The organism is Halorhodospira sp. 9621, from assembly GCF_022228055.1.
Classification (GTDB): Bacteria; Pseudomonadota; Gammaproteobacteria; order Nitrococcales; family Halorhodospiraceae; genus Halorhodospira; species Halorhodospira halophila_A.
In genome coordinates this window covers 1-112,661 of record NZ_JAJNRD010000006.1, presented here as the reverse complement: position 1 = coordinate 112,661, position 112,661 = coordinate 1, and the positions used below count along the sequence as shown (strand labels likewise).

The following is a 112,661-nucleotide window of genomic DNA, read 5'->3' as shown; positions in this document are numbered from 1 at the left end:
CGGAGGAGACCACGCGCACGCGAACCTCCTCGTGGGAGAGGTCTTCCAGCGACTGCCGCAGCGCCTCAGCGGAACCGTGGACGTCGGCCTTGACCAGCAGGTTGATGGTGGAGACCTCGTCCTCCTTCATCTGCGAGAAGAGGTTCTCCATCCGGGCCGCCTGTTGCTGCGCCAGGCGCTTCTCACGTTGACGCTCGGTGCGGCTCTCGGCCACCTCGCGGGCCTTGCGCTCGTCCTCGACCACCATGAAGTCATCGCCGGCATCCGGCAGCCCGGAAAGACCCAACACCTCCACCGGGGTCGACGGGCCGGCCTCGTTGACGCGCTGGCCGTGCTCATCCACCAGAGCCCGGACACGGCCGAACTCGGTGCCGGAGATGACCGTGTCGCCGCGATGCAGGTAGCCGTTCTGGACCAGCACCGTGGCCACCGGACCGCGGCCCTTGTCGAGGCTGGACTCAAGAACCACGCCGCGAGCCGGGCAATCCTTGACAGCCTTGAGCTCCTGCAACTCGGCCTGGAGGACGATGGCCTCGATCAACTCGTCCACACCCTCGCCCGTCATCGCCGAGACGTGGACGAACTGCACGTCGCCACCCCACTCCTCCGGGATGACCTCCATCTGGGCGAGTTCCTGCTTGACGCGGTTGGGATCCGCGTCCTCCTTGTCCATCTTGTTGACCGCCACGACGATCGGCACCTCGGCGGCGCGAGCGTGGTCGACGGCCTCCTTGGTCTGCGGCATGACACCGTCATCGGCGGCCACCACGAGCACGACGATGTCGGTCATCTGCGCGCCCCGGGCCCGCATGGCAGTGAACGCCTGGTGGCCGGGCGTATCGAGGAAGGTGGCGCTACCGTTCTCACCCTCGACGCGGTAGGCGCCGATATGCTGCGTGATTCCGCCGGCCTCGCCGGAAGCCACCTTGGAGCGGCGGATGTGGTCGAGCAGCGATGTCTTGCCGTGGTCGACGTGGCCCATCACGGTCACCACCGGCGCCCGACCGATCTGCTCGCCCTCGGGCTCCTCGCTCTGGCGCAGCAGTTCCTCCTCGACGTCGTCCTCGCGCTCGAGCTTGGGCTTGTGGCCCATCTCCTCGACGAGGATCGCCGCGGTCTCCTGGTCGATGGCCTGGTTGATCGTGGCCATCACGCCCTGCTTCATCATCTCCTTGATCAGCACGGCGGCCTTGACGCTCATCCGGTCAGCGAGCTCGGCCACCGTGATCGTCTCGGGAATCTCGACCTCACGGACGACCGGCGCGGTCGGGCGCTCGAACTCCTGCTGCAGCTGCCTGGCCGCCGTACCGCCACCGCGCTTCTTGCCTCCGCGTCGACTGCCGGCGCCACGGCCCCCAGCGGACTGCTCTTCCTTCTTCTTCTTCTTCGGCTTGGCCTCCTGCTTGCGCTGGGCGCGCTCCTCAGCCTCGCGCTCGCGTTTGGCCTCGAGTTCGGCGCGCTTGCGCTCCCGCTCCTCTTCCCGCTTCTTGGCCTCGTCCTGCTGACTCTTGGGCTTCTCCTTGAGGGCTTCGGCCTGGGCGCGAGCGGTCTGGTCGGCCGCCGTCTCCTCCGGCTCCGCCGCTGCCTGCTCTTCGGCGTCGGATGCCTCCGCGGCAGCGGTTTCCGCACTGCCCTCTTCCGCCGTCGCCTCCGGCGCGACCGCGTCACTGGAGGCCTCATCGGCCGGTGCGGCCTCGTCAGCGGCGGGCGCTGCCTGGTCGCTGGTGCGCTGGGCCTCGGCGGCGTCCTCCTCGCGCTGAGCCTCTTCCTGCTCGAGGGCGCGCTCAAGCTGTGCGGCGGCCTCTTCGGCCTCCTCCTGCTTGCGCTTCTCCTCGGCCTCGATATCGCTGCGCTTGACGTAGGTGCGCCGCTTGCGGACCTCGACATTGACCGTGCGCGTCTGCCGCGGACCACGACTGCCCGCATCGCGGCCCGCCGGCATCTTAAGCTGGCTGTGACTGCGCCGCTTGAGGGTGATCTTCTTGGGGGATCCGTCGGAGCCGCCGCCCTCCTCGTCCTGGGCAGCACTCCCCTGCCTCAGGTGAGCCAGCAGCGTCGCCTTGTCCTCCGCCGAGAGGGCTGCATCGTCGTCGCGCCGGCCGAGTCCCGCCGCCTCCAGTTGAGCCTGAAGCCGTTCCACCGGGATCCCTACCGTCTGCGCAAATTCTTTTACCGTCGTTTCCGCCATATAACACTCTCCGGACGCGGCCCAAGTCAGAGACCTCGTCGTGTCCCCTCTTTTCAGTCGGCGCGCTCGCCGCCCTCACTGGCCGCGAACCAAGGCTCGCGGGCCTTCATGATCAGCTGCCCGGCCCGATCCTCATCCATGCCTTCGACCTCCAGCAGGTCGTCCACGGACTGGTCGGCCAGATCCTCAACCGTGACGACGCCGCGCTCAGCCAGGGCCTTTGCCGTCTGCTCATCCATCCCTTCGAGGGCCAGCAGCTCCTCGCTAGGCTGGTTCTCGTTGGCCTCCTCGGCAATCGCCTGGGCCAGGAGCACGTCCCGGGCGCGACTGCGCAGGGCCTCGACGATATCCTCGTCAAATTCCTCGATCTCCAGCAGCTCGGCGGTGGGCACATAGGCCACCTCCTCGATGCTGGAGAACCCTTCCTGGACCAGCACCCCGGCAACGTCTTCATCGACATCCAGGTGCTCGACAAACAGCTGTACCAGTTCGCCGGCCTCGCGCTCGCTCTTGGCCTCGGCTTCCTCGGCGGTCATCACGTTGAGCTCCCAGCCGGTAAGCTCGCTGGCCAGGCGCACATTCTGCCCGCCACGGCCGATGGCCTGTGAGAGCTGCTCTTCGGCCACGGCCACATCCATGGCGCCACGATCCTCGTCGACCACGATGGACTCGACCTCGGCCGGCGCCAGGGCGTTGATGACAAACTGTGCCGGGTTCTCGTCCCACGGGATGATGTCGATGCGCTCGCCACTGAGCTCGTTGGAGACCGCCTGCACGCGCGAGCCGCGCATGCCGACGCAGGCCCCGACCGGATCGATGCGGGGATCCAGGGCACGTACCGAGATCTTGGCACGCATGCCCGGGTCACGGGCGGCGCCGAGGATTTCGATCAGCCCCTGACCGACCTCGGGCACCTCGATCTTGAACAGCTCGACCAGGAAGTCGTTGGCCGTGCGGCTGACGAACAGCTGCGGCCCGCGCGGTTCAGAGCGGACGTCGCGCAGATAGCCGCGAATCCGGTCGTTGGGCCGGATCGCCTCGCGGGGGATCAGATCCTCGCGGGAGACCAGCGCCTCGGTGTTCTCGCCCAGATCAATGATGGCACTGCCGCGCTCCATGCGCTTGACCGTGCCGTTGACCAACTCACCGATCCGGTGTTTGTAGGCGTCGACGATCTGAGCCCGCTCGGCCTCGCGCACCTTCTGCACGATAACCTGCTTGGCGGTCTGCGCCGCGATGCGGCCGAAGTCCACGGACTCGATCGGCTCTTCGACGTAGCCCCCCACCTCGGCACCGGCGTCCCGCTCGCGGGCGCGCTCCAGACTGATCTGGCGCTGCGGCTCCTCCACGGACTCCTCATCGGGCACCACCTCCCAGCGTCGATAGGTGGCGTAGTCACCGGTCTGCCGATCCACCGCGACCCGGGCGTCGATGTCCTCCATGTGCCGCTTGCGCGTGGCCGAGGCCAGGGCCGCTTCAATGGCCTCGAAGATCACCTCCCGGTCCACGCCCTTCTCATTGGAGGTGGCCTCCACGACCAACAGGATTTCTCTACTCATGCCTCCGACTCCGCTGTTCTTCTGCGGCCGACGCCCTTCACGGCTCGAGATCCAGCCGCGCCCGGTCGATCAGCTCCAGGGGGATGCGCAGCTCGATCCCGTCGACATCGCGCACCCGCACGAATTCATCATCCAGTCCCAGCAGGACGCCCTTGACCCGGCGACGCCCCTCGTAGAGCTCCAGCAGGCGCAGCTGGATGCGCTCACCGCTGAAGCGATCGTAATCCGCCGACTTGAAGATCGGCCGGTCCAGTCCCGGCGAGGAGACCTCGAGATGGTAGGCCCCCTCGATCGGGTCCTCGACATCGAGCAGACCGCTGACCTGGTGACTGACCGCCTCGCAGTCCTCCAGGCGAATACCCGCGGGCGTGTCGATGAACACGCGCAGCGTGCGATTGCCCTTTGCCCCGGTCAGCTCGACCCCGACCAGTTCATAGCCGAGCCCGGCCACCGTCGGTTCGAGTAACGAGTGAAGCGTCTGGATCTGAGACATCCGGCACCACAAACAAAAAGAGGGCCCAAGGCCCTCCCCCCGAGTCCGCTCGTCGGCGAACCGACGGCGGGCGTGTCCAAAGAGCCTGCGAGCCCAACCACCCTCGCAGCTTCAGCCGGCGATTATACACACGCGCCAGGTGACAAAAAAGCGCACGGCCCACGCCGGCTGACCCAACGGGACCGTCCGTCAAGCGCCCACAAAAAAGGCGGCCATGGGCCGCCTTTCCGGATTGGTAGCGGGGGCAGGATTTGAACCTGCGACCTTCGGGTTATGAGCCCGACGAGCTACCAGACTGCTCCACCCCGCAACTGTTAAAGAGGATTATACGGGGACCCTATGCAAACATCAAGCCGTCCCCGCCTTCGCGAGCCGATCCACCGTCACAGTCCCAGGGCCGCCTGGCACAGGGCGATCAACCGCTCGGGGAAGATCCCGAGCACCAGGACCGCCACACCGTTGACGACCACCAAGCTGCGGATGGCGGAGGACGCGCCGGGGGCCGGCAGCGCCTGCGTGTCGGCCTCCGCCTCGGGGCGGTCGAAATAGACGACCTTAAGCACCCGCAGGTAGTAGAAGGCCCCAACCACGGCCGCCACTACGGCAAAGATCGCCAGCGGGATGTGCCCCGCCTCGACGGCCGCCTGGAGCACCAGGTACTTGGCGTAGAAGCCGACCGTACCGGGAATGCCGGTCATCGACACCAGCACCAGCAGCAGCACCCCGGCGTAAACCGGATGACGCTCGTTGAGCCCGCGCAGATCGGCGATCTCCTCAGCCTCGAACCCAGAGCGGGCCAGCACCGTGATCATGCCGAACGCGCCGGCCGCCATGATGCTGTAGGCGATGGTGTAGAACAGCGCGGCCGCGTGACCGGCATCGGTACCGGCGGTAAACCCGACCATGATGAACCCGGCGTGGGCGATGGCCGAGTAAGCCAGCATGCGCTTGAAGTTGGTCTGCACGATGGCGATCAGGTTGCCGACCAGCAGCGAGGCCACGGCGAGGATCATCAGCATCGGCTCAAGCTGCTCGTGCATCGGTCCCAGACCGTCGACCAGCAACCGCATGAACAGCGCCACGGCCGCCACCTTCGGCGCCGTACTCAGGAACAGGGTCACCGGCGTGGGGGCGCCCTGGTAGACGTCCGGCACCCAGGCATGGAACGGCGCGGCACCGAGCTTGAAGGCCACGCCCACCAGCATGAACACCACCCCGAAGAGCAGCATCAGTGGATCGGAGTGGCGGCCCGCCACCTCGGCGATCACCGACAGCTCCAGGCTCGCGGTAGCGCCGTAGACCATCGACATGCCGTAGAGCAGGATGCCGGAGGCCAGCGAACCGAGAACGAAGTACTTCATGGCCGCCTCAGCCGCACGGCGCGAGTCGCGGTGATAGGCCACCAGGGCGTAGAGGGCCAGCGACAGCAGCTCCAGGCCGAGATACAAGCTGAGCAGGCTGGCGCCGGAGGCGATCACCAGCATGCCCAGGTTGGCGAACAGGGCCAGCAGGTAGAACTCCCCCTGGAGCAACCCGCGGTCGCCCAGATAGGGCCGCGTGTAGGCTAGGGCCAGCATGGACAGCAGTGCCACGGAGGCCTTGACCACTGCACCCAGGGAGTCGGCAACGTAGTGGCCCGAGAAGGTCACCTCGTTCACGCCCCACTGGGTACTCAGGGCCAGCACCGCCGTCACCAGCAGCGCCCCCTGGGTCAGATAGAAAGTCGCGCTACGCCGGGCATCACTGGAGAAGAGGTCCACCACCAGCACGCCGCAGGTGGCCGCCAGCAACCAGATTTCCGGCAGCGCCAGGGAGAAATCGGGCGTCTCGAAGCTCATTGCCTCTCCTTCCTTACCGGGCAGCCGGGAGCGCTGCAGAGACGTCGTTCAACAACTCGACCAGGGTCGGCTCCGCCACAGCGACCAGCGCCTGGGGATAGACACCGATGCCGATCACCAGCACCGCCAGCACGCCGAGCAGCATGAACTCGCGCCGGTCGAGGTCGTTCAGCGCAGCCACCCGCTCGTTGGCCACCGGACCGAAGATGACCCGCTTGACCAGCCACAGCGAGTAGGCAGCTCCGACGATCAGGGTCAGACCGGCGATGGCGGCGTACCAGAAGCTGGCCTGGTAGCTGCCGAGGATGACCAGGAACTCGCCGACGAAGCCGGAGGTCCCGGGCAGGCCCGCGTTGGCCATGGCGAAAACCACGAAGAGGGCGCCAAAGATCGGCATGCGGTTGATCACACCACCGTAGTCGGCGATGTTCCGGGTGTGCATCCGGTCGTAGAGCACGCCGACGCAGAGGAACAGCGCCGCCGAGATGAACCCGTGGGAGATCAGCTGGACGTAGCCGCCGGTCATGGCCATCAGGGCGCCGTCCCCGGCCTCGGCACCGAGACCGGCCTGGAAGATGACGAAGAACCCCAGGGTGGCGAAGCCCATGTGGGCGATCGATGAGTAGGCGATCAGCCGCTTCATGTCCTCCTGGACCATGGCCACCAAACCGATGTAGACGATGGCGATCAGCGACATGGCGATCACCAGCCAGGCCAGCTCCTGGCTCGCCTCCGGCGCGATGGGCAGCGCGAAGCGCAGGAACCCGTAGGCGCCCATCTTCAGGGTGATCGCCGCCAGGATCACCGAGCCACCGGTGGGCGCCTCGGTGTGTGCATCGGGGAGCCAGGTGTGTACTGGCCACATCGGCACCTTGACGGCAAAAGCCGCCAGCAGTGCCAGGAAGATCAGGATCTGCGCCTCGAGCCCGATGCTCAGCCCGCGGAAATCGAGTACGCCGAAGCTGCCCGCCTCCCAACGCAGATAGAGGAAGGCGATGAGCATCAGCACCGAACCGAGGAAGGTGTAGAGGAAGAACTTGATGGTGGCGTAGATGCGGTTGGCGCCGCCCCAGATACCGATGAGCAGGAACATCGGCACCAGCATCGCCTCCCAGAAAACATAGAAGAGGATGGCGTCGAGCGCCGCGAAGACGCCAACCATCAGCCCCTCCATGATCAGGAAGGCACCCATGTACTGCGCCGGCCGATAGGTGAGCCCGCTGCGACCGGCGACCACCACCAACAGCGTGGCGAAGGCGGTCAGCACCACCAGCGGCATGGAGATACCGTCCACCCCCAGGTGGTAGTGGATGTCGAAGGTCGGCACCCAGTCGCGCTTCTCCACGAACTGCATGCCGCTCCCGGGTTCAAAGGCGAACCAGAGCACAAGGCTGAACAGGAACGTCAGCCCGGCCACGCCGGTGGCCAGTTCCCGGACCGCCACCTCCGAGCGCTGGCCAACGGCCAGCACCGCGGCACCGCCGAGGATCGGCAGCCAGATAATCAGGCTAAGCAACCAACCGTCGAACATCCGTTCTTCCCCTGCGTTCTTGCGCGTCCGTTCCGAAGCCGCGCACTAGGCGAACAGCGTTCGCACAACGAAGAATGAGATCAGCAGCAGTACGCCGATGACCATGACGAAGGCGTAGTGATACAGGTACCCGGTCTGTGAGTACCGCGCCCCGGCAGCGACCCGGCCGATCAGACGCGCCGACCCGTTGACCAGCAGCCCGTCGATCAGCCAGCGATCCCCGACCTTCGACAGCAGCCCGGCGATCGCTCGACCGCCATCCGTGAACCCGCGGATGTAGAGCCAGTCGAACCCGTACTTGTGCTCCAGCACCCGCTGCAGCGGACGCAGGGGCGCCACCACCCGTTCCCGCAGGTCGGGGCGACGCAGGTAGAGCAGCCAGGCCACGAAGACACCGGCCAGCACCAGGTAGAGCACCGGCGTCACCAACGCGTGGGCCATGAAGCCCAGAACCCCGGTGTACCCGTCCGCCAGGCGATCCAGGCCGGTCTGATCGGCAAGCACGCGGATCGACCCGTCGGCGTAGAAGAAGTCGCCCATGACCATCGGCCCGAAGGTGAACAGGCCGATCAGCACCGAGGGCACCGCCAGGAGCACCAGCGGCACGGTCACCACCAGCGGGCTCTCGTGCAGATGTTTGCGGGCGTGCTCGTCCATGCGCTCCTCGCCGTGAAAGACCATGAACAGCAGGCGGAAACTATAGAGCGCGGTGACGAAGACCCCGAGCACCAGCAGCCAATAGGCGAAGGTGGCCCAGCCGCCGGCGGAGTACCCCACGGCCTCGATAATGGCGTCCTTCGAGAAGAAGCCAGAGAAGCCGGGGATGCCGATCAGCGCCAGGGTGCCGACCAGCATGGCGATGTAGGTCACCGGCATGTACCGGGCCAGCCCGCCCATCTTGCGCATGTCCTGCTCGTGGTGCAGGGCGATGATCACCGAGCCGGCCCCGAGGAAGAGCAGTGCTTTGAAGAAGGCGTGGGTGAACAGATGGAAGACACCGGCCGCGTAGGCCGACACGCCCAGGGCCGCGACCATGTAGCCGAGCTGGGAGAGCGTGGAGTAGGCGATGACCCGCTTGATGTCGTTCTGTACCAGCCCGATCAAGCCCATGAAGAAGGCCGTCAGCGCACCCACGACCAGGACCACGGTCAGCGCCACCGTGGACAGCTCGAAGACCGGCGACATGCGGGCGACCAGGAAGATGCCGGCGGTCACCATGGTCGCGGCGTGGATCAGCGCCGAGATGGGCGTTGGGCCCTCCATGGAGTCCGGCAGCCAGACATGGAGCGGGACTTGGGCCGACTTGCCCATGCAGCCGATGAAGATCAGCAGCGCGGCGACGGTCACCAGGCTCCACTCGGCGGCGCCGAAGAGGTTCAGCGTCCGGCCGGGATCGGCCTCCACCGCCGCGAAGATCTCGCCGTAGTGGAGCGTGCCAAAGGCACCAGCCAGTACGGCGATGCCCAGAAGCAGCCCCAGATCCCCCACGCGGTTGACCAGAAACGCCTTGAGGTTGGCAAAGATGGCGCTCTCGCGGGTGTACCAGAAACCGATCAACAGGTAAGAGACGAGCCCGACAGCCTCCCAGGCGAAGAACAGCTGCAGCAGGTTGTTCGCCATGACCAGCATCAGCATGGCGAAGGTGAACAGCGCGATGTAGCTGAAAAACCGCTGATAGCCTGGGTCGTCGTGCATGTAGCCGATGGTGTAGATATGGACCATCAGCGCGACAAAGGTGACGGTGGCCATCATCACCGCGGTGAGCCGGTCGACCAGGAAGCCGATCTCGAAGCTCAGGTCGCCCACCGAGGCCCACGTGTAGACGGTGAAGTCCACCGGCTCCAGATCGCCCCAGACCAGGCCGTGCAGCACCCAGAAGGAAAGGGCGCAGGAAATGGCGACACCGAGGATGGTCACCCAGTGGGCTCCGGCGCGTCCGATCCAGCCGCCAGCCATGCCAGCGATGGCGGCGGCGACCAGCGGAAAGAGGACGATGGCGTAGAGGACCGTCTCCATGGCTTACCCCTTCATCGCATCCAGGGCGGCAACGTTGATGTCGCCGCGTGAGCGGAACAGGACCACGACGATGGCCAGGCCGATGGCCGCCTCCGCCGCCGCCACGGTGAGGATGAAGAAGACGAAGATCTGCCCGGCTATATCCTCCAGATAGGCGGAGAAGCCGATGAAGTTGATGTTCACGGCGAGCAGGATCAGCTCGATGCACATCAACAGCAGGATCACGTTCTTCCGGTTGAGGAAGATGCCTGCCACGCCGAGGGAGAACAGCAACGCCCCCAGGATCAGGAAATCGGACAGCTCGATCATTGGGCCTTCCTGCTTGCCTTCGCTAGTCGTTTGCCCGGCTTCGGGCCCTCAGTTCCGCGTATGGTCCTGCCGTCGCGAGGACTTCATGCGCACCATGCGCAGGCGGTCGTCCTTCTTGACCGACAGCTGCCGGGGCACATCCTGCTTGTGCGTCCCCTCGCGCCGGCGCAGCGTCAGGGTGATCGCGGCAACGATGGCCAGCAGTAGGATCACCGCCGCGATCTCGAACGGGTAGACGTAGACCGTGTACAACACCCCGCCAATCGCCTGGATATTGTTCACGTCCGCCGCCGGCTCGGGGATGGTCCCACTGACCAGGTCCGCCCGCTCGGAGACGATGACCGCCACCAGCTGCGCGGCCATCAGGACCGCCACCAGTGCCCCGACCGGCAGGTAGCGGGTAAACCCTTCGCGCATCGGGGCGATGTTGATATCGAGCATCATCAGCACGAAGAGGAAGAGCACCATCACCGCGCCGACGTACACCAACACCAGGGCGATGCCGAGGAACTCGGCACCGGCCAGTACCCAGATCACCGCAGCGTTAAAGAACGCGAGCACCAGGAACAGCGCCGCGTGGACCGGGTTGCGCACGGAGATCACCATGGTCGCCGCGAACAGCAGCACCCCGGCGAAGATGTAGAAGATCACCTGTTCCATAAGCCCGAGGCTCCCATTACCGGTAGGGCGCATCGGCGGCGCGATCGGCCGCCAGCTGGCTCTCGTACTTGTCACCCATGGCCAGCAGCTTCTGCTTGTCGGCGACCCGCTCCTCGCGACGCTCCATGTGGAAGGTGTCGAGCCGGGTCAGGACGATGGAGTCTACCGGGCAGGACTCCTCGCAGAAGCCGCAGTAGATGCACTTGAACATGTCGATGTCGTAGCGCGTGGTGCGCCGTGTGCCGTCGGCGCGCTGGTGTGAATCGATGGTGATCGCCAGCGCCGGGCACACCGCCTCGCAGAGCTTGCAGGCGATACAGCGCTCCTCGCCGTTGGGGTATCGACGCAGGGCCAGGTGCCCCCGGAAACGCGGCGACTTCGGCGCCCGCTCTTCCGGGAACTCCAGCGTGACGCTGCGTCGGAAGAACATGTGCCCCGCCGTCAGCCGCAGTCCGCGCAGCAGCTCGGTGAACAGGAAGCTGTTCAGATAGTCGTTTAGCGGTCTCATGACCGTACCCCCGTCAGAACCAAGGACCGACGCCGCCGTAGACCAAGCCGGTGAGCACCACCAGCCAGACCACGGTGGCCGGGATCAGAACCTTCCAGCCCAGCCGCATGAGCTGGTCGTAGCGGTAGCGCGGGAAGGTGGCGCGGAACCACAGGTAGCAGAAGGCGAAGAAGGCAGCCTTCGCGAACAGCCAGACGATCCCGGGGACCCAGTCGAACGCTGGCCCAAGCACCGGCAGCCCCTCGAAGGGCGAGTGCCACCCGCCCAGGAACAGAGTCGCCGCGAGGAACGAGATGAGCAGCATGTTGGCGTACTCGGCCAGGAAGAAGACCGCGAAGGCCATTCCCGAGTACTCCACGTGGAAACCGGCAACGATCTCGGACTCGCCCTCGGCAATGTCGAACGGCGCCCGGTTGGTCTCGGCGACGCCGGAGATCCAGTAGATCAGGAACAGCGGCAGCAGCGGCAGCCAGAACCACTCCCAGAACGGACCGGCCTGGGCGTTGACGATGCCGGTGAGGTTCATCGTCCCGGCGGCCAGCAACACACCGACCAGCGCGAACCCCATGGCGATCTCGTAAGACACGACCTGGGCCGAGGCGCGCAAGGTACCGAGCAGCGCGTACTTGGAGTTGGAGGCCCAGCCGGCGATGATCAGTCCGTACACCCCCAGCGAGGTCATCGCCAGGATGTAGAGCAGACCAGCGTTGATATCCGCCACCACCAGGCCGTCGTCGAAGGGGATCACCGCCCACGCGGCCAGGGCCGGCATGATGGCCATCGCCGGGGCGATCAGGAACAGCGTCCGGCTGGCGTAGGTCGGGATGGTGATCTCCTTGAAAAGGAGCTTCAGCGCATCGGCAATGGGCTGCAGCAGCCCGCGGGGACCGACCCGGTTGGGCCCGCGTCGATCCTGCATGTGACCGATCACCCGCCGCTCGACGTAGGTGAAATAGGCCACGGCCAGGAACAGCGGGATCAGGACGGCCCAGATCTTGGCGAACTGCCAGAAGAGTGTCTCGTACATGCCCTCGATCGTCCTTTTCTGCGGCTCTGCGGCCTAGAGCGCTTCCAGCGAGACGGTCCCGTAAGGGCCGCCGAGCGCCGCACGCTCATCCAGCCCGGCAGGAATCCAGGCCACGCCTGCCGGCACGGCGTCATCCACGACCAGCGGCAGCTCCGCCACCCCGCTGTCGGCACGGACCCGGACGCGGCGTGGCTGCGTCTGCGAAAACCCGAGTTCGGCCGCCGTCTGCGGGGCAAGCACCACCTCGGCCCGCCCGGCAATCGGCGCCTGCTGCAGTGGCCGCGCGCGCCGCACCAGCGGATCGCCGGCGTAGATCGGCACACCACCGGCCAGCGCCAAGCCCTGCCCCGTCTTCGCCCCGGCGGCCACCGCCGTGGCCGGGTAGTGCGACCCCGGCCTCAGATCCCGACAGAGCCCGGCCAGCTCGCCGTAAACATCGGCGATGTCGTTGTATTCGAAGCGCTCCAGCCCGAGGACCGTGCCCAGGGCACGCAGGACGCGCCAGCCCGGGCGTGCCTCGCCGGGAGGCTCCGCCACACCACGGCAGCTCTGCCAGCGGCCCTCGTTGTTGACGTACGTCCCGGCACTCTCGCCGAAAGCGCCCATCGGCAGCAGGACGTCGGCCTGGGCGCGCAGCTGCTCGTCGGCGAAGGCCGTGATGGCCACCACCTCTTCGGCCTGCTCCATGGCCTGCCGGGCGGCCTGCGGATCCCATAGATCGCGGGTCGGCTCGACGTTCAGCAGCAGATACCCCTTGAGCCCGGCGCGCAGCATGGCGTCGGCGCTGCGTCCGGCCGGCTGTGCCGCCACGCCGCCGGCCTGACGATGTGGCACCGCGCCGGCCAACCAGCCGCCGGCGGTATTGCCGGCCTCGGCGAGAACCCCGAGGCGCCCGCCGCAGAACTCCGCGATACAGCTGCCCAGGGCCCGCAACGCGGCAGCCTGCGGATGACTGCTGGCGAGGTTGCCGAGCAGCACCGTGGGCCGCTGCGCCGCGGCCAACCGGCGCGCCACCTCGCGGGCGTGATCCGTCACCGGTCCGGCCACGGCAGCCAATTCGTCGGGCAGCGAGCGCCCGGCTCCCTCGGCCACTGCCACCGCCACCGCGCCGAACTCGGCAACCAGCTGCGCCGGCGCAACGGCCTGCTCTGAGGCCAGCGGCAGGTTCCAATCGAACCCCCGGGGGTTCAGGGCCATGATCTGCGCGCCCGAACGCGCGGCCTTGCGCAGGCGGTGGTTGATCAGCGGCTGCTCGTGTCGGGTATAGGCCCCGACCAGCAGCGCCGCATCGACCTGCTCGAGCTCGGCGATCTCCTGCCCGAGATAGGGGAAGGGCGGTGCCTGTTCCTGGTCCGAGGTGTCCACCTCGCGGAGCCGGTGGTCGACGTTCCCGCTCCCCAGACCGCGCAGCAGTCGCGCCGCCAGGTAGAGTTCCTCGAGGGTGGCGCTCGGCGCCAGCAGCCCGCCCAGACCATCAGCGCCGTGGCGCTGGACGACCCCCTGCAGGGCCCCCGCGGCGCGATCGAGTGCCGTCTCCCAGGGCACCTCGTGCCAACGGCCGTCGCGCTTGATCATCGGCTGCACAAGCCGGTCGGCGTGGTCGACCCCCTCAATGGCGAACCGGTCGCGGTCGGCGATCCAGGTCTCGTTGATGGCCTCGTTCTCGCGCGGCACCGCCCGCTGGATACGTCCGCGCAGGGTGTGCAGCGCCAGGTTCGAGCCGACCCCGTCGTGGGGGGAGACCGCTGGGAAGCTGAGCAGCTCCCACGGACGGGCCCGGAAACGGAACGGCTTGTTGGTCAGCGCTCCAACCGGGCAGAGGTCGATCACGTTGCCGGAGAGCTCCGAGCTTAGACCCGTTTCCAGGTAGGTCGAGATCTCCATGTGCTCGCCCCGCCCCATGCCACCGAGTTCCTTCTGCCCGGCCACCTCGTCGAGGAAGCGCACACAGCGGGTGCAGTGGATGCAGCGGGTCATCTCCGTGGCGACCAGCGGGCCAAGGTCCTCGTCGGCCACGGAGCGTTTGCCTTCGGTAAAGCGCGAGATCCCGCGGCCGTACCCCATGGAGATGTCCTGCAACTCGCACTCGCCGCCCTGGTCGCAGATTGGGCAGTCGAGCGGGTGGTTGATCAGCAGGAACTCCATCACCCCGCGCTGCGCCTTGATCGCCGTCGCCGATGTAGTGCGCACCACCATGCCGTCAGCCACTGGCGTGGCGCACGCCGGCAGCGGTTTCGGCGCCTTCTCGACCTCGACGAGGCACATCCGACAGTTGGCCACCACCGAGAGGTGCTTGTGGTAGCAGAACCGCGGGACGTGGATCCCGTGACGGTCGGTGGCCTGAATCAGCATCTCGCCCTTGCGGGCCTCGATGGAGCACCCATCGACCTCGATGGTGACCGTCTCCTCGTTTGCGCTCATGCCGCTGCCTCCACCGGGGATCGACCGTGCTCGATGTAGTGCTCGAACTCGTGCCGGAAGTGCTGGATGAAGCTCTGCACCGGAGTTGCCGCCGCATCACCGAAGGCGCAGATGGTGTGCCCGGCGATCTGCCCCGGCACCTCCTCGAGCATGCGTAGGTCGTCGTGGGTGCCGCGCCCCTCATGGATCCGCTGGACCGCGCGATAGAGCCAGCCGGTGCCTTCACGACACGGCGTGCACTGCCCGCAGGACTCGGCGTAATAGAAGCGCGTGATACGGGCGAGGATGCGCACCATGTCCGTGGTATCGTCCATCACCACCACGGCCCCGGAGCCGAGCATGGAGCCGGCTGCAGCAATGCTGTCGTAGTCCATGTCGGTCTCGAGCATGGTCTCGCCGGGGACCACCGGCGTCGAGCTGCCGCCGGGGATCACCGCCTTGAGCCGGCGACCACCACGCACACCGCCGGCCATCTCCAGTAGCTCGCGGAAGGGGATGCCCATCGGGATCTCGTAGTTGCCGGGGCGCTCGACGTGACCGGAGACGGAGAAGATCTTCTCGCCGCCGTTGTTCGGCCTACCGAGGTTGAGGAACCAGTCGGCGCCATTGCGGATGACCGCAGGCACCGAGGCGAGGGTCTCGGTGTTGTTGATGGTCGTCGGCTTGCCGTAGATGCCGACCTGCGCCGGGAAAGGCGGCTTGTATCGGGGCTGGCCCTTCTTGCCCTCGAGCGACTCCATGAGTGCCGACTCTTCGCCGCAGATATAGGCGCCGGCACCGTAGTGGTTGTGGAGCTGAAAATCGAAGCCCGAGTCGAGGATGTTCTGCCCCAGGTAGCCGGCCTGGTGGGCCTCGGCCACCGCCTGCTCCATACGCTCGAACGGCTCGTGATGGAATTCGCCGCGCAGGTAGTTGTAGCCGACGCTCGCGCCCATGGCGTAGCCGGCGATGATCATCCCCTCGACCACCGCATGCGGGTTGAAACGCAGGATGTCGTGATCCTTGCAGGTTCCCGGTTCGGACTCATCCGAGTTGCAGATCAGGTACTTCTGCCCGGCACTGTCGCGGGGCATGAACCCCCACTTGATCCCCGGCGGGAAGCCGGCACCGCCCCGACCGCGCAGGGCGCTCTGCTTGACCTCGTCGATGACCTCCTGGGGCGACATGGGCGTGCGCAGCACGCGCTCGAGGGCCTTGTAGCCACCCACCTTGCGGTAGGTCTCCAGGCTCCACGGCTCGTCATAGCCCAGGGTCGTATAACAAACTTGGTTGACCATGACCCCTCCGCGCCCTGCGGCTCAGCTCAGCCCGTCGAGGATCTCGTCGATCCGCTCGCGGGTCAGATGGGTGTAGTAGTGCCCGTCGACGACCATCATCGGCGCCCGCGTGCAGGCGGCCAGGCACTCCTCCTCGCGCACCAGCGTGATGCGTCCGTCCGGCGTCGTCTCGCCGAGCCGGATCCCGAGCTTCTCCTCGGCGTAGGCCACCAGCTCATCGGCGCCGTTGAGACAGCACGAAATATTGGTGCAGATATTGACCTTGTGCCGGCCCACCGGCTCATCGAGGTGAAACATGGAGTAGAAGGTCGCCACCTCGAAGGCGCTGGCCCGGGGCATGCCGATGTAGTCTGCGGCCGCCGCCACGTGACGCCGCTCCAGCCAGCCGCCGTTATCATCCTGCAGGATGTGCAGCGCCGGGATGATCGCCGACGCCCGCCCCTGCTCGTCATCGGGATACTTAGCCAGCCAGTGGTCGATACGCCGGCACTGGTCCGCGCTCAGGGTCTCTGCTGCCACCGTCTGCTCCGTCACCGATCCACCTCCCCGAACACCACATCCAGCGAGCCGATCAGGGTCACCACGTCCGCCAGCATGTAGCCGCGGATCATCTCGTCAGTAGCCGCCAGGTGGTAGTAGCACGGCGGCCGGACCTTTAAGCGGTACGGCTTGTTGGCGCCGTCCGAGATCAGGTAGACGCCAAACTCACCCTTGGGCGCCTCTACCGCGGCGTAAACCTCGCCGGGCGGCGTGCAGTACCCCTCGGTGAAGAGCTTGAAGTGGTGGATGAGCGACTCCATGTCGTCTTTCATCTCTTCCCGGGTCGGGGGGGTCACCTTCGGATCGTCGACCCGCACCGGGCCCGGGTTGTCGCGCAGCCAGTCCACGCACTGCTTGATAATGCGCACCGACTGGCGCATCTCCTCGACACGCACCAAGTAGCGGTCGTAGGAGTCACCGTTGACGCCGACCGGGATGTCGAAGTCGACCCGGTCGTAGGCGGCGTAAGGCTGTTTCTTGCGCAGGTCCCAGGCCACTCCGGAGCCGCGCAGCAGCGGACCGGTAAAGCCGAGTTCCACGGCACGCTCGGCGGAGACCGGGCAGATGTCCACCAGTCGCTGCTTCCAGATCCGGTTCTCGGTCAGCAGCGTCTCGTACTCGTCCACGCAGGCGGGGAAGCGCTCGCAAAAGTCGTCGAGAAAGTCGAGCACCGAGCCCTCGCGGGCGCGGTTCATCTCACGCAACTCCTTCTCGCTGCGGTAGGGCGAGGGCTCGTATTTGGGCATCTGGTCGGGCAGGTCGCGGTGCACCCCGCCCGGGCGGTAGTAGGTCGCGTGCATCCGCGCGCCCGAGACCGCCTCGTAGACATCCATGAGATCCTCGCGCTCGCGGAAGGTATACAGGAACGCGGTCATGGCGCCGACGTCGAGCCCGTGCCCGCCGAGCCACATCAGGTGGTTCAAGATGCGGGTGACCTCGTCCATCATCGTGCGGATATACTGCGCCCGCAGCGGCGGCTCGATACCGAGCAGTTTCTCGATCGCGCGCACATAGCCGTGCTCGTTGCACATCATCGAGACGTAGTCGAGCCGGTCCATGTAGCCGATGGACTGATTGTACGGCTTGGATTCGGCCAGCTTCTCCGTCGCCCGGTGCAGCAGACCGATGTGGGGGTCGGCGCGGCGCACCGTTTCCCCCTCCATCTCCAGCACCAGGCGCAGCACCCCGTGCGCCGCCGGGTGCTGCGGGCCGAAGTTCAGGGTATAGCTCTGGAACTCAGCCATCGGCTTGTCCCTCCGTGCCTTCCGCCTTGTGCGGTGCGGCGTAACGGTTGTCTTCGCGGATCACCCGCGGCACGAGCACCCGCGGCTCGATCTCCACCGGCCCGTAGACGACACGCCCCTTCTCGGGGTCGTAGCGCGGCTCTACGTTGCCGATCAGCGGGAAGTCCTTGCGGAAGGGGTGCCCGACAAAACCGTAATCGGTGAGGATCCGGCGCAGATCCGGGTGGCCTTCGAAAACGATACCGTACAGGTCGAAAGCCTCCCTTTCGGCCCAATTGGCGGACGGCCAGAGGCCCGACACAGAGGGCAATACCGGCAGGTCGTCATCCTCGGCGAAGCAGCGCACGCGAAGGCGCTGATTGTGCGTCAACGACAGCAGCTGATAGACCGCCGCGAAACGCCGGCCGGTCCGCTCCTCGATCGACTGCACCCCGTAGATGCCGGTCAGGCCCAGACGCCCAAACCCCGGCTCGGTCACCCCGCGGCTGAAGCCTGTCCCGGTCGCCGACTCGGTGATCCACTCATCCTGGCCGTAGGCGGCGTAGTCGACCCCGGCGACATCGGACAGCTGCTCGAAACGCCAATCGGCGGCATCACGCAGCTCGGTCATCACCGCAACCAACTCGGCGGGCCGGACCTCCAGCGTCACCTCGCCGCGCTCGAGCCAGCAATCGGTCAAACGACCACCGAAATGGCCGCGGAGCTGCTCCAACAGGCTCTCGGGCTCAGCCATGACTCTCCCTCAACGTGCGATGGTATTGGTCCGGCGGATCTTGTTCTGCAGCTGCAGGATGCCGTAGTACAGGGCCTCGGCCGTGGGTGGACAACCGGGGACGTAGATGTCCACGGGGACGATGCGGTCGCAGCCGCGCGTCACCGAGTAGGAGTAGTGGTAGTACCCCCCGCCGTTGGCACACGACCCCATGGAGATCACCCACTTCGGCTCCGGCATCTGGTCGTAGACCTTGCGCAGCGCCGGGGCCATCTTGTTGCAGAGCGTGCCGGCGACAATCATCACATCAGACTGCCGCGGGCTGGGCCGGAAGATCAGACCGTTGCGGTCCATGTCGTAGCGCCCCGCGGCGGTGTGCATCATCTCGACGGCACAGCAGGCCAGGCCGAAGGTCATGGGCCACAGGGAGCCGGTCCGCGCCCAGTTGATCAGCTTATCCGCGGAGGTCGTCACGTACCCCCGCTCCAGGATGCCTTCTACTCCCATTCCAGCGCCCCTTTACGCCACTCGTAGAGCAAACCGATCACGAGAAGCCCGACAAATAGGCCCATGGCCAAGATGCCGAACAGCCCAATGTCGTCCAACACAACTGCCCAAGGGAAGAGGAAGGCGATCTCGAGATCGAAGAGGATGAACAGAATGGCGACGAGGTAATAGCGCACGTCGAACTTCATGCGCGAATCCTCGAAGGCCTCGAAGCCGCACTCGTAAGGCGACTGCTTTTCCGGATCTTCACGCCGAGGACCGAGCACGAACCCGGCAGCCAGAGGCAGGACGCCGAAGACGAGCCCGACGACAATGAAGAGCAGAACCGGGAGGTAATTCTCTAGCATCGTTCGCCGCTCCGCTGGTGAGAACACGGGACCGGTGCCCCGCCCCCGTGTCGAACATCGCTGGAGTTTACGGAGCGGTCTCTCTCCGTGTCAACTCAGCGGCTTTTTTAACTTCCTGATTTTAAAGACGTTATCGTGCCGACAAACGATCGTGACGGTTGCGGGAAATCAATCCCGCCAACCGGCGTGACCAGACAGGGACGATCAGGGTGCGGGATATCGCGCGAGTGCGCGCTGAGGAAGGAGAGATATAGATGGTGCCGAAGGCCGGACTCGAACCGGCACGGCTTTCGCCACCGCCCCCTCAAGACGGCGTGTCTACCAGTTCCACCACTTCGGCACGTAGACAGTTGCGGTTGGGCGTTTACTCTGCCCCAACGCGGGAGGCATGATAGCAACCCTGATCCCGCGATTCAATCCCGCAATCGCGGAAAAGGGGCTACTCCGCTTCACCCTCTTCCGCAGGCGCGTCCGGCTCCACCGGCTGACCCGGCGCCTCAGGCGCGGGGGCCTCCTGCTCCGCCGGCATGTCCGGAGCCGCCGGCGCCTCCGGATCCTCCTCTTCCGTCTCTTCCTCGCTCTCGAGCACGTCGTCGTCGCCAATCACCGAAGCGCCGCCGCCGATCCCCTGCGAGGCGATCACCGCCAGCCCCAGGCTGGTCAGGAAGAAGGTCGTACCCAGGGTCGCAATCAGCTTGGTCATGAAGGTCGCTGCGCCGCGCGAGCCGAAGACGGTGCTCGAGGCACCGCTGCCGAAGGCGGCTCCCATGTCAGCGCCCTTCCCCTGGTTCAGCAGGACCAGCACCACCAGGGCAACGGCGATGACGATATGGACGGCAAGCAACGCTTCAAACATGGGTCTACCTCAGCCCTCCGCGGCTGCGTTGTAAATCGAAAGGAAGCTGTCGGGATCCAGCGACGCGCCACCGATCAGACCGCCGTCGATATCCGGCTGGGCCAGGAGCTCGGCGGCATTGTCCGCCTTCATGCTGCCCCCGTAGAGGATGCGCAGCTGGTCGGCCACCTCATTGCCATCGCGCTCCGCAACGCGCTGACGGATGAAAGCGTGCACCGCCTGCGCCTGTTCCGGGGTTGCGGTCCGCCCGGTCCCAATGGCCCAGACCGGCTCATAGGCGATGACCGCCCCCTGGAAGGCCGCCCCGTCCACGGCGTCGATGGCAGCGTCGAGCTGTTCACCTACCACAGTCTCGGTGCGCTCGGCATCTCGCTCGGCCAGGGTCTCGCCAACGCACAGGATCGGGGTCAGCCCGGCATTGCGCGCCGCCACGAACTTGCCGGCCACCCGGCCGTTGTCCTCGCCGTAGAGCGTCCGACGCTCCGAGTGCCCGACGATCACGTAACGGCACCCCGCCTCGAGCAGCATGCCCGCCGACACTTCGCCGGTGTAGGCGCCCGACTCGTACTCGCTGACGTCCTGCGCACCCAGCGCCACACCGAATGGCAGCTGCGATGCGGCCGCCGCGAGCAAGGGATACGGCGGGCAGACCGCCAGCTCGGCATCGCCACCGCTGTCGGCAGCGTGCTCCGCAACGCGGCGGACCAGATCCTGGTCGCCGTTCATCTTCCAGTTACCAGCAATGATCTTACGCCGCATGCCTAGACCCAACCCTGTCTATGGATTCCTGTGAAGCTGACGAAGCCTATCTACACAAGCGACTGAAATCAAATCGGGTCGGTGGCCGCACCCCGGGCCGCGCTGGCCACGGTCTCCGCCAGCGACTCGACCAGGCGATCCACCTGCGCCCCGTCGGCGCCCTCGACCATCACCCGCAGCAGCGGCTCTGTCCCCGACGGACGCAACAACACCCGCCCCCGTTCGCCGAGCTCTTGCTCGGCCTCGCTGACCGCTTCGTTGACCGCCGGCAACCCGAGTACGTCCACGCCACGCTCGATCGGCACATTGACCAGACGCTGTGGATAGTACTGCATCCCGGCGACCAGCTCATCCAGCGGCCGGCCGGTGGTCACCATGGCCTCGAGCACCTGCAGCGCCGAGATCAGCCCGTCGCCGGTGGTGGTCCGATCCAGGCAGATGATATGACCGGAGGACTCACCGCCCAGCACACCGCCGACCTGCAGCAGCCGCTCGAGGACATAACGGTCGCCCACCCGGGTCCGCTCCAGGGGAAGCCCCAGCTCCTGCAGCGCCACCTCCAGGCCGAGGTTGGTCATTTGGGTGCCGACCACCGGTCCGCACGCCTGACCACGGGCCACCCGGGCCGTAGCGATGATATAGAGCAGACCATCGCCATCGATCAGGCGGCCGGACCGGTCGGCCATGATCACCCGGTCGCCGTCGCCGTCGAACGCCACACCGACATCCGCGGACTCGTCCACCACCCGCCGGCACAGACGCTCCGGGTGCTGGGAGCCGTGATCGACATTGATGTTCAGCCCGTCCGGCTCGTGGCCGATGAGCACCACCTCGGCACCCAGCTCGCGGAGCACCGCCGGTGCCGCCTGGTAGGTGGCACCGTGGGCGCAGTCAACCACGACCCGGAGACCGCGCAGGTCGATGCGCCGACCCACAGAGCCCTTGCAGAACTCGATGTACCGCCCGACCGCGTCGTTGATACGGGTCGCGCGGCCCAGCTCCTGGCAGGGGACCATCTGCGGCGGCCCGTCCTGGAGCAGTCGCTCGATGGCCTCTTCGGTGGCGTCGTCGAGCTTGTAGCCATCCGGGCCGAAGAACTTGATCCCGTTATCGTAATGCGGGTTGTGCGAGGCGCTGATGACGACACCGGCCCGGGCATGGAGGGTCCGCGTCAGGTAGGCAATGGCCGGGGTCGGCATGGGCCCGAGCATCAGACTGTGCACGCCGGCGGCCGCGAAACCGGCCTCGAGGGCGGACTCGAACATGTACCCGGACAGCCGGGTGTCCTTGCCGATGACCACCTTGCGCTGCCCCTCGCCGACGAGGACACGGCCAGCCGCCCAGCCCAGCCTGAGGACGAAGTCCGGGGTGATCGGCGCCTCGCCGACCCGCCCGCGGATGCCATCGGTTCCGAAATAGATTCTCTGCTCGGCCAAGTCCGTGTTCCCTTTCAGTGCACTTGCCTAGGCGCTCGCGGCCGTCGCTGCCACCCGCACCGCGTCGGCGGTCGCCCCAACATCGTGGGCACGGATGATCCGTGCCCCCTGGAACACGGCGACGGCCGCCGCCGCCAGGCTGCCTGGCAACCGCTCCTCCACCGGGCGATCCAGCAGTTTGCCGATCATGGACTTGCGCGACATGCCGACGAGCACCGGTGGTCCGAGCGCCACGATCCGATCCAGGTGCCGGAGCAGCTGGTAGTTGTGCTCCAGCGTCTTACCGAAACCGAACCCCGGATCGAGCAGCATGCGCTCGCGTGGCAGCCCGGCCTCCTCGGCGGCGGCCATCCGTTCCGCCAAGCATTCGGCCACCTCGGTCACCACGTCATTGTAGCTCGGCGCATCCTGCATGGTCCGGGGCTGACCCTGCATGTGCATCAGACACACTGGGACGCCCAGCCCGGCGGCTGCCTCCGCGGCCCCCGGCTCCTGCAGCGCACGGATGTCGTTGATCAAACCCGCCCCGGCGGCTACCGCCTCGCGAGCCACCTCGGGCTTGTAGGTGTCCACGGAGATCGGGCAATCGACCTCGCGGGCCAGGGCCTCGACGACCGGGACCACTCGCTCAAGCTCCTGCTCCAGCGGCACCGGCGGCGCACCGGGGCGGCTCGACTCGCCTCCGACATCGATCAGGTCGGCGCCCTCGGCCACCATCCGCCGGGCATGGGCGCGCGCCTGCTCCAGGTCGAGGAAGTGGCCCCCGTCCGAAAAGGAGTCCGGGGTCACGTTGAGCACGCCCATAACCCGCGGCCGATCTAACGAGAGGGGGCGGCCCCCGCAATGGAGAACCGCCCCGTCGGACAACGCCACCATCAGTGTTCGCCTACGGGTCCGCCGATGGGTCCCTCGCGGCCGTCGTCCTTGCCATCCGTTTCGGCCTGGTCGTCAACCCCGACCGTCTCGCCCTCGTCGGTGGAGCCACCGCCCTGATCGCGATCCTGCCACCCCTTGGGCGGCCGGGGCTCCTTGCCCTGCATGATGTCATCGATCTGGTCGCGGTCGATGGTCTCGTACTTCATCAGGGCATCGGCCATGATATGGAGCTTTTCCAGGTTCTCCTGGAGGATCTTCTCCGCGGCGGTGTAGTTGCTGTCGATCACCGCCCGGACCTCCTCGTCGATGGCGTGCTGCGTCTCGTCCGAGACCTCCTTCTGCTGCGCCATCGAGCGGCCGAGGAAGACTTCGCCCTCCTCTTCGCCGTAGGCAAGCGGGCCAAGCCGCGCCGAGAGCCCCCACTTGGTGACCATGTTGCGGGCAATCTCGGTGGCCCGCTGGATGTCGTTCTGGGCACCGGTGGTGACCCGGTCGTTGCCAAAGATCAGCTCCTCGGCGATCCGGCCGCCAAAGAGGCTGGCAATCATGCTGTCCAGGCGCTGCTTGGTGTAGCTGTACCGATCCTCTTCCGGGAGGAACATGGTCACGCCCAACGCACGACCGCGTGGGATGATCGTCACCTTATGGACCGGATCATGCTCCGGGGTGCGCAGGCCGACGATGGCGTGCCCAGCCTCGTGGTAGGCCGTGAGCTTCTTCTCGTCTTCCTTCATCACCATGGACTTGCGCTCGGAGCCCATCATGATCTTGTCCTTGGCCTGCTCGAAGTCCGTCTGATCGACGGCCTCCTTGTTGGCCCGCGCTGCGAACAGCGCCGCCTCGTTGACCAAGTTCTGCAGATCGGCCCCGGAGAAGCCCGGCGTTCCGCGGGCGATGATCTCGGGCCGGACGTCGTCGGCCATGGGCACCTTGCGCATGTGCACGTTCAGGATCTGCTCGCGTCCGCGCACATCCGGCAGCGGAACCACCACCTGGCGGTCGAAGCGGCCGGGGCGCAGCAGTGCCGGGTCGAGCACGTCCGGCCGGTTGGTGGCGGCGATGACGATGATGCCCTCGCTGCCCTCGAAACCGTCCATCTCGACGAGCATCTGATTTAGCGTCTGCTCGCGCTCGTCGTGACCACCACCGAGCCCGGCGCCGCGTTGACGGCCGACGGCGTCCAGCTCATCGATGAAGATGATGCACGGCGCCTGCTTCTTGGCCTGCTGGAACATGTCCCGCACCCGGGAGGCGCCGACGCCGACGAACATCTCGACGAAGTCCGACCCGGAGATGGAGAAGAACGGCACCCGCGCCTCGCCGGCGATGGCCTTGGCGAGCAGGGTCTTGCCGGTTCCCGGCGGCCCGACCATGAGCACGCCGCGCGGGATGGTCCCGCCGAGCTTCTGGAACTTGCTTGGGTCGCGCAGGAAGTCCACAAGCTCCTTGACGTCCTCCTTGGCCTCGTCGCAGCCGGCCACGTCCGAGAAGCTGTGCTTGCTCTGCTCCTCGGTCATCATCTTGGCCTTGCTCTTGCCGAAGGACATCGCCCCGCGGCCGCCACCGCCTCCCTGCATCTGGCGCATGAAGTAGATCCACACGGCGATCAGCAGCAGGAAGGGCGTCCACGAGATGAGGATCTGCAGGAGCATGCTGTCTTCCTCAGCCCGCTCCGCATCGATGGTGACGCCGTGCTCGAGCAGTTCGCCGATCAGCGCCCGGTTGTCCACCTCGGGGTTGAAGGTCAGGTACTCGTTGCCGTCGGCGTGCTGGATGGTGATCTCCTCGCCCCGGATCAGCACCTCGCGGATATTGCCGCGCTCGACCTCGTTGAGGAACTCGGAGTAGGGGACCTTCTCGGTCACATCCGCCGACTGCTCCTGGAAGTTGCTGAATACGGACATCAGCACGACGGCGATGATGACCCAAAGGATCAGATTCTTGGCCATGTCGCTCACGGCGTCACCTCAATCTGCCTGAATGCGGCACCTGATAGGCACCTTACTATACCGTCGGACCGCGAGCCAGAAGGTAGACCTCCCGACTGCCCGACCTGGAGGCGTCCGGTTTGCGAGAGAGGACGCGGGAGAAGCGCCGTGTCAGCTCGCCGCGGAACGTGTCGAACCCCTCGCCGTGGAAGACCTTGACGAGGAAGTCACCATCCTTATGCAAGAATTGACCGGCAAAGTCGGCGGCGAGTTCCGCCAGCCCCATCGCCGCCGGCTGATCCACCGCGCTGTGCCCGGTCAGATTCGGCGCCATGTCGGAGAGCACCACATCCACCGGGCGCCCGCCCAGCGCGGTCTCCACGGCGCGCAGCCCGTCGTCGGTGGAAAAGTCGGCGTGGACGAACGTAACCCCGGGCAGGGGTTCCATCTCCAGCAGGTCGATGGCGACGACCAACCCCGACGCGCCCACCTTCGGCGCCGCCAGCTGCGACCACCCACCGGGTGCGGCGCCCAGGTCAACAACCACCTGACCGGGGCGCAGGAGCCCGTCGCGCTGGTCGATCGCCTCGAGCTTAAGTGCTGCCCGCGAGCGCCACCCCTCAGCACGGGCACGGCGGACGAACGGATCGCTTTCGTGCCGGCTCCGCCGGGCCCGGGAGTTGCAACCGCTGCGCCGCCGCCTACAGGCCGCCATGCCCGCCCCCTTCCGCCACGCGGCGGCGCGCCACGGCACGTGCGCGCAGCACGACCCAGCCGGCACCCAGGCTGGCGACCACCAGCACGCCGAGCGCCTCCTGCCAGGCGGCGAGATCGAGACCCAGCGTCAGGAAGTACGCCGAGATGATCACCAGCACCACCACACCCAGCTCGATCTTGACCTCGCGCAGCGGCCCGCCGCTTGCCCGGACCACGCCACGGCGTGATAGCCTTCTTGCTTTATCGTCACCAGGCACCAAACACCTCCATGCATCTAGATCCGGATCAACTCAAGCAACTCCGCCGGCTCGGCCACGCCCTCAAGCCCGTCGTCCTGACCGGGGCCGCCGGCCTCAGCGAGGGGGTCCTGGAGGAGATTGAGCGTGCCCTGGACGACCACGAGCTGATCAAGGTGAAGCTCGCCGGCGCCAGCAAGGAGGAGCGCCAGGCCATGACCGAGGAGATTGCCGAACAGACCGGGGCGATCGTGGTCCAGACCATCGGGCGGATCGTCCTGCTCTATCGAGAGAACCCGGAGAAGAGCCAAGTCCTGATCTGAGCTCCCGCGCGGTAGACGCTCAGCGTCCCTGTTCCGCGGTGTCGACGGCATCACCGTCACCTGCCGCCAGCCGCGGTTCGATCCCGCCGAGTACCAGGACCAGCGCAATGGCACTGGCCACGAAGTAGAGGCTTTCGGCGGCACGCAGGGCCGAGAGGTACCCGACTTCACCGGCCTGCTCAGTTAAAACCGCCATCGGTGGCCGCACCCAGAACTCTCCCACCGCCAGCACGACCGCCAACAGCACCAGCAGCCACAGCCGCCAGTGGGCCGCCAGCGGACGGATCCGGTGGCGCAACTGTGTCGGTATCAGCAGCGCGGCACACACCAGGGCGATCCAAGCCACCAGGCCGGTGATCTCGCCGACCAACGCCGCCGCCTGGGCGGTGTCCTCCAGCGTGCGAAACAGCAATGGCGAGACGATGTAGCCGACGCTCCACAGCGCGCCGGCCAGCATCGTCAGCGCCACCCGCTCGGCCGCGCGGATCAGCACCGCACCTCCACCGCCGGGCCGCTGCGGGCAAGCTGCCCGCACCTACTCATAGCGGACCTCGACGATCTCATAGGTCCGCTCACCGCCCGGGGCCTGCACCACGGCCTCGTCACCCTCCTCCTTGCCGATCAGCGCGCGGGCGATGGGCGAGTTGACCGAGATGAGGTGCTGCTTGATGTCCGCCTCGTCCTCGCCAACGATCTGATAGCTGACCGTCTCCTCGGTGTCGGTGTCCTCGAGCGCCACGGTCGCCCCGAAGACGATCTTCGGGGCCGCCTGCACCGTCGCCGGGTCAATGATCTGGGCGTTGGACAGTTTGCCCTCGATCTCCTGGATACGGCCCTCAATAAAACTCTGCTGCTCGCGCGCGGCGTGATACTCGGCGTTCTCTTTTAGGTCGCCGTGTTCCCGCGCCTCGGCAATCGCCTGGATGACCCGCGGGCGATCCTCGTGCTTGAGCCGCTGAAGCTCCTCACGCAGCTTCTCTGCGCCACGAACCGTCAACGGTATCTTGCTCATCCCGTCATCTCCCTGTGCAGGGCGTGAAGGGGGCGGGCCTCCCAGTCCTTCATGTGATCCAGTGCCAGGCACGTGGCCCGGGCACCCGCGATGGTCGTCGTGTAGCAGACCTTGCGCTGCAGCGCCTCGCGGCGGATCGAGTAGGAGTCGGCAATGGCCTGCCGCCCCTCGGTGGTATTCACGATCAGATCGATCTCGTCGTTCTTGATGGCGTCCACGACATGCGGCCGACCCTCGATGACCTTGTTGATCCGGCGCACCTCCAGGCCCGCCTCCTCGAGGGCGGCCGCGGTGCCATGGGTGGCGATCAAGCGAAAGCCGCGCCGAACCAGGTCCCGCGCCACCTCGACCGCTGCCTCCTTGTCCACCTCACGCACACTGACAAAGGCACAGCCGCCCCGCGGCAGGGTCACCCCCGCAGCCAGCTGAGCCTTCGCGTAGGCCTCCCCGAAACAGGCGCCAATACCCATCACTTCGCCGGTAGACTTCATCTCCGGACCGAGGATGGGATCGACACCGGGGAACTTGAGGAACGGGAAGACCGCCTCTTTTACGGAATAGTAGTTAGGGATGACCTCGTTCACCACCCCCTGCTCCGCCAGGGTGCGGCCGGCCATGCAGCGGGCGGCCACCTTGGCCAGCGGCACGCCACACGCCTTGGCGACGTAGGGCACGGTCCGCGAGGCGCGCGGGTTGACCTCCAGTAGGAAGATGCGCTGCCCCTGGATGGCGAACTGCACGTTCATCAGCCCGACCACCCCGAGCTCCCGGGAGAGCAGGCGCACCTGCTCGCGGATCCGATCCTGCACATCCTGCCCCAGCGTGTAGGGCGGGATAGAGCAGGCGGAGTCGCCGGAGTGGACGCCGGCCTGCTCGATATGCTGCATGATGCCGCCAATCACCACCTGATCGCCGTCGCTGACGGCGTCCACGTCGACCTCCACGGCATCGTCGAGGAAGCGGTCAAGCAGCACCGGCGAGTTGTGCGAAACCCGCACGGCCTCGTTCATGTACTGGCGCAGCTCGCTCTCCTCGTAGACGATCTCCATCGCCCGACCACCAAGGACGTACGAGGGGCGCACCACCAGCGGATAACCGATCTCGGCAGCCAGCTGCAGGGCCTCGGTCTCCGTGCGGGCGGTGCGGTTCGGCGGCTGCATCAGATCGATGCGGCCGATCATGTCCTGGAAGCGCTCCCGGTCCTCGGCCAGATCGATGGAGTCCGGGGTCGTACCGATGATCGGCGTCCCGGCGGCCTCGAGTTCGCGGGCGAGCTTCAGCGGCGTCTGCCCGCCGTACTGGACGATCACCCCGTCCGGCTGCTCCGTCTCGACCACCTCCAGCACGTCCTCCAGGGTCAACGGCTCGAAGTAAAGCCGATCCGAGGTGTCGTAGTCGGTGGAGACGGTCTCGGGGTTGCAGTTGACCATGATGGTCTCGTAGCCGTCATCGCGAAGGGCCAGCGAGGCGTGGACGCAGCAATAGTCGAACTCGATCCCCTGCCCGATACGGTTCGGCCCGCCGCCGAGAACCATGATCTTCTTGCGTCCGCTCGGCTCTGCCTCGCACTCCTCCTCGTAGGTGGAGTAGAGGTAGGCGGTGGCGGTGGGGAACTCGGCGGCGCAGGAGTCCACCCGCTTGAACACCGGCCGCACGCCCAGATCGCGGCGGCGCTGGCGCACCTGGGACTCCTTGACGCCCCACAGGGCCGCCAGACGGGCATCGGAGAAACCGCGCCGCTTGAGGCGCAGCAGCGCCCCGGCATCACAGTCGTCCAGGGTCGAGGCGGCGACCTCCCCCTCCACGGCGATCAGCTCCTCGACCTGCGCGAGGAACCACGGGTCGATGGCCGTCATGCCGTGGACCTCATCGAGGGTGAAGCCGACCCGGAACGCATCCCCCAGGTGCAGCACCCGATCCGGGGTCGGCTGACGCAGCGAGTGGCGCACCGTATCGCGCACGTCCGTGCGACTGTGGTCCAGCCGCTCGTCGAGCCCGGACAGATCCTGCTCCAGTCCCCGCAGGGCCTTCTGGAAAGACTCCTGGAAGGTCCGTCCGATGGCCATGACCTCGCCCACGGACTTCATCTGGGTCGTCAGGTAGCAGTCGGCCTGCGGGAATTTCTCAAACGTGAAACGCGGGATCTTGGTGACGACGTAGTCGATCGTCGGCTCGAAGGAGGCCGGGGTGGCACCACCGGTGATCTCGTTGCGCAGTTCATCGAGGGTGTAGCCGACGGCCAGCTTGGCCGCCACTTTGGCGATGGGGAAGCCGGTCGCCTTGGAGGCCAGCGCCGACGAGCGCGACACCCGCGGGTTCATCTCGATGATCACCATGCGCCCGTTGTCCGGGTTGATGGCGAACTGGACGTTGGAGCCGCCGGTCTCCACGCCGATCTCCCGCAGCACCGCCAGCGATGCGTCGCGCATCAGCTGGTATTCCTTGTCGCTGAGGGTCTGCGCAGGGGCCACCGTGACCGAATCACCGGTGTGCACCCCCATGGGATCGAGGTTCTCGATGGAGCAGATGATGATGGCGTTGTCGTGGCGATCGCGCACGACCTCCATCTCGTACTCCTTCCAGCCGAGGACCGACTCCTCGAGCTGCACCTCGTTGGTGTAGGAGAGGTCGAGGCCGCGCTCGACGATCTCGTGAAACTCCTCCCGGTTGTAGGCGATGCCGCCGCCGGAGCCGCCCAGGGTATAGGACGGGCGGATGATGACCGGGAAGCCGATCCGTGCCTGCGCCGCCTGGGCCTCGGCCATAGAGCGGGCGATCTCGGCGCGCGGCGACTCGAGCCCGATCCGCGACATGGCGGCGCGAAACGCCTCGCGCTCCTCGGCCTTGTCGATCGCCTCACGGGTGGCGCCGATCATCTCAACACCGAAGCGCTCCAGCACGCCGTGCTTGACCAGGTCGAGGGCGCAGTTGAGCGCCGTCTGCCCACCCATGGTCGGCAGGACCGCATCGGGCTGCTCGCGCTCGATGATCCGCGAGACCGTCTGCCACTCCACCGGCTCGATATAGACCGCATCGGCGGTCTCCGGGTCGGTCATGATGGTCGCCGGGTTGGAGTTGACCAGGATGACCCGGTAGCCCTCCTCACGCAGCGCCTTGCACGCCTGCGCCCCGGAGTAGTCGAACTCGCACGCCTGGCCGATGACGATGGGGCCGGCGCCGATGATCAGGATCGATTGGATGTCAGTTCTTTTCGGCATGATTCCAGAGTGCTCGGGGTCCAGTGGTCGGCGGTCGCCTGTGATGCGGCTGCGCAGTGCTCAGTCACGCTCCATCATCTCGACGAAGCGCTGGAACAGCGGACGCATGTCGTGGGGACCGGGGCTTGCCTCCGGGTGGCCCTGGAAGCTGAAGGCAGGCACGTCGGTGCGCCGGATACCCTGTAGCGAGCCGTCGAACAGCGAGCGGTGCGTCGCCTCCAGGTGGTCGGGAAGGCTGCCCTCGTCCACCGCGAAGCCGTGGTTCTGGCTGGAGATCAGCACCTGCCCGGAGGCCAGGTCGATCACCGGGTGATTGGCACCGTGGTGGCCGAATTTCATCTTCTCGGTCCGCGCCCCGCTGGCCAGCCCCAGCAGCTGATGGCCCAGGCAGATGCCGAAGGTCGGGATGCGATGCTCCTCCAAGAGCTCGCGGATGGTCGCCACCGCGTAGTCCATCGGCTCCGGGTCACCCGGCCCGTTGGAGAAGAACAAGCCGTCCGGCTGCAGCTTGAGGACATCCGCAGCCCCGGTCCGCGCCGGTACCACCGTGACCCGGCAGTCGGCGTCGACCAGCAGGCGCAGGATCTGCTGCTTGATCCCGTAATCGAAAGCCACCACGTGGTATCGCCCCGACTCACCGCGCTCCGCCGCATCGGCAAGACCATCGTCCAGGGTCCAGGTCCCGCGCTGCCACGGCCGACGGGTCTTGGTGCCCGCCTCGCCGGCCAGGTCACGGCCACTCATGCCGCCGTAGCCCTGGGCCTGAGCCAGCGCCCAGGCCTCGTCCAGCGACTCGCCGGCGACCAGGCAACCACCCTGGGCTCCGCCCTCGCGGAGGCGGCGGGTTAGCTTGCGGGTATCGATCCCGGAAATCGCCACCACCCCCTGGTCACGCAGCCAGGCCGTCAGCCCCTTCTCGGCACGCCAGTTGCTGGCCCGCGGCGGCACATCGCGCACCACCAGCCCCGCCAGCCGAGCGCGGTCGTCCTCGCGGTCGACGCTGTTGATGCCGGTGTTGCCGATGTGGGGGTAGGTCAGGGTCACGATCTGACCGGCGTAGGACGGGTCGGTGGCGATCTCCTGGTAACCCGTCATCGCGGTATTGAAGACCACCTCGCCGGTGACGGCCCCGTCGGCGCCCACCGCCTCGCCGTGGAAAACCGTACCGTCCTGGAGGACGAGCAGTGCTGGCCGGGTCAACGCAGCCTCCCCTGTCTGGAGCTCAACGGCCCCGCCCGGACAAGCCACGGACGGGGTGCGGGCATGCAAAAAACGGGAGGGTTTACCCCTCCCGTCCATGGAATCGCCAAACCGCGCCCTCCGGCGCGTAGACGCCGGTATTCTACCGGGGCCAGCGGTGATCTGTCACGGCTTTGCGGCGCATTTCAACCACCCGGTCGCCCCCGCCGGAGCCCGGTGCAGGCCGCACTCGCGCTGACCCGATGCCTCCCACCACCACCGCCCGGCGCGGGCATCCTCACCCGGAGCAACCGGCCGGGTACACGGCGCACACCCGATACTGCGATACCCTTGATCGTAGAGTTCGTTGTACGGCACACGGCGGCTGCGCAGGTAGGCCCATACATCGTCCTCACGCCACTCCGCCAGCGGGTTGACCTTCACTAGGCCGTGGTGCTCGTCGAACCCCTCGACGACCACCTCCTGGCGGGTGACGGCCTGGGCGCGGCGCATCCCGGTCAGCCAGGCACGCTGCCCGGCCAGGGCGCGCTGCAGCGGCGCCACCTTCCGGGCATGGCAGCACGCCCGCCGGGCCTCGATGCCATGGTAGAACCCGTTGGCGCCGTAATGCGCCACAAAACCCTCCACCTCAGCCGGATTGGGGAAGTAGGTGCGCACCACCGGGCCGTAACGCTCCAGCACCTGCTGCTGCAGTGCGTAAGTCTCCGCCGGCAGCCGCCCGGTATCCAGGGTAAAGACCCCGATCCCCGGCGCGTGCCCGCGGATCAGGTCCAGCAGCACCATGTCCTCGGCGCTGAAGCTGGAGGCCAGCGCCGCGGGCAGCAGCTCGCCCTCGACCCGCTCCAGGACCTGCACGGCCTGACAAACCCGCGCCCTGAGCGCCGGCGCCAAGTCCCGCTCGACGGATACTGCTCGGGATTCGCTCATCGATCTGCCTCCCCGTCTGTTCCCGCCTTGATCCGGACGAGCCGATCGCCCCAGACGCTGCGGCGGGCTTCAGCGGCGTCCGCACCCTTGCTCACCCTAGGCGCCTCTGCCGGCGGCGTGAAATACGGATTCGGCATTTTGTTACCACAGCCCGGCATATCCCCCCGCGGCATCCCGACCGCCCTACAAAAAAACCGGCACACCCCCTACCATGAGAGGTTTCTCCATGAACCCGAGGACACCCTTTGACCGCCCTAGCCGTCTCCGACCTGACCAAGACCTACGCCGGGGGGCATATCGCGCTGCACGGCATCAATCTGACCGTCGACGCGGGCGCTTTCTTCGGGCTGCTGGGACCCAACGGGGCGGGCAAATCCACCCTCATCGGGATCGTCTCGACGCTGGTCAACAAGAGCGGCGGGACGGTACGCGTCTTTGGCCACGACCTGGACCGCGACCCCTGGGCGGTCAAGTCTTCCATCGGCCTGGTCCCGCAGGAGTTCAACTTCAACACCTTCGAGACCGTGGAGCAGATCGTGGTCAACCAGGCCGGCTACTACGGTATCCCGCGCCGGTTAGCCCGCCAGCGTGCCGAGCACTACCTCCATAGCCTGGGCCTGTGGGAACGGCGTGAGACCGTCTCGCGCACGCTCTCCGGCGGGATGAAACGCCGGCTGATGATCGCCCGGGCGCTGATGCACGAACCGCAGCTTCTGATCCTCGACGAGCCCACCGCCGGCGTGGACATCGAGCTGCGCCGCTCCATGTGGGACTTCCTGCGCCACATCAACGACCAGGGCACCACCATCATCCTCACCACGCACTACCTCGAGGAGGCCGAGAGCCTCTGCAAGGACATCGCCATCATTGATGATGGACGGATCATCGAGAACACCGACGTCAAGAGCCTGCTCCAGCGCCTGTCCACCCACGCCTTCCTGCTCGACGTCGATCGGGTCCCCCGGCCGCTGCCGCAGCTGGACGACTTCGCCCTGCGCCAGGTTGATGACTACGTCCTGGAAGCGGAGGTGCCGCGCGGCCGAGCTCTGACTGACCTGTTCGCCGCCCTCTCCAAGCACGGGATCACGGTCAGCAGCATGCGCAACAAGTCGAACCGCCTCGAGGAACTTTTCCTGCGCCTGGTAGAGAGCAGCGACCCGGCTCCGGTGACGCCGGACAACGCCGATAGGCAGGAGGTCGTCTCTTGAACCGGCCCCAGGGATCCCCGCGCCGCTACGGCAGCCAGGGTACGCCGTCGCGAACCCGCGCCGCCCTGGTCTCGCTGCAGACCATTGTCTACAAGGAGACCCACCGCTATCTGCGGATCTGGATCCAGACCCTGGTGCCGCCGGCGATCACCATGACCCTCTACTTCGTGATCTTCGGCGCCCTGATCGGCGAACGGGTCGGCGAGATGGAGGGCTACCGATACATGGAGTACATCGCCCCCGGCATCATCATGCTGGCGGTGATCACCAACTCCTACAACAACGTGGTTTCGTCGTTCTTCGGCGCCAAGTTCCAGCGCCACATCGAGGAGATGCTGGTCTCGCCGACACCCAACATCGTCATCCTGCTGGGCTATGTCGCCGGAGGTGTGGGGCGCGGGCTGTTCACCGGCGCGATCGTCACCGCCGTGGCGCTGATGTTCACCTCCCTGCCCATCCACAACTGGGCAATCACCATCTCGGTGGTGGTCCTGACCGCGGTGCTGTTCTCCATCGGCGGCTTCATCAACGCCATCTACGCGCGCAAGTTCGACGACATCGCCATCATCCCCACGTTTGTTCTGACCCCGCTGACCTACCTCGGCGGCGTGTTCTACTCGATTTCGCTGCTGCCGGAGTTCTGGCAGGGGGTGTCGCTGGCCAACCCAATCCTCTACATGGTCAACGCCTTCCGCTACGGCATCCTCGGCTCGGCCGACGTCCACATCGCCGTGTCGTACGCGATGATGCTCGCCTTCATCGCGGCCTTCGGCGGGTTTGCCCTCTATCTGCTAAACCGGGGGACAGGGCTGCGCTCCTGATCCGTAGCCCGTGCATTCGCACCATCCGAGGGAGCTCTCATGGAACCGGCCCACAGCCCGCTGCTGACCGACCTCTACCAGCTGACCATGGTCGACAGCTACCTCCAGCAGGGCATGGACGCCCCGGCCTCCTTCGAGCTGTTCAGCCGCAAGCTGCCCCCGGGACGCGGTTTCTACATCGCCGCGGGCATCGAGGCAGTGGTCGACTGGCTGACGGAGATGCGCTTTGGCGACGCGGAGCTGGACTGGATCCGGACCTGCGGACACTTCCGCGCCGGCTTGGCCGAAGAACTGGCACAGCTGCGCTTTACCGGTCACGTCGAGGCCGTGCCGGACGGCACCATCCTCTTCCCCCAGGAGCCGATCCTGCGTGTGACCGCCCCGCTGCCCGAGGCCCAGCTGATCGAGAGCCGGGTCATGAACCTAGTCCACCTGCACAGCCTGCTCACCAGCAAGGCCGCCCGCGCGGTACTGGCCGCCGGGGGCGGCAGCCTGGTGGACTTCGGCATGCGCCGCGCCCACGGCGCCGAGGCCGCCATGGCCGCTGCACGCAGCACCTGGATCGCCGGCTACGCCGGCACCGCCACCTGTCTGGCCGGCGCCCGGTACGACATCCCCACCGTGGGCACAATGGCCCACTCCTACGTGCTCGCCTTCGACCGCGAGATCGACGCCTTCCGCGCCTTCGCCACCGCCCATCCGCGGAACGTGGTGCTGCTGATCGACACCTACGACACCGCCGACGGGGCTCGGAAGACGGTCCAGCTTGCCCGGGAGGGCCACCCCGTCCACGGCGTGCGCATCGACAGCGGCGACCTCGGGGCCGAAGCCAGACGCGTGCGCCGCATCCTGGACGAGGGTGGGCTGGAGCAGGTGCGCATCCTGGTCAGCGGTGACCTGGATGAGTATGCCATCGCCCGCCTGCGCGCCGACGCAGCCCCCATCGACGGTTTCGGCCTGGGCACACGGATGGACACCGCCGCCGATCAGCCCCACCTGGACATGGCGTACAAGCTACAGGAGTATCGCGGCGTTGCCCGGCGCAAACGCTCCGTGGGGAAGATGCACTGGCCGGGCCGCAAGCAGGTCCGGCGGCGCTTCGTCGATGGTGTGGCCGCCGGCGACACCCTCTGCCTAGCCGAGGAGGAGCTGCCCGGGGCGCCATTGCTCACCGAAGTCATGGACGGCGGCCAGCGTACCCGCTCCCCGGAGGGCACCGCCGCCATCCGCGAGCGAGTGCGGGAGGGGCTCGCCGCCCTGCCCGAGGCCTGCCGCGCGCTGGAGGCGGAGCCGGACCTCTACCCTGTGGAGGTCTCCACCCGGCTGCGCGCCTGCGCCGAGGCCACGGACCGCCAGCGCCACTAGCCGGAGTCCCCCGTCCCGCGCATGCCCTCAAGCAGATCGCTGAGGGCGAATCCGTAGCGCTCGGCGATGGCTTTCAGCTCGCGCCGCGCCTGGACGATGTTCTCCCGGCGACGGCGCTCGATCTCGCGTTCCACATCCTTGCGCAGGTCGCGCAACTGCTCCACCGAGTACCTGGACAGATCCTCCATCACGCTCCCTTTCGGCCCGATACGCCCATCACGGATTGAGCAGGAAATGGCTCCAGCCGTCCGGTCGGTGCTCGTATCGCTCGCGCTGATGCAGGCGTCCGTCACCGGCCGACCAGAGTTCGATACTGGACGGGATTATACGGTAACCGGACCAGTGCGGGGGACGCGGCACCCGCTCCGGGAAGCGCGACTCGACCTCCTCCAGGCGGGCCTCCAGCTCGTGACGGCTGGCCAGCGGGTCGGACTGATGCGAGGCCCACGCTCCCAGCTGGCTGAGCCGCTCCCGCTGCGCCCAGTAGTGGTCCGCCTCACTCGCACTCACCGCTGCTACCACGCCGCGAATCTCGACCTGCTCGTAGAGGGGCTGGAAATGGAAGCACAGCGCCGCGCGGGGATTGGCCGCCAGGTGCTGCCCCTTGCGGCTGTTGCGATTGGTGTAGAACACGGCGCCCTGGTGGTCCAGCTGTTTGAGCAACACCGTCCGCGCCGCCGGCCAGCCGTCGGGGCCGACCGTCGCCAGAACGCCGGCGGTAGGCTCCGGCAGGTCCGTGGCCCGGGCCCGCTCCAGCACCTGGTGCACCCGGCTCAGCGCCTCCTGGTAGATCGTGTCCGAATCCATCCCCGGTTCACTCATTGGGTTCGACCCTCAACGTCAGTCCCTCCTTGCTGACCACCCGCACCCGCTGACCGCTACGCACCGGGCGGACCGCCACGGCATTCCAGCGCTCGCCGGCGTAGCGCACATGGCCCGTGGCATCGAAAGCCTCCTCGGCGATGGCCTCGGCATCGATCAGCTCATCGGCCCCGCCGAGCTTCGGCCGTCGCCACGCCCGAGCGGCCATGGTGGCCACCCCGGTGAAGACGATCAGGCTAGCGACCGTAAACCCGGCGATCAGGCCGATCGAGACCTGGAAGGCCTCGAGATCGGTATCGAACAGCATGATCGAACCGAGCACAAAGGCAACGGCTCCACCGATGCCCATGATCCCGAAACTGGGCATGAACGCCTCGGCGATCATGAAGGCGATCCCCAGCCCGATCAGCCCCAACCCGGCGTAGGTGATCGGCAGGGCCTGGAAGGCGTAAAGCGCCAGCAGCAGGCTGATGCCGCCGAGCACCCCCGGCACCAGGGAGCCGGGATTGATCAGCTCGAAGATGATGCCGTAGATCCCGACCAGCATCAGGATATAGGCCACGTTGGGATTGGTGATCACCGCCAGCAGGCGGTTGCGCCAATCCGGCTCGAGCAGCTCCACCTCCAGACCGGCGGTCTCGATGGCGCGCTCGCCCACCGGGAACTTGACCACCATGCCGTCGGCCTTGGCGAGGAGTTCGTCCACGTCCTCGGCGACAAAGTCGATCACCCCCAGCTCGGCCGCCTCGCTGGCCGAGGCGCTCACCGACTCGCGCACCGCCTTCTCCGCCCACTCGGCGTTGCGCCCGCGCAGCTCGGCCAGGCCCTTGATGTAGGAGACCGCGTCCTCAATGATCTTGCGCTCCATGGCATCCGGGCGCTCGTCCGCCCGCTCTTCCGCCGGCTCGTCCTCGTCGCGGGCTTCCTCGTCGTCGTCCTCGCCGAGCAGATCCTGGAGTTCGTCGAAGCCCTCGCCGTCGCGCTCCTCGTCGTCCCCGCCGGGGAAGATCCCACCACCGCCACCGCCGATCTGCACCGGCGTGGCCGCACCCAGGTTGGTTGCCGGCGCCATGGCCGCAACATGGGAGGCGTAGAGGATGTAGGTCCCGGCACTCGCCGCCCGGGAACCACTGGGCGCGACATAGGTGGCCACGGGGATTTCGCTGGCGAGGATCTCGCTGATGATGTCGCGCATGGCGTCATCGAGGCCGCCCGGGGTGTTCATGCGCAGGATGACCAGCCTGGCGCCGCGCTCCTGCGCCTCGGCGAGGCCGCGGACGATATAGTCGGTGGTTGCCGGGCCGATGGGCCCCTTGACCTCGAGCATCAGCGCCGTACCGGCCGCTTCCTCATCGGCGTCCGGCGTTGTCTCGGCACTGCCCAGCGGCACGGCCGAGAGGAAGTAGGCGAGCAGGACGGCAAGCAGACGTCGAATCCACATGGCCAGGCACACCTCCAGAAAGCGGCGAGGGCCGACAAGCCCTCGCCGCCTGTCCGATCAACGCGCCTTGAGCGCGGCGAGGATCTCGTCCCGCACCGTCTCCACGGGCCGCTGCCCGTCGACGGTGATGTAGGCGGGCGCATCGGCACCACCCTTTTGCGCCCACTGGGAATAGTAGTCGACCAGCGGCCGAGTCTGCTCGTGATACACCGAAAGGCGGTGGCGGACGGTTTCCTCGCGATCGTCATCGCGCTGGACCAGGTCTTCGCCGGTGACGTCGTCCTTGCCCTCTTCGCGGGGCGGATTGTGCTTGATGTGGTAGACCCGCCCGGAACCGGGATGGACGCGCCGCCCGGCCATCCGATCGACGATCTCCTCGTCGGGCACCTGGATCTCGACCACGGCATCGATGCCGATCCCCTGCTCGTTCAGGCCATCCGCCTGGGCGATCGTCCGCGGGAAACCATCGAACAGGAAGCCGTTGCCGCAGTCTGGCTGAGCGACCCGCTCCTCGATCAGGCCAAGGATGATATCGTCCGACACGAGGCCACCCTCATCCATGATCTTCTTGGCCTGCTGCCCGAGCGGGGTGCCGGCCTTGACGGCGGCGCGCAGCATGTCACCGGTGGAGATCTGAGGGATGCCGAAGGCCTCACAGATATGGGCAGCCTGCGTACCTTTCCCGGCGCCCGGAGGGCCTAATAGAATGAGCCGCATTGATTCACCTCGTATATCGTTTAGTGGGATATGCCGTCGAGGCCGAGGGGCCTGCGACACGAACGCAAACGAACAAGAAGACGAAAGGCTGATGAGACGGCACGTATGCAGAGTCGCCGCGGTGGCGATGTTGGGCGCGAGCGTATCACCGGCCCTGGCCACCTGCAATGACGCGCCCGCCCCCGGCGTCAACTGGTTCAACTGCGACCTGAGCGAGGCACAGCTCGCCGGTGAGGACCTAGAGGGGGCGGTACTCGGACGCAGCCGACTGGAAGGGGCCAACCTGGAGGGGGCCCACCTGCGGCGGGCAGACCTGACCAGTGTCAGCGCCGCCGGCGTCAACCTGCGCGACGCCAACCTGTCGCGGGCCCGGCTGAGCTCCGGGGATTTTACCGACGCCGACCTCTCGGGCAGCGACCTGCGAGACGCCCGGGCAGGCCGCGCCGATTTTGAGGGTGCCCGGCTCGACGGCGCCATCGCCACCGGTATCGACCTCAACAGCGCCCGCATGCGCGGCGCCAGCCTGCAGGACGCCGATCTGAGCGGTGCCTCGCTGCGGCGCACGGGCCTGCGCGAGCTGCAGGCAGCGAGGGCGAAGCTGGCCGGGGCCGATCTCAACGGCGCGGATCTAGAGGGGGCCAACCTCTCGGGAGCGGAGATGCGGCAAGTGGATCTGCGCGATGCGAACCTAGTCGATGTGGACTTCACGGACGCCGACTTGGGGCGGGCCGACCTGCGCGGCGCGGACCTCAGCGGCGCCGAGTTCACCGAGGCCCGCCTCGGCAGCACCCTGTGGACCGACGGCCGGCGCTGCCGCCCCACCTCCGTGGGGGAGTGCCAGTAGCGGCGCCCGCAGGCGCCGCGCCTAATGCAGGCGCAGCGCCGTCATGCGGCCGCGGGCATCCAAGACGTAGACATCGCCGTCGCCGGTGACCACCGGAGGCCTCTCCAGGGGCACGTCAGAGAGGCGCTCCCGCGCCACCAGCTCTCCGTCGCGCAGGCGCAGCCAGTTGACGTGTCCGGCATCGTCGCCCATCACCAGGTAGCCCTCGTGGACCACAGGGCGCGTTAGGGCCAGCCCCTCGAGGGCCTCCTGTCGCCAGGCGGTGGCACCGTTACGCCGATCGAAGGCCCAGACCCGCCCGTCATCGGCGGCCAGGTAGACCTCCTCGCCCTGAGCGACCAGCCCTCGATGGCTTGCCACATCCCGGCTCCAGGCCTGGGCCCCGCTGGCGATGCGGACCGAACCGATCGCCCCCTGATAGGCCACGGCGTAGGCGGCACCGCGGTGAATGACCGGATCGGCGGCGATGTCCGACATACGCTCGAGTTCAGTCCGTCCCCGCGGCTCGGTGAGGGTGTGCTCCCAGCGCACGCTGCCATCGGCCACGTTCAGCGCCACCAGTCGCCCGTTCTGCAGACCCACCACCGCGGTACCGCCGCTGACCGCCGGCGCGCTGTTGCGACGCAGGGTCAGGGCGGGGATGCTGCGGTCGAAGATCCACTGCCGCGACCCGTCCTCGGCGTCGAGGCCGTAGATCCGGCCATCGGCGCTACGCGCCACCACCATCCCGCGGGTGTAGCGCGGGCTCGCCAGCACTTGGGCCGAGAGGCCGGTCATCCACGCCGGCTCGCCGCTGTCCCGTTCGTACGCGTAGACCCGCCCCTTGCGATCCCCCACCAGCAAGCGGTCACCGGCGACCACCGGACCGGCGGACAGGGGACGGTTTAGGCGATCGTGCCACAGCCCCTCGCGGGTCTCGGCATCGAGGGCCCGGACCCAGCCGCGGGCGTCAGCCACGTACAGCACGCCGTCCGCGTAAGCCGGCTCCAGAGCGAAGGCGCCGGACTCCAGGCTACCCACCGGCCGCCCGCTCCAGACCAGTTCGACATCCAGCGTGTCGGTGGCCTCGACCTGCGGGTTGGGCAGCGGATCCTGCAGCGCGCAACCGGCCGCCATGCCGAGCACCGCAGCAACCCCGATGGAACGCAGTCCCGCGCGGATCACGCCTCACTCTCCACGGCCTGCAGCTTCAGGCGGACCAGCTCGCGTGACTGTGCGCCCAATCCTTCCTGATCCAGCGCCTGCTGATATGCTTCGGTGGCCTCGTCATAGCGACCGAGCTCGCGGAGCAGGTCACCACGCAGCTCGGCATAGGCGGCCGCAAAACCAGCCGAGACAGAACCCTCCAGCGCCGCCAGGGCCTCCTCCGCGTCAACCTCGCCGAGGACCCGGGCCTGGCGCAGCCGGGCGAGCTCCGCCATGGCGCTATGGTCGGCGTTGTCGATCAACCAGCCGAGCGTCTCCGCCGCACGCCGGTACGCGCCGGCTTCGGCCTGGATACGGGCCATGCGCAACGCAGTCAGCCCTGCGTAACCGCTGCGGGCGTGATCGTCGAGCACCCGCTGGCCCGCCTGCTCGGCCATCTCGGGCTCACCGGACCGGGTGGCCTGCAGGAACTCGGCGTAGGCCGCGGCGGCCTGCTGCGCGCCTCGCTCTTGCCAGGTGCCGTAGCCCCACCAGCCGGCCACGATCAGCAGCGCCGCGGTCAAACCCAGCATGATCGACCCACCGTTGCGCCGCCACCAGTCCTTGAGCTGCTGAAGCTGTTCGTCGTCGGTGCGCTCCATCTCCAGTCCCCTTGCCAGCGACCGGGGCTACGCCCCGATCAGCCCTCGCAGATATTTGACTGCGTCGTCGAAGGGCAGCCGCTGCTGCCCGTCTTCGCCACGCAGATCCTTGATCGTCAGTGCACCGGCCGCATGCTCCTCGTCACCGAGAATCAGGGCCACCCGGGCACCACTGCGGTCGGCGCGCTTGAGCTGCGCCTTAAAGCCGCCACCGCCGGCATGGGTCTGCAGACGCAGTTCCGGCAGCGCGTCACGCAGGGCCTCAGCCGTCTCCAGCCCGGCCCCGACCTCGGTGGCCACCACCAGGTAGGCGTGGGGCACCCCGCCCTGACCGGGCACCCCCTGTTCCTCGAGCAACGCCACCAACCGCTCCAATCCCAGGGCGAAACCGATCGCCGGGGTCGGGCGGCCACCGAGCTGCTCGACCAGCCCGTCGAAGCGCCCGCCGGCGCAGACCGTGCCCTGGGCACCGAGTCGATCGGTCACCCATTCGAAGACCGTGCGCGTGTAGTAGTCGAGCCCCCGCACCAGCGAGGGATTCACCTCGTATTCGACGCCGGCCCGCTCAAGCAGGTTCCGTACCGTGTCGAAGTGTTCCGCCGAGGTAGCATCGAGGCAGTCCATCAGCCGTGGCGCATCGGCCATGATCTGCTGCACTTCCGGGTTCTTGCTGTCGAAGATGCGCAGCGGATTTGTCTCCAGGCGTCGCCGCGCGTCCTCGTCGAGCCGGTCCTCGTGGCGGCGCAGGTAGGCGACCAACTCCTCGCGATGGGCCGCGCGGCTCTCCGGGGTGCCGAGCGAATTGAGCTGCAGGCGCACATCGGGCAGTCCCAGCTCACGCAGCATGCGCGCGGTCATGATGATCATCTCGGCGTCGAGCTCGGGCCCGGGGATCCCGAAAACCTCGGCCCCGACCTGATGGAACTGCCGCAGCCGCCCCTTCTGCGGCCGCTCGTGCCGGAACATGGGGCCGGCGTACCAGAGCCGCGGCTCGGCATTGTGCAGCAGACCGGACTGGATGCCGGCGCGTACACAGCCGGCCGTACCCTCAGGGCGCAACGTGACGCTGTCGCCATTGCGATCGTCGAAGGTGTACATCTCCTTCTCGACGATATCGGTGACCTCACCGATGGACCGGCTGAACAGCTCGGTGCGCTCGAGCACCGGCAGCCGGATCTCGCGATAACCGTAGGCCTCCAGGACCCGGCGGATCACCGACTCGGCGCGCTGCCACAGCGGGCTCTCCTCCGGAAGGATATCCGAGAACCCGCGAACGCTCTGAATCCCCTTTTTTGACAAAACGCTACTCCGACTCCATCGACGTCCAAGGCACACCGGCGACCGGCGTGCCCACCTGCGCGGCGGAGGCCTCCCGGGCCTGTGCACCGTCCTCGCCCGGGCCTGTCGGTTCCGGCTCGCCACCATCGAGCAGGATTGCGGTCATCACCACGGCCACGGCGAGCAGCAGCACAAGGAGCATCAACGGCAACCAGCGCCGCCGGCGGCGCCCGGCCGGTCGGGGCTCAACGGCTCCCACATTGCCCACGGCCCGCTCCTCGCTGGCCGGATCGCTGCCCCGGCGCCGGTTGTACGCCTCGACCACCGCCTCGGGATCGAGTTCGACCAGGCGCGCATAGGCGCGTAGGTAACCGCGCACGAAGGTTGGCGGCGGCAGACGTTCGTCGTCATCTTCCTCGAGGGCCGTCACCCGGTCCGCCGACAGGTTGAGACTCGACCCCACCGCACGCACGGTACGCCCCTGCGCCTCACGGGCGCGGCGCAGTTGCTGCCCCGGCGACGGCCGGGCGCCCTTGTCCCCGGCATCATCCGGGGCATCGGCCCGGGGCCGCGCCCCGTCGCTGTCGTCCTGCCCCGTTTCATCAGTCATGGCCCGACCTCATCCGCGTGCAAACGTTCGTTCCACCCCGAACCAGGGAAACGCTCGGCCAGCATCTCGGCGAAGGCGGCCGCCTCCTCCGGCCGCCCCTGCTCGGCCGCCACGCGTGCCGACCAGTAAAGGCCGCGCGCCCCGGCGCCACCGCTGTCACGGGCACGTTCCAAGTCTTCGGCGGCCGCCTCCAGCGCCCCCTGGCGGTAACGCAGCTCCCCGCGCACCACACGCGCCGGGGCAAACCCCGGTGCCGCCTCGACGGCAGCATCGGCGCGGCGGGCAGCGGCATCCTCGCGCCCCGCATCGAGGGCGCAGCGGGCGGCGTTGGTCAACGGCACTTCGGCGGAATCATAGCCACCCGCCCCGGCGGCATCCCCGAAGACCTCCAGCGCCTCATCCACTTGCCCGGCACGGCACAGACTCCGCCCCCGGTTGTTCAGGATAGGCCCCGAGTCCGGAGCGGCCTGCGCGGCACGCCGATGGTATTCGTGGGCCATCTCCAGATCGCCCTGCGACTCGGCCACGAGCCCCATGCCGGAAAGCGCCTGTGGGTGTTCTCCATCGATCTGCAACGCCCGCTCCAGGCGCGAGCGGGCGGCCTCCGGCTGCGCATGGGCGATCAGATGAAGCCCTGCCCCGGCGTGGCTGTCGGCTGCGCGCTGGTCATCCGGCATCTCGGGCCCGGCAGCGCACCCGACCGCCAGCAGGGCCGCCAGCATGGGCCCCGTGCGCTTCACGCCGTTCCCGCCACCTTACTGGGCCGCGCATCGCGGATCTCGCCGACGAGCTGGCCGCACGCCCCATCGATATCATCACCACGGGTTTCGCGGATGGTCGCGGTCAGGCCGTGCTCGAGCAGTCGATCCGCGAAGCGGCGCACCCGCCGCTGTGGCGAGCGGCCGTAGCGTGCCCCCGGGTAGGGATTGAACGGGATCAGGTTCACCTTGGACGGAATCCCCCGCAGCCGCTCGATCAGCTCCCGGGCGTGCTCGTCTTGGTCGTTGACCCCATCGAGCATGACGTACTCCCAGGTGATGCGCCTATGGGGCTTGTCGGCGATGTACGCGTGGCAGGCCGGCAGCAGGCGCTCCAGAGGGTTCTTGCGATTGAGCGGAACCAGCTCGTTGCGCAGCTCGTTATTCGGAGCGTGCAGTGAGACCGCCAGACTCACGTCCGTGATGCGCTGCATCCGCTCGATGGCGTGGACCACTCCCGAGGTCGAGATCGTGACCCGACGCTTGGAGAGAACGAACCCGAAATCGTCGGTGAACACCCGCGACGCCGAGATGACCGGGTCGAAGTTGAGCAGCGGCTCGCCCATGCCCATGAAGACGATGTTGGTGATCGCCCCCTCCGGCAGGTGGCGGCGCGCGATGTGAACCTGACCGACGATCTCGGCGGCGCTGAGATTCCGCGAGAACCCGCCCTCCGCCGTAGCGCAGAAGGTGCAGCCCATCGGGCAGCCGGCCTGCGAGGAGACGCACAGCGTCCCACGCTTCGGCTCCGGGATGTAGACGGCCTCGACACAGTTGCCGTCGGCCAGGCGCACCACCCACTTGCGGGTGCCGTCGCTGGCCTGCTGGTCGGCGGCCACCTCGGGCAGACCGACCCGGGCGTTCTCGCGCAGCCGCTGGCGCAGCGCCTTGCTCAGGTCGGTCATCTCGTCGAAATCGTAGACGTGGCGCTGATGCAGCCACTGCATCATCTGCCGGGCGCGGAACCGCTTTTCGCCCAGGGCATCGAAGAAAGCGGCCAGCCGCGGCCGATCGAGCCCGAGCAGCTCGACCGGGCCCGACTGGCGCTCGGCGTGCACCGCCTCGTGGTCAGCGGGAGCAGATCTCATCGGCCTTGAAGAAGAACTCGATCTCCTGTTCCGCCGTCTCGGGGCTGTCCGACCCGTGGACCGCATTGGCATCGATGCTCTCCGCGTAGTCGTGGCGGAGGGTGCCTGCAGCCGCCTCCTTGGGGTTGGTGGCGCCCATGATCTCGCGGTTCTTGCGGATGGCGTCCTCGCCCTCGAGAACCTGCACCATCACCGGCCCGGAGGTCATGAAGCCGACCAGGTCATTGAAGAACGGACGCTCCCTGTGCACAGCGTAGAAGCTCTCGGCCTGCTCGGTGCTCAGCCGAACCATGCGCGCAGCCACCACGCGCAGGCCAGAGCGCTCGAAGCGGGCAAGGATCTCGCCGATCGCGTTCTGCGCTACGGCATCCGGCTTGATGATGGAAAGGGTTCGCTCGACGGCCATTAGGATCTCCTGACTGATGAATGCTCGCGTTCAACAAAAAAGCCGCAGCGCTGGAATGCTGCGGCGCCTTGGGCAGTCGGACAGTCTACCCCTCCGTTCCGGGCGCCGACAATCTCGCCGCGGTTGGGCCGTTCACACGGCAAAGCTCTCGCCGCACCCACACAGATCGCGGACGTTCGGGTTGCGGAAATCGAAACGGTAATTGATACCGTCGCGCACGTAGTCCACCTCGGTGCCTTCCAGAAACGGCCGGTGCTGTTGCGCCATCACCACCTTCACCCCGTGGCTCTCGACGACAAGATCCTGATCGCCGATCTCCTCGGCGTAATCGACCACGTAGGCGAAGCCGGAGCAGCCACTGGCCTTGATCCCCAGGCGCAGGCCGTGGGCCCGGTCAGCATCCTGGCTGGCGAGCATCTTCTCGACATGCCGCGCGGCACGTTCGGTCAGGGTTACGGGCATGACTTGCCTCCTGTCACTGGGCGCGCCGTAACGGCGCATCTGTCTGCATTCTAGGGGGTTCCGGCAGCTAGCGGGAAGCGTCCCGGTGGTGCTCGCCGCACGCCTTCTCGACCGACGTCTCGTCGACCTCCAGATCCGGCACGCGGGTCTCTTCAAGCCGCCCGCCCATCTGCTGCACGGCGCTGCACAGCTCCTCAATGCGCCGATCGGTGACGTGGATATGATCGAGGATCGCGTTCACCGCCTGGGCCACCGGGTCCGGCATCTCGGTGGTCCCGTAAGCATCGAAGCCAATTCGCCGCGCCACCCGGGCTCGCTGCTCGTCCCCGTCAACGTCGCGCTTGCGCTCGCCGACCTGGCGCGCCGGGATCCCCACCATAGTCGCCCCGTCGGGGACATCCTTGAGCACCACAGCATTCGAGCCGATGCGCGCCCCGCCACCCACACGGATGGGTCCAAGCAGCTTGGCGCCGGCGCCGACCACGACGTCATTGCCCAGGGTCGGGTGGCGCTTGCCCGACTGCCAGCTGGTCCCGCCCAGGGTGACGCCGTGGTAGAGGGTGACGTCGTCGCCGATGTCTGCAGTCTCGCCAATGACCACCCCCATGCCGTGGTCGATGAAGAAGCGCCGGCCGATGCGCGCCGCCGGGTGGATCTCGATCCCCGTGACCCAGCGGCTGAACAGCCCCAGCATGCGCGCCAGCCATCGCAGCCGCCAGCGCCAGAGCCGCGCGCTGATGCGGTGCAGGATCAGGGCGTGGAAACCGGGATAGGTGGTCACCACATGGAAGGCGTTCCGGGCGGCCGGATCGCGATCCATGACACACCGGATGTCCTCACGCAGGCGTCGCAGCATCCATTTACCCTTTACAACGGTCCTACTTGCGCCAGCGGCGCGGATTGAGCACGTGGCTGAGCAGCCCGCGCAGCATCCGCACCTCGTCCTCGGTCAACCGCGCACGGCGGAAGATGTTGCGCAACCGCCGCATGGTCAGCGCGGGGTTGTGCCGGTCCAGGTAGCCGACTCGACCGGCCATCTCCTCCAGGTGAACGAAGAAGCGCTCCAGCGTATCCACGGCGGCGGGCGGCTCTTCCGTCTCGGGCTGCGGCAGTGCGCCCCCCACCTCGGCCGCCATGCGCAGCTCCCACGCTACCAGCTGCACGGACTGAGCCACATTCAGGGAACTGTAATCCGCGTCGGTCGGGATCTGCACGAGGTAGTGGCAATGATCCAGCTCGGCGTTGGTCAGGCCGGTGCGCTCCCGACCGAAGACCCACGCCAACCCCCCTTCGCCCCCCTCAGCGGCGGCCGACTCGGCCGCCGGGCGCAGCGCCAGCCGGGGCTGCCGCTCGGCGCGGATACGCGCCGAGAGCCCGAAGGCCAGACGACAGCCGGCCAGCGCCGAGGCGAGATCCGGATAGCGCTGCGCCTGCTCCAGAACCTCGCCGGCCCCGGCCGCCCGCGCGACGGCCTCCGGGTCATCGGGGTCGCACTGCGGATCCACCAGACACAGATCCCGCAGCCCCATGGTGCGCATGGCGCGCGCGGCGGCGCCGATATTGCCGGGGTGCGTGGTCCCGACCAACACAATACGAGTGCGCTCAAGGCTCAAGATGGCCTCCCGGTCTGAATCGCATCAGTTTTGCTGTTATCCTGTACCGCGTCCAGCGTAGGAGCTTTCCCGATGCACCCAATGGTCAACATCGCAGTCCGTGCCGCACGGGCTGGTGGTGATCTAATCGTCCGCAACATCGACCGCCTCGACCGCGTCCGGGTCGAGACCAAGGGACGCTACGACTTCGTCTGCGACATCGATCGCCAGGCCGAGGCGGCGATCGTGCAGACCATCCAGCGCGCCTACCCGCAGCACGCCATACTCGCCGAGGAGAGTGGCCTGCAGGGGCGCGCGCAGGGTGAGGCGGAGTATACGTGGATCATCGACCCGCTGGACGGGACGGCGAACTTCCTCCGCGGCTACCCCCACATCGGCGTGTCGATCGCTGTGCAGAAGGACGGCCAGCTGGAGGCAGCCGCCGTCTACGACCCGCTGCGCCAAGAGCTGTTCACCGCCTCACGGGGCAACGGGGCGCAGCTCGACGGCCGCCGCATCCGCGTACCGCAGCGCCGCGGGGTGGACGGGGCGATGATCGGGACCGGCTTTCCGTTCAAGAACCAGGCCCTGATGCCGGCCTACCTGCGGATGTTCTCCGCCCTGACCGAGCACGCCGAAGACATGCGCCGTGCCGGCTCCGCGGCACTGGACCTGGCCTACGTCGCCGCCGGGCGGCTGGACGGCTACTTCGAGTTGGGCCTGAAACCGTGGGACATCGCCGGCGGCACCCTGCTGGTCCGTGAGGCCGGCGGCATTGTGACGGACATCACGGGCGAGGATCGCGCCCTCGCCACCGGCCATGTCGTCGCCGGCGCCCCCAAGGTCCACAGCGGTCTGCTGAACACCATCCGCGCCCACACGGCGGATCTGCCTACCGCCTGAGCAACCCGACCGCTCAGGCGCTGCCCAGGCCGCGCTCCAGGTCGCGGATGATGTCCGCCGGATCCTCCAGGCCGACGGAGATCCGGACCAGCCCCTCGCCGATGCCGGCCGCCGCCCTCAGTTCGTCGGTGATGGTGCCGTGGGTGGTGGTCGCCGGGTGCGTGATGGTGGACTTGGTATCGCCGAGGTTGCCGGTGATCGACAGCATGCGGGTGCTATCGATCACGCGCCAGGCCGCCTCCCGTCCGCCAGCCAGCTCGAAGGCAACGATCCCGCCAAAGCCACTCTGCTGCGCCGCCGCCAGCCGGTGGTGCGGATGGTCCGGCAGCCCCGCGTAGTAGACCCGCTCGACCCGCGGATGATCCCGCAGCCACTCGGCCACCTGCTGGGCATGGCTACTGTGGGCGCGCATGCGCAGCGAAAGCGTCTCCAGCCCCTTGAGAAACACCCAGGCATTGAAAGGACTCATGCACGGCCCGGCAGTGCGGATGAAACCGTGGATCTCTTCGCCCACCCGCTGGGCGTCGCCCACCACCGCGCCGCCGACACAGCGCCCCTGGCCATCCAGGTACTTGGTCGCCGAGTGGACCACCAGATCGGCCCCAAGCTCCAGGGGCCGCTGCAGGGCGGGGGTACAGAAGCAGTTGTCGATCGCCAGCAGGGCGTCGTGGGCGTGCGCGATCTCCGCCAGGCGGCGGATGTCAGCGACCTCGTTGAGCGGGTTGGAGGGCGTCTCGGCGAAGAGCAGACGCGTATTCGGCTGGATCGCCCCGGCCCAGGCCCCCTCGTCGCTCAACGGCACCCAGCTGACCTCGATCCCCCAGCGCGGCAGGTACTTGGTGAACAGCGACAGCGTGGTCCCGAACAGGGTCCGCGACGCGACCACGTGGTCCCCGGACTGCAGCAGGCCAAGGCACGTCGCCAGGACCGCGGACATGCCCGAGGCCGTCCCGACGCAGGCCTGACCGCCCTCCAGGGCCGCCAGGCGGTCGCAGAAGGTCCGCACCGTTGGATTGGTGAAACGCGAGTAGACGTTGCCCGGCTCCTCGCCGGAGAACCGGGCGGCCGCCTGAGCGGCGCTCTCAAAGGTGAAGCTCGAGGTCGGGTAGATGGGCTCCGACTGCTCCTGGCCATCGGTCCGCACCTGCCCGGCTCGCACCGCCCGGGAATCAAACCCGGAGAGCGGCTCGTCGTCAGGCCTGGTTGTGCACATCCACGATCTCCAAGTCCTGGTCGCTGCGCGCCTTTTCCCTGGCGGCATCGGCCCGCGCCTGGGACAGGCCACGCAGGTAGTCCTGGCTCACGCCACCGGTGACGTACTGACCATTGAAGCACGAGCTGTCGAACTGCCGGATCTGCGGATTGCCATCGGCCACGGCGGCCTCCAGGTCAGCGAGTTCCTGGTAGATCATTCGGTCGGCCCCGATGGCCTCGGTGATCTCGGCCTCGTCCCGATTGTGAGCGATGAGTTCCTCGGGGGCGGGCATATCGATGCCGTAGACATTGGGGTAACGCACCGGCGGCGCCGCAGAGGCCAGGTAGACCCGCCGCGCCCCGGACTCCCGGGCCAGCTGCACCAACTGCTGCGAGGTGGTGCCGCGGACGACCGAGTCATCCACCAGCAGGACGTTCTTGCCCTCGAACTCCAGCGGAATGGGGTTGAGCTTCTGACGTACTGACTTCTTGCGCGCCGCCTGCCCGGGCATGATGAACGTACGCCCCACGTAGCGGTTCTTGATGAAGCCCTCACGGGACTCCACACCCAGCTGATAGGCCAGCTGCATCGCCACCGTACGGCTGGTGTCCGGGATCGGGATGATCACATCGATATCGTGCTCGGGCCACTCGCGCCGGATCTTCGCGGCCAGCCGCTCACCCATGCGCAACCGCGCCTTGTGCACGGCCACCCCGTCGACGATGGAGTCGGGCCGGGAGAGGTAGACGTACTCGAACAGGCACGGCGCATGGACCGGATCCTCGGCACACTGCCGGGTGTGGAGCTCGCCAGCCATGTCGATGAAGATCGCCTCGCCCGGGGCTACCTCGCGCACCAGGCGGAAGCCGAGCATGTCCAGGGCCACGCTCTCGGAGGCGATCAGGTACTCCCGCCCCTGCTCGGTATCGCGCTCGCCAAAGCACAGCGGGCGGATTCCAAAAGGATCCCGGAAGGCAAGGATACCGTAGCCGTTGATCATCGCCACGGCCGAGTAGGCCCCGTGGCAGCGTCGGTGGACCTGCTCGACGGCGCTGAACAGGTCGCCGGGCTCGAGCCGGTCGTGGGGCGAGACACTCAGCTCGTGGGCGAGGATATTGAGCAGGATCTCGGAGTCGGAATTGGTGTTGATATGGCGCCGGTCGGTGCGGAAGAGCTCCTGCTTGAGCTCCTCGGTATTGGTCAGATTGCCGTTGTGCGCCAGCGAGATGCCGTAGGGCGAATTGACATAGAAGGGCTGCGCCTCGGCGGAACTCTCGCAGCCGGCGGTGGGGTAGCGGACGTGGCCGATGCCGATATTGCCGGTCAGGCGCATCATGTGCCGGGTTCGAAAGACATCCCGGACCAGCCCGTTGCTCTTGCGCAGACTCAGCTGCCCCTGGTCATAGGTGATGATCCCGGCAGCGTCCTGACCCCGGTGCTGGAGCACGGTCAGCCCCTCGTAGAGGTCCTGGTTCACCGGCCCCTTGGCCACCATTCCGATTACGCCACACATGGATTGCTCCTACCTCTTGCTGGGCGCCGGCACGGCGGGCGGATTCACGGCCGCCGGCCGGCGCAGTATTCAGCCCAGTAATCCGGCAAGCCATCGAAGCCCTCCATTGCCTCGCCCTCAACAGGCGGCTGCCAATCAAAGTCTTCCAGCCAGGCGTCCAGGCCGGCTCGACAGATCCACGGCTTGATCCCCGGCAGCACGACGGACTCCTCCCAGGCCCGCTCCTGGGTCATCGGCGAGAACCCGAGCAGCAGCACCACCAGCGCCACCACCACCGCCCCGCGCGCAGCCCCGAACAGCACCCCCAGGAGCCGGTCGGTGCCGCCCAGACCGGTGCGCGTCACCAACGCCGACAGGGCGTTGTTGAGCAGCGCCCCGAGGATCAGTGTTCCCACGAAAAGCACCACGAAACCGGCACCCAGGCGGATCGTCGGCGATGCGATCCACTCCTCGAGCAGCAGCGCCACGGCCCCGGAGTAGCGCACCGCAACCCAGAAGGCGGCCACCCAGACCAGCACAGAGAGCACCTCGCGGACGAAACCGCGGATCAGGCTGATCCCCGCCGACAGGGCGATGACACCGAGAATGGCCAGGTCCAGCCAGTTCATCGCGTGACCACGTAGCCCTCGACCCCCGCCTCATCGACGGCGCGCTCGAGCAGCGCCTGCGCCTCGTCACGCTCCATGACCGGCCCGACACGGACGCGGTGGAAGCTTCCGTCCCCTTCGGCCGACTGGATATAGGCCGGTAGCCCCAGCTCGCGGATGCGATCGCGTTCGCGCTCGGCGTTGTCCGCCTCCCGGAAGCTGCCCACCTGGACGGAGTACGCCCCCTGGTCGCGGCTGACAATGGCGATACCGTCCACCTCGTCCACTACACCATTAACGTCGTCGTCTTCGCTCACGACGTCTTCGGCTTCGTCATCGGCGGCGGGCTCCCGCGCCTCGGGGTCGTCACGCCGGGTCTCGTCGTCGTCCCCGTCCCGCGGTGCCTCCGGCTCCTCGAACCCAACCGGCTCGTCGGTGCTGAAGTCCTCCGGCTCGTCCTCCAGGCCCTCAGGCGGCTGCTCGGCGAGTTCCTCCGGCTCCGGCTGCTCGTCGGGCCGCGGCGGCACCTCCACGGGGACGTCCACATCCTCGGCATCGTCGGAACCAGAGAAGATCATCGGCAGGAAGATCACGGCCAGGGCGACCAGGACCGCGGCGCCAACCAGCTGTCTTTTCGTGCTTGGATCCATCGCCTACCCCCAGCCTTTCTGCGCTTGTACGGCGGCCACAGTACGGAAGGAACCGAACACCACCCCCCGGTCACCGGGGCGGGCCTGTTCTTCCAGTACGGCCAGGGTGGCCGCCACGTCGTCGCCGCAGTGGACCACCGGTTCCCCGGCTGCGGCAAGCTCACGGGCCAATTCATCGGCGTGACGCATATCCGGCTCGTCGAGCTGCGGCAGGTACCAGGCATCGATCCGGCCGCTCAGCGCGCCAATCAGCGCGCCGACGTCCTTGCGCGACGCCACGGCGAATACAGCCCGCGTCCACCCGGACGCCGCCCCGTCGTCGAGCACCCGGGCGAGTTCTTCCGCCCCATCGGCATTATGCGCGACATCCAACAGCCACTCCAGTGACCCGGTCCCGATCCGCTCCAGCCGTCCGGGGACGCGGATCCGGCCGAGGATGCGGGCAACGGCTTCCGGATCCGCACCGGTGCCCTCCGGCAGCTGAACCAGAGCGGCCAGGGCGGTGGCCACGTTACCGCGCGCCGCCCGGCCGGAGACCCCGGGCGCCGGCAGGCCGCACCAGTGGTGTCCGGCGCAGCGCCACCACCAGAGCCCGTCGTCCCCCTCCCCCCAGGTGAAGGCGTCCCCGGCCTCCACCAGTCCGGCACCGACCTCCAGGGCGATCCGACGCAGCGCCGCCGGCGCATCCGGCTGACCGATCACCGCCGGCCGGCCGGAGCGAAAGATGCCGGCCTTCTCCGCGGCGATCACCTCGAGGTCGTCACCCAGGAACTCGGCATGATCGCGGGCGATGCGGGTCACCACGGCGATATCAGCATCCACCGTGTTCACTGCGTCCAGCCGGCCGCCCAGGCCCACCTCGAGGATCCAGACCGCCGCGCCACTGCGCCCGAAGAGGTCGAAGGCTGCGAGGGTGGTGTGCTCGAAGTAGGTCAGGCTTACGCCCGCCTCGCTCCGGGCCTGCTCGACCCGACCCAGCGCCTCGATCAGCGCGGCATCGCTGACCTCCGCGCCATCGATGCGCATGCGCTCGTTGAAGCGCTGGAAATGCGGCGAGGTGTAGAGTGCCGTGGCCACGCCAAGACCGTTCAGCACACCCTCGAGGGTCCGCGCCACGCTCCCCTTGCCGTTGGTCCCGCCGACGGTGATCACCCGCGCGGTGGGATCGAGGACACCAAGGCGCCGACCCACCGCGGCCACCCGCTCAAGGCCCAGGTCGATGGCCGTCGGGTGGGCCGCTGCCAGGCGTGCCAGCCAGCCATCGAGATCCGCCGGGACTGCCGGCTGCGCCGTGCGGGCGTCGTTCATGCGTTGCGTGAGCCGCCCCCGTCCTCACCGGCGTCGGCCGGACCGTCACCCGCCTCGCCGGAGCCGTCTCCCTCGGTCGGCTCGCCGGCCTCGGTGCCCTGCGCCTCGGCAGCCGTCGGCTCGGACTCCACCGCCGGAGCGGGCGCCACCGAGACATCGCCGCCGAGCTTGCCCATCAGCGAGGCGATCTCGTCGCGCATCTCGCGCCGGTCGACGATCATGTCGATGGCGCCGTGCTCGAGCAGGAACTCGGCCCGCTGAAACCCCTCGGGCAGGGTCTCGCGCACGGTCTGCTCGATCACCCGGGGACCGGCGAAGCCGATCAACGCCCCGGGCTCGGCGATGATGACATCGCCCAGCGTGGCCAGGCTGGCCGAGACACCGCCCATGGTCGGATCGGTGAGCACGGAGATATACGGCACCCGGGCCTCGTTGAGCCGCGAAATGGCCGCCGAGGTCTTGGCCATCTGCATCAGCGAGAACAGCGCCTCCTGCATGCGCGCCCCGCCCGAGGCCGAGAAACAGACCAGCGGGATGTCGTGGGCCCGGGCCTCCTCGGCGGCACGGCAGAAGCGCTCGCCAACGATGGTGCCCATGGACCCGCCCATGAATCCGAACTCGAACGCGCAGACGACGACGGGCCGCTGATGGACCGCACCGCGCATAGCCACCAGGGCGTCGTTCTCGCCGGTAGCCTTTTGGGCCTGGGTCAGCCGATCCCGGTAGCGCTTGCTGTCGCGAAAACGCAGGAAGTCCGAGGGCTGCAGTTCGGCGCCGATCTCCACGGCCTCGCAGGACTCGTCCAGGAACAGCCGCAGGCGCTGCCGCGCCGAGATCCGCATGTGTGCATCGCACTTCGGGCAGACCTCGAGGTTGCGCTCCAGATCCGGGCGGTAAAGGATGCCCTGACACGACTCGCACTTGGTCCACAGCCCCTCGGGGACGCTGCGGCTGCGCGGTCCGGCCTCAGTCCGGATGCGCCGCGGCATGAGTTTCTGAAACCAGCTCACGAATCACCCCCCGTCGTCGTCTCGTCCATCGCCCGGCGCAGGGCGCGGACGGCATCGCGCAGGCGCTCGGGCAGATCCGCCGCCGCGCCGTGTTCGCCGATCATGCGCACCAGCGCGCTGCCGACGATCACACCGTCGGCGCAAGGCGCCAGCGCCGCAGCGCTCTGCGGGTCGCGCACCCCGAACCCGACGGCCACCGGCAGATCAGTGACGCGGCGGATACCGGTGACCTGCTGCTCCACCAACCCGGCATCCAGGTCCGCCGCACCGGTGACCCCCTTGAGGGCGACCGCGTAGACGAACCCGCCGGCCACCGAGCAGACCCGCTCGAGGCGGGCGGCGCTGGTGTTGGGCGCCACTAGGTAGATGAGATCGAGGCCGTGGGCCTGCGCCTCGTCGGCCAGCTCTTCGGCCTCCTCCGGGGGCAGATCAACCGTCAGCAGCCCATCGACACCGGCGGCGGCGGCATCGCGCGCAAAGGCGCCGTAGCCGGCAGCCTCGAGGATATTGGCGTAACCCATGAAGACCACCGGCGTATCCGGATCGTCCTCGCGGAAACGGCGCACGACCTCGAACAGCCGCGCCGGCGTCGTCCCCGCCGCCAGTGCCCGGGCGCAGGCGGCCTGGATCACAGGGCCGTCGGCCATCGGATCGGAAAACGGGACGCCAACCTCGATGATGTCGGCGCCGCCGGCCACCAGGGCGTGCATCAGGCGCACGGTGTCGTCGGGCGACGGATCACCACCGGTGATGTACGGGATCAGGGCCGTTCGCCCGGCGGAGCGGCAAGTGCGGAAACGTTCAGCGATGCGGCTCACAGTTCGATGCCCTCCTGCGCCGCGACAGTGGCGATGTCCTTGTCACCCCGTCCGGAGAGATTGACCACCAGGGTGGCGTCCGGCCCGAGTTCCGCGGCCAGGCTTTCGGCGTAGGCGACCGCATGGGCGGTCTCCAGCGCCGGCAGGATGCCCTCGGTTCGGCTGAGCCGGTGGAACGCCGCGAGCGCCTCGGCATCGGTGACCGCGACGTACTCGGCGCGCCCGGTATCCTTCAGCCAGGCGTGCTCGGGGCCGACGCCGGGGTAGTCGAGGCCGGCCGAGATGGAGTGGGTGCCGATGATCTGCCCCTCGTCGGACTCCATCAGGTAGCTGCGCGCGCCGTGCAGCACCCCGGGCCGTCCGGCATTGAGCGGAGCGGCATGCCGACCGCTGGCCACGCCTTCGCCACCGGCCTCGACACCCACCAGCCGGACAGCGGCGTCGTCGAGGAACGGGTGGAAGATGCCCAGGGCATTGGAGCCGCCGCCGACGCACGCCACCACGGCATCGGGCAGACGGCCCTCGCGCTCCAGCATCTGCGCCCGGGTCTCGACGCCGATGACCCGCTGGAGATCACGCACCAGGGTCGGATAGGGGTGGGGGCCGGCGACGGTGCCGATGATGTAGAAGGTGTTGTCGACGTTCGCCACCCAGTCGCGCATCGCCTCGTTCATGGCGTCCTTGAGGGTGCGCGTACCGGCATCCACGGCGCGGACCTCCGCACCAAGCAGGCGCATCCGATAGACGTTGGCGGCCTGGCGCTGCACATCGTCGGCTCCCATGTAGACGACGCACTCCAGGCCCATTCGCGCGGCCACCGTCGCCGTGGCCACGCCGTGCTGGCCGGCCCCGGTCTCGGCAATGATCCGGGTCTTGCCCATGCGTGCGGCCAGCACCGCCTGGCCGACGGTGTTGTTGACCTTGTGCGCGCCGGTATGGGCCAGGTCCTCACGCTTGAAATAGATGCGCGCCCCGCCGGCGCTGGCGGTCAGCCGCTCGGCCAAATACAGCGGAGTCGGTCGGCCGACGAAATCGCGCAGCTCGCGGTCGAGTTCATCCTGAAAGGCCGGATCGCGACGCGCTTCCGCGTACGCCTCGGCCAGCTCCTCAAGCGGCCCCACCAGGGTCTCGGAGACGAACCGTCCCCCGAAACGGCCAAAGTGCCCGTCGTGCTCCCCGGCGGGATCGCCGCCGTACTGCTCAGGTCTCGTCGCCACGTTCCACCTCCGCGAGAAACCGGGCTATGCGCTCCCGGTCCTTGATCCCCGGCTCCGACTCGACGCCGCTGCTGACATCCACGGCGAAGGGGCGCACATTGCGCACCACCCCCGCCACATTCTCGGCGTTCAGGCCGCCGGCCACCGTAAGCCCCCGCACGCCGCCCGGGATCGTGTCGTGATCAAAGGACTCGCCCCGGCCACCCCGTTCGCCCAGGCGGTGGCTGTCGAACAGGAACCCGCTGGCATCGGGATAGGCCGCCACATAATCCTGAGGATCCACCCCGCCGCCCATGGGCACCGCCTTGACGTAACGGCGCTCGTAGAAGCGGCAGAGCTCAGGCGCCTCATCGCCGTGGAACTGCAGGGTATCAAGGTGCAGCCCCTCGAGCGCCACTTCCACCTGCCCCGGCTTGGGATCGACAAACAGGCCGACCACGGAGACAAAGGCCGGGACCGCGGCCACAATGGCGCGGGCCTCTTTCATATCCACCGCACGCGGGCTGGCATCGCAGAAGACCAGGCCGATGGCATCGGCCCCCAACTCCACGGCGGTCGCGGCATCTTCAGGGCGGGTGATTCCGCAGATCTTGACGCGCGTGCGCACGCTCGGCGTCCCCCTTCGGCGGCTCCAAGGAAAGCGCAAATGTTACCGCGTGGGCCGGCTTTACGCCAAAAACGGCCAGTGCCCTTCGGCGGGGAGTCCGTAATGCGGCGGGTAGACCACCCGGGTCAGGTAGAGCCCGGACGCCGGCGCCGTGATCCCGCTGCGGGTCCGGTCGCCCGCGGCCAGCAGATCGGCGGGCCAGTGCTCAGCCTGCTCGCCGGTTCCGACGGCCATCAGCGTCCCGGCGATGTTGCGCACCATGTGGTGCACGAAGGCGTTGGCCTCGATGTCGATGAACAGAAGCTCACCGTGGCGGTGCACATCGATCCGGTACACCTCGCGAACGGCGTGGGGTGCCTGGCAGGCGACGGCACGGAAGGCCGAGAAGTCTTGCTCACCGACCAGGGCCTGGGCGGCCCGGTGCATACGCCCCGCATCGAGCTCGCGGTGGGTCCACGCCACCCGGTGGCGCAACAGCGCCGGGCGGGCGCGGCGGCTCAGGAAGACGTAGCGGTAGCCACGGCGCTGGGCGCGGTAGCGGGCGTGGAAATCGGCGTCGACGGCGTGGGCCGAGCGCACGCTGACCGTCTCGGGCAGTTGCGCGTTGGTCCCTAGCACCCAGGCGTGCAGCGGGCGCGACGCCGTCGTATCGAAATGAACCACCTGCGCGGCGGCGTGCACCCCGGCATCGGTTCGCCCGGCGCAGACCACGGTCACGGGGTGATCCGCGATCCGCGACACCGCCCGCTCGAGGGCCTGCTGCACCGAGGGGGCGTGGTCCTGGCGCTGCCAGCCGCTGAAATTGGTGCCGTCATACTCCAGCACCAGCGCGATGCGTTGCTCGGTACACGCTCCCGCCAAGGCCGCCCCGCCTACTCGCCGCCGAGCTCAGCCAGGACCTGCCGGGCGCTCTCGCGCTGCGACTCGGTCCCCTCCTCCAGGACCTCCTCGAGCAGGCTGCGGGCCCCCGGCTCATCCCCCAGGTCGATGTAGGCCCGGGCCAGGTCGAGCTTGGTGTCGGCCTCATCCCCCTCACCGACCCCCAGGGACGGCTCCGGCTCAGCCTCCGGCTCGGCACCCTCGTCCGCCTGCAGGCCGAGCCCCTCCTCGGCGCCCTCGTCTTCCTCCTCGCTGAACAGGCTGTCGAGGTCCATTTCGTCGAGTTCATCGCCGCTGGCATCCGCACCGCCGAAGAGCTCATCGGCGACGTCCTGCGCGCCGGCACTCGATTCCGGCTCGCGGGCCATGGCCGGCTCAGGCTCCTCGGCGGGCTCGGCAGCTGCCGGCCCCCCGGCGGCCTCGGGCTCCGCCGGCTGCGGCTGCTCGTCAAAAGCCGCATCAAGACGGCGATCGAAGTCATCCTCGCCCTCGCCTTCGCCCGGCGCCTGCTTGCCGACTCCTTCGCCCTCGTCAGCGTCCAGACCCAGATCCAGGTCTTCCAGATCCGGCTTGGTATCCAGACCCTCCTCGACCTCGGGCGCCGGACTCTCCGGCGTACCGCCATCGGCTGCCGCCCCCCCAGGCGCCTGCGCTTCGCCCTCCGCCTCGTCGGCGTGCGCCTGGCTTGCTGCCGCGGCATCGGCGAACAGCGGACTATCCGGCACGAAGGCCACACCCAGTGCCACCGCTGCCTGCCAGGTCGGGTCGGCGTCACTGCGGGTCCGGTCATAGAGATCCTGGGCCTGGCTGAGGAACGCCTCCCGATCGCCGAGGCGGGAGTGCACCTCGAGCAACCGCAGGCGCAGATCGGTGCGTGCCGGTTCGCGGTGAATGCCGCGCTCGAGCACGTCCCGGGCCCGGCGCAGGTCGTCGTCCGCCAGGTACTCGTCGGCGAGTTCGAGGGCGTCGCGGCGTGCCCCGCTGTCGAAATCGAAATCGAGGTCGCCGCGATCGAGGCGCAGCCCCTCCCGGCTATCAGGCTCCGCCGAACGGCGCCGCCGGCGCAGCAACAGGCCGGCGACCACAGCGAGCGCCAGCAGGGTTCCTCCGGTGGCGATCAGCATCTGCCGCCGTGCCTCCTCGTCACGCCAGAGGTCGGCAGCGGTGACGTCGCCGTCGCCGGAGAGCCACTGCGCCCAGCCGACCTCATCTTCCGTCTCTTCCTCGCGCTCCGGCGCCTCCGGCTCAACCTCGACGGGCGCTGGCTCCGGCTCGTCCAGGGGGTCGAGGGGCTCGTCCACCTCGGGCAGCGGGACGATCGGCGTCGGCTCGGCATCCGGCGGCGGCAGCACCCCTTCCATGTCCAGGTCCACCAGCCGCTCGAGCGCCGCCACCCGCTCGCTCAGATCCTCAACCTGCGCCCGGAGGCTGTCACGTTCCGAACGCAGGCTCGCCCGCTCCTCCCGCAGGGCCGCCAGCGCCCCCTGCAACCGGCGTACGTTGGCCTCAGAGGCCTCCAGCTCGGTATCAAGCAGCGAGAGCACCTCTTCGGTGCCTTCCTCATCGCCCAGGGCCAGGATGCGCAGACGGCCCTCCTCGGCTGTCGGCGCCTCTTCCTCCCCAACGGGCGCGTCGGGGTCCGCCAGGTCAGGGATAGGCACCGACTCGTCGAGCTCCTCCACCGCCGCGCGTCGCTCGGCTGGCGGCACCCAGCTGGCCAGGTGCTCCTCGTAGATCGCCTGGGCCTCGCCGGCAGAAAGCTGCTCGATCTGCTCGCGGCTGGGCAGCTTCAGCCACCACCCACTGAGCAGGTCGTTGACGTTGTCGTCAGAGAAGGCGCGGGGATTGAGCCGCTGGATGGCCAGCATGGTCTGCGCGACCGTCACCGAGTCATCGGGGCGGTGCTCCGACGCGATCCGCCACAGGGTATCCCCCTCCTCCACCGGCCCATAGGCGGTGGATCGGCGCTCGCGCTCACCGTCGCGGGTCACCTCCTCAAACGGCTCGCCCTCGCGGGCCAGTGGCTGCCCCTGTGCCGGGGCATCGTCGTCGGCGGTGGTCGGCCGCTCGAGGAGCAGGGTGTACTCGCGGACCAGGTCGCCCTCGGGCCAGCTGACCTGGACCAGGAAATCAAGCAGGGGCTCATCGATGGGCTGCTGGCTGGTGACGGCGATGTACGGGGCATCCTCGCCCGACTCGATCAGCTCAAAGTCGAGCAGCGACAGCTCGGGCGCACGCTCGATCCCGGCGCGATCGAAGATCCGCCCCGGGGCCAGGCCGACATCGAGCCGCGCCAACTCGTCGGAACCGAGATCCCGCACAGGGATGCGCGCCGAAACCGGCTCGCCGGCCTCGGAGCGGCCCTCGATGGTACCGAGGCTGACCTCCACCGCGGCCGCCACCGAGACCAGTGACAGACCTGCCAGGCCGGCGAGGCCGTGAATCGCCTTGCGCACGGGCTCGCCCCTCCGTCCGCCGTCAGATGTATTCGCCAATCAGCAGCTCCGCGATCTGCACGCTGTTCAGCGCTGCTCCCTTGCGGACGTTATCGGCCACCACCCACAGATCGAGACCCCGCTCGTGGCTGATGTCCTCGCGGATGCGTCCGACGTAGACTGGATCGCGCCCCGCGGCCTCGGTCAGTGCCGTCGGATAGCCGCCACCGGCGCGCTCGTCCAAGACCTCGATGCCCGGAGCGCCGGAGAGCACCTGCCGGGCACGCTCGGCGGTGATGCGCTCACGGGTCTCGATGTGCACAGCCTCGGAGTGGCCGTAGACCACCGGCACCCGCACCGTGGTCGGGTTCACCCGCACGGAGGAGTCCTCGAAGATCTTGATGGTCTCCCAGACCATCTTCATCTCCTCCTTGGTGTAGCCGTTGTCCTGGAAGTCGTCGATGTGCGGCAGGCAGTTGAAGGCGATCGGCTTGGGATACTCGGCACACTGCGGCTCGGCGCCGTCGAGGATCGCCCGACTCTGGGTGTGGAGTTCGTCGATGGCCGGCTTGCCACTGCCGGAGACCGCCTGGTAGGTGGCCACGTTGATCCGCTCGATGCCCACGGCGTCATGGATCGGCTTGAGCGCCACTAGCATCTGGATGGTGGAACAGTTGGGGTTGGCGATGATCCCCCGCTTCTTGTAGCCAGCCACCGCGTGAGGGTTCACCTCGGGGATGATCAGCGGGATATCGTCGTCATAGCGGAAGTGGGAGGTGTTGTCGATGACCACCGCACCGGCCTCCGCCGCCCGCGGCGCATGCTCGGCGGAGATGGAGCCCCCGGCGGAGAAGAGCGCGATCTGAACCTGCGAGAAATCGAACTCGGCCAGATCCTGGATCACCAGCTCCTGCCCGGCAAAGGTCACCGTGTTCCCCGCCGAGCGCGCGCTGGCCAGCGGGTAGATCCTGCGCGCGGGGAAGCCGCGCTCGGCCAGGATGGAGAGCATCACCTCTCCCACGGCGCCGGTGGCACCAACGACGGCGACGTCGTACTGCTTGCTCATGGATCCTTAGCCCCTGTCTGGACGTTTTCCTGTCCGGAGTCTAACGCCTCGCGGCAGCACGGGGCCAGCGCGACCCGCCGCCTCGGGCCGCCCCAGCAATCCGCGAACTGGCACGCCGGCAGGTACCTGCTAGATTGTCTGCAGTTCCCCCCAACCCGTGAAACCAAGGAGCGGCACCCATGCACAGAGGCATTCTCTATACGGCCGCCAGTGGCCTGGTCGCCGGTGGTTTGATCGGCGGGCAGGCGTTTGCGCAGCTGCCGGCCCAGGACTTCAGCTACGACTACGCCGAGGGCGGCGTTGTCTTTACTGAGCTGGACGACGCGGATCAGGACCTTGTCGGCCCGCGGCTGATCGGCTCGCTGAGCCTGACCGACGACATCTTCCTGCGCGGCGAGGCCAGCTACCTCACCGACGACATCGACATCACCACGCTCTCGCTGGGCCCGGGCTACCGCCTGGCGGTCACGCCGGGCATCGACCTCTACGGCGTCGCCGCCCTGGTCTACCGCGATACGGATCCCGACTCGGCGAGTAGCGAGAGCGAGACCGGCTACGAACTCACCGCCGGCATCCGCCACGGCTGCATGTTCCTCGACGGCCTGCAGTACGCCTGGGAGATCCGCTACCTGGATGTGGACACTGAGGAGGACCTCGACGACGGCATCGTCAACCTGGCGGCCAAGTTCACCTACGCGCTGACCCCGCAGTGGGACGCCGTGGGCGATCTGCAGATCAACGACGCCGGCGACGAGAACGATCTGGGCCTGGCCCTCGGGGCCCGCTTCAACTTCTAACGCCTCCCCGGGACGCGCGGAGGCACCCACGCAAAGGGGCCGCACCTTGTCGGGTGCGGCCCCTTTGTCGCGGGTGGTTGCTGCGGGCTGTGGCTGGAGCTACAGCCGCTGCGCCACCGCCTCGCCCATTTCCCGGGTGCCCACCGGCCGCGTACCGCCCTGCAGGTCCGGGGTGCGCAGCCCTTCCTCGAGCACCGCCCCCACGGCGGCCTCGACCCGGTCGGCAGCCTCGCCGGCACCCAGGCTATAGCGCAGCATCATCGCCACCGACAGGATCGTGGCCAGCGGATTGGCCTTGTCCTGCCCGGCGATGTCCGGCGCTGAGCCGTGCACCGGCTCGTAGAGCCCCTTGCCGTGCTCATCCAGCGAGGCCGAGGGCAGCATGCCGATGGAGCCGGTCAACTGGGCGGCGCAGTCCGAGAGGATGTCGCCGAAGAGGTTGCCGGTGACCACCACGTCGAACTGCTTCGGCGCGCGCACCAGCTGCATGGCGGCGTTGTCCACATACATATGGGAGAGCTCCACCGCCGGATAGTCGGCGGCCACCCGCTCGGCGACCTCCCGCCAGAGCTCCGAGCTCTCCAACACGTTCGCCTTGTCCACCGAGCAGACCCGCCCCTGGCGCTGCTGCGCCGCCTCGAAGGCCAGGCGCATGATCCGCTCGATCTCCGACTCGCTGTAGACCTCGGTGTTGTACCCCTGGCGCTCGCCGTTCTCCAGCGTGCGGATCCCCCGGGGCTGGCCGAAGTAGATGCCGCCGGTGAGCTCGCGGACGATGAGGATGTCCAGCCCCGCCACAACCTCCTCGCGCAGCGCCGAGGCCCCGGCCAGCTGCGGGTAGAGGATGGCCGGGCGCAGATTGCCGAACAGCCCCAGCTCCGAGCGGATCGCCAGCAGGCCACGCTCCGGGCGCACCTCGCGGGGCAGCGCGTCGTACTGCGGGCCGCCGACCGCGCCGAGCAGCACCGCGTCGGCCGCCCGCGCCAGGCGCAGGGTCTCATCGGGCAGGGGCTGCCCCGCCGCGTCGTAGCCGGCGCCGCCGATGGGCGCCGTCTCCATCTCGCAGCCAAGCCCGTGGCGCTCGTTCAGGGCCTCCAGCACGCGCCGGGCCTCCGCGGTGATCTCGGGGCCGATACCGTCGCCGGGAAGCAGCAGGATCTTGTGGGACATAGGTTCTATTCAGGTTCCAGGGTTCAGGGTTCGGGGAAGAGCCAGGGGGCTTCCTGCTTGCGCCGCTGCTCGTAGGCCTGGATCGCCTCGCTCTGCTCCTCCAGGGTGACGCCGATCTCATCGAGCCCCTCGAGCAGCATGCGCTTGCGGAACGGATCCACCTCGAAGCCGAAGCGCTCGCCATCCGGGGTCAGGACCTGCTGCTCGAAAAGATCGATGGTCAGCTGGTACCCCTCGGTGGCGTAAACCGCCTGGAAGAGCCGGTCCACCACCCCCTCCTCCAGCACCACCGGCAGCAGGCCGTTCTTGAAGCAGTTGCTGTAGAAGATATCGGCGAAGCTTGGCGCCACAATCGCCCGGAAGCCGTAGTCCTTGAGCGCCCAGGGGGCGTGTTCCCGGGATGAGCCGCAGCCGAAGTTGTCCCGGGTGAGCAGCACGCTGGCCCCCTGATAACGCTCCTGGTTGAGGACGAAATCGGGGTTGCGCGGCCGGTTCGCACAGTCCATCCCCGGCTCGCCGCGGTCGAGGTACCGCCACTCGTCAAAGAGGTACGGACCGAACCCGGTGCGCTTGACCGACTTGAGGAACTGCTTGGGGATGATGGCGTCCGTGTCCACGTTGGAGCGATCCAACGGCGCCACCAGACCGGTGTGTCGAGTGAAAGGTTCCATGGGCGTTTCCAGTCGTTGGATGAAGGGCCGGAGACGTGTCAGCGACTACTCTCGGATATCCACGAAGTGGCCGTGAATGGCTGCGGCGGCGACCATCGCCGGGCTGGCCAGATGGGTGCGTCCCCCCTGTCCCTGCCGGCCCTCGAAATTGCGGTTCGAGGTGGAGGCACAGCGCTCGCCGGGCTCCAGGCGATCAGGATTCATGCCCAGGCACATGGAGCACCCCGGCTCCCGCCATTCGAAACCGGCCTCGAGGAAGACCCGGTCCAGCCCCTCGGCCTCGGCCTGCTGCTTGACCACCCCGGAGCCCGGCACCACCAGGGCCTGGCGAATGTTCTCCGCCACCCGGCGGCCACGGACCACCTCGGCGGCTTCGCGCAGATCCTCGATACGGGCGTTGGTGCAGGAACCGATGAAGATCTTGTCCATGGGGATGTCAGTCAGGGCGATTCCCGGCTCCAGGCCCATGTACTCCAGTGCCCGGGTCATTGCCCGGGCACGGACCGCATCGGACTCCTCGGCCGGGTCGGGCACGTGCCGGTTCACCGAGGCGACCATCTCCGGCGAGGTCCCCCAGGTTACCTGGGGCTCGATCTCGTCGGCGTGCATCTCCACCACCCGGTCGAACTCGGCGTCCGGATCCGAGACCAGATTGCGCCAGCTGGCCACGGCCTGCTCCCACCGCTCGCCCTCCGGGGCGTTGGGCCGGCCACAGACGTAATCGATGGTGGTGTCGTCCACGGCCACCATGCCGGTGCGTGCCCCGGCCTCGATGGACATGTTGCAGATGGTCATCCGCCCCTCCATGGAGAGGTTGCGGATGGCTTCACCGCCGTACTCCAGGGCGTAGCCGGTGCCGCCGGCAGTGCCGATACGGCCAATGATCGCCAGGATGATGTCCTTGGCCGTGACCCCGCGCCCCAGCTGCCCCTCGATGCGGATGAGCATGGTCCGGGCCTTTTTCTGGACCAGGGTCTGAGTGGCCAGGACGTGCTCCACCTCGCTGGTCCCCACGCCGAAGGCCAGGGCACCGAGCGCCCCATGGGTGGAGGTGTGGGAGTCGCCACAGACCAGCGTCATCCCGGGCAGGGTGGTGCCCTGCTCGGGACCGACGACGTGGACAATCCCCTGACGCGGGTCGTGGATGCCGAACTCGGTGACCCGGAAGTCGGCACAGTTGCGGTCCAGCGTCTCGATCTGAACACGCGAGACCGGATCCTCCACCGGCTGGCTGCGATCGGTGGTGGGAACATTGTGATCGGTCACGGCAAGATTGGACGCCACGCTCCAGGGCTGGCGCCCGGCCAAGCGGAGACCCTCAAACGCCTGCGGCGAGGTCACCTCGTGCAGGAGCTGACGATCGATGTAGAGCAGCGCCGAGCCGTCGTCGTACTCGGTGACCACATGGCTATCCCAGAGCTTGTCGTAGAGGGTCTTCCCGGTCATTGGCCTGTTCTATCAATTGACTTCAAAACATTCACCGTACAATTATATCGGACCGACCCCCTTCGGGGGAAATGCCTCCCCTCAGGCCCGCTGCCCGCGCAGGCTCCAAGCCGCCAGGATCGCCGCCAGGAAAGCCACCGCGCTGGCGGCCAGGAAGGTCTGCCCACCGAAGACATCCCAGGCCATGCCCGAGAGCAGCGACCCCAGCGCGACGCCGGCGCCGAAGGTCAGGCTGGAGTAGAGCGCCTGCCCGCGCCCCTGCGCGGCGCCGGTGAAAAAACGGTTGACCACGTCAATGGCCACCGCGTGGTAGATCCCGAAGCTGGCGGCGTGGAAGGTCTGACTCAGGGCCACCAGCCAGGCCGAGTCCACCCAGGCGGCGACCATCAGCCACCGCAGCCCGCCCAGCGTCAGCGCCAGTGTCAGCAAAGTGCGGGCCCCGAAACGGGGTAGTAGCCGATGCATGACCAGGAAGATGACGATCTCGGCCACCACGCCCCAGGCCCATAGGGCCCCGATCAGCCCGCCGCTGTAGCCGTGGTCCTCCAGGTAGATGCTGAAAAAGCCGTAGAACGGTCCGTGGCCCATCTGGTTGAGGAAACAGGCCAGAAAGAACCCGATCACCGCCGGCCGGCGCAGGGTCTCCCAGAAACCGTCACCATCGGCACGGCGCATGGCGCGCCCCGCCTCCGGCGCGATCAGGCTGGAGATGGCCAGCCCGCCGAAGATCAGCAGCACCACGTAGGGCAGCGCGTCGAACCCGGCCCGGTCGAGCATCTCCCCGATGCCCATCACCGACAGGATGAACCCCACCGAGCCCCAAAGCCGGATACGCCCGTATCGGTGCTCCTGCCCACGCAGGTGGTTGAAGGTATTGGCCTCGTACTGGGGCAGCGCGGCGTTCCAGAAGAAGCCGAACAGGGCCATCACCAGGGCCACCGCCCCGTAGGTCTCGGCGATGAGGATGGCGGAGAAGGCCAGGAAAGCCACCACCGAGGCGGCACGCACCACAGCCATGCGCCGGTCGAGCCGATCGGCCAGAGCCCCCCAGACGTTGGGCGCGATGATCTTGGTGGCGTGCAGGATGGCCAGCAGCTGACCGATCTCCGCCGAAGAGAACCCCTCGGCGCGCAGATACGGCCCCCAGTAGGGCATCAGCGCCCCGAGGGCGGCGAAGAAGAACAGGTAGAAGCCGGAGAGCCGCCAGTAAGGCAGCGGCGTCTGCGCCCCGCCCGGAGCCCCGACGCTCAACGGGTCACTCCCGGTCGCGGGCGGGCAGCACCGGGGTCCCGGACTCGACGTCGGCGTTCTGTGCCCGATGCCGCAGCCAGTGATCCATCACTACCAGCGCCGCCATGGCCTCGGCAATGGGCACGGCACGGATCCCGACGCAGGGATCGTGGCGTCCTTTGGTCACCACCGAGACCGGCTGGCCGTGGACGTCCACCGAGCGTCCCGGAATGAGCATGCTCGAGGTGGGCTTGAGCGCAGCCCGCACCACCAGATCCTGCCCGCTGGAGATACCACCGAGCACTCCGCCGGACTGGTTGCCGGCGAACCCGTCCGGAGTCAGTTCATCGCGATGGGCGCTACCCCGCTGCCCGGCGGCGGCCATACCCGCGCCGACCTCCACCCCCTTGACGGCGTTAATGGACATCAGCGCCTTGGCCAGATCGGCATCGAGCCGGTCGAAGACCGGCTCGCCGAGCCCCGGCGGCATATGGCGGACCTCGACCTCCACCGCCGCACCCACCGAGTCGCCGGCCTTGCGAACCTCGTGGATCAGCGCCTCGAGCTCCGGAATGCGCGCCGGATCAGCGCAGAAGAAATCGTTGCTGTCGACGGCGGACCAGTCTTCGGCCCCAAGTTCGATCTCGCCCATCTGCGCCAGCCGTCCACGGATTTCGATACCGAGACGCTGGGCGAGATAGCGGCGGGCGATGGCCCCGGCCGCCACCCGGACGGCCGTCTCCCGGGCCGAGGAGCGCCCGCCGCCACGATAGTCACGGATGCCGTACTTTTGCTGATAGGTGTAGTCGGCGTGCCCGGGCCGGAAGCGCTCGGCGATCTCCGAGTAATCCTTGGAGCGCTGATCGGTGTTTTCGATGAGCAGCCCGATGGACGTCCCGGTGGTCACCCCCTCGAAGACCCCGGAGAGGATCCGCACCTGATCGCTCTCGCGGCGCTGCGTGGTGTGCTTGGAGCGCCCGGGCCGGCGCCGGTCGAGTTCGACCTGCAGATCCGTCTCGGTAAGGGCGAGCCCCGGCGGGCAGCCATCCACGACGCCGCCAAGCGCCGGGCCGTGGCTCTCGCCGAAGGTCGTAACCGTGAACAGGGTGCCGAAGGTATTCCCAGACATAGGTCACCGATTGTAGCACTGCAGACCTGTGGGCGGGCCTGGTCGGGTGCGGGTCGCTGCGCGTATGCTTCGCATCATGCAGAGTCCCGCCCCCGCCAATCTGATCACTGGCTTCCTGGGCGTCGGCAAGACCACGGCCATCCGGCACCTGCTCGCCGAGGCCCGCCCTGCCGGCGAGCGCTGGGCCGTGCTCGTCAACGAATTCGGCGATGTCGGTGTCGACGCCACACGATTCGAGGACGACGCGGCCATCGAAGAACTGCCCGGCGGCTGCCTGTGCTGCACACTCGGGGCGCCCTTCCGGATCGCCCTGGCCCGCCTGCTGCGCCGCAGCCGTCCGTCCCGTCTGCTGATCGAGCCGACCGGACTCGGCCATCCGGCGCGCATCCTCGACCTGCTCCGCGAATTCGAGCAGCAGGGCGCGATCTCGCTGCGCGCCACGCTGACCCTGATCGACCCGCGCCAACTCGATGATCCGCGGGTCGCCGGGCACGACGCATTCCTGGATCAGGCGCAGCTGGCCGATGTGCTGGTTGCCCACAAGACCGACCTGTGCAGCGCCGGCGAGCGCGCAACCTTCCAGGCCTGGGCCCGATCGCTGTATCCACCCAAGCAGCGCATCGAGGAGGCCGCCCACGGCTGCATCGATCCGGCTTGGCTGGACGAGTCAGCTGGCCGTGCCGGCCCCGCAGGCAGCGCGGCAGCGCCTCACCACGCCGGGCACCACGACCACCACGCCGACCGTGCCGCCACCCCCGAACCGGGCCGCCCGGTGCGCGCCGAGCAGGCTGGCGGCGCCGCTGCGGCCTGCGGGTGGATCTTCCACCCCGACGACGCCTTCGACCGCCAGGCCCTGCTCCGGGCCCTTGAGACCCTTCGCGGCTCCCAGCGCGTCAAGGGCGTCGTGCGCACCGGCCGCGACTGGCTGCGCGTGGATGTCGACGCCGATGGGGTCCGGATGGAAGCCACCGCCTGGCGCGGCGAAAGCCGGCTGGAGATCATTGGCCCGGCCGACGGGATCAGCTGGGCCGCCACCGAGCAGGCCCTGCTGGCAGCCCGCCGGGACGCCGGCGAGTGACCGCCGGGGCACCGCCGCATCGCTCTGGCGGACGCTGCACGCAACCCCTATCCTGTTACGGGAACGCGACAACCAACCAGGAAGCAGGCGATGGCCGAGTCCCGGCAGCGGACACCCGCCAGCACCGATGAAGAACACGCCCTGGTCCTCTTCTCCGGGGGGCAGGACTCCACGGCCTGTCTTGCCTGGGCCCTGGAGCGTTTCAGCCGCGTCGAGACCATCGGCTTCGCCTACGGGCAGCGGCACGACGTGGAACTCTCGGCCCGCCGCGAGGTTCTTGACGGCCTGCGGGCCCTGCGCCCCGATTGGGCGGCGCGTCTGGGCGAGGACCGCGTTCTCGACGCCGGCGTGCTCGGCGAGATCAGCGACACGGCGCTGACCCGCGAGGCCGAAATCACCTACGACGCGCGCGGCCTGCCCAACACCTTCGTCCCCGGCCGCAACCTGCTCTTCTTCACCCTGGCGGCGGCCCTGGGCCACCGGCGGGGCATCCGCCACCTGGTAGCCGGCGTCTGCGAAACCGACTTCTCCGGCTACCCCGACTGCCGCGACGACACCGTCAAGTCCCTGCAGGTCACCCTGAACCTGGGCATGGCCGAACGACTGGTGCTGCATACCCCCCTGATGTGGCTGGACAAGGCCCAGACTTGGGCGCTGACCGAACGACTCGGCGGAACCGCCCTGGTGGACCTGATCGTGGAGGCAAGCCACACCTGCTACTACGGCGCGCGCGAGCAGCGCCACGAGTGGGGCTACGGCTGCGGCGAATGCCCGGCCTGCCGTTTGCGCGCCGAGGGCTGGCACCGTTACCGAGACAGCAGCGCGGCGCCGTGATCCCACCGCCCGCGCCGGAGAATCGTGCCCGAACCACAACCGAGGGAGAACACCGATGCGCATCGCTGTAGTCGGGGCTGGCGTGGTCGGAACCTCCGTGGCCTGGGAACTGACCGCCCGTGGCCACCAGATCGTGCTCATCGAGCGCTGCAGCGACGTGGCGCAGGAGACGAGCTACGCCAACGGCGCCCAGCTCCACGCCGGCCACGCCGCTCCATGGAACCCTCCGGGCGTACTCCGGGATGCCATTGCCTGGCTCGGCAAACCCGACTCCCCGCTGCGCATCAATCCCTTGCGCGTACTGCGCAATCCGAGCTGGTCGCTGCGCTTCCTGGCCAACGCCACCGCCCGGCGCTACCGCCGTCACGCCGACGCCAATGCGGTCCTGGCCCTCTACGGCCTACAGCAGGCACGGGCGTGGCGTGACGAGCTCGACCTCTCGTTCGCCGCTCGCGACAGCGGCATCCTGAAGCTCTTCGATGACCCGGACGCTCTGGAGCAGGGGTGCACCGAAGCGGCTGCCGTGGAAGCGCTGGGCATCCGGCACCAGGTATTGGGAGTGGACGAGACGCTCGCCCGCGAACCCGCGCTGAGTGATACCGCAGACCAGCTGGCTGGCGCCATCGAGTTCCCCGACGACGGCTGCGGCGACCCGCTGCAGTTCACCGCGGCCCTGGCGCAGCGACTCACCGCCGAAGGCGCCGAACTGTGGCTCGACACTACGGCACGCAGGCTGCTCGGCGGCCCAGCGGGTGTGGAGGGCGTCGAGACCAGCCGCGGGATCATCGACGCGGACGCCGTAGTTGTCGCGGCGGGCAGTTACAGCCCGGCCCTGACCCGCAGCTTCGGTCTGCGCCTGCCCATCGAACCCGTCAAGGGGTATTCGGTGAGCATCCCGCTGCACGGGATAGAGGGCGCACCCGGGATGCCCATCATCGACGACGCCCGCAAGGTGGTCGTTACCCGACTGGGTGAGCAGCTGCGTATCGCCGGCAAGGCGGAGATCACCGGCTTCGATCTCAGGCTCGACGAGCGGCGCTGGCGAGCCGTCCGCGAGCAGGGTCTGAGCCGCTTCCCGCGCCTGGCCGAACAGCTGGCGGACGCCCCGAGCCAACCCTGGGCCGGCCTGCGCCCGATGACCTGCGACGGCCCCCCGATCCTGGGTCCGACCCCGATCTCCGGCCTGCACCTGGCCACGGGCGTCGGCCACCTGGGCTGGACGTTCGCCGCCGGCAGCGCGCGCCTGGTCGCCGACCAGCTGGAGGAGCGCACCTGCGACCTCGATCCCGCCCCGTACTGGCTCCAAAGCTACGGATGAACAAAGGGACGGGTCTTGTTATACAAAGGCTGTACATCTAGGCTGGAGTCTCGAGAGTGAGCAAGGCTCACCACGAAGCCCCCGGTCCATGAAAGGAGTATCACGATGGAACACGTAGCCTTCGGTAGCGAGGACATCGAGAACACCCTCGCCAAGATGGACGACGGCCAGCTCGACGGCCTGGCCTTCGGCGCCATCCAGCTCGACGGCGACGGCAACATCCTTCAGTACAACGCCGCGGAGGGCGACATCACCGGCCGCGACCCGAAGCAGGTCATCGGCAAGAACTTCTTCAAGGACGTGGCCCCGTGCACTGACAGCCCGGAGTTCTACGGCAAGTTCAAGGAAGGGGTGGCCTCGGGCAACCTGAACACGATGTTCGAGTACACCTTCGATTACCAAATGACGCCCACGAAGGTGAAGGTGCACATGAAGAAGGCCCTCTCCGGCGACAGCTACTGGGTCTTCGTCAAGCGCGTCTAGACCAGACCCCGCTGCCCGTGCCCGTCCCGGGCGCGGGCAGCCGCGAAAGGACCGACCGATGCAAGGGCTGAATGCCGATGAAGTGCTGCGGTTGCTGCGCAGCCTGATCCCCGGCGAGCTGGCCACCGGCCGCGGTCAACGGGGCGACCCGCCCGAAGCGCAGGACCTGTGCGCCGATAGCCGCCTGGATGCCGAACCAATCCGGGCGGACTCCCTGGATCGACTCAATCTAGCCAGCGCGCTCAACCGCTTCTTCCGCCTGCATGAGACCGGTGTGGAGGACCGTCTGCTGGCCGTGCGCCGGATCGGCGACATGGCCGAACTCATCGCCGACGCCAGTCAGCACACCAGCGGCCTGACCTTCTCGACCTCGGGCAGCACGGGCACCCCGCAGCCGCACCACCACAGCTGGGCGGCGCTGACCCAGGAGGCCGAGGCACTGGCCAACGCCCTGGGCAGTCACCCGCGGGTGATCGCCTGGCTGCCCGTCCACCACCTCTACGGTTTCGTCTTCGGCGTCGCCCTGCCCCGCGCGCTGGGCAGCACCGTGATCGAGAGCCACGCCGCGCCCACCGCCCTGTTCCGCGAGCCGGCACCTGACGACCTGATTGCCACCGTCCCGGCACGCTGGCGTTACCTGTTCGATAGCAATCACCGCTTCCCCGGCGGCACGGGCATCAGCTCGACCGCCGCGCTGGAGACCGCCTGCCGCAACGGGCTGTTGCAGGCCGGCCTGGACGCGCTGCTGGAGGTCTACGGCGCCACCGAGGCCGGCGGGATCGGCCTGCGCTGGGCACCCTCGGAGGACTACCGCCTGCTGCCCCACTGGCAGCGCGACGCGGACGGCAACCTCCAGCGCACTCAACCCGATGGTGCAGCGGTGACCGTGGCCCCGCTCGATCGCCTCCAGTGGCGGGACGAGCGGGTCTTCCGACCCACCGGACGCATCGATGACATCATTCAGATCGGCGGTGTGAACGTCTCTCCGGGGCACGTCGCGCGGCGCCTCGAAAGCCACGAGGCCGTTGCCGCCTGCGCGGTCCGCAGCCACGGCGAAGGCAGTCGTCGGCGCCTGAAGGCGTTCATCGTTCCCGCGCGTTCCGACGCCGATCCTGAAACGCTGCGCCAGACGCTCGAGAACTGGATCTGGGAGCACCTACCGGCGGTCGAGCGACCCACGGATCTGCGTATCGGCACCGAGCTTCCGCGCAACGCCATGGGCAAACTGCAGGACTGGGACTGAACAGCATGGCTGCAGTGGATCTGGCCGGTGGCCTGAGCGCCGCCGATATCGAGGGTATCGGACACGGCAGCAGCTCAGCCACGGTCTTAGCGGCCGGCTGGGAACGCTTGCGTGCCGCTGAGGGCTACCTCCAGCGCCTCGTGGACGAACGCCGGCTGGTCTACGGTGTCACCACCGGCTACGGACCGCTGGCCACCAGCCGGATCGACCCCTCCGCCTCGCGCACCCTGCAGCGCAACCTGGTCTACCACCTGTGCAGCGGCGTCGGCGATCCGCTCTCCCGTTGCCACACCCGCGCCACGCTGGCCGCGCGCATTGCCAGTGTCACCCGCGGACACTCCGGGGTCACGCCGGCGGTTGTGGAGCGCCTGCTGGGGTGGCTGGAGCAGGACGTGATCCCGGAAGTGCCGGCCATCGGGACCGTCGGCGCCAGCGGCGACCTGACCCCGCTGGCCCACGTGGCGCGGGCCCTGATGGGGGAGGGCCGGGTGAGCGTCCACGGCGGCGCCTGGGAGCCTGCTGACGCCGCCCAGCGCCGCCTGGGCTGGGAACCGTGGACCCTGGACGGCAAGGACGCCATCGCCCTGGTCAACGGCACCTCGACCACCGCCGGCATCAGTGCCGTCACCGGCGCGGGCGCCGAGCGGGCGGCCGGGATCTGTGCGGTACTGGGCATGCTCTACGCCGAGTTGCTTGGCGGCCATGCCGAGGCCTTCCAGCCGGCCATCGGCGCCGCCCGCCCTCACCCTGGCCAGATGCGGGCCCACGCCTGGCTCACCGCCCTGGCCGAGGACAGCCGGCGCCTGCAGCCGTGGCCCGGCGTGCCACCCCGGCTGGATGAAGAGCAAGGCGCCGTCCTGCCCGACCAGCCGCTGCCCCAGGACCCCTACTCGATCCGCTGCCTGCCTCAGGCGCTGGGCGCGGTGCTGGACAGCATCACCTTCCACAACCAGACCGTGGCCAGCGAGCTGGATGCGGCCAGCGACAACCCGCTGCTCTTCCCCGAGGAGGGGCGCGTGCTGCATGGCGGCAATTTCTTTGGCCAGCACCTGGCCTTTGCCGCCGACGCCCTGAACAACGCCCTGGTCCAACTGGCCGTGCACAGTGAACGGCGCATCAACCGCATCACCGACCCGGTGCGCAGCGGCTTCCCGGCCTTCATGCAGCCCCGCCAGACCGGTCTGCACAGCGGCTTTATGGGCGCCCAGGTGACGGCGTCGGCCCTGGTCGCGGAGATGCGCACCGGCGCCCACCCGGCCTCGATCCAGTCAGTGCCGACCAACGCCGACAACCAGGACATCGTCCCCATGAGCACCCGCGCCGCCCGCCAGGCGGCCACCAACCTGGACCACCTGCAGCGGATCCTGGCCATCGAGGCGCTGGTCCTGGCCCAGGGCCTGGAACTGACCGACGGGACCGGTTTCAGCCACAGCGCGCGTCAGACCCTGGCGTGGGTCCGCGAACTGGCGCCGCCATTGGAGGCGGACCGCCCGCTGGCCGAGGAGATCGCCGCAGTCGCCGACGCCCTGGCCACGCCCCACCGGGCCCAACGCCTGGTCGCCGGGCTGCCGGGCGCACCCCCGGGCCCGGCCTCCTGAGGCCTCAGTCGCAGGGCTCACCCCGCTTGTCGTCGGCCGGCCTTGGCCGGCCGGTCATGGCCACCTCGATGGCGGCCACTTTCACGCCGTCGCGACAAAGGGTGATGGACCCGGCGATACCTTGCCACCAATCATTTGGCGCGAACTTGAACCCCTCCGACCCGGTGCCCGCCGCGACCCGATGACCCGGCCCGGCGCCACGCCCCCGGGCGAGGAGCTGCTCCGGTTCCGGCGCCTGGCCGGATGCGGCCTCGCCGCGGAACAGGATCCAGCCGTCATCCCAGCCCTGCGCCTCGCACCCGCTCTGCGGGGTGCCGCCGCACAGGGTGACAGTCTCATCGTGGTCCAGCGCCTCGATGCGGGCCCGCTCCAGCCCGGCGAGGAGCTCCCGCTGCCAGGCCCAGGCACGGATCTCGTCTACACCGGCGCCCAACCGGGGCGCCGCCACGGCCGCCAGCCCGGCAGCCAGGGCGAGGACCACCAGCAGCTCGGTGAGGGTAAAGGCCGGGCTCAGTCGCCCCAGCAGACCTCGACGCCCTCGGGGCCACTGCCCCGCTCGCCGCGGTGATCGAGGGTGAATTCCGTACACGCCTCATCCGCCTCCTGCGGACTTCCCGGCGCCGGTGTGGCAGTCAGGCGAAAGCCATCGGCGTCGGTCTCGACCCCCAGCTCATAAAGGCCCCGCTCGGACAACTCCGGGACCTCATCCGTACACGCGTCGTAGTCCATCTCCTGGATGAAACAGCGCTCCAGCGCCATCCAGGTATCCATCAAGGTGGCGGTGGCGTCGCTACGGTCCGCCTGCACCTTGTACTGGCCGTAGAAGGGGTAGGCGATCGCCACCAGGATGGCCAAGATGGCCAAGACGATCATCAGCTCGACCAGGCTGAAGCCAGCCACGCGGACGCGCTGATCCGCTCTCCTCATAACACCTTCCTCAATCCCGATTCCCGTAGGGACATTCGCGCTGCCAGCGGATTTCGACGCGGTCAGCTGCTCCCGTTACCGGCGCCGGCGCGAACACACCACCCGCTTGCAGGCAGACCTCGGCCCCGTCCCCCCCGCTGCCGCGAGCACAAATCCGAAATTGCCCGTCGTCGCGCTCGATACGGTAGCACGGCGCCGCCACCTCGCCGCTGCAACACCCCGGATCGCCGGCTTCTTCGCGCCCGGCTGCCAGCTCCCGCCTTGCCCTGACCAGTTCATCGGCAGCCGCCAGGCGGGCTGCAGCCCGGGACTCCAAGGCCGCGGCCGCGCGCAGCTGCAGCGCGGTGGGGGCAACCACCGACCAGGACAACAGCGCCAACATGACCAACACGGCACTCAGGCCGAGCACCGCAAAGCCGAGCTGCCGGGAGGCCCCCGTCAAGGCAGCCTCCCGTGGATCGGCACCGTCAGCGTCTGGACCTGCCCCGCGCCGGTCGCACCCCGCTGGCCACCGGTGCGGATGCGTGCCGTAAAGCGCACGGCACACACCCGCAGCCAGTCGTCTACCTCCTCCGCGCGCTGGAAAGGCCCTGGATGATCCGGGACCTGGGCCGGGTCGTCGGCCCCCGGGCACTCGGCGAAGCCCATCTCCAGCGCCTCGACCCCGCGCAGGATCGGCTGCGGAGCCCCCTCGCCACGGCCGAGGTTCAGGGTCGGCACCCCATCGACGCCTCCGCCATCCGACCACCGCAACCGCCGCACCTGGACGGGCGACGCATCGTCGTCCTCCGCGGACTCCTCCTCCGGCCACCAGGGGACCCACGCCACCCCGCGCTCGGGCAGGTCGTGGTCCTCGCCAAGCCCGTCCAGGGTGAGATCCTTGGCGCCATCCTGCGCCTCGGCCTCGAGCAGGAACAGGCCCTCGGCATTACCGACCAGGACCTTGGCCGGCAGGCTTCCAAACACTTCCTCGGCCGGCTCATCCAGCTCGATTTGCGCCTCCGGGGCCGCTACCTCGATGGCATCGTAGCCGGTCGCCACGCTCCGCGGCGCCTCCTTACCGCGCACCCAGGTCAGCTCGCCTTCATCGGCGCGCAGACCCGGCGGATCGAGCTGGGCCCCGATCACCTCGCCGGCCGCGCCCTCGCCTCGATACAGCGGGGTCCTGCCGCCGCAGGCGACCTCCCCAGCCCGGGAGACTTCGCCGTCGAGCACCTGGCGCAGCAACGCCCCCTTGTCCGCCACCCGGCCAAGGTCTTCCACCGTGGCACTGGCCCGCAAAGCGCTATCGAGGATCTGCATCGCCGCGAGCAGCGCCACCGCCGCCACGGCCAGCGCCACCAGCAGCTCGACCAAGGTCACGCCATAGGCACGCCCGGTCATGGGCCGACCTCGAGGAGTTGCCCGGAGAGCTCAAGGGACGATGCCTCGTCCCGGTGGGGAGCCTGCCAGCGGAGTTCGACGCGGATGCGATCGGCGCCCGCCTCGACCGACACCTCGGCCTGCGGCAGCTGGCAGGCAACCTCGGCCCGCCAACCGTCGGCATCAACCACGTCGCCGCGGGCCTGGTCCCCGACCGACGGCGGTTGGCACGTGCCCACGTCCCCCGCATCGACCTCGGCCAGATCAGCCGAGCGCTGATCTGGCGCGACCAACCGGGCGCGGGTGATCAACTCTTCGGCGAGGAGAGTGGCTCGTACGTGATACGCGGCATCACGAGCCCCGTGCACGCCACCCAGAAGGGCCTGGAGCGACACGGCCGCGACACCGGCCAAGAGCCCGAGGGCGACGAGCGCCTCGAGCATTGTGAATCCAGAGTGGCGAGGCATCCCTTCCTCGCGTTTGGGTTCCATCCGCACCTTCCATGCGCACCCACTGAGACTAGCGCAAGATCGCCGGGACGCGACCGCGGCCCGATGACGCACGGGGGGCTTGGTTCCCCACCCGCCCTTCGGCTACAATTCGCGGCGTTGTTCAGGCAGCCTGTGCCGGTGTAGCTCAGTTGGTAGAGCAGCCGATTCGTAATCGGCAGGTCGGAGGTTCAAGTCCTCTCGCCGGCACCAGAAACCCCGATGACTCACCCCCAAAACCGTCTCTATTACGCCCACGGCAAGGGCACCGGCCCCTGGGGCCGCAAGAGTTCCGCCCTGCTGCCCGTCGCCGAGCAGGCCGGCTTCGCCGTCGAGAGCATCGACTTCACGGCCACCGAGGACCCGGACGAGCGGGTGGCCATGGTGCTCGAGCACCGACCCCGGGCCGCCGGTCGACTGGTGTTGGTCGGCTCCAGCATGGGCGGCTATGTCATGGCGAATGCCGCCAACGAGCTCAAGGCGGACGGCCTCTTCCTGCTCGCCCCGGCCATCGGCATACCGGGTTACCCGGCCTATCCGACGCCCACCACGGAGCACCAGGAGATCGTCCACGGCTGGCGCGATGCCCTGATCCCGCCCGAGGCGGTGATGACCTTCGCACAGCGCCAGCGGGCCCGCCTACACCTGCTCGACGCCGAGCACGACCTCAACGACCACCTGCCGACGCTACAACACCTGTTCGAAGATTTCCTCCGACGGGTGCGCGGCTGAGCGCTTCCCGCCAGTCCGCGCAGCATCACGTTGCATGACCCGCATCAGCGTGCGACGCTCCACCACAAGTGGATCATTCGTGAAAAAACCACTCAAAATAGGAGCTTCTCCATGAAGCGCACCGGTATCAAAGGTCTCATCGTCCTAATCGGGCTCGCGCTCTCGCTGGGTGCCATGGCGCCGACCACGGCGCTGGCGGGTGTGGTCGGGACCAGCGACGTGATCAGCGAGCGCCAGGCGGCATCCGACCGCGATCGCGTCCAGGAGGCCCTGCAACGCGAGGATGTCCAGCAAGCCCTGACCGACTACGGCGTTGATCCGGCGCAGGCCAAGGAGCGTGTCGCCGCGCTGAGCGATGAGGAGGCGCGGGAGCTGGCCGAACGCATCGAGCAGCAACCGGCCGGCGCGGGCGTTTCCATCGGCGCAACCACCATCCTCCTGCTGGTCATCATCTGGCTGCTGGTCCGCTGAACCGCTGCACCGCCATGGGGCCCGCAATCCGGCTGCAGCGGCGGATCACCCCGCGGTACGCCCTGATGGTGACAGCGCTTCTCGGTGCCGGGGGGGGGGGGGGGGGGGGGGGCCCCCGGGGGGGGGCGCGGGGGGGGGGGGCGGCGCCGCCCCCCCACTGCAGCACCCGGAGGTAATCGCCGAGGCGCGGGAGACCGCCGAGCTACCCCGCGCGGTGGAGCTGAGCGACACGCCCTTCTTCCCGGACGAGACCTACTACTGCGGCCCGGCGGCACTGGCCACGGTCTTGGTCGCCAGCGATGTGGTGACTACCGACGATGAGCTGATCGACGCCGTCTACCTTCCCGAGCGCCAGGGCACGCTGCAGAACGAGCTGCTGGCCGCCGCCCGCCGCGCCGACCGCATCCCGTATGTCCTCGCACCGGATCTAGCCGACCTACTAGCGGAGGTAGCCGGCGGCCGCCCGGTTTTGGTCCTGCAGAACCTGGCCCTGGAGGCGTTGCCCCACTGGCATTACGCCGTGGTGGTGGGCTTTGACCTGGACGCTGGAACGGTCACCCTGCGCTCGGGGACCGAGCGACGCGAGACCCTCTCGCTGCGCCGGTTCGAGCGAACCTGGCAACGCGGCGACCATTGGGCGATGGTGATCCCGCGCCCCGGGCACCTGCCCCGCAGTGCCAACGCCGATGACTGGGTCGCCGCCGTCGCCGAGCTGGAGCGCCAGGAGCGCTGGGAGCCGGCCCTGGCCGGCTACCACGCCGCCACGACGCGCTGGCCCGCGCACGCAGACGCCTGGCTGGGCCTCGGCAACATCCGCTACGCCCGGGGGGAGTACGCCGCCGCTGTGGACGCCTATGGCCACGCTATCGAGGCGGAGGACGAGTCGGGGCCAGCGGCCCACCACAACCTGGCTTGGGCACTGCTGCGCCTGGACCAGGTCGCCGAGGCGCTGGAGGCGGCTCGCCGGAGCGAAGCGGCAGCACCCGATCATCCGCAGTACGGCGAGGCGGTCGAACGGATCCGCCTAGAGGCTGCGAGCGGCCGCGGGGAATAACCCACCGGCGCTGGGTCGCGAGACGGGCACGGGCTGACTATCCTTCGGGGCAGGGCCGGCGCGCCTCACCAGCCGACGGGCCGCGCTGGCCGAAAGCAAGAGGTAGCGGCACAACAGACAGGAGCCACCCATGCACCGGTATCGTCGGCCCAACCGCACGCCCGGCAGCAGGCACCTCGCCGGGTTACTCATCGTGGCCGCCACGCTGTGGCCGGTCCTCCAAGCGACGGCCGAAGACGCCGAGGCTCCGGCGCCCCACGGCAGCGCATCCGCTGATCCGGGCCTGCTCACCGAACACCAGCGCAGCATCCTCGATGACGCCCTGACCCGCATCGAGGAGGCGGCGCTGCGCGACAATGAGGCCTTCCTCGATGAGCTCGACGAACTGCTGTCGACCTATCCGCGACTGGCCGACCCGATTGCCCGCCACGCCATGGAGATGCGGCCGGCGTTGATGCCCGGGATCATGCGCATCCTCGAACAGGCCGACGGCCCCGAGCCACCCGATACAACGCGTGAGACACCGCCCACCGACCGACCGGCCTGGTGGCAGGGTGGAATCCCGGGGGCGACTCATGACGAGACCGAGGAGGAACGGGCAGAAGAAGCGGAGACGATACGCGTGGCCGAGCGGGCCGAAGAGCAGGCGCCGCCGCCCCGGCGCAACTGGAGTGTGGGGGTCGGCTACGGCTACCACCACCTGTCGGTTGAAGAGCGATACGGCGACGACTCAACGCGCCTGCGCGCCCACGGTCCCGTGCTGGACATCCAGTACGCCGTCAGCGAACACGCCTCGGTGGGCATCGCCCACCTGCACAGCGAGCAGCTGAGCACCAGCGGCAGCCTCTACGCCGACCCGGAACCGAAACGCTGGAGCGCCACAGACCTGACCCTGCGTTTCGGGCGCGAGTTCCGCGAGGCCGGGCCGCGCGCCTACATGGGGGCCGGCCTGCACTACGAGCGCCTTGAACGCGACAACGGCGATACGCTCTCCGGCACTGGCTTCCACCTGCTCGGCGGCGGCGGCTATGCCTGGGAGCGGATCGAGCTCCGGCTGGAGGCCTCGGCAAGAAGCGTTGACCGCGATCTGGTTCCGGATGACTTCCGCGGCAGCCGCTCGAGTTCGCTGCTCGCTACGGCCACGCTGCGCGGTCGCTTCTAGCCTCGCGGCGCCGACTCGCCCTGGCCGACAGCCAAGGCGATGATCAGGCCGAACAGGTCTTCGCCGAGGCGCTCGAATGCCTGCTCCAGGGCGCGACGCTCGGCCGTCGTGTAATCGGTGGCGGCACCGCGCACCGGCCAGCGCTGCTCGCCACGGACTTCACCGGCATCATCCAGCAAGCGCAGGGTCAGGCCGCCACGCTGCCAGTACCAGCCATCGCGCTGCCCGAGATCCTCGAGTTCAAGCACAGCCTCCAGCCGGTAGGCATCCTCCCGTTCATCGACCCGGAACCCGGCAGCGGCCACCGATGCCCGCAGTTTGCTTGCCACCCGTTCGGCATGATCACCCCGCGCGCCGATGCCGAAGGGGATGCTCCCGGCCTCGGCGGCCAGCCGCGCACGCAGCACCGCCAGCTCGTACCGCACCGTCATGCCGGCGCCGGTGAGCACCCGCAGGGCCTGCTGATACTCGGCACGCTGGCGCTGCGCCTCCAGCCCCCGGGCCAGCGCGGCGAGTGCGTGCAGCGGGTCGGCGGCAGCGTCTGCCTGGCGCAGATAGCGACTGGTCGCCGCGTCCAGGCCCGCGATGCCCTCGCGCAGCGCGCTGGCCGCCTGCTGCCGATCCATGACGGCGAGGACGTGATACCGGCCGCTCTGCGGCTCCCGCCAGGTCTCGCCGATCTCGACACCGCGCAGGGTGACCGCGGTGCGCGTCGCGACCTGCTGACCCAGCGTCGCCCGGTGCCGGGTCTCGCCGTCGCCGAACGCCAGCCGGTCCTCCTGCTGTGTCGCCGCCGTTACATGAACCTCGAAGGCGCGCGCCAGCTCGGCCCGGGCCCGATCGTGGGCCAGCTCACGGTGATCGGCCGTGCCCACCGCACTGAGATAGCTTTCACGGGGATAGGAGGCCGGCTCACCGCCGACCACCCAGGATGGCTGATCTCCCGATGGCGGAGCACTACCAGCACAGCCGGCCAGCAGGAACAGCGCCATCAGGACTACGAGAAGCGCTTTCACGGCTCCCCCCTGTGGGTCACGGAGCCGGCACGCGCCGAGACCCAGCGATCGAATACAAAGTGATAAGCCCCGGCCTCGAGTTCCAGCGCCCCGAGGTCCACCCGGGTCAGCGGGTGACCGGACCGGCCCTGATAGACCAGCTCAAGCCGGTGCTCGCCGGGTGGCAGACTGATGCGGGCCATGTAGTACTGCGCCGGCAGCATGCCCCAGGTGCGGGTGTCCGCCCGGTCCGCCACCAGGGTGAAGACGTTCATGGCCAGACCGGCTACCGGACTGGCCTCGCGGGCCTGATCGATCATCTCCTTCTGCACCAGCAGTCGCCCCAGCGCGCGGGCGGCGAGCACGCCCTGCTGCTCTTCGAGCAGGATCCGGGCGACGGCGTCCACGTCGTGCACCGGCTCTGCCGGCACCGAGGCCTCCCCAGCGCTGAACTGGACCCCGCCCAGCGGCCTGCGCCGCGGCTCGTAGTACGGCAGGGCCACGCTGTGGATGCGTCCCTGGCGATCCTGCACCGCGAACCCCTGCTCTCCCTTGCGCGGGGCCAGCCCCACCCCGGCAATCAACACCACGTGCGCCTGCTCGCGATGCTCGGCCGGATCCGGCCAGGCGTCCAGCCCAAAAGCCTGCTGCCACTCGGCCCGCTCTTCGTCGAGTCCCAGCTTATCGGCTAGGCGCAGCAGATCGCGCTGTAGCGAGCGGGGCACCGCAACCCCCAGCCGTCCGCCCTGCTCGCGGTAAGCCTGGTAGGCCTGGCGATAGGCCACCAGGGCCTGATCCGGCTCACCCAGACGCTCGAAGATCAACCCGCTGAGGTACCGGGCAAACGGATCCTGCCGGTAGACGGACCGCCCCTGCTCGGCGGCGAGACGCTGCAGGCGCAGATCCACGCGCAAAGCCTCGACCCGCGCCGCATCCGGATCCCCGAGATCCAGATAATTGAAGGCCATGAGCAGATGGAGCAGGACCCGTTCGTGGGGCTCGCCGGCGTAGGCGAAAGCGGTCTCACCCACCATCAGACTGCCCACGCTCTCCGAGACGCTCAGCGGATCGACCTCGGCGATGGCGTCGTAGGCCTCTTCCAGGGCACGGTTGCTGGCCTCGAACTCCCCGGCCATGCGCAGGAGCGCTCCGCGGTTGAGCAGGTCGACAACACGGTCCCCCGGCCCGCCGGAGTCCGCATCGAGCAGCTCCACCGCTCGACGCGGATCGCCGTCCTCCACGGCGGCCTCTACCGGTGCCATCCGATCGCCGTAGGTCGTGCACCCGGCCAGGGCAGCAGCCAGTATCAGTGCCAGCCAGGGCCTATACAGCCAATGCGTCACGCGGCCGCGCCGCTCAGGGCCGCGCCGAGGCCGAACGCACGAGCTTGCGGATCTCCTTGTTGCCAATCCAGACCTTGCGGTTATCGGCCAGGCTGATCAGCTCCATGTCGACCTGGTAGTAACGGACCTGACGTCGCCCCTCCTGATCGATGATGGAGTTCACCGAACCAAGCAGCATGTAGTCAGCGCCCAGCTCCTCCCCCATGGCCTTGCGGGTCTCCTCGCTGGCGTGCAGATCCTGGTCGCGGCGCTCCTCACGGATGCGCTCGCGCTGATCGGCGTCGGCGACGAAATCCACCTGTCCGGAATTGATCAGCTCCCGCTGGATATCGTTAACGAACGTGCGGGTATTGATGTGCTCGTGGCTGAGATTGCGGACACCCCCCACGATGACGGTGGGCCGCCCGCCCTCGTCGCGCCGAAACTCCCGCAACCAGGGGCGATCCAGCACGTCGGCGATCATCTCCTCAGCAACCAGTCGCGAATCCTGGTCGTTCCACCGACCGGAGAGGTCGTGCTCCGCATCCCGATCGATCCGCTCCACCGAGTGACCGCAGCCCGCGACCGCCGCCATGGCCAACAGCACCAGGGCACCCCGAATCCACGCCTTCATAGCCCCCTCGCCTTATCCGGAAAAACTGGCTGCGGGATCAGTATAACCCGCCATGTCGCGACCGGGGGTCGACGCCGGCAGGCCACCTGTGCAGAATGCTGCACATGTCAAATTCTCTTCAAGAACAGCTTGTTAGAGCAGGTCTGGCGAGCCAGGAGGAAGCTCGCAGGCAGCAGTCGGGCAAGCGCCGAGGCCCCCGCGACCGGGCAACCCCGCGCGGGAGATCCCGCCCGGACAAGGCACGGGATCACCAACCGCTCGAGGCGCACATCCCACTACCCGACCTGATCCGCCATTACGCGCTACCGCGCTGGGGAGGCGACACCGCCTACCACTTCATCGAGGGACAGCGGATCCGCCACGCCTGGGTGACCCGGCAGCAACAGCGGCAGCTGGCGGACGGCTACGCCGGCTTGGTCATCAGTGGCGACGGCCTGGCCGTGGTGCCCAGGGCGGTTGCCGAGCAGGTGCGCCAGCGCCAGCCGGAGGCCCTGCTGGTGCTGCACCCGCTCAAGCGGCGGGAGGAGTCGCCGGCACGGCGCTCATGAGGCCGCCGGAGGCTGACCGAGCTCCCGCGGCAAACCAAAGGTGACCGTCTCCGCCTTGCCCGGCCGCTCCTCCGGCGCTTCGCAGCCCCACGCCTGGAGCTGCTCGACCACCTCCACCACGGTGCTCTCCGGCGCCGAGGCGCCGGCGGTCACGCCGATCGCCTGACGGCCATCCAGCCAGCCCCGGTCCAGATCGGCAGCACCATCGATCAGGTACGCCTCGGTACCGCAGCGCACGGCCAGTTCGCGCAGGCGGTTGGAGTTGGAGCTGTTGACCGAGCCGACCACCAACAGCAGGTCGACCTCGTCGGCAAGAGCACGCACCGCATCCTGGCGATTCTGCGTGGCGTAACAGATGTCGTCCTTGCGCGGCCCCTGGATAGACGGGAAGCGGCGCTGCAGCGCCTCGACAATGCCAGCGGCGTCGTCCACCGACAGCGTGGTCTGGGTGACAAAGGCCAGATCGTCCGGGGTCCGGACCTGTAGCGCCGCCGCCTCCTCCTGGCTCTGCACCAGGTAGATACCGCCCTGTCCCTCCGGGGCCAGATACTGCCCCATGGTGCCCTCGACCTCCGGATGACCGGCGTGGCCGATCAGGACCACTTCACGGCCCGCTCGCGCATGATCGCGCACCTCTTTGTGGACCTTGGTCACCAGCGGGCAGGTGGCATCAAAGACCTGCAGCCCCCGCCGCTCGGCCTCGTCGGCGACCCACTGCGGCACGCCGTGGGCGCTGAAGATCACGGTGGCCCCGTCGGGCACCTCGTGCAGTTCCTCGACAAAGACCGCGCCGCGCCCGCGCAGATCATCCACCACAAAACGGTTATGCACCACCTCATGACGGACGTAGACGGGCGACCCGTAAACCGCCAGCGCCCGATCGACGATGGCGATGGCCCGGTCCACGCCGGCGCAGAAACCGCGGGGATTGGCAAGGTGAATCTTGGGCACGGAAACCTCCGGTTCTGCCTGCAGCGGTTCAGTGTTCAGTGGCCGATTTTGAGAACACGAGCAGCGCGATCACCAGGCCGGCTCCCAGTGTGATGGCAATATCGGCGACGTTGAAGATCGGCCAGTGAAACCCAGCGTAATGGAGGTGGATGAAATCAACCACGTACCCCAGGTACAGGCGATCGACCAGGTTGCCCAGGGCCCCGGCCAGGATCAGAGCCACCCCCAAGGCGAGCCAGGGCTGCGACGCCCCGATACGGCGCAGCCAGTAGATCAGGTAGACCCCCACGGCGGCAGCGATGCCGGCAAGCAGCCAGCGCTGCCAGCCGCCGGCGTCGCCGAGCAGGCTGAACGCCGCCCCGGGGTTGTAGCCGAGCGTGAGACTGAGCACGGGCAGCAATTCGACCGACTCGTAAGGTCGCAGCGCCGCTTGGGCCCACGCCTTGGAGGCCTGATCCAGGGCCGCGATGGCGACGGCGAGCAGAAGCCAGAGCCGGTAGCCCATCCCACCCCCGTCAGGCCGTGGCCCGGCGCTCACCGGCCCCGGCCACGTTCTCGACGCAGCGCCCACACAGCTGCGGGTGCTCATCACTGGCGCCGATATCGGGACGACGATGCCAGCAACGCGGGCACTTGTCGTGGCCGGAGGCGGCCACCACGATGCGCACCTCGGTGCCATCCTCCAGGGCGGCGCTGGCGGCACCGGCCGGAGCCTCGGCGACGTCGTGGATGCGTGCCGCCGAAGTGATCAGCACGAAGCGCAGCTCATCGCCCAGCGGGGCGAGCTCCGCAGCGAGCGCCTCGGGGACGTAGAGGTCCACCTCGGCATCCAGATTGGCGCCGATCACCTTCTCGTTACGCAGCCGCTCCAGCTCGCGGCTGACCACCGTGCGCACTTCCATGACCCGCTCCCAGAACGAGGCCTCGCGCGACTCGTTGTCCAGCGGGAAGAGCCCATCGTACCACTCCGCCGTGAACACCGGCTCGCGGCGATCGCCGGGCAGATGCCCCCAGATTTCGTCGGCGGTGAAGGAGAGGATCGGCGCCAGCCAGCGCACCAAGGCCTCGGCGATGTGGTACATAGCCGTCTGGCCGGAGCGCCGGGCGCGGCTGTCCGCCGGCGTGGTGTACAGACGGTCCTTGAGCACATCGAGATAGAAGCCACCCATGTCCACCACGCAGAAGTTATGCAGCAGGTGGTAGATGCGGTGCAGCTCGTAGCGGTCATAGGCGGCGACGATCCGCTCCTGCAGTTCCCGGGCCCGCGCCACCGCCCAACGGTCCAGGGGCAGCATCTGCTCCGCGGCCAGAGCATCACGCCCGGGCTCGAAGCCGTGCAGATTGCCGAGCAGGAACCGGGCAGTGTTGCGCATGCGACGGTAGGCATCAGCGGTGCGCTGCAGGATATTGTCGGAGACAGCGATCTCGCCGCTGTAATCCGCCGAGGCCACCCACAGGCGCAGGATATCGGCGCCGAGGCGGTCCATCACGTCCTGCGGGGCCACCACGTTGCCGCGCGACTTGGACATCTTGTGCCCCTGCTCATCCACGGTGAATCCGTGGGTGAGCACGCCACGGTAGGGCGCCGAACGGCGGATTGCCGCCGAGGAGAGCAGCGAAGACTGGAACCAGCCGCGGTGCTGATCCGAGCCCTCCAGATAGAGATCCGCCGGCACCTGCAGGCCGTCGCGCTGATCCAGCACGGTGGCGTGGGTCACCCCGGAGTCGAACCAGACGTCCAGGATGTCGGTGACCTTCTCGTACTCGGCGGCCTCGTCACCGAGCAGCTCCGCGGGATCCAGGTCCCACCAGGCTTCCAGTCCCTCGCGCTCCATGCGCTCGGCGACCGCTTCCATGTGCTGAGGCGTCTGCGGATGCGGTTCGCCGCTGCGGCGATGGATGAACACGGCGATGGGCACGCCCCAGTGGCGCTGCCGGGAGATACACCAGTCCGGACGCCCGCGGACCATGGCGTCGATGCGCGCCTGGCCCCACTCCGGCATCCAGCGCACGCCCTGGATCCCGGCCAGAGCGCACTCGCGCATGCCGTGACGATCCAGATCGATGAACCACTGCGGCGTGGCCCGAAAGATCACCGGGGTCTTGTGCCGCCAGCAGTGGGGGTAGCTGTGCCGGTACTTCTCGTGGTGCAGCAGCGCCCCGCCGGCCTCGAGCACCTCGACGACCCGGGGATTGGCATCGAAGACATTCAGCCCGCCGAAGTGCTCGGTATCCTCGAAGAAGCAGCCGGCGCCGTCGACCGGATTGGTCACCTCCAGAGCGTAGCGCTGCCCGACTTCGAAGTCCTCCTGGCCGTGCCCCGGCGCCGTGTGCACGCAACCGGTACCCCCGTCGGTGGTCACATGCCCGCCGAGAACCACCGGGACTTCGCGCTCAAGGAAGGGGTGGCGCAGGGTCAGTCCCTCCAGATCCGCCCCGCGGCAGCGGCCCACCACCTCGTGGCGGCCGATGCCGGCCCGCGCCAGGGTCGACTCGGCCAAATCGGCGGCCAGGATGAGCCGCTCGCTGTGATCCAGGGCGACCACCAGGTACTCCAGCTCGGGATGCACCGCCACCGCCCGGTTGGCCGGTAGCGTCCAGGGCGTGGTGGTCCAGATCACCACCGAGGCCGTTCCCGCCTGGGCACCCTCGCCCTCGAGCAGGACGCGCTGCTGCAGCGCCATCTCGTCCGCCACAGCGAAGCGCACATCCACCGCCGGCGAGGTGCGCTCCTCGTACTCCACCTCGGCCTCGGCCAGGGCCGAGCCGCAGTCGGCACACCAGTGCACCGGCTTGAACCCCTGGGTAACGTGCCCGCCCTCGAAGATCCGGGCCAGGGCCCGCAGGATGCCGGCCTCGGTGGCGTAATCCATGGTCAGATAGGGGCGCTCCCAGTCGCCGAGCACGCCCAGGCGCTTGAAGTCCTGGCGCTGTCCGTCCACCTGCTCGGCAGCGAACGCCCGGCAGCGCTCACGAAACTGCGCGTAACTCAGGTCTACGCCGGGCTTGCCAGCCTCCTCCTCGACCTTGTGCTCGATCGGCAGGCCGTGGCAGTCCCACCCGGGGATGTACGGCGCGTCATACCCGTCCAGGGTGCGCGCCTTGACGATGATATCCTTGAGGATCTTGTTGACCGCGTGGCCGATATGGATATCGCCGTTGGCGTAGGGCGGACCGTCGTGCAGGATAAACCGCTCGCGCCCCGACCGCGCACGCCGGATGGCGCCGTAGAGGTCCTCTTCCTCCCAGCGCTGCAGGCGCTGCGGCTCACGCTCGGCCAGACGCGCCCGCATCGGGAATTCGGTGTGGGGAAGGTTGAGGGTGTGCTTGTACTCGCTCACGTCGCCGCCTCGCCTAATGGTGTTCTTGACCGAGCACGCGCCGCGCCGCGCGTACATCCTCGCCGATTTGTCTCGCCAGCGCATCGAGCCCGTCGAAGTGCTCCTCGCCCCGGAGCCGGGCCACCGGCTCGACGCAGAGGTGGCGGCCGTAGAGGTCGCCGTCGAAATCGATCAGGTGAGCCTCGAAAACCAAGCGCCGCCCCCCCACCGTGGGGCGCACGCCGACACTGATTGCCGTCGGCCACGGGCGTTCGGCAGCCCCCCGGGCCCACCCGGCGTAGATACCGTCGAGCGGGATGCGCTCCGGTGACAGCCGTAGATTGGCCGTCGGCCAGCCGAGCTTCCGGCCCATGGCATCACCGTGGACCACACGCCCCTGCACGCAATAGGGATGTCCGAGCAGCTCGGCCGCATCGGCGAAGCGCCCCTGGGTAACGGCCTGACGGATGCGGGTGCTGCTCACCCGCTCCCCGGAGCGCACCACCGTGTCCATGGGTGCCACCTCGTAGCCCCGCTCGCGGCCAACGCGCCGAAGCATGTCCAGATCTCCCCGGCGCTGGCGACCGAACCGGAAATCGTCGCCGACTAGGACGTATCCGGCACCCAGGCGCTCACCGAGCAACTCGCCGGCAAAGGCCTCGGCCTCCACCGCCGCCAGATGCTGATCGAAGCGCAGGCAGAGCACCGCATCCACACCGGTCTCGGCGAGCCGGCGCACCTTCTCGCGCAGCCCGGTCAAACGCGCCGGCGCCCGCGCCGGGGCCAGGCGCTCCCTGGGGTGCGGCTCAAAGGTGACCACGACGGCCGGCCGACCACGCCGCGCCGCCTCCCGGCGCAGGCGCTCGATCATGGCCCGGTGCCCGCGGTGGACCCCATCGAAGTTGCCGATGGTGATCGCCGCGCCGCGGTGACGGGCCCGGACGTTATGCAATCCCCGGATGAGTTCCATGGCCCCTGAGAAAAGGATCAAGTGTACTAGCCCGGCAACAGCCTCGGCTAGCCGCCCGGCTCACCGGCCGCCTCCGGTTCGCGGAACTGCCGCGGCCGGACACCCAGGGCGTAGAGCGCAGCGAAGTAGACGGCCCCGCCGGCAGCCACGACACCGGTCAGCGCCAGCACGCGCGCCACAACGCCGGCCTCCAGCCACGCCTCCAGGCGCAGCGCGGGGTAGAGCAGGACCGCCACCATCAGTGACGTGGCCACGGCCACCTGCACCGTCAGGCGCAGCCAGCCGCTGCCCCCCCGGTAGACCCGCCGGCGAACCAGGCCGGTGAACAACAGCGCCGAATTGACGGTCGCCGAGGCCGCCGTGGCGGCGGCCAGAGCCACGTGGCCGAAGGGCGTCTCGTGCAGGGCCCAGACCGCGCTCACTGAGAGGACCAGGTTGACCGCCACGGCGGCCACCGCGCAGTAGACCGGGGTCTTCATGTCTTCCCGGGAAAAGTATCCCGGCGTCAGCACCTTGACCAGGACGAATCCGAAAAGACCCAGGCTGTAGGCGGCCAGAGACCAGGAAGCGGCGACCACATCGTCCGCGCCGAAGGCACCGTACTGAAACAGGGTAGCCAGAATCGGCCCGGCGAGCACGATCAGCCCGGCCGTGGCCGGCGCCACCACCAGCAGCACCAGACGCAGCCCCCAGTCCAGCGTGCGCGAGAAGCGCTCCGGCTCACTGCCGGCGTGCTCGGCCGAGAGCCGCGGCAGCAGCACGGTTCCCAGCGCGATGCCGAACACCCCCAGCGGGAACTCCACCAGGCGGTCCGAGAAGTAAAGCCAGCTGACACTGCCGGTGATCAGGAAGGAGGCGAGGATGGTGTCCACCAGCAGGTTGACCTGCATCACCGAGGAGCCGATCACCGCCGGTCCCATCAGCCGGGCCACCCGCCGCACCCCGGGGTGGCGCAGCGACGGCCGAGGCCAGACCAGCAGCCCCTCCCGGTAGAGAAACGGCAGCTGCAGCAGCAGCTGCAGGACACCGGCCACCGCCACGGCCACCGCCAGGGCCATGATCGGCTCTTCGAACCACGGCGTGGCCCACAGCGCGGCCCCGATCATCGCAGCGTTCAGCAACACCGGCGCAAAGGCGAAGGAGGCGAACCGGTTGCAGGTATGCAGCACGGCCCCGGCGCACGCGACCAGGGATATGAATAGAATGTAGGGGAAGGTCACCCGCAGCAGGTCCACGGTCAGCGCGAAGCGCTCCGGATCGTCGCTGAAACCGGGGGCGAAGACACTGACCACCGCCGGCGCCGCCACCATGCCGAGGGCCGTGACCAACGCCAATGCCGCCCCGAGGGTGCCGGCGCTGTAAGCGATCAGGGCGCGGACTTCGCGGTGCGTGCTGTGCGTGCGATAGTCGGTGAGCACCGGGACAAACGCCTGCGAAAACGCCCCTTCGGCGGTAATCCGCCGCATGAAATTGGGGATTTTGAAGGCGACAATAAACGAGTCCGTCTGCGCCCCCGAGCCGAACACCCCGGCGATGATCACATCCCGGGCCAAACCGAGGATCCGCGAAACCAGGGTCAGGGAGCCGAACGTGAAGATGTGGCGAAACAGACCGGTAACCACGCAGGGAACGCCTCCTCGGCACACAGCAAACAGCGACGGCGCTGATGATACAGCGCCCGGTCAAGGGGATACGACCATCCGTGGCTGACCCGGGCTACCTGAGGTGCCGGCACGGGGCAGCGGGGCCCGAGGTGCTTGTCGGCGGCGACTGGACCCTGGCCCACTACCGCACCGTGCTCCGGCAAGTGGAGCAGACGCGGCTGGACGGCGAACCGCGGGTCGATCTCGGCGCACTGGAACGACTGGACACCGCCGGCGCGACCCTACTGGCCCGCCTGCTCGGGCCGGAACGTGTCGAAGCGCTGGCGCGCACGGCACCCGAGCTCTCCGCCGAGCGACGCAACCTGCTCCAGGCCGTGGCGGCAGCTAGCGAGCGTGCCCGCGCCACCCCGGAACCGACCCGTGAACCCTACTTCTTCGGGCGCCTGACGATCGGCCTGGGGGCACAAATCAGCCATGCGGGCCAACAATTGGCCCGGGCCATCGCCTTTACCGGTCTGGTCCTCGCCGCCTTCGCCGCCAGCGCCCTGCGCCCCTGGCGCTGGCGCCCGGCCGCGGTCTCGCGCCAGCTCCAGCATACGGCGCTGGAGGCGCTGCCCATCGTCGCCCTGCTGACCTTCGCCGTCGGGGCGGTGATTGCGGTTCTCGGAATCACCGTGCTGGGGCGCTTCGGTGCCGGCATCTTCACTGTGGACCTGGTGGCGTATGCGTTCTTGCGCGAGTTCGGCGTCGTGCTCACCGCGATCCTCCTCGCCGGACGCTCGGCCAGCGCCTTTACGGCCCAGATCGGCTCGATGAAGGCCAACGAGGAGATCGATGCCATGCGCGCCCAGGGGCTCAGCCCCATCGAGATGCTGGTCATCCCGCGGGTTGTCGCGCTGCTGATTGCCGTGCCGGTCCTCTCCTTCGTGGCGGTGGTCTGTGGCTTGGCTGGCGGTGGGCTGGTCACCCTGCTCAACGTCGACGTCCCCGCGGGGCGGATCATCTCGCTCTACAGCGACATCTCGCTGCGCCACTACCTTGCCGGACTGGCCAAGGCGCCGGTTTTCGCCTTCGTGATCGCCATCATCGGCTGCCTGGAAGGACTCAAGTGCAGTGCCAGCGCGCAGTCGGTGGGCACGCACACCACCTCGGCGGTGGTGCAGTCGATCTTCTGGGTCATCATCCTCAACGCCGTGGCCGCCCTCATCTATGTGGAGATAGGATGGTGAGCGCCAGCACCACCGATCCTCACCCGGCGATCCGGGTCCGCGGCCTGGTCACCCGACTCGGCGGGCAGACCATCCACGACGGGCTGGATCTGGACGTGCACCGGGGCGAGATCCTCGGCCTAGTCGGCGGCTCGGGCAGCGGCAAGTCGGTCCTGCTGCGCACGCTCATCGGACTGTTGCGCCCGGCCGCCGGCCAGATCCGGATCCACGACCAATCCGTCGACGCCCTCCGACAAGGGGGCGGGCTGGAGCGGCGCATCGGCGTACTGTTCCAGCACGGCGCCCTTTACTCGTCGCTGACCATCACCGAGAACGTCGCGCTGGCCCTGATCGAACACGCCGGGCTAACCCGCGCCGAGGCCGAAGACCTGGCCCGGGTCAAGCTGGCGCTCACCGGCCTCGACCCGGCGGCCGGCCCGCGCTACCCCGCCGAACTCTCCGGCGGGATGGTCAAGCGGGCTGCCCTTGCCCGCGCCCTGTCGCTCTGCCCGGACGTCCTGTTCCTGGACGAGCCCACCGCCGGCCTGGATCCGATCAGTGCCGGCGGCTTCGACCGATTGCTGGTCACCCTGCGCGACGCGCTGAACTTGACGGTCTTCCTGGTCACCCACGACCTGGATACGCTCTATGCCACCTGTGACCGCGTTGCGGTGCTCGCCCACCAGCGGGTTCTGGCCACGGGCACGCTTGAGCAAGTGAGCGCCATCGACGACGATTGGGTGCGGGCCTATTTCCATGGCGCGCGGGGGCGCGCCGCCCGCAGCACGCAGGAGAACCGCTGAATGGAGACCCGGGCGCGGCATTTCTGGATCGGGCTGGCCACCCTGGCCCTGATCGTGGGCGTCATCCTCTTCGGGGTCTGGCTCACCGACTCCGACCTCCACGGTGAACGGCAGCGCTTCGAGATCGTCTTCGAAGAGGATGTCAGCGGCCTGACCACGCGCAGCCCGGTGAAGTTCAACGGGATCAACGTCGGCGAGATCGACCACCTGACCCTCGACCCCGACGACCCGCGGCGGGTGATCGCCCGCATCACGGTGGGGGGCGACACCCCGGTCCGCAGCGACACCCGGGCCCAGATCGGCAGCTCGAGCCTGTTCGCCGGCGGTGCCCACATCCGGCTCAAGCCCGGCGATGCCGACGCTCCGCCGCTTGAACCACCGGATCGGGGAATGGCGCGGATCGAGACGGAGCCCTCGCCCATGGCCCGTCTGCGCCAGGACAGCGACCAACTGCTGGCCGGCATCAACGACCTGGTCGAGACCGCCAATCAGCTGCTCTCTCCGGAGAACATCGAGACCCTGAGCGCCACCCTCAAACACCTTGAGCGGACCAGCGGGACGGTGGCCTCGCGCAGCGACGACCTGGGCCGGGGCATCACCGCCCTGGCCGATGGCGGCGAGCAGCTTCAGGAGACCCTGAGCGAGGCGCAACAAATGCTTGAGGAGATCCGCGCGCTGCTTGACGGCCCGGGCCGCGAGATCCTACGCAGCACCGCGCGCGCGGCCGAGGCGCTCGAGGGAAGCAGCAGCGAGGCGCAGGAGCTGTTCCGCGACAACCGCGAGGCTGTCGAACGCGGCCTGCAGAGCCTGCAGGACCTGGAACCGTTGAGCGAAGAGCTGCAGCAAACCCTGGGCGCCCTGCGCGGCCTGCTCCGACGCCTGGGACAGGACCCCGGCGGGCAACTGCTGCGCCGTGAGCAGATGGAGGAGTACCAGCCGTGAAAACGCCCCGCCGCCCCGGCCTGCTGCTGACGCTGCTGGCAGCCGCGACGCTGAGCGCCTGCACCCTGCTGCCCGACCCCGAGACCTACACCGCCTATCGCCTGCCGCCGCCCGATGCGGACGCACCGTCGCCGGCTGGTCGCGAGGTGGACTGGACGCTGCGTGTGGCCGCTCCCGGCAGCAGTGACCTGCTGGCCGGTAACCGGATCGCCGTCGCTACCGGCGAACACCGCATGAGCGCCTTTAGCGGCGCGCGCTGGGTCTCGCCGCTGCCCCGGCTCTGGCAGGAGCACCTCATCGACACCTTCCGGAGCGACGGCCGTATCCGGCACCTGAGCGCCGACGGCGACCGCCTCGCCGCGGACCTGGAACTGCGCACCACCCTGCGCGACTTCCAGCTGGATGCCCGTGATGAGACACCACGAGCGCGGGTGGTGGTGGATGCCCGTCTGGTGGACGTCGGGCAACGGCGGATCATCGACGCCGAGCGATTTTCGGCCACTGAGGAGGCACCGGCCCGTGACGTCGATGCGGCTGTTGCCGCCCTGGGAGCCGCCAACCGAAGCGTCGGCAGCGAACTGTTGGCCTGGACGCTGGCCACCGCTGCCGGGGAGTAACCCGGCGCGCTTGACAGCGATCACGCCAGCAGGCATATTTACGCGCTTTGCAGGGTCCGCTATGACAGCTTAGGACCCCGTCTCCGAGGATCGCAAGCGAGCAGGAGTACAACCGTGGCGAATATCGCGAGCGCCAAGAAGCGTGCCCGTCAGGCCGAAGAACGCCGGCTGCGCAACAAGTCGCGCCGCAGCGAGATGCGCACCTCGATGAAGAAAGTTCTCAAGGCGGTCAAGACCGGGGACCACGATCAGGCTCAGCAGGCCTACCGCAGTGCCGTGCGAGTCATCGATCGTTCGGCGAATCGCGGGATCATCCACAAGAACAAGGCCGCGCGCCACAAGTCCCGGCTTAACGCCAAGGTGCGTAGCCTCGCCGGCTGAACCGGGCAACCGGAACGCGCAGCATCCCAAGCGGGCGCCCTCAAGGCGCCCGTTTTGCGTTGTGCCCCCCCCCATCCGTGGCCGTCACCAGAACAGCCCGCCTGTGGCAGCTGGCAGATCGACATCGAAGATCTCGACCCAGTCCATGCCGCGGATGTGCGCCACCCGCCCCACGCTGATCTCGCTGACCGCCGTCCCGTCCGGTGGCCAAGCGCCGAACAGGTAATCCTCGAACAGCAGTCCGCGCAGGCCCGGCTCCTGGACCAGGAAGACCCCGTGGAGCCGGCCGTCCTCGGCTGCCTCGCGGGCCACCAGCTCCACCGTTGTCCCGGCCGGCAGCACGACCACGGGCGGCACCAGGCAACCGTGACCCCGGCAAGCCGTGGTGTAGGGCAGAAAACGGGCACTGTGACCGTCGTAGCCGGCACTGTCGAAGATGGCCACCGGGGCGTCGAGACGCATCAGGCGCTGGTGATCGCCGCCAACGGACAACCCCGGCGTCCCCTGGCGCGGCCCCACGGCCTTACCGCCCCCGGCTTCGCGCACGGCCGTTACCGCCTCTTCGGCCATACCACGCGACTCGGCCAACCGGGCATGGGTCAGCGCCGTAGCGCCGAGCGCATCCACGGCCCGCGGATCGGCCCCTCGCGCCAGCAGGGCGGCCAGGGTCGCCTCGTTGCCGGCCTGGGCGGCGAAGATTAGCGGTGTCCGGCCGTTGCGATCGGTCTGCTCCAGGCCGGCGCCGGCATCGAGGAGCGCCTCGACAGTCTTCGCCTCCGCCCGGGCCGCCGCTGCATGAATGGCGGCAAAATCGTGACGGTCGCCGCTGGACGGGGCAACGCCGGCCTCGAGCAGGGTCCGGACCACAGTGCCCCGATCCGCGTCGCGCTCCAGCCCGGCCTGCTCGTCCCCCGGCGAGACGTAGCCTACCGCGGCGTGCCAGAGCGCATCGGCGCCGTGCTCGTCGACGGCGCTGGCATCAGCCCCCGCAGCCAAGAGGTCTGCCACCACCTCGTCATACCCAAGGCGTGCCGCCTCCATCAGGAGCGTACGGCCCTCGGCATCGCCACCGCGGACCGTCACGTCGGGATCCACCCCTTCGCCGAGCAGCTCGGCGACCTGATCGGCATCCCCGTGGAGCGCCGCCGCCACCAGGGCCGCAGTCCCGTCCCCGTGCAGCTGCGCACCTCGGCGCAGCAGTAGAGCCGCAGCCCGCGGGCTGGATTCGGCGGCGATATCCGCCAGGGAGAGGAAGTCATCGCCATCCTGCCAAGCGAGATCCACTGGCAACCCGCGGTCGAGCATCCAGGCCAGGGTCTCGACATCGCCCGCGCGCACGACCCCGATCAGGGCCCAGGGGGCGGCCGGTCGCTCGCTGACCTCGCGCAGCTGCGCTGCGACCCGGGGGTAGCGGGCGGCCGATGCCATCGACAGCGCGGTCGCACCATCGGCATCCTGACGATCCGGTTCCGCCCCGGCAGCCAGCAACGCCTCCACTGTGCGCGGATCACCGCTGCGGGCGGCCAGCATCAACGGTGTCCGCCGATCCCCGTCAACGGGATCCACCGCTACCCCGGCTGACAGCAGCGCCGCCACCGCCTCGGTGTGCCCACCCGCGGCCGCCTCGTGCAGGGGCACCCGCCCGCCGTCGTCGCGGAGCTCGAGATCCGCCCCGTCCGAGCGTTCGATGAGCAGCTCCACCACCCCCGCCTCGCCGTTGAGGGCGGCGTAGTGCAAGAGTCCGCGCCCGGATCCGTCGGTTGCCTGCACATCGGCAGCACCGTCCAGGGCCCGCTCCAGGGTGGCGGCATCGCCGTCACGCGCCGCGTTGAAGGCCTCCTGCTGCGCCGGTGACAGCGGCCAGGCGCCACAAGCGGCGAGCAAGCCGCCGAGCAGACATCCGGTCGCCAACGGCACCAAGACGCGAAGGGCGGGCCCGAGCATGACCTACACCGTCACCACCATGTTGTCGCGGTGGATCAGCTCCGGCTCATCGACGTAGCCGAGCGCCGCCTCGATATCACGACTGGCACGTCCGCAGATCAGTCGCGCCTCGTCGGCGGCATAGTTGACCAGACCGCGCGCCACCTCGATCCCCGACGGATCCCGGCAGACGACCATCTCCCCGCGGGAGAAGTCACCCGCCACGGCCACCACGCCGACCGGCAGCAGGCTCTTGCCGGACGCGCGCAGGGCTCGCGCAGCGCCTTCGTCGAGGGTCAGCGCGCCACGGGTCTGCAGGTGGCTGGCCAGCCACTGCTTGCGCGCCGCCAGGGGCTCCTGATCGGGTACGAAGAGCGTCCCCAGCCCTCGCTCGGCTTCGACCAGACGCTGGATCACCCGTGGCTCATGCCCGCTGGCGACCACCGTGTAGGTACCGGAGCGGGCGGCCCGCTCAGCACCGCGGACCTTGGTCAGCATGCCGCCACGGCCCAGGACCCCGGCAGTGCTGCCGCACAACCGCTCGAGTTCCGGGTCGCCGGCACGGACTTCATCCAGCAGCGCGGCGTCGGGATGCGCACGCGGATCGCGGTCCATCAGGCCGGGCTGATCGGTCAGGACCACCAGCGCCTCGGCCTCCACCAGGTTGGCGACCAGCGCAGCCAGGGTGTCGTTATCACCGAAACGGATCTCATCGGTGACGACCGTATCGTTCTCGTTCACGACCGGCACCACGCCGAGGCGGAGCATCTCGCGCAGCGCGCTGCGGGCATTGAGGTAGCGGCGTCGATCAGAGAGGTCGTCGTGGGTCAGCAGGACCTGGGCGGTTTGCAGTCCGTGCCGCGCCAGGCCCTCGGCCCAGGCGTGGACCAGGCCACTCTGCCCGATGCCGGCCGCAGCCTGGAGCTGATAGACGGCTCGCGGCCGGTTGCGCCAGCCCAGCCGCTGCATCCCCTCGGCCACTGCCCCCGAGGAAACCAGGGTCACCTGGCGTCCGGCCTTGCGCAGTGCCGCCACCTGATCCGCCCAGGCGCTGATCTGCTTATGCGCCAACCCCCGCCCGTTGTCGGTGATCAAGGCACTGCCGACCTTGATCACCCAGCGCTGGGCCTGGCGCAGCGCCTCACGTCGCCCCACCTTCATCCTCCCTGCGTCGCGCCTCCAGGTCCCTCATGATATCCCCACAGAGCCGATCTACCCCTTCGCCGGTCAGCCCCGAGATGCCGTAAGCCGGGCCGTCCCACGCCAGGCCCCGGGCGATCTCCGCTACCCGCTCCTCGCGCACCTCCTCGGGCAGGGCGTCGAGGCGATTGACCACCAACCAGCGCGGCTTTTCAGCCAGCTCGGGGCTGAACGCCTGGAGCTCGGCGAGCAGGGTTTGCGCCTCGGCCACCGGGTCACCGCCACGCTCCTCCTCGGCCACCCCGTCGACCAGGTGCAAAAGCAAACCGGTCCGGCTCAGGTGCTTGAGAAACCGCACCCCGAGTCCGGCCCCCTCGGCCGCCCCCTCGATGATGCCGGGGATGTCGGCCACCACGAACGAGCGCTGCGCCTCGTAACGGACCACGCCCAACTGTGGATAGAGGGTGGTGAAGGGGTAATCGGCGACCTTCGGGCGAGCGGCGGAGATGGTGCGGATCAGGGTCGACTTGCCCACGTTGGGCATGCCGAGCAGCCCGACATCGGCCAGCAGCTGAAGCTCCAGACGCAGCTCCCGAGACTCCCCGGGGGTGCCGTCGGTGGATTGACGCGGGGCGCGGTTGGTCGAGCTCTTGAAATGGAGGTTGCCCAGCCCGCCACGTCCGCCGGCGGCCACCATCAGCCTCTCGCCGTGGCGGGTAATGTCGCCGATGACCTCGTCGGTGCCTTCGTCCATGACCAGGGTGCCGACCGGCACCGACAGGACGCGGTCGACACCCGAGCGCCCGGTGCACTGCCGGCCTGCGCCAGCCTCACCGCTCTCGGCACTGAAGAAGCGATCGTGACGGTAATCGACCAGGGTGTTCAGGCCTTCGTCGCCCTCGAGGTAGACACTGCCGCCGCGGCCGCCATCGCCGCCGTCAGGCCCCCCCCGGGGCACATATTTCTCGCGCCGGAAGTGGACACAGCCGTCGCCGCCGTCCCCGGCGCGGACGACAAAGGTGACTTCATCGACGAATCGCATGCTCGGCCTCTGCGCTGTAGCGCGTCCGTATACAAAAAAGCCCCGCTCCATGGCGGGGCTTTACGGGTCCGGAATGGGTCGCCGCCCTTAGACCGCTTCGATTCGCACCCGGCGGCGCTGGGCCGGCCCCTTGCGCTCGAAGACAACCCGACCGTCGCTCTTGGCGAACAGGGTGTAGTCCTTGCCCACCCCGACGTTCTCGCCGGCGTGGAAGTGGGTGCCGCGCTGGCGGACGATGATGCTGCCCGCAGAGACCGCCTCACCGCCGTAGCGCTTGACGCCCAGACGCTTTGACTGAGAGTCGCGACCGTTCTTGGTGCTGCCGCCCGCCTTCTTGTGTGCCATGCCTGATGCCCTCCGTCAGCCGGCGTTGATGCCGGTGATCTTGACCTGGGTGTACGGCTGCCGATGACCGTGGTGGCGACGATAGCCCTGCCGCCGCTTGAACTTGGTCACCTCGACCTTGCGATGCCGGTCCTGCTCAAGGACCTCGGCCTTCACGCTGCCGCCCTCGACCTGCGGCGTACCGATCTTGACCTCGCTCCCTTCGCCGACCATGAGGACATCGTCGAACTGCACGGTCTCGCCGACCTCGGCCGGGAGCTTCTCGACTCGCAGCACGTCTCCTTCCGAGACCCGGTACTGCTTTCCGCCGCTTCGGATCACCGCGTACATCGGCGTCTTGCTCCTGTCTACTCTGATGGCTACGGGCCGCCGCTCGATTCGACACGATCACCGCGCCTGACCCCGGGGCCGCTTCCGGGCCGTCGAACGATTGGGGAGAGGCGGGCGTGGTGGCTGCGGTCGATCCGCGGCGCCTTGGATTGTCTGGTCGGGGTGGCAGGATTTGAACCTGCGGCCCCTGCCTCCCGAAGGCAGTGCTCTACCAAACTGAGCTACACCCCGTGTGCAACCTGTTACGCTGTCCGGGATACCGAGTTGCGGGCCAAGTGTACCAGCGCATCCCGCCAGGGACTACCCGGAACCGCTGAGGTGAGCTGCTCGATGGCCTGCTCAACCTCAACCTCAGCGAGGCGCCTAGTATATTCAGCCGATCCGGTCTTTTCAATCGCCCGGCCGACGGCTTCCATCTGATCCAGCCCACCGGCCTCGATGGCCTCCCGGATCAGGTCACGGTCCGCGGGCTCACCCTCGCGCATGGCGTGGATCAGGGGCATGGTGGTCTTGCCCTCGGCCAGGTCGTCACCGATGTTCTTGCCGATCTCGGTGGCATCGCCGCTGTAATCCAGAGCATCGTCCACCAGCTGGTAGGCCGTCCCCAAGTGCCGCCCGTAGGCCGCCAGGGCCTCGCATCCGGCCTCGTCCAGTCCCGCGAGCACCGCTCCGTTCTGACAGCCGGCCTCGAACAGGGTCGCCGTCTTGCGGTAGATCACCTGCCGGTAATCGGCCTCAGTGAGATCCGGCTCGTGGACGTTCATCAGCTGCATCACCTCGCCCCGGGCGATGGTGTTGGTCGCCCGCGCCAGGATCCGCAGTACGGCCATGGAGTCGAGTTCGACCATCATCTCGAAGGCCCGGGTATAGAGGAAGTCGCCGACCAGCACGCTGGCCTCGTTCCCCCAGATGGTGTGCGCCGTCTGTTGGCCACGACGCATGTCCGAGCCGTCCACCACGTCGTCGTGGAGCAGCGTGGCGGTGTGGATGAACTCGATGATCGCCGCCAGCTGGACGTGATCCGTGCCCTGGTAGCCGCAGGCCCGCGCCGCCAGAAGCACGACCGTGGGGCGCAGACGCTTACCGCCACTGTTGACGATATGGTGGGCGAGCTGGTTGATCAGAACCACGTCCGACGACAGCCGCGCCTGGATCAAGCGGTTGACCTCCGCCATGTCGTCGGCGGCGAGCTCACGGATTGCATCAAGGTTCATGGGCAGGATCTGCGCTCCGGGTCAGCCCCGCGGATGCTAGGCAGGGGGGCCAGGGGTGTCAAGCACGGCCGCGGCGACCGCGCCGGCCGCTGCGCCAGATCGAGACCAGCACCAGCAAGGCCAGCACCGGGGCCGCATAGACCGCCACCAGGGCTACGGTCGCCCCCAACTGGGGCAGCGGCTCGGGAATCGGCGGGGCCCCCAACAGGCTGTAAGCGGTGACCCGATCAAGCCAGTGGCTGATCTCGTCTGCACCGAGCGCCTGCTCGCCCCATCCGGCCGTCGGCAGCCCGTAGCGACCACCGACGACGGCGTAGACCAGCGCCGGCATCGCCCAGAGTATCCAGGCCAGGAATGCCCGAACCGCCGTTACCCGGGCCAGCCAAGGCCGCTGCCGGGCGACGTGAACGGCCAGTACACCGATCAGGGCAAACCCGGACCATACCGGCCACCAGGCGGGCCAGGCGGCGGCGATCGGCGCCGAGACCATGGGCCCGAGTGCGACGGTCACCACGGCCAGGATGCCGACGACGGACAAAACGGGGAGCATCCCGCGATGCATGCACGCCTCCTTGGGCCCCGCGGCGCGGCCAACGCCGCAGGACGCGTCGGTGGTTGTTAGGCTAGGGCGCCCGTGCGCCAGCCCGTTAGCCTACCGCAAAGCAGGAGCCAGCAGCGATGTTCAACGTAGCGACCCGCGGTTTCTTCAAGGGCATGAGCCCCCGGGTGACCGCCGTGTCCACCTTCCTTGTGGCCGCCTTTGCCCTGGCCGGAGCCGTCTGGCCGAAGCAGCTGGAGACGGTGGTCACCGGCTGGCGCGAGGCCTTGACCCCCTTCCTGCAGTGGTACTACGTGCTGGTCGTGGCCGCCTTTCTGCTGCTGGTGATCTGGCTGGGCACCGGGCGCTTTAAGAACGTGCGCCTGGGCCAGGACCACGAGGTGCCCGAGTTCCGAACCTTCTCCTGGCTCACCATGCTCTTCGCCGCCGGAATGGGCGTCGGCCTGATCTTCTGGGCGGTCGCCGAGCCCATCTCCCACTTCGACCGAAACCCGTTCACGGTCAGCGACGACCCGAGCGAAGCCGCCGACACCGCGCTACGCCTGGCCTACTTTCACTGGGGCCTCAACGGCTGGGCGGTCTTCTCGCTGGTCGCCCTCATCCTCGCCTACTTCAGCTTCCGCCGCGGGCTGCCGCTGACCATGCGCTCGGCCTTCTACCCGCTCATCGGCAAGCACATCCACGGCCCCTGGGGGGATGCCATCGACGTCCTAGCCGTGTTCGCCACGGTCTTCGGCATCGCCACTACGCTGGGGCTGGGCATCCAGCAGCTGAACACCGGCATCGGCGAACTCACCGGGATCACGGCGGGCACCACCGGTCAGATCGCCATCGCTGTCACGGTGATGGGCGTCGCCACCGTATCGGTGCTTTACGGCGTGCAGTCCGGGGTGCGCATGATCAGCGAGGCCAACTTCTGGATGAGCGCCGCGGTGCTGCTCTTCTTCCTGCTCTGGGGGCCGACCCAGTACCTGCTGGCGCTGATCGTGCAGTCCACCGGCGACTACCTGCAGAACCTCTTCACCCTCTCCTTCCATACCCACGCCAACGCCGAGGGCAACTGGCAGGCCGAGTGGACCCTCTTCTACTGGGGGTGGTGGCTGGCCTGGGCGCCCTTCGTCGGGATCTTCATCGCGCGCATCTCGCGCGGCCGCAAGCTGCGCGAGTTCGTCATGGGCGTGCTGCTGGTGCCGACCGGTATCACCATCGTCTGGATCGGACTGTTTGGCGGCAACGCCATCCACCTTGAGCTCTTTGGCCCCGGCGGGGTCACCGAAGCCACCCGCGAGGAGGTCAGCACCGCCGTCTTCCGCACCATCGAGCTGATGGACGTGGGCCTCTGGGGAGCGGCAGCGTCGGTGCTGGTGACCGTGCTCATCGGCACCTACCTGATCACCTCCGCGAACGCCGGCATCCTGGTCACCCAGACCCTGCTCTCCAACGGCTCGACGGAGATCTCCCGGCTGCACACGGTGATCTGGGGCACGGTCATCACCCTGGTGACCATCGTGCTGCTCACCGCCGGCGGCCTGACCACCCTGCAGGGCGCGGTCATCGCCGCTGCAGTGCCGTTCTCGTTCATCATCCTCGGGATGGTCGTGGGCCTGCTCAAAGCGCTGGAGGAGGAGCGCTTCGCACCGCGGCCCGGCGAACGCAGCGAACCGCCCATGGAACCGTGGGCGCAGGTGGAGTCGGACTGGCACACCAGCGACACCAGCACCGGCACGGCCACCGACCGGGTGGAGGGCTGATCCGCGGCCGGCGCCGCGCCGGCCGGCGCGGCGCTAGGCCTCCTGGCGTTTGGCGATGCGGTAGCGGACCAGGCGCACCACCAGCCAGATGGTGAACACCACCACCGGCACCGCCAGCCCCTGGGTGACCTCCACCCGGATCGGGGCACCGGCGTCGCGCGCCGCCTCCAGGACGTAGCTGATCAGCCCCATCAGGTAGTAGCTGATGGCCGCCACCGACAGCCCCTCGACCGTCTCCTGCAGCCGGAACTGCAGCTTGGCGCGGCGATCCATGGAGTCGAGCAGATCGCGGTTCTGCGCCTCCAGGGCCACGTCGATGCGGGTGCGCAGCAGATCGCCGGTGCGCGATATACGCTCGGAGAGCGACTCGCGCCGTTCGGTGACCGTGGCACAGGTGCGCATGGCCGGCACCAGGCGCCGCTCCATGAACTCCTGGATGGTCTGTACGCCCTGGATGCGCTGCTCGCGCAGCTCCTGGATGCGCCGTTCGACCAGCTCGTGATAGGCACGCGCCGCATGGAAGCGGTAGTTGGTGTTGTTGCCGATACGCTCCACCTGGGCGGCCAACTCCATCAGCTGACCGAGCAGGTGCTGCTCGTCACGCTCCCGGCTCGAGCCGGTCATGCGCTCAGTGATCCCGGCCAGCTGCTCCTCGAGCTCGTTGAGCTGAGGGTTGAGGCGCCGCGCCACTGGGAAGGCGAGCAGCGCCATCATGCGGTAGGTCTCGATCTCGAGCAGACGCTGGATGGCACGCCCGGCCTGGCGCTCGCGCATGTTCACATCGCGCAGGAGGATGCGCGAAAAGCCGTCATCGTGGATACGGAAGTCCGTCCACACCCGCGCCGCTCCGCCGGCGATCTGGCTGCCAACGATCGTGTTGTCGTTGAACAGCGCCACGATTCCGCTGCTGGTCCGCGGCTGCGACCAGGACGGCTCCAGCGCGAGATGGATGCCGACCAGGCGCGGTCCGGGCAAACTGGCCAGCCAGTCCTCGGGCAAGCGTTCGATGGGTGGCCCCTCGAACGGGTGGTCGAACTCGTCCTCGACGATGAAGGTGTAGGTCGAAACCTCAGTGCGCCGCTCCCACTTGAGCCGAAAGGCGCCGAAGTCACGGGACATGTGCTGGGCATCCGGCTCCGGCGGCTCCACGCCGAAGCGCTCGCACAGATCCGCTACGGCCGCCCGATCGGCATCCGCGGAGTGGCGCCCGGAGAACATCCCCAGGTGACTGACCCGGGCCGGGGCCCGCAGGCGCTCATAGGGTCGGGCGTGAATCTCGTCGTTGACTTCCTGGCGCAGGGGGTGGTCGACGTAGGCCCCGGGGACGGGGTCACTGGCCTGGTGCCTTTCCGTTACGTTAAGGGTCATGCTGGCTGGCTTTCTCTGCATCGGGCATGCGGTCCCGACCGGGACCGGCTAGTGCAAGGGTATGGTATCCTCCCTCACCCGTGCCAGGGGGAATACCATGCGGGAACTCATCCTCGGCGGCGTCCGTTCGGGCAAGAGCCGTCATGCCGAACAGCGCGCGCGCGAACTCAGCGACGATGTCGTCTACATCGCCACGGCCCGACCCCGCGGCGATGCCGGCATGGCCGAGCGCATCGCCGCGCACCGGGCGCGACGCCCCGCGCACTGGCAGACGATCGAGGCCCCGCTGGAGCTGGCCCGGGCCATCGAGGCGCACAGCGCCCCGGGCCGCGTACTCCTGGTCGACTGCCTGAGTCTATGGCTGACCAATCAGCTCGTCGCCGGGGACGGGGCCACCGAGGCAAACGTCACCAGCGAGAGCCTTGAGCAGGCACGAACCGGGCTGGTCGACGCGGTTGCCGCCGCAGGCGGCGACCTGCTGCTGGTCAGCAATGAAACCGGTCTGGGCGTAATGCCGATGAACGCCCTGGCGCGGCGCTTCTGCGACGAGGCCGGAGCGCTGCACCAACAGATGGCCGAACGCTGCGAGCGAGTGACCTGGACCGTCGCCGGCCTCGCACAGCCCCTGAAATAGAGTCGTCCCCCCGCGACGGGCTGACGCCGCCAAGAAGGGAATGAGGAGCGCAATCGTGAACCAACCGGAGTGGCTCGATGAACCGATCCAACAGACCCATCCGCATTACGCCCAGCAGGCGCGGGCTCGACAGGATCAGCTGACCAAGCCGCCGGGATCGCTCGGCCGGCTCGAAGAGATCGCCATCCAGCTCGCCGGGCTTCAGCAGACCCCGCACCCCGCCGTGGATCCGGTCCAGATCACGCTGTTCGCCGGCGACCACGGCATCGCCGAGGACGGCGTCTCCGCCTTCGACCCGGTGGTCACGCTGCAGATGATGGAGAACTTCTCCAACGGCGGCGCAGCCATCTGCGTGATGAGCGAGGAGATCGGCGCCCAGCTGGAGGTGGTGGATGTCGGCACCCGATGGCAGGGCGCGGTGCCGCAGGCGGTGCGCGACGAACGCATCGCCGCCGGCACGGCCAACATGCGCCGGCAGCCGGCGATGACCGACGAGCAGTTCAGCGCTGCGCTCACCGCCGGCGCGCGGGCCGTCGACCGGTCCATCGATCAGCACGGCACCCGGGTCTTTATCGCCGGCGAGATGGGCATCGCCAACACCACTGCGGCCGCCGCCGTGGTCGGCGCCCTGCTCAACAAACCGGCGCCGGGGCTAGTCGGCCCAGGCACCGGACACGATGCCGCCGGGCTGCGACACAAGGCGGAGGCCGTCGACGAGACCCTGGCCCTGCACCGAGAACAGCTCGGCGGACCGGCAAACCTCAGCGAGCCGTGGCAAGCCGGTCGTCGCGTGGGCGGCCTGGAGCTGGCCGCCATGACCGGTGCCTACATCCGCTGCGCCCAGCGCGGTGTGGTCATCCTCCTCGACGGCTTCATCAGCGGCGCAGCCGCCCTGCTGGCCGAGCGACTGCGCCCCGGCACCCGCGCCTGGATGATCCTCGGCCACGGCTCCGCCGAGCCGGGTCACCACCGCATCGTCGCGGCCCTCGGCGGGCGCCCGCTGCTCGACTTCAACATGCGCCTGGGCGAGGGCAGCGGCGCTGCGACCGCGATACCGCTGATGCGCATGGCCTGCGCCATCCACAACCGCATGGCCACCTTCGCGGAGGCCGGCGTAACCCCGGAGGGCAAAGGGTGAGACCCCCCATCGAAGGCCAGGAGACCTGGATCGATCTGATCCGCCACGGCGAGCCGGTGGGCGGCCGCCGCTACCGCGGCACCCAGGACGACCCGCTCAGCGAACGCGGCTGGGCGCAGATGCGCGCCGCCCCGCTCGAGCCCGCGGCGTTGACCCGGATCGTCTGCTCCCCGCTGCGCCGCTGCCGCGAGTTCTCCGAACGCTACGCCGCCGAGCAGGGGCTGCCATTACAGGTGGAAAACGGTTTCCAAGAGATCGGCTTCGGTGACTGGGAGGGCCTGACCCCGGCGGAGCTCTACGAGCAGGACCCCCAGGGGCAGGCCCGCTTCTGGGCCGATCCGCTCCACTATACGCCGCCCAACGCCGAGCCCATGGCCGACTTCCAGCGCCGCGTCATCGATGCCTGGGTGCGGCTGCTCGCAGAGCACCCCGGCGAGCACCTGCTGCTCGTCGGCCACGGCGGGCTGATCCGCGTGGTGCTGTCGCACCTGCTGGAGCTCCCGCTGCGCGGGTTCAACCGACTCTACGTGCCCTACGCCTCGGTCAGCCGGGTCCGTGTCGAGCCCGGCACCGATCCGACCCTCTACTTCCATAACCGCGCAACATCGGCGGAGGGGGAGCGATGACCGCCTTGCGACCGCTGCTGATCGCCATCGCCTTTCTCACGCGCCTTCCGGTGCCTTCGCTCGGCCGCATCGACGACGAGGAGAGTGGCGCCTCGCTGGTCGCCTACCCCCTGGTCGGGGCGATCATCGGCACCCTGCTGATTCTGATGGCCTTCCTGACCCAAGCTTTGCCTGCACTGCTCACTGCAGCCCTGGTAGTGGTGATCTGGGCGCTGCTGACCGGCGCATTGCACCTCGACGGCCTGGCCGACTCCGCCGACGCCTGGGTCGGCGGCATGGCGCAGCGGGAACGCACCCTGGAAATCATGAAGGATCCTTCCTGCGGGCCCATCGGGGTCACGGCGATCGTCGCCGTCTTCCTGCTCAAGGTGGCAGCGGTGGCCGCCCTGCTCGACGCCGGCGCCGTACTGGCCATCGCCACAGCGGCGGTTGTCGGACGCGCCGGGCTGACCCTGCTGTTCCTGACCACACCCTATGTGCGCCCCGGCGGGATCGGCGAGGCCCTGTCCCACTTCGGGCCACCCGGCGCCTCGCTGGGCAGTGCGGCCGTGGTCACCGCCCTGGCCGCCCTGCTCACCGGATGGGCCGGGCTGGCGGCGGTGGCCGCCGGGGCAGTCGCCCTGGTCTTGGCGCAGCACGCGATGTCACGGCGCCTCGGCGGGACCACCGGCGACACCGCCGGCGCCACCGTGGAGCTCACCGAGACCGCCGCACTGCTTGGCGCCGCCGCCGTGGCGGCGAGCGTCTAGGCCGCTCCCGTGCCGTTCCCCGCCCTGATCATCGGCGCGTGGCTACTCGACCGGGTTTTCGGCGAGCCCCGCGCCGGGCACCCACTGAACGGCTTTGCCCGGGTTGCCGGCTGGCTGGAGCGGCTGCTCAACCAAGGGCGCCTGCCCGACCCGGACCGGCGCAAGGCCGGCATGGTGGCGGTCGCCATCCTGGTCGCACCGGCCGTGCTGCTCGCCACCCTGCTCACGCTGGGGCCGCTCGGCTGGGTGGTGGAGCTGGGGCTGCTCTACCTCTGCCTGGGCAGCCGCAGCCTGCGCGAGCACGCCTTGGGTGTGGCGCAACCGCTGGCCCGTGGCGACCTGGCCGAGGCCCGCGCGGCGGTGGGCAGGATCGTCAGTCGGGATGCACAGTCCATGGACGCCGAAGACACCGCCCGCGCCACCACCGAATCGACCCTGGAGAACGGCAACGACGCGGTCTTCGCCACCCTCTTCTGGTTCCTGGTCGCCGGCGCTCCGGGGGCAGTCGCCCACCGACTGATCAACACCCTGGACGCCCTCTGGGGTTACCGGACCGTGCGCTTCAACGACTTCGGCTACGCCGCCGCCCGCCTGGACGACCTGCTCGGCTGGATCCCGGCGCGTCTGACGGCGCTCACCTATGCCCTGGCGAGCCTGCGCCCGCAGGCGGTGTGGGCTGCAGTGCGCAACCAGGCCCCGCAATGGCCCGGCAGCAACCCGGGCGTGGTCCTGGCCGCCGGCGCCGCGGCCCTCGATACCACCCTCGGCGGCGCGGCCGTCTACAGCGACGGCGTCCGCCAACGCCCCACGCTGGGTAGCGGGCATCCGGCGGACGCCAACACCATCGAGGCATCAGTGGCGCTGGTGGAACGCGGGGTGCTGATCTGGATCGCGGCGGCGATCGCCCTGTGGGCGCCCTCCCCGCTGATCCCCTGAGGGGTCGTTGATGAGCGAAGCACAGCACCTGCCCGACACGCTGGAGCACGGCGGCAACCTCGCCGAGGCGACGGCGCGCTTCGGCGAGCCGCCGGGGGGCTGGGTGGACCTCTCCACCGGCATCAACCCGACCCCCTTCCCGCTGAGCGCCGCCCCGGCGGCCACCTGGCACCGGCTGCCCGAGGCCGACGGACTCGAGGCGCAGGCCGCGGCGCACTACGCCGCCGGCAACGGCGCGGCCCTGGCCCTGCCCGGCTCCCAGGCCGCCATCAGCCTGCTCCCGGCTCTCCACTCCCCAGGAAACGTGGCCATCCCGGCGCCGGAGTATGCCGAGCATGCGCGGGCGTGGCAGCACTGGGGCCACCGCGTCGAGCGCATCACCGCCGAGCGGATCGCCGCCGGGCCACCCACGCCCCCGCCCTGGCACACGCTCGTGCTGAGCCATCCCAACAACCCCTCCGGCACCCGCTACCCCGCCGCCACCCTGCTCGCCTGGTGCGATGCGCTGGCCGCCGGGGGCGGGCATCTGATCGTCGACGAGGCGTTCTGCGACGCCGAGCCGGAGACCTCCCTGGCCCCGGCCGTCGGCCGCCCGGGCCTGATCCTGCTGCGCTCGCTGGGCAAGTTCTACGGCCTCGCCGGCGCCCGGGTCGGCTTCCTGCTCGGCCCGGAGGGGCTGCGCCAGCAACTGGCCGGGGTGCTCGGTCCCTGGCCTCTGGCCGGCCCGGCCCGCCATGCCGCCGGGCAGGCCCTGGCCGACGAGGCCTGGCAGGCGGCCCAGCGACGCGCCCTGACGGCGGCGACGCAGCGGCTGGATGGGCTGCTGACCGCCGCCGGGCTGGCACCGGCGGGGGGCACGGCGCTGTTTCGCTGGGTCCCCTGCACCGCGGCGCGGCGCTACCAGGCGCTGCTGGCCCGGGCCGGGGTCTGGGTCCGCGCCTTCGATGAGCCGGCGGGACTGCGCTTCGGCCTGCCCGGCACCGAGGCGGCCTGGCAGCGCCTGGCGGCAGCGCTGCAAACCCTCGCCGCCGACTGATGCGACGCGGCCCTACAGCCCGCAGCGATCCGGTCGATAACCTGCCCAGCACGATTTTTGATAAATTAGCGCGGTTTCGCCGCAGGCCGCGTCCGGCCCAGCGCGGGCGAAGCGCGCCGCCGGCACCAAGAGAGGATCGATACGCCCATGGCCACGACCGAAGCCGCCCAGGCCGCCACACCCCGGGTTGCCGTCATCGGCGCCGGCGGCTGGGGCCGCAACCTGGTCCGCAACCTCCATGAGCTCGGCGCCCTCCACGCGGTCGTCGAGGTCAACGCCGAAAACCTGCGCCAGGTCCAGACGATCTGCCCCGACGTCCCCACCTACACGGACACCGCGGCGGCGCTGGCCGACCCGCAGCTCGACGCCGTCGCCGTCGCCACCCCGGTGGCGACCCACTACGAGGTGGTCCGCCAGGCCCTGGAGGCCGATAAGGACGTCTTCGTCGAGAAGCCCCTCACCCCGGACCCGAGCCAGGCCTGGCACCTGGTGGAACTGGCCGAGCAGCGTGGGCGGCTGCTCATGGTCGGCCACCTGCTGCTCTTCCAGCCGGCCATCCAGTGGCTGCGCGACGACCTGGCCGCCGGGCGCATCGGGCAGGTGCACAGCGTCCATCAGGAGCGTCTGGGCCTGGGGCGGGCGCGCGACTACGAGAACGCCCTGTGGTGCCTGGGCACCCACGACGTGGCCGTGCAGCGCTTCCTGCTGCCCGGGCGAACGCCCCGCGGCATGCAGGTCCACGGCCAGTGCATCCTGCAGCCGGGCATCGAGGACGACGTCTACCTCCACCTGAGCTACGACGACGGCCTGCAAAGCCACCTGCACTGCTCCTGGCTGTGGCCGGAGAAACGGCGCAACCTGGTCATCGTCGGCAGCGAGGGGATGGTGGTCTACGACGAGATCAACCAGGTGGTCACCCACCACCGCAAGGGCATCGACGGCCACCTGGACAACATCGACGAGGGCGCCGAGACCATCCACCAAGGCCACGGCCAACCCCTGCGCCTGGAGCTGGAGCACTTCCTCGACTGCCTGCGCCACGGGCAGACGTGTCAGTCGGACGGTCGCTTTGCCGCCGGCATCGTCGACCTGCTGGCCGAGGCCACGGGGCGCCTGAGAAACGCAGAGAACACATAGGAGCTGGAAAGCGTGCAGATCCCCATCTACAACCCGAAGCCGCAATACGACGCCCTGCGCGGCGAACTCGAACAGGCCGCCACGGATCTGCTGGCCTCCGGGGCCTACGTCCTCGGTCCCACGGTGGAGCGTTTCGAGCAGGCGGTGGCCGAGCACCTGGGCTGCCGGCACGCCATCGGCGTCAACAGCGGCACGGACGCCCTGCTGATCGCCCTGGTCGCCGCCGGGGTCGAGCCGGGCGACGAGGTGGTGACCTCGCCCTTCACCTTCTACGCCTCCGCCGAGGTCATCAGCCTGGCCGGCGCCACGCCGCGGTTTGCCGACATCGACCCGGACACCTTCAACGTCACCGCCGAGACCCTGGAGGCGGCCTGCACCGAGCGCACCAAGGCGCTGCTTCCGGTGCACATCTTCGGCCAGGGGCCGGATATGGCCGCCGTCAACGAGCTGGCGCGCCGGCGCGGCCTGCGGGTGATCGAGGACGTGGCCCAGGCCTTCGGGGCCCGCCAGGGCGAGGCCCGGCTGGGCACGCTGGGCGATCTCGGGGCCCACTCGTTCTATCCGACCAAGAACCTGGGCGGTTTCGGCGACGGCGGCATGATCACCACCGATGACGACGAGCTCGCCGCTCAGTGCCGGCTGCTGCGTCTGCACGGCCAAGAGCGCCGCGACCACCACACCCTGATCGGCTACAACTCGCGGCTCGACGCCATGCAGGCGGCCCTGCTACAGGTCAAGCTGCCCCACGTGGACGGCTGGAACGCCCAGCGCAAGGAGATCGCCGCGCTCTACGACCGCGAACTGGCCGGCCTGCCGGGTCTGACCACGCCGCATACGGCGCCCCACGGCGATCACATCTTCCACCAGTACACCGTGCGCATCGCCGACGGCCGCCGCGACGCCGTGCGCGACGCCCTCCAGGCGGCCGGCATCGGCTGCATGGTCTACTACTCGGTCCCGGTCCACCAGCAGCCGGTCTACCAGCACCTGGAGGCCCACTGTCCGGTGGCCGAGCAGGCCTGCCACGAGGTGCTGAGCCTGCCCATGTGGCCGTACATGGGCGAGGAGCGCGCCCTCCAGGTGGCCGAGGCGGTGCGTCAGGCCCTCCAGCAGGCCTGAGCCGGGCACCGCCCCGACCCGGATCACCGGCTACCCCGTCGTCGCCACCGAAGCCGGCTGCCGCGCAGGCCGCC

General features: G+C 68.7%; 112 protein-coding genes, 4 tRNA genes and 1 pseudogene (1 of these 117 running past the window's edge). 33 read left to right on the top strand and 84 right to left on the bottom strand.

The annotated features are described in order from the left end of the window. From infB to LRF89_RS04955, 26 genes are all read right to left on the bottom strand, one after another. Positions 1–2,188 carry the 5' portion of a translation initiation factor IF-2 gene (infB, locus tag LRF89_RS05080; RefSeq protein ID WP_201171424.1) on the bottom strand. 500 nt of this gene lie to the left of the window's left edge, so only the first 2,188 of its 2,688 coding nucleotides appear in the window; the start codon lies at positions 2,186–2,188; its stop codon lies beyond the left edge, outside the window. A gap of 53 nt (positions 2,189–2,241) precedes the next feature. Next, positions 2,242–3,747, bottom strand: coding sequence for a transcription termination factor NusA (gene nusA, locus LRF89_RS05075; protein WP_201171426.1), 1,506 nt, complete (start codon positions 3,745–3,747; stop codon positions 2,242–2,244). 37 nt (positions 3,748–3,784) lie between these two features. Continuing rightward, positions 3,785–4,240 carry a ribosome maturation factor RimP gene (gene rimP, locus LRF89_RS05070; protein WP_201171428.1) on the bottom strand — a complete coding sequence of 152 codons (456 nt, stop codon included), beginning with the start codon at positions 4,238–4,240 and terminating at the stop codon, positions 3,785–3,787. A gap of 233 nt (positions 4,241–4,473) precedes the next feature. Beyond that, positions 4,474–4,550: transfer RNA gene (locus tag LRF89_RS05065), tRNA-Met, on the bottom strand. Positions 4,551–4,623: 73 nt separating this feature from the next. Then, the gene (nuoN, locus tag LRF89_RS05060) at positions 4,624–6,078 is read right to left on the bottom strand and encodes an NADH-quinone oxidoreductase subunit NuoN (RefSeq protein WP_201171430.1); all 1,455 of its coding nucleotides are present in this window, start codon (positions 6,076–6,078) and stop codon (positions 4,624–4,626) included. Positions 6,079–6,091: 13 nt separating this feature from the next. Next, on the bottom strand, positions 6,092–7,609 hold the full coding sequence (locus LRF89_RS05055; protein WP_238636684.1) for an NADH-quinone oxidoreductase subunit M: 1,518 nt from the start codon (positions 7,607–7,609) through the stop codon (positions 6,092–6,094). Between the two features lie 45 nt (positions 7,610–7,654). Beyond that, entirely contained in the window at positions 7,655–9,625 is a 1,971-nt protein-coding gene (gene nuoL, locus LRF89_RS05050) for an NADH-quinone oxidoreductase subunit L (RefSeq protein ID WP_201171434.1), read from the bottom strand. A gap of 3 nt (positions 9,626–9,628) precedes the next feature. Next, entirely contained in the window at positions 9,629–9,934 is a 306-nt protein-coding gene (nuoK, locus tag LRF89_RS05045) for an NADH-quinone oxidoreductase subunit NuoK (protein WP_201171437.1), read from the bottom strand. 48 nt (positions 9,935–9,982) lie between these two features. Next, a complete protein-coding gene (locus tag LRF89_RS05040) occupies positions 9,983–10,594 on the bottom strand; it encodes an NADH-quinone oxidoreductase subunit J (RefSeq protein WP_201171439.1) in 612 nt (203 codons plus the stop codon). A 16-nt stretch (positions 10,595–10,610) separates the two neighbouring features. Beyond that, positions 10,611–11,102, bottom strand: coding sequence for an NADH-quinone oxidoreductase subunit NuoI (nuoI, locus tag LRF89_RS05035; RefSeq protein ID WP_201171441.1), 492 nt, complete (start codon positions 11,100–11,102; stop codon positions 10,611–10,613). A gap of 13 nt (positions 11,103–11,115) precedes the next feature. Then, complete coding sequence (gene nuoH / locus LRF89_RS05030) at positions 11,116–12,129, bottom strand: NADH-quinone oxidoreductase subunit NuoH (RefSeq protein ID WP_201171444.1); 1,014 nt, start codon at positions 12,127–12,129, stop codon at positions 11,116–11,118. Between the two features lie 33 nt (positions 12,130–12,162). After that, positions 12,163–14,550, bottom strand: a complete 2,388-nt coding sequence (gene nuoG, locus LRF89_RS05025) for an NADH-quinone oxidoreductase subunit NuoG (protein WP_201242073.1) — start codon at positions 14,548–14,550, stop codon at positions 12,163–12,165. After that, a complete protein-coding gene (nuoF, locus tag LRF89_RS05020) occupies positions 14,547–15,827 on the bottom strand; it encodes an NADH-quinone oxidoreductase subunit NuoF (protein ID WP_201171452.1) in 1,281 nt (426 codons plus the stop codon). The genes nuoG and nuoF overlap by 4 nt, the downstream gene beginning before the upstream one ends. A gap of 21 nt (positions 15,828–15,848) precedes the next feature. Beyond that, a complete protein-coding gene (locus tag LRF89_RS05015; RefSeq protein ID WP_201171454.1) occupies positions 15,849–16,361 on the bottom strand; it encodes an NADH-quinone oxidoreductase subunit NuoE in 513 nt (170 codons plus the stop codon). Continuing rightward, positions 16,358–17,611, bottom strand: a complete 1,254-nt coding sequence (locus LRF89_RS05010; protein WP_201171456.1) for an NADH-quinone oxidoreductase subunit D — start codon at positions 17,609–17,611, stop codon at positions 16,358–16,360. The genes LRF89_RS05015 and LRF89_RS05010 overlap by 4 nt, the downstream gene beginning before the upstream one ends. After that, positions 17,604–18,344, bottom strand: coding sequence for an NADH-quinone oxidoreductase subunit C (locus LRF89_RS05005; RefSeq protein ID WP_201171457.1), 741 nt, complete (start codon positions 18,342–18,344; stop codon positions 17,604–17,606). Before LRF89_RS05005 ends, LRF89_RS05010 begins: the two co-directional genes overlap by 8 nt. Positions 18,345–18,353: 9 nt before the next feature. After that, on the bottom strand, positions 18,354–18,830 hold the full coding sequence (locus LRF89_RS05000; protein ID WP_011814550.1) for a NuoB/complex I 20 kDa subunit family protein: 477 nt from the start codon (positions 18,828–18,830) through the stop codon (positions 18,354–18,356). Next, a complete protein-coding gene (locus tag LRF89_RS04995) occupies positions 18,821–19,177 on the bottom strand; it encodes an NADH-quinone oxidoreductase subunit A (protein WP_011814551.1) in 357 nt (118 codons plus the stop codon). Before LRF89_RS04995 ends, LRF89_RS05000 begins: the two co-directional genes overlap by 10 nt. 255 nt (positions 19,178–19,432) lie before the next feature. Continuing rightward, positions 19,433–19,517, bottom strand: a tRNA-Leu gene (locus tag LRF89_RS04990). A gap of 99 nt (positions 19,518–19,616) precedes the next feature. Continuing rightward, complete coding sequence (gene secG, locus LRF89_RS04985) at positions 19,617–20,033, bottom strand: preprotein translocase subunit SecG (RefSeq protein WP_201171459.1); 417 nt, start codon at positions 20,031–20,033, stop codon at positions 19,617–19,619. A gap of 9 nt (positions 20,034–20,042) precedes the next feature. Further along, a complete protein-coding gene (tpiA, locus tag LRF89_RS04980; protein ID WP_201171461.1) occupies positions 20,043–20,792 on the bottom strand; it encodes a triose-phosphate isomerase in 750 nt (249 codons plus the stop codon). 68 nt (positions 20,793–20,860) lie between these two features. Continuing rightward, positions 20,861–22,228 (bottom strand): phosphoglucosamine mutase, encoded by a 1,368-nt coding sequence (gene glmM / locus LRF89_RS04975; protein ID WP_201171463.1) that lies wholly within the window; start codon positions 22,226–22,228, stop codon positions 20,861–20,863. Between the two features lie 27 nt (positions 22,229–22,255). Beyond that, positions 22,256–23,104, bottom strand: coding sequence for a dihydropteroate synthase (folP, locus tag LRF89_RS04970; RefSeq protein ID WP_201242074.1), 849 nt, complete (start codon positions 23,102–23,104; stop codon positions 22,256–22,258). After that, complete coding sequence (gene ftsH, locus LRF89_RS04965) at positions 23,104–25,062, bottom strand: ATP-dependent zinc metalloprotease FtsH (RefSeq protein WP_201171475.1); 1,959 nt, start codon at positions 25,060–25,062, stop codon at positions 23,104–23,106. Before ftsH ends, folP begins: the two co-directional genes overlap by 1 nt. A gap of 46 nt (positions 25,063–25,108) precedes the next feature. Next, entirely contained in the window at positions 25,109–25,747 is a 639-nt protein-coding gene (locus tag LRF89_RS04960) for an RlmE family RNA methyltransferase (RefSeq protein WP_201171477.1), read from the bottom strand. Then, positions 25,734–26,006, bottom strand: coding sequence for a hypothetical protein (locus LRF89_RS04955; protein ID WP_201171479.1), 273 nt, complete (start codon positions 26,004–26,006; stop codon positions 25,734–25,736). The genes LRF89_RS04960 and LRF89_RS04955 overlap by 14 nt, the downstream gene beginning before the upstream one ends. Before the next feature lie 11 nt (positions 26,007–26,017). Here LRF89_RS04955 and yhbY point away from each other — a divergent pair, with 11 nt between their 5' ends. After that, the gene (gene yhbY, locus LRF89_RS04950) at positions 26,018–26,308 is read left to right on the top strand and encodes a ribosome assembly RNA-binding protein YhbY (RefSeq protein ID WP_201171483.1); all 291 of its coding nucleotides are present in this window, start codon (positions 26,018–26,020) and stop codon (positions 26,306–26,308) included. Positions 26,309–26,327: 19 nt separating this feature from the next. On the opposite strand, the gene LRF89_RS04945 is transcribed toward yhbY, so the two are convergent. The 5 genes from LRF89_RS04945 to LRF89_RS04925 all read right to left on the bottom strand — a co-directional run bounded on the left by LRF89_RS04945 (position 26,328) and on the right by LRF89_RS04925 (position 32,665). Then, entirely contained in the window at positions 26,328–26,801 is a 474-nt protein-coding gene (locus LRF89_RS04945) for a DUF4149 domain-containing protein (protein ID WP_201171484.1), read from the bottom strand. Between the two features lie 42 nt (positions 26,802–26,843). Next, complete coding sequence (gene greA, locus LRF89_RS04940; RefSeq protein ID WP_201171485.1) at positions 26,844–27,320, bottom strand: transcription elongation factor GreA; 477 nt, start codon at positions 27,318–27,320, stop codon at positions 26,844–26,846. Beyond that, positions 27,317–30,538, bottom strand: coding sequence for a carbamoyl-phosphate synthase large subunit (carB, locus tag LRF89_RS04935; RefSeq protein ID WP_238636683.1), 3,222 nt, complete (start codon positions 30,536–30,538; stop codon positions 27,317–27,319). The genes greA and carB overlap by 4 nt, the downstream gene beginning before the upstream one ends. A 60-nt stretch (positions 30,539–30,598) precedes the next feature. Beyond that, complete coding sequence (gene carA / locus LRF89_RS04930; RefSeq protein ID WP_201242079.1) at positions 30,599–31,738, bottom strand: glutamine-hydrolyzing carbamoyl-phosphate synthase small subunit; 1,140 nt, start codon at positions 31,736–31,738, stop codon at positions 30,599–30,601. Between the two features lie 165 nt (positions 31,739–31,903). Next, the gene (locus LRF89_RS04925) at positions 31,904–32,665 is read right to left on the bottom strand and encodes a phosphoadenylyl-sulfate reductase (RefSeq protein ID WP_238636682.1); all 762 of its coding nucleotides are present in this window, start codon (positions 32,663–32,665) and stop codon (positions 31,904–31,906) included. Positions 32,666–32,910: 245 nt separating this feature from the next. Between LRF89_RS04925 and LRF89_RS04920 the strand changes: the two genes are divergently transcribed. Genes LRF89_RS04920 through LRF89_RS04910 form a run of 3 tightly spaced genes read left to right on the top strand, consistent with a single transcriptional unit; the run spans position 32,911 to position 36,059 of the window. Further along, complete coding sequence (locus tag LRF89_RS04920) at positions 32,911–33,873, top strand: ABC transporter ATP-binding protein (RefSeq protein ID WP_201171505.1); 963 nt, start codon at positions 32,911–32,913, stop codon at positions 33,871–33,873. Further along, positions 33,870–34,694, top strand: coding sequence for an ABC transporter permease (locus tag LRF89_RS04915; RefSeq protein WP_370641468.1), 825 nt, complete (start codon positions 33,870–33,872; stop codon positions 34,692–34,694). Before LRF89_RS04920 ends, LRF89_RS04915 begins: the two co-directional genes overlap by 4 nt. A gap of 39 nt (positions 34,695–34,733) precedes the next feature. After that, entirely contained in the window at positions 34,734–36,059 is a 1,326-nt protein-coding gene (locus LRF89_RS04910; protein WP_201171508.1) for a nicotinate phosphoribosyltransferase, read from the top strand. Here the strand turns inward: LRF89_RS04910 and LRF89_RS04905 are convergent. From LRF89_RS04905 to adk, 4 genes are read right to left on the bottom strand one after another with little or no spacing between them, the layout of a single operon-like run. Next, the gene (locus tag LRF89_RS04905; protein WP_201171510.1) at positions 36,056–36,247 is read right to left on the bottom strand and encodes an H-NS histone family protein; all 192 of its coding nucleotides are present in this window, start codon (positions 36,245–36,247) and stop codon (positions 36,056–36,058) included. The two genes, LRF89_RS04910 and LRF89_RS04905, sit on opposite strands and share 4 nt — an antisense overlap. Before the next feature lie 28 nt (positions 36,248–36,275). Beyond that, positions 36,276–36,866 carry a pyridoxamine 5'-phosphate oxidase gene (gene pdxH / locus LRF89_RS04900; protein WP_238633482.1) on the bottom strand — a complete coding sequence of 197 codons (591 nt, stop codon included), beginning with the start codon at positions 36,864–36,866 and terminating at the stop codon, positions 36,276–36,278. Positions 36,867–36,873: 7 nt separating this feature from the next. Further along, positions 36,874–38,322: an NfeD family protein gene (locus LRF89_RS04895; protein ID WP_201171515.1), complete on the bottom strand. Its 1,449-nt coding sequence runs from the start codon at positions 38,320–38,322 to the stop codon at positions 36,874–36,876. A gap of 57 nt (positions 38,323–38,379) precedes the next feature. Beyond that, on the bottom strand, positions 38,380–39,039 hold the full coding sequence (gene adk, locus LRF89_RS04890; RefSeq protein ID WP_201171518.1) for an adenylate kinase: 660 nt from the start codon (positions 39,037–39,039) through the stop codon (positions 38,380–38,382). A 91-nt stretch (positions 39,040–39,130) separates the two neighbouring features. Between adk and LRF89_RS04885 the strand changes: the two genes are divergently transcribed. Beyond that, complete coding sequence (locus tag LRF89_RS04885; protein ID WP_201242084.1) at positions 39,131–39,883, top strand: pentapeptide repeat-containing protein; 753 nt, start codon at positions 39,131–39,133, stop codon at positions 39,881–39,883. 21 nt (positions 39,884–39,904) lie between these two features. On the opposite strand, the gene bamB is transcribed toward LRF89_RS04885, so the two are convergent. The 10 genes from bamB to LRF89_RS04835 all read right to left on the bottom strand — a co-directional run bounded on the left by bamB (position 39,905) and on the right by LRF89_RS04835 (position 47,885). Next, the gene (gene bamB / locus LRF89_RS04880) at positions 39,905–41,047 is read right to left on the bottom strand and encodes an outer membrane protein assembly factor BamB (protein ID WP_201171524.1); all 1,143 of its coding nucleotides are present in this window, start codon (positions 41,045–41,047) and stop codon (positions 39,905–39,907) included. Next, complete coding sequence (locus LRF89_RS04875; RefSeq protein ID WP_201171527.1) at positions 41,044–41,670, bottom strand: YfgM family protein; 627 nt, start codon at positions 41,668–41,670, stop codon at positions 41,044–41,046. The genes bamB and LRF89_RS04875 overlap by 4 nt, the downstream gene beginning before the upstream one ends. A 27-nt stretch (positions 41,671–41,697) precedes the next feature. Then, complete coding sequence (gene hisS / locus LRF89_RS04870; protein WP_201171530.1) at positions 41,698–42,969, bottom strand: histidine--tRNA ligase; 1,272 nt, start codon at positions 42,967–42,969, stop codon at positions 41,698–41,700. Positions 42,970–42,973: 4 nt separating this feature from the next. Continuing rightward, on the bottom strand, positions 42,974–43,558 hold the full coding sequence (locus tag LRF89_RS04865) for a helix-turn-helix domain-containing protein (RefSeq protein ID WP_201171533.1): 585 nt from the start codon (positions 43,556–43,558) through the stop codon (positions 42,974–42,976). Then, positions 43,555–44,298: a tetratricopeptide repeat protein gene (locus tag LRF89_RS04860; protein ID WP_201171536.1), complete on the bottom strand. Its 744-nt coding sequence runs from the start codon at positions 44,296–44,298 to the stop codon at positions 43,555–43,557. The genes LRF89_RS04865 and LRF89_RS04860 overlap by 4 nt, the downstream gene beginning before the upstream one ends. Continuing rightward, positions 44,295–45,404: a 23S rRNA (adenine(2503)-C(2))-methyltransferase RlmN gene (rlmN, locus tag LRF89_RS04855; protein ID WP_207190351.1), complete on the bottom strand. Its 1,110-nt coding sequence runs from the start codon at positions 45,402–45,404 to the stop codon at positions 44,295–44,297. Before rlmN ends, LRF89_RS04860 begins: the two co-directional genes overlap by 4 nt. After that, complete coding sequence (gene ndk / locus LRF89_RS04850) at positions 45,385–45,810, bottom strand: nucleoside-diphosphate kinase (RefSeq protein ID WP_201171538.1); 426 nt, start codon at positions 45,808–45,810, stop codon at positions 45,385–45,387. Before ndk ends, rlmN begins: the two co-directional genes overlap by 20 nt. Before the next feature lie 132 nt (positions 45,811–45,942). Then, positions 45,943–46,272 carry a HesB/IscA family protein gene (locus LRF89_RS04845; protein WP_201171540.1) on the bottom strand — a complete coding sequence of 110 codons (330 nt, stop codon included), beginning with the start codon at positions 46,270–46,272 and terminating at the stop codon, positions 45,943–45,945. A gap of 67 nt (positions 46,273–46,339) precedes the next feature. Next, on the bottom strand, positions 46,340–47,128 hold the full coding sequence (gene cysE / locus LRF89_RS04840; protein WP_201171543.1) for a serine O-acetyltransferase: 789 nt from the start codon (positions 47,126–47,128) through the stop codon (positions 46,340–46,342). 22 nt (positions 47,129–47,150) lie between these two features. Next, positions 47,151–47,885 carry an RNA methyltransferase gene (locus tag LRF89_RS04835; RefSeq protein ID WP_201242090.1) on the bottom strand — a complete coding sequence of 245 codons (735 nt, stop codon included), beginning with the start codon at positions 47,883–47,885 and terminating at the stop codon, positions 47,151–47,153. Between the two features lie 72 nt (positions 47,886–47,957). Between LRF89_RS04835 and LRF89_RS04830 the strand changes: the two genes are divergently transcribed. Beyond that, positions 47,958–48,767, top strand: coding sequence for an inositol monophosphatase family protein (locus LRF89_RS04830; RefSeq protein ID WP_201171549.1), 810 nt, complete (start codon positions 47,958–47,960; stop codon positions 48,765–48,767). Between the two features lie 13 nt (positions 48,768–48,780). On the opposite strand, the gene LRF89_RS04825 is transcribed toward LRF89_RS04830, so the two are convergent. The 12 genes from LRF89_RS04825 to LRF89_RS04770 are packed head-to-tail and all read right to left on the bottom strand — an operon-like array spanning position 48,781 to position 62,052. After that, positions 48,781–49,980 (bottom strand): O-succinylhomoserine sulfhydrylase, encoded by a 1,200-nt coding sequence (locus LRF89_RS04825; RefSeq protein ID WP_201171551.1) that lies wholly within the window; start codon positions 49,978–49,980, stop codon positions 48,781–48,783. After that, a complete protein-coding gene (gene purF / locus LRF89_RS04820) occupies positions 49,961–51,475 on the bottom strand; it encodes an amidophosphoribosyltransferase (RefSeq protein WP_201171553.1) in 1,515 nt (504 codons plus the stop codon). Before purF ends, LRF89_RS04825 begins: the two co-directional genes overlap by 20 nt. 44 nt (positions 51,476–51,519) lie before the next feature. Beyond that, on the bottom strand, positions 51,520–52,083 hold the full coding sequence (locus LRF89_RS04815; protein ID WP_201171555.1) for a CvpA family protein: 564 nt from the start codon (positions 52,081–52,083) through the stop codon (positions 51,520–51,522). Beyond that, complete coding sequence (locus LRF89_RS04810) at positions 52,080–52,712, bottom strand: SPOR domain-containing protein (RefSeq protein WP_201171563.1); 633 nt, start codon at positions 52,710–52,712, stop codon at positions 52,080–52,082. The genes LRF89_RS04815 and LRF89_RS04810 overlap by 4 nt, the downstream gene beginning before the upstream one ends. A gap of 3 nt (positions 52,713–52,715) precedes the next feature. Then, positions 52,716–54,020, bottom strand: coding sequence for a bifunctional folylpolyglutamate synthase/dihydrofolate synthase (locus LRF89_RS04805; protein WP_238636681.1), 1,305 nt, complete (start codon positions 54,018–54,020; stop codon positions 52,716–52,718). Beyond that, positions 54,017–55,030, bottom strand: a complete 1,014-nt coding sequence (accD, locus tag LRF89_RS04800; RefSeq protein WP_238636680.1) for an acetyl-CoA carboxylase, carboxyltransferase subunit beta — start codon at positions 55,028–55,030, stop codon at positions 54,017–54,019. Before accD ends, LRF89_RS04805 begins: the two co-directional genes overlap by 4 nt. Beyond that, the gene (trpA, locus tag LRF89_RS04795) at positions 55,027–55,848 is read right to left on the bottom strand and encodes a tryptophan synthase subunit alpha (protein ID WP_201171578.1); all 822 of its coding nucleotides are present in this window, start codon (positions 55,846–55,848) and stop codon (positions 55,027–55,029) included. Before trpA ends, accD begins: the two co-directional genes overlap by 4 nt. Continuing rightward, the gene (gene trpB / locus LRF89_RS04790) at positions 55,845–57,065 is read right to left on the bottom strand and encodes a tryptophan synthase subunit beta (RefSeq protein WP_201171580.1); all 1,221 of its coding nucleotides are present in this window, start codon (positions 57,063–57,065) and stop codon (positions 55,845–55,847) included. Before trpB ends, trpA begins: the two co-directional genes overlap by 4 nt. Continuing rightward, a complete protein-coding gene (locus LRF89_RS04785; protein WP_201171582.1) occupies positions 57,049–57,672 on the bottom strand; it encodes a phosphoribosylanthranilate isomerase in 624 nt (207 codons plus the stop codon). Before LRF89_RS04785 ends, trpB begins: the two co-directional genes overlap by 17 nt. A gap of 60 nt (positions 57,673–57,732) precedes the next feature. Then, positions 57,733–58,533, bottom strand: a complete 801-nt coding sequence (truA, locus tag LRF89_RS04780) for a tRNA pseudouridine(38-40) synthase TruA (protein WP_201171584.1) — start codon at positions 58,531–58,533, stop codon at positions 57,733–57,735. An 11-nt stretch (positions 58,534–58,544) separates the two neighbouring features. Further along, a complete protein-coding gene (locus LRF89_RS04775) occupies positions 58,545–61,007 on the bottom strand; it encodes a FimV/HubP family polar landmark protein (RefSeq protein WP_238636679.1) in 2,463 nt (820 codons plus the stop codon). A 22-nt stretch (positions 61,008–61,029) separates the two neighbouring features. After that, positions 61,030–62,052 carry an aspartate-semialdehyde dehydrogenase gene (locus LRF89_RS04770; RefSeq protein WP_201171593.1) on the bottom strand — a complete coding sequence of 341 codons (1,023 nt, stop codon included), beginning with the start codon at positions 62,050–62,052 and terminating at the stop codon, positions 61,030–61,032. A 179-nt stretch (positions 62,053–62,231) separates the two neighbouring features. Here LRF89_RS04770 and LRF89_RS04765 point away from each other — a divergent pair, with 179 nt between their 5' ends. Further along, a complete protein-coding gene (locus tag LRF89_RS04765; RefSeq protein WP_238634485.1) occupies positions 62,232–62,849 on the top strand; it encodes a hypothetical protein in 618 nt (205 codons plus the stop codon). A 99-nt stretch (positions 62,850–62,948) separates the two neighbouring features. Here the strand turns inward: LRF89_RS04765 and leuB are convergent, their stop codons facing one another. The 5 genes from leuB to aroC form a co-directional block, all read right to left on the bottom strand. Beyond that, on the bottom strand, positions 62,949–64,019 hold the full coding sequence (leuB, locus tag LRF89_RS04760) for a 3-isopropylmalate dehydrogenase (protein ID WP_238634487.1): 1,071 nt from the start codon (positions 64,017–64,019) through the stop codon (positions 62,949–62,951). Positions 64,020–64,042: 23 nt separating this feature from the next. After that, positions 64,043–64,690, bottom strand: a complete 648-nt coding sequence (gene leuD, locus LRF89_RS04755; RefSeq protein WP_238636678.1) for a 3-isopropylmalate dehydratase small subunit — start codon at positions 64,688–64,690, stop codon at positions 64,043–64,045. Positions 64,691–64,735: 45 nt separating this feature from the next. Continuing rightward, positions 64,736–66,136, bottom strand: a complete 1,401-nt coding sequence (gene leuC, locus LRF89_RS04750) for a 3-isopropylmalate dehydratase large subunit (protein ID WP_238636677.1) — start codon at positions 66,134–66,136, stop codon at positions 64,736–64,738. Between the two features lie 81 nt (positions 66,137–66,217). Then, positions 66,218–67,387 carry an MFS transporter gene (locus tag LRF89_RS04745; RefSeq protein WP_201242101.1) on the bottom strand — a complete coding sequence of 390 codons (1,170 nt, stop codon included), beginning with the start codon at positions 67,385–67,387 and terminating at the stop codon, positions 66,218–66,220. 4 nt (positions 67,388–67,391) lie between these two features. Further along, the gene (gene aroC / locus LRF89_RS04740; RefSeq protein ID WP_201171616.1) at positions 67,392–68,495 is read right to left on the bottom strand and encodes a chorismate synthase; all 1,104 of its coding nucleotides are present in this window, start codon (positions 68,493–68,495) and stop codon (positions 67,392–67,394) included. Positions 68,496–68,571: 76 nt separating this feature from the next. Here aroC and LRF89_RS04735 point away from each other — a divergent pair, with 76 nt between their 5' ends. The 6 genes and pseudogenes from LRF89_RS04735 (at position 68,572) to LRF89_RS04710 (ending at position 75,049) form a co-directional block, all read left to right on the top strand. Beyond that, positions 68,572–69,573, top strand: a complete 1,002-nt coding sequence (locus tag LRF89_RS04735; protein ID WP_201171618.1) for a CobW family GTP-binding protein — start codon at positions 68,572–68,574, stop codon at positions 69,571–69,573. Positions 69,574–69,663: 90 nt separating this feature from the next. Continuing rightward, positions 69,664–70,407 carry a 7-cyano-7-deazaguanine synthase QueC gene (queC, locus tag LRF89_RS04730; protein ID WP_201171621.1) on the top strand — a complete coding sequence of 248 codons (744 nt, stop codon included), beginning with the start codon at positions 69,664–69,666 and terminating at the stop codon, positions 70,405–70,407. 31 nt (positions 70,408–70,438) lie between these two features. Further along, positions 70,439–71,725, top strand: a pseudogene (locus LRF89_RS04725) (D-amino acid dehydrogenase); the annotation flags it as partial. A gap of 105 nt (positions 71,726–71,830) precedes the next feature. Then, on the top strand, positions 71,831–72,208 hold the full coding sequence (gene pyp / locus LRF89_RS04720; RefSeq protein ID WP_201242104.1) for a photoactive yellow protein: 378 nt from the start codon (positions 71,831–71,833) through the stop codon (positions 72,206–72,208). 58 nt (positions 72,209–72,266) lie between these two features. Further along, complete coding sequence (gene pcl / locus LRF89_RS04715; RefSeq protein WP_201171627.1) at positions 72,267–73,451, top strand: 4-coumarate--CoA ligase; 1,185 nt, start codon at positions 72,267–72,269, stop codon at positions 73,449–73,451. 5 nt (positions 73,452–73,456) lie between these two features. Next, a complete protein-coding gene (locus tag LRF89_RS04710) occupies positions 73,457–75,049 on the top strand; it encodes an HAL/PAL/TAL family ammonia-lyase (RefSeq protein WP_238636675.1) in 1,593 nt (530 codons plus the stop codon). A 4-nt stretch (positions 75,050–75,053) separates the two neighbouring features. Here LRF89_RS04710 and LRF89_RS04705 read toward each other — a convergent pair whose 3' ends face one another. The 5 genes from LRF89_RS04705 to LRF89_RS04685 are packed head-to-tail and all read right to left on the bottom strand — an operon-like array spanning position 75,054 to position 77,829. Next, on the bottom strand, positions 75,054–75,638 hold the full coding sequence (locus LRF89_RS04705) for a GspH/FimT family protein (protein WP_338018512.1): 585 nt from the start codon (positions 75,636–75,638) through the stop codon (positions 75,054–75,056). Beyond that, on the bottom strand, positions 75,560–75,976 hold the full coding sequence (locus LRF89_RS04700) for a type IV pilin protein (RefSeq protein WP_201172523.1): 417 nt from the start codon (positions 75,974–75,976) through the stop codon (positions 75,560–75,562). Before LRF89_RS04700 ends, LRF89_RS04705 begins: the two co-directional genes overlap by 79 nt. Before the next feature lie 10 nt (positions 75,977–75,986). Next, the gene (locus tag LRF89_RS04695) at positions 75,987–76,418 is read right to left on the bottom strand and encodes a hypothetical protein (RefSeq protein WP_238636673.1); all 432 of its coding nucleotides are present in this window, start codon (positions 76,416–76,418) and stop codon (positions 75,987–75,989) included. Next, positions 76,415–77,359, bottom strand: coding sequence for a prepilin-type N-terminal cleavage/methylation domain-containing protein (locus LRF89_RS04690; RefSeq protein WP_238636672.1), 945 nt, complete (start codon positions 77,357–77,359; stop codon positions 76,415–76,417). Before LRF89_RS04690 ends, LRF89_RS04695 begins: the two co-directional genes overlap by 4 nt. Then, on the bottom strand, positions 77,356–77,829 hold the full coding sequence (locus LRF89_RS04685; protein ID WP_238636671.1) for a hypothetical protein: 474 nt from the start codon (positions 77,827–77,829) through the stop codon (positions 77,356–77,358). Before LRF89_RS04685 ends, LRF89_RS04690 begins: the two co-directional genes overlap by 4 nt. A gap of 134 nt (positions 77,830–77,963) precedes the next feature. On the opposite strand from LRF89_RS04685, the gene LRF89_RS04680 reads away from it, so the two are divergent. The 5 genes from LRF89_RS04680 to LRF89_RS04660 all read left to right on the top strand — a co-directional run bounded on the left by LRF89_RS04680 (position 77,964) and on the right by LRF89_RS04660 (position 81,245). Then, positions 77,964–78,039, top strand: a tRNA-Thr gene (locus tag LRF89_RS04680). 9 nt (positions 78,040–78,048) lie between these two features. Next, the gene (locus tag LRF89_RS04675; RefSeq protein ID WP_238633459.1) at positions 78,049–78,558 is read left to right on the top strand and encodes a serine aminopeptidase domain-containing protein; all 510 of its coding nucleotides are present in this window, start codon (positions 78,049–78,051) and stop codon (positions 78,556–78,558) included. Positions 78,559–78,669: 111 nt separating this feature from the next. Beyond that, the gene (locus LRF89_RS04670; protein ID WP_201171641.1) at positions 78,670–79,029 is read left to right on the top strand and encodes a PA2779 family protein; all 360 of its coding nucleotides are present in this window, start codon (positions 78,670–78,672) and stop codon (positions 79,027–79,029) included. 214 nt (positions 79,030–79,243) lie between these two features. After that, positions 79,244–80,083: a PA2778 family cysteine peptidase gene (locus LRF89_RS04665; protein ID WP_238636670.1), complete on the top strand. Its 840-nt coding sequence runs from the start codon at positions 79,244–79,246 to the stop codon at positions 80,081–80,083. A 130-nt stretch (positions 80,084–80,213) separates the two neighbouring features. Further along, on the top strand, positions 80,214–81,245 hold the full coding sequence (locus tag LRF89_RS04660; RefSeq protein WP_238636669.1) for a hypothetical protein: 1,032 nt from the start codon (positions 80,214–80,216) through the stop codon (positions 81,243–81,245). Here the strand turns inward: LRF89_RS04660 and LRF89_RS04655 are convergent. The 3 genes from LRF89_RS04655 to LRF89_RS04645 form a co-directional block, all read right to left on the bottom strand. Continuing rightward, positions 81,242–82,261: an LPP20 family lipoprotein gene (locus tag LRF89_RS04655; protein WP_201171647.1), complete on the bottom strand. Its 1,020-nt coding sequence runs from the start codon at positions 82,259–82,261 to the stop codon at positions 81,242–81,244. The two genes, LRF89_RS04660 and LRF89_RS04655, sit on opposite strands and share 4 nt — an antisense overlap. Further along, entirely contained in the window at positions 82,258–83,502 is a 1,245-nt protein-coding gene (locus tag LRF89_RS04650) for a COG3014 family protein (protein WP_238634514.1), read from the bottom strand. The genes LRF89_RS04655 and LRF89_RS04650 overlap by 4 nt, the downstream gene beginning before the upstream one ends. 94 nt (positions 83,503–83,596) lie before the next feature. After that, positions 83,597–84,196, bottom strand: coding sequence for a penicillin-binding protein activator LpoB (locus tag LRF89_RS04645; RefSeq protein WP_238636668.1), 600 nt, complete (start codon positions 84,194–84,196; stop codon positions 83,597–83,599). A 104-nt stretch (positions 84,197–84,300) separates the two neighbouring features. Between LRF89_RS04645 and LRF89_RS04640 the strand changes: the two genes are divergently transcribed. Further along, positions 84,301–84,744, top strand: a complete 444-nt coding sequence (locus tag LRF89_RS04640; RefSeq protein WP_201171654.1) for a DUF2058 family protein — start codon at positions 84,301–84,303, stop codon at positions 84,742–84,744. Here LRF89_RS04640 and ispH read toward each other — a convergent pair. The 5 genes from ispH to murJ are packed head-to-tail and all read right to left on the bottom strand — an operon-like array spanning position 84,739 to position 91,607. Next, a complete protein-coding gene (gene ispH / locus LRF89_RS04635) occupies positions 84,739–85,695 on the bottom strand; it encodes a 4-hydroxy-3-methylbut-2-enyl diphosphate reductase (protein WP_238636667.1) in 957 nt (318 codons plus the stop codon). The genes LRF89_RS04640 and ispH overlap by 6 nt on opposite strands. Before the next feature lie 28 nt (positions 85,696–85,723). Then, positions 85,724–86,200 carry a signal peptidase II gene (gene lspA, locus LRF89_RS04630; RefSeq protein ID WP_201171657.1) on the bottom strand — a complete coding sequence of 159 codons (477 nt, stop codon included), beginning with the start codon at positions 86,198–86,200 and terminating at the stop codon, positions 85,724–85,726. A gap of 10 nt (positions 86,201–86,210) precedes the next feature. Further along, on the bottom strand, positions 86,211–89,036 hold the full coding sequence (gene ileS / locus LRF89_RS04625; RefSeq protein ID WP_238636666.1) for an isoleucine--tRNA ligase: 2,826 nt from the start codon (positions 89,034–89,036) through the stop codon (positions 86,211–86,213). A gap of 13 nt (positions 89,037–89,049) precedes the next feature. Next, complete coding sequence (locus LRF89_RS04620; protein WP_238636665.1) at positions 89,050–89,985, bottom strand: bifunctional riboflavin kinase/FAD synthetase; 936 nt, start codon at positions 89,983–89,985, stop codon at positions 89,050–89,052. Positions 89,986–90,032: 47 nt separating this feature from the next. Beyond that, on the bottom strand, positions 90,033–91,607 hold the full coding sequence (murJ, locus tag LRF89_RS04615) for a murein biosynthesis integral membrane protein MurJ (RefSeq protein ID WP_201171666.1): 1,575 nt from the start codon (positions 91,605–91,607) through the stop codon (positions 90,033–90,035). Positions 91,608–91,687: 80 nt separating this feature from the next. Here murJ and LRF89_RS04610 point away from each other — a divergent pair, with 80 nt between their 5' ends. From LRF89_RS04610 to rpsT, 5 genes are all read left to right on the top strand, one after another. Further along, on the top strand, positions 91,688–92,818 hold the full coding sequence (locus tag LRF89_RS04610; RefSeq protein ID WP_238632672.1) for an MlaE family ABC transporter permease: 1,131 nt from the start codon (positions 91,688–91,690) through the stop codon (positions 92,816–92,818). Further along, positions 92,812–93,600 (top strand): ABC transporter ATP-binding protein, encoded by a 789-nt coding sequence (locus tag LRF89_RS04605; RefSeq protein ID WP_201171670.1) that lies wholly within the window; start codon positions 92,812–92,814, stop codon positions 93,598–93,600. Before LRF89_RS04610 ends, LRF89_RS04605 begins: the two co-directional genes overlap by 7 nt. Continuing rightward, a complete protein-coding gene (locus LRF89_RS04600; protein WP_201171671.1) occupies positions 93,601–94,542 on the top strand; it encodes an MlaD family protein in 942 nt (313 codons plus the stop codon). Beyond that, positions 94,539–95,159, top strand: coding sequence for an ABC-type transport auxiliary lipoprotein family protein (locus tag LRF89_RS04595; RefSeq protein ID WP_201242595.1), 621 nt, complete (start codon positions 94,539–94,541; stop codon positions 95,157–95,159). Before LRF89_RS04600 ends, LRF89_RS04595 begins: the two co-directional genes overlap by 4 nt. Before the next feature lie 114 nt (positions 95,160–95,273). Beyond that, the gene (gene rpsT / locus LRF89_RS04590; protein ID WP_238632676.1) at positions 95,274–95,540 is read left to right on the top strand and encodes a 30S ribosomal protein S20; all 267 of its coding nucleotides are present in this window, start codon (positions 95,274–95,276) and stop codon (positions 95,538–95,540) included. 84 nt (positions 95,541–95,624) lie between these two features. Here rpsT and LRF89_RS04585 read toward each other — a convergent pair whose 3' ends face one another. From LRF89_RS04585 to LRF89_RS04550, 8 genes are all read right to left on the bottom strand, one after another. Continuing rightward, the gene (locus tag LRF89_RS04585; RefSeq protein ID WP_238636664.1) at positions 95,625–97,484 is read right to left on the bottom strand and encodes an ankyrin repeat domain-containing protein; all 1,860 of its coding nucleotides are present in this window, start codon (positions 97,482–97,484) and stop codon (positions 95,625–95,627) included. Between the two features lie 3 nt (positions 97,485–97,487). Continuing rightward, positions 97,488–98,624, bottom strand: a complete 1,137-nt coding sequence (gene proB, locus LRF89_RS04580) for a glutamate 5-kinase (RefSeq protein ID WP_201171677.1) — start codon at positions 98,622–98,624, stop codon at positions 97,488–97,490. Further along, positions 98,605–99,645: an Obg family GTPase CgtA gene (gene cgtA, locus LRF89_RS04575; protein WP_201171679.1), complete on the bottom strand. Its 1,041-nt coding sequence runs from the start codon at positions 99,643–99,645 to the stop codon at positions 98,605–98,607. Before cgtA ends, proB begins: the two co-directional genes overlap by 20 nt. A gap of 87 nt (positions 99,646–99,732) precedes the next feature. Beyond that, positions 99,733–99,990 carry a 50S ribosomal protein L27 gene (gene rpmA, locus LRF89_RS04570; protein ID WP_201171682.1) on the bottom strand — a complete coding sequence of 86 codons (258 nt, stop codon included), beginning with the start codon at positions 99,988–99,990 and terminating at the stop codon, positions 99,733–99,735. Positions 99,991–100,005: 15 nt separating this feature from the next. Beyond that, positions 100,006–100,320, bottom strand: a complete 315-nt coding sequence (gene rplU, locus LRF89_RS04565) for a 50S ribosomal protein L21 (protein ID WP_201171683.1) — start codon at positions 100,318–100,320, stop codon at positions 100,006–100,008. Positions 100,321–100,474: 154 nt separating this feature from the next. Further along, positions 100,475–100,551: transfer RNA gene (locus LRF89_RS04560), tRNA-Pro, on the bottom strand. Between the two features lie 11 nt (positions 100,552–100,562). After that, positions 100,563–101,534: an octaprenyl diphosphate synthase gene (ispB, locus tag LRF89_RS04555; protein WP_201171684.1), complete on the bottom strand. Its 972-nt coding sequence runs from the start codon at positions 101,532–101,534 to the stop codon at positions 100,563–100,565. 58 nt (positions 101,535–101,592) lie between these two features. Continuing rightward, the gene (locus LRF89_RS04550; protein WP_201171685.1) at positions 101,593–102,096 is read right to left on the bottom strand and encodes a hypothetical protein; all 504 of its coding nucleotides are present in this window, start codon (positions 102,094–102,096) and stop codon (positions 101,593–101,595) included. A gap of 116 nt (positions 102,097–102,212) precedes the next feature. On the opposite strand from LRF89_RS04550, the gene LRF89_RS04545 reads away from it, so the two are divergent. Next, entirely contained in the window at positions 102,213–103,844 is a 1,632-nt protein-coding gene (locus LRF89_RS04545) for a BCCT family transporter (RefSeq protein ID WP_201171686.1), read from the top strand. 33 nt (positions 103,845–103,877) lie between these two features. On the opposite strand, the gene LRF89_RS04540 is transcribed toward LRF89_RS04545, so the two are convergent. Beyond that, complete coding sequence (locus tag LRF89_RS04540; protein ID WP_238636663.1) at positions 103,878–105,212, bottom strand: DUF3422 family protein; 1,335 nt, start codon at positions 105,210–105,212, stop codon at positions 103,878–103,880. Between the two features lie 97 nt (positions 105,213–105,309). On the opposite strand from LRF89_RS04540, the gene cobU reads away from it, so the two are divergent. From cobU to LRF89_RS04500, 8 genes are all read left to right on the top strand, one after another. Beyond that, on the top strand, positions 105,310–105,846 hold the full coding sequence (cobU, locus tag LRF89_RS04535; RefSeq protein WP_201242598.1) for a bifunctional adenosylcobinamide kinase/adenosylcobinamide-phosphate guanylyltransferase: 537 nt from the start codon (positions 105,310–105,312) through the stop codon (positions 105,844–105,846). Positions 105,847–105,886: 40 nt separating this feature from the next. Beyond that, positions 105,887–106,984 (top strand): nicotinate-nucleotide--dimethylbenzimidazole phosphoribosyltransferase, encoded by a 1,098-nt coding sequence (cobT, locus tag LRF89_RS04530; protein ID WP_207189817.1) that lies wholly within the window; start codon positions 105,887–105,889, stop codon positions 106,982–106,984. Then, on the top strand, positions 106,981–107,610 hold the full coding sequence (locus tag LRF89_RS04525; protein ID WP_201171691.1) for a histidine phosphatase family protein: 630 nt from the start codon (positions 106,981–106,983) through the stop codon (positions 107,608–107,610). Before cobT ends, LRF89_RS04525 begins: the two co-directional genes overlap by 4 nt. Beyond that, positions 107,607–108,359 (top strand): adenosylcobinamide-GDP ribazoletransferase, encoded by a 753-nt coding sequence (locus LRF89_RS04520; protein ID WP_238636662.1) that lies wholly within the window; start codon positions 107,607–107,609, stop codon positions 108,357–108,359. The genes LRF89_RS04525 and LRF89_RS04520 overlap by 4 nt, the downstream gene beginning before the upstream one ends. 9 nt (positions 108,360–108,368) lie before the next feature. Next, entirely contained in the window at positions 108,369–109,295 is a 927-nt protein-coding gene (cbiB, locus tag LRF89_RS04515; RefSeq protein WP_201171696.1) for an adenosylcobinamide-phosphate synthase CbiB, read from the top strand. A gap of 10 nt (positions 109,296–109,305) precedes the next feature. After that, positions 109,306–110,331 carry a threonine-phosphate decarboxylase CobD gene (gene cobD, locus LRF89_RS04510; protein ID WP_201171698.1) on the top strand — a complete coding sequence of 342 codons (1,026 nt, stop codon included), beginning with the start codon at positions 109,306–109,308 and terminating at the stop codon, positions 110,329–110,331. Positions 110,332–110,478: 147 nt separating this feature from the next. Beyond that, a complete protein-coding gene (locus tag LRF89_RS04505; RefSeq protein ID WP_238634526.1) occupies positions 110,479–111,468 on the top strand; it encodes a Gfo/Idh/MocA family protein in 990 nt (329 codons plus the stop codon). 12 nt (positions 111,469–111,480) lie between these two features. Continuing rightward, positions 111,481–112,587, top strand: coding sequence for an aminotransferase class I/II-fold pyridoxal phosphate-dependent enzyme (locus LRF89_RS04500; protein WP_201171701.1), 1,107 nt, complete (start codon positions 111,481–111,483; stop codon positions 112,585–112,587). Positions 112,588–112,661: the final 74 nt, after the last annotated feature.

What these genes read in the sequence shown, in the direction of transcription:
- LRF89_RS04685 (WP_238636671.1), bottom strand. Translation starts at nt 77,829, where the DNA reads ATGGAACCCAAACGCGAGGAAGGGATGCCTCGCCACTCTGGATTCACA.
- LRF89_RS04735 (WP_201171618.1), top strand. Translation starts at nt 68,572, where the DNA reads ATGCAGAGTCCCGCCCCCGCCAATCTGATCACTGGCTTCCTGGGCGTC.
- cobD (WP_201171698.1), top strand. Translation starts at nt 109,306, where the DNA reads ATGAGCGAAGCACAGCACCTGCCCGACACGCTGGAGCACGGCGGCAAC.
- LRF89_RS05000 (WP_011814550.1), bottom strand. Translation starts at nt 18,830, where the DNA reads ATGGGAGTAGAAGGCATCCTGGAGCGGGGGTACGTGACGACCTCCGCG.
- leuB (WP_238634487.1), bottom strand. Translation starts at nt 64,019, where the DNA reads ATGTCCCACAAGATCCTGCTGCTTCCCGGCGACGGTATCGGCCCCGAG.
- cobT (WP_207189817.1), top strand. Translation starts at nt 105,887, where the DNA reads ATGAGGAGCGCAATCGTGAACCAACCGGAGTGGCTCGATGAACCGATC.
- lspA (WP_201171657.1), bottom strand. Translation starts at nt 86,200, where the DNA reads ATGGGCTACCGGCTCTGGCTTCTGCTCGCCGTCGCCATCGCGGCCCTG.
- nuoK (WP_201171437.1), bottom strand. Translation starts at nt 9,934, where the DNA reads ATGATCGAGCTGTCCGATTTCCTGATCCTGGGGGCGTTGCTGTTCTCC.
- nuoH (WP_201171444.1), bottom strand. Translation starts at nt 12,129, where the DNA reads ATGTACGAGACACTCTTCTGGCAGTTCGCCAAGATCTGGGCCGTCCTG.
- rplU (WP_201171683.1), bottom strand. Translation starts at nt 100,320, where the DNA reads ATGTACGCGGTGATCCGAAGCGGCGGAAAGCAGTACCGGGTCTCGGAA.
- LRF89_RS04710 (WP_238636675.1), top strand. Translation starts at nt 73,457, where the DNA reads ATGGCTGCAGTGGATCTGGCCGGTGGCCTGAGCGCCGCCGATATCGAG.
- nuoF (WP_201171452.1), bottom strand. Translation starts at nt 15,827, where the DNA reads ATGGTCAACCAAGTTTGTTATACGACCCTGGGCTATGACGAGCCGTGG.
- LRF89_RS04895 (WP_201171515.1), bottom strand. Translation starts at nt 38,322, where the DNA reads ATGTGGATTCGACGTCTGCTTGCCGTCCTGCTCGCCTACTTCCTCTCG.
- queC (WP_201171621.1), top strand. Translation starts at nt 69,664, where the DNA reads ATGGCCGAGTCCCGGCAGCGGACACCCGCCAGCACCGATGAAGAACAC.
- pyp (WP_201242104.1), top strand. Translation starts at nt 71,831, where the DNA reads ATGGAACACGTAGCCTTCGGTAGCGAGGACATCGAGAACACCCTCGCC.
- LRF89_RS04960 (WP_201171477.1), bottom strand. Translation starts at nt 25,747, where the DNA reads ATGGCGGCCTGTAGGCGGCGGCGCAGCGGTTGCAACTCCCGGGCCCGG.
- LRF89_RS04690 (WP_238636672.1), bottom strand. Translation starts at nt 77,359, where the DNA reads ATGACCGGGCGTGCCTATGGCGTGACCTTGGTCGAGCTGCTGGTGGCG.
- cgtA (WP_201171679.1), bottom strand. Translation starts at nt 99,645, where the DNA reads ATGCGATTCGTCGATGAAGTCACCTTTGTCGTCCGCGCCGGGGACGGC.
- LRF89_RS04585 (WP_238636664.1), bottom strand. Translation starts at nt 97,484, where the DNA reads ATGCTCGGGCCCGCCCTTCGCGTCTTGGTGCCGTTGGCGACCGGATGT.
- LRF89_RS04825 (WP_201171551.1), bottom strand. Translation starts at nt 49,980, where the DNA reads ATGTGCACAACCAGGCCTGACGACGAGCCGCTCTCCGGGTTTGATTCC.
- LRF89_RS04620 (WP_238636665.1), bottom strand. Translation starts at nt 89,985, where the DNA reads ATGGAACTCATCCGGGGATTGCATAACGTCCGGGCCCGTCACCGCGGC.
- LRF89_RS04925 (WP_238636682.1), bottom strand. Translation starts at nt 32,665, where the DNA reads ATGAGCGAATCCCGAGCAGTATCCGTCGAGCGGGACTTGGCGCCGGCG.
- LRF89_RS04845 (WP_201171540.1), bottom strand. Translation starts at nt 46,272, where the DNA reads ATGCCCGTAACCCTGACCGAACGTGCCGCGCGGCATGTCGAGAAGATG.
- rpmA (WP_201171682.1), bottom strand. Translation starts at nt 99,990, where the DNA reads ATGGCACACAAGAAGGCGGGCGGCAGCACCAAGAACGGTCGCGACTCT.
- LRF89_RS04910 (WP_201171508.1), top strand. Translation starts at nt 34,734, where the DNA reads ATGGAACCGGCCCACAGCCCGCTGCTGACCGACCTCTACCAGCTGACC.
- leuD (WP_238636678.1), bottom strand. Translation starts at nt 64,690, where the DNA reads ATGGAACCTTTCACTCGACACACCGGTCTGGTGGCGCCGTTGGATCGC.
- LRF89_RS04545 (WP_201171686.1), top strand. Translation starts at nt 102,213, where the DNA reads ATGTTCAACGTAGCGACCCGCGGTTTCTTCAAGGGCATGAGCCCCCGG.
- cysE (WP_201171543.1), bottom strand. Translation starts at nt 47,128, where the DNA reads ATGCTGCGACGCCTGCGTGAGGACATCCGGTGTGTCATGGATCGCGAT.
- leuC (WP_238636677.1), bottom strand. Translation starts at nt 66,136, where the DNA reads ATGACCGGGAAGACCCTCTACGACAAGCTCTGGGATAGCCATGTGGTC.
- tpiA (WP_201171461.1), bottom strand. Translation starts at nt 20,792, where the DNA reads ATGCGGCGTAAGATCATTGCTGGTAACTGGAAGATGAACGGCGACCAG.
- LRF89_RS05005 (WP_201171457.1), bottom strand. Translation starts at nt 18,344, where the DNA reads ATGGCTGAGCCCGAGAGCCTGTTGGAGCAGCTCCGCGGCCATTTCGGT.
- LRF89_RS04640 (WP_201171654.1), top strand. Translation starts at nt 84,301, where the DNA reads ATGTCAAATTCTCTTCAAGAACAGCTTGTTAGAGCAGGTCTGGCGAGC.
- LRF89_RS04885 (WP_201242084.1), top strand. Translation starts at nt 39,131, where the DNA reads ATGAGACGGCACGTATGCAGAGTCGCCGCGGTGGCGATGTTGGGCGCG.
- aroC (WP_201171616.1), bottom strand. Translation starts at nt 68,495, where the DNA reads ATGTCTGGGAATACCTTCGGCACCCTGTTCACGGTTACGACCTTCGGC.
- LRF89_RS04805 (WP_238636681.1), bottom strand. Translation starts at nt 54,020, where the DNA reads ATGAACGACGCCCGCACGGCGCAGCCGGCAGTCCCGGCGGATCTCGAT.
- LRF89_RS04550 (WP_201171685.1), bottom strand. Translation starts at nt 102,096, where the DNA reads ATGCATCGCGGGATGCTCCCCGTTTTGTCCGTCGTCGGCATCCTGGCC.
- LRF89_RS04875 (WP_201171527.1), bottom strand. Translation starts at nt 41,670, where the DNA reads ATGGAGCGCACCGACGACGAACAGCTTCAGCAGCTCAAGGACTGGTGG.
- LRF89_RS04675 (WP_238633459.1), top strand. Translation starts at nt 78,049, where the DNA reads ATGACTCACCCCCAAAACCGTCTCTATTACGCCCACGGCAAGGGCACC.
- LRF89_RS04600 (WP_201171671.1), top strand. Translation starts at nt 93,601, where the DNA reads ATGGAGACCCGGGCGCGGCATTTCTGGATCGGGCTGGCCACCCTGGCC.
- nuoN (WP_201171430.1), bottom strand. Translation starts at nt 6,078, where the DNA reads ATGAGCTTCGAGACGCCCGATTTCTCCCTGGCGCTGCCGGAAATCTGG.
- carB (WP_238636683.1), bottom strand. Translation starts at nt 30,538, where the DNA reads ATGCCGAAAAGAACTGACATCCAATCGATCCTGATCATCGGCGCCGGC.
- LRF89_RS04810 (WP_201171563.1), bottom strand. Translation starts at nt 52,712, where the DNA reads ATGGATCCAAGCACGAAAAGACAGCTGGTTGGCGCCGCGGTCCTGGTC.
- pdxH (WP_238633482.1), bottom strand. Translation starts at nt 36,866, where the DNA reads ATGGATTCGGACACGATCTACCAGGAGGCGCTGAGCCGGGTGCACCAG.
- LRF89_RS05055 (WP_238636684.1), bottom strand. Translation starts at nt 7,609, where the DNA reads ATGTTCGACGGTTGGTTGCTTAGCCTGATTATCTGGCTGCCGATCCTC.
- nuoL (WP_201171434.1), bottom strand. Translation starts at nt 9,625, where the DNA reads ATGGAGACGGTCCTCTACGCCATCGTCCTCTTTCCGCTGGTCGCCGCC.
- adk (WP_201171518.1), bottom strand. Translation starts at nt 39,039, where the DNA reads ATGCGGCTCATTCTATTAGGCCCTCCGGGCGCCGGGAAAGGTACGCAG.
- LRF89_RS05010 (WP_201171456.1), bottom strand. Translation starts at nt 17,611, where the DNA reads ATGGCTGAGTTCCAGAGCTATACCCTGAACTTCGGCCCGCAGCACCCG.
- nusA (WP_201171426.1), bottom strand. Translation starts at nt 3,747, where the DNA reads ATGAGTAGAGAAATCCTGTTGGTCGTGGAGGCCACCTCCAATGAGAAG.
- LRF89_RS04505 (WP_238634526.1), top strand. Translation starts at nt 110,479, where the DNA reads ATGGCCACGACCGAAGCCGCCCAGGCCGCCACACCCCGGGTTGCCGTC.
- purF (WP_201171553.1), bottom strand. Translation starts at nt 51,475, where the DNA reads ATGTGTGGCGTAATCGGAATGGTGGCCAAGGGGCCGGTGAACCAGGAC.
- folP (WP_201242074.1), bottom strand. Translation starts at nt 23,104, where the DNA reads ATGGTGGCGTTGTCCGACGGGGCGGTTCTCCATTGCGGGGGCCGCCCC.
- cobU (WP_201242598.1), top strand. Translation starts at nt 105,310, where the DNA reads ATGCGGGAACTCATCCTCGGCGGCGTCCGTTCGGGCAAGAGCCGTCAT.
- greA (WP_201171485.1), bottom strand. Translation starts at nt 27,320, where the DNA reads ATGAGCAAGATACCGTTGACGGTTCGTGGCGCAGAGAAGCTGCGTGAG.
- rlmN (WP_207190351.1), bottom strand. Translation starts at nt 45,404, where the DNA reads ATGAGATCTGCTCCCGCTGACCACGAGGCGGTGCACGCCGAGCGCCAG.
- secG (WP_201171459.1), bottom strand. Translation starts at nt 20,033, where the DNA reads ATGTTTGAAGCGTTGCTTGCCGTCCATATCGTCATCGCCGTTGCCCTG.
- LRF89_RS04650 (WP_238634514.1), bottom strand. Translation starts at nt 83,502, where the DNA reads ATGGCACCGGTAGAGGCCGCCGTGGAGGACGGCGATCCGCGTCGAGCG.
- yhbY (WP_201171483.1), top strand. Translation starts at nt 26,018, where the DNA reads ATGCATCTAGATCCGGATCAACTCAAGCAACTCCGCCGGCTCGGCCAC.
- pcl (WP_201171627.1), top strand. Translation starts at nt 72,267, where the DNA reads ATGCAAGGGCTGAATGCCGATGAAGTGCTGCGGTTGCTGCGCAGCCTG.
- LRF89_RS04995 (WP_011814551.1), bottom strand. Translation starts at nt 19,177, where the DNA reads ATGCTAGAGAATTACCTCCCGGTTCTGCTCTTCATTGTCGTCGGGCTC.
- rimP (WP_201171428.1), bottom strand. Translation starts at nt 4,240, where the DNA reads ATGTCTCAGATCCAGACGCTTCACTCGTTACTCGAACCGACGGTGGCC.
- LRF89_RS05040 (WP_201171439.1), bottom strand. Translation starts at nt 10,594, where the DNA reads ATGGAACAGGTGATCTTCTACATCTTCGCCGGGGTGCTGCTGTTCGCG.
- LRF89_RS04815 (WP_201171555.1), bottom strand. Translation starts at nt 52,083, where the DNA reads ATGAACTGGCTGGACCTGGCCATTCTCGGTGTCATCGCCCTGTCGGCG.
- LRF89_RS04905 (WP_201171510.1), bottom strand. Translation starts at nt 36,247, where the DNA reads ATGGAGGATCTGTCCAGGTACTCGGTGGAGCAGTTGCGCGACCTGCGC.
- nuoI (WP_201171441.1), bottom strand. Translation starts at nt 11,102, where the DNA reads ATGAGACCGCTAAACGACTATCTGAACAGCTTCCTGTTCACCGAGCTG.
- LRF89_RS04830 (WP_201171549.1), top strand. Translation starts at nt 47,958, where the DNA reads ATGCACCCAATGGTCAACATCGCAGTCCGTGCCGCACGGGCTGGTGGT.
- LRF89_RS04605 (WP_201171670.1), top strand. Translation starts at nt 92,812, where the DNA reads ATGGTGAGCGCCAGCACCACCGATCCTCACCCGGCGATCCGGGTCCGC.
- LRF89_RS04540 (WP_238636663.1), bottom strand. Translation starts at nt 105,212, where the DNA reads ATGACCCTTAACGTAACGGAAAGGCACCAGGCCAGTGACCCCGTCCCC.
- proB (WP_201171677.1), bottom strand. Translation starts at nt 98,624, where the DNA reads ATGAAGGTGGGGCGACGTGAGGCGCTGCGCCAGGCCCAGCGCTGGGTG.
- LRF89_RS04865 (WP_201171533.1), bottom strand. Translation starts at nt 43,558, where the DNA reads ATGACTGATGAAACGGGGCAGGACGACAGCGACGGGGCGCGGCCCCGG.
- LRF89_RS04765 (WP_238634485.1), top strand. Translation starts at nt 62,232, where the DNA reads ATGCACAGAGGCATTCTCTATACGGCCGCCAGTGGCCTGGTCGCCGGT.
- nuoG (WP_201242073.1), bottom strand. Translation starts at nt 14,550, where the DNA reads ATGAGCGCAAACGAGGAGACGGTCACCATCGAGGTCGATGGGTGCTCC.
- LRF89_RS04670 (WP_201171641.1), top strand. Translation starts at nt 78,670, where the DNA reads ATGAAGCGCACCGGTATCAAAGGTCTCATCGTCCTAATCGGGCTCGCG.
- LRF89_RS04645 (WP_238636668.1), bottom strand. Translation starts at nt 84,196, where the DNA reads ATGAAGGCGTGGATTCGGGGTGCCCTGGTGCTGTTGGCCATGGCGGCG.
- LRF89_RS04520 (WP_238636662.1), top strand. Translation starts at nt 107,607, where the DNA reads ATGACCGCCTTGCGACCGCTGCTGATCGCCATCGCCTTTCTCACGCGC.
- LRF89_RS04660 (WP_238636669.1), top strand. Translation starts at nt 80,214, where the DNA reads ATGCACCGGTATCGTCGGCCCAACCGCACGCCCGGCAGCAGGCACCTC.
- ispB (WP_201171684.1), bottom strand. Translation starts at nt 101,534, where the DNA reads ATGAACCTTGATGCAATCCGTGAGCTCGCCGCCGACGACATGGCGGAG.
- LRF89_RS04770 (WP_201171593.1), bottom strand. Translation starts at nt 62,052, where the DNA reads ATGAGCAAGCAGTACGACGTCGCCGTCGTTGGTGCCACCGGCGCCGTG.
- LRF89_RS04700 (WP_201172523.1), bottom strand. Translation starts at nt 75,976, where the DNA reads ATGAGGAGAGCGGATCAGCGCGTCCGCGTGGCTGGCTTCAGCCTGGTC.
- ndk (WP_201171538.1), bottom strand. Translation starts at nt 45,810, where the DNA reads ATGGCCGTCGAGCGAACCCTTTCCATCATCAAGCCGGATGCCGTAGCG.